This window comes from Anaerobacillus arseniciselenatis, from assembly GCF_001865995.1.
In the GTDB taxonomy this organism is placed as follows: Bacteria; Bacillota; Bacilli; order Bacillales; family Anaerobacillaceae; genus Anaerobacillus; species Anaerobacillus arseniciselenatis.
This window is the reverse complement of sequence record NZ_MLQQ01000042.1, coordinates 173,015-288,357: the sequence shown is the minus strand read 5'-3', so window position 1 is coordinate 288,357 and position 115,343 is coordinate 173,015. Positions and strand designations below refer to the sequence as shown.

General features: G+C 36.3%; 106 protein-coding genes and 1 pseudogene (2 of these 107 running past the window's edge). 1 reads left to right on the top strand and 106 read right to left on the bottom strand.

The features are described 5' to 3' along the window. From glnA to spoVK, 5 genes are all read right to left on the bottom strand, one after another. Positions 1–1,062 carry the 5' portion of a type I glutamate--ammonia ligase gene (gene glnA / locus BKP35_RS16045; protein WP_071314379.1) on the bottom strand. The gene continues 276 nt to the left of window position 1, outside the view, so the window shows 1,062 of its 1,338 coding nt (coding positions 1–1,062); the start codon lies at positions 1,060–1,062; the stop codon falls past the left edge of the window. 91 nt (positions 1,063–1,153) lie between these two features. Further along, entirely contained in the window at positions 1,154–1,555 is a 402-nt protein-coding gene (locus BKP35_RS16040; RefSeq protein ID WP_071314378.1) for a MerR family transcriptional regulator, read from the bottom strand. A 277-nt stretch (positions 1,556–1,832) separates the two neighbouring features. Continuing rightward, on the bottom strand, positions 1,833–3,101 hold the full coding sequence (locus BKP35_RS16035) for a methionine gamma-lyase family protein (protein WP_071314377.1): 1,269 nt from the start codon (positions 3,099–3,101) through the stop codon (positions 1,833–1,835). An 11-nt stretch (positions 3,102–3,112) separates the two neighbouring features. Beyond that, positions 3,113–4,378 carry a GTPase HflX gene (hflX, locus tag BKP35_RS16030; protein ID WP_071314376.1) on the bottom strand — a complete coding sequence of 422 codons (1,266 nt, stop codon included), beginning with the start codon at positions 4,376–4,378 and terminating at the stop codon, positions 3,113–3,115. Between the two features lie 247 nt (positions 4,379–4,625). Beyond that, positions 4,626–5,576: a stage V sporulation protein K gene (gene spoVK, locus BKP35_RS16025; RefSeq protein ID WP_071314375.1), complete on the bottom strand. Its 951-nt coding sequence runs from the start codon at positions 5,574–5,576 to the stop codon at positions 4,626–4,628. 226 nt (positions 5,577–5,802) lie between these two features. Between spoVK and BKP35_RS16020 the strand changes: the two genes are divergently transcribed. Then, positions 5,803–6,795, top strand: a complete 993-nt coding sequence (locus BKP35_RS16020) for a tyrosine-type recombinase/integrase (protein ID WP_071314374.1) — start codon at positions 5,803–5,805, stop codon at positions 6,793–6,795. A 196-nt stretch (positions 6,796–6,991) separates the two neighbouring features. Here the strand turns inward: BKP35_RS16020 and hfq are convergent, their stop codons facing one another. From hfq to topA, 101 genes and pseudogenes are all read right to left on the bottom strand, one after another. Further along, positions 6,992–7,222 (bottom strand): RNA chaperone Hfq, encoded by a 231-nt coding sequence (gene hfq, locus BKP35_RS16015; RefSeq protein ID WP_071314373.1) that lies wholly within the window; start codon positions 7,220–7,222, stop codon positions 6,992–6,994. A gap of 45 nt (positions 7,223–7,267) precedes the next feature. After that, complete coding sequence (miaA, locus tag BKP35_RS16010) at positions 7,268–8,194, bottom strand: tRNA (adenosine(37)-N6)-dimethylallyltransferase MiaA (protein ID WP_071314372.1); 927 nt, start codon at positions 8,192–8,194, stop codon at positions 7,268–7,270. A 23-nt stretch (positions 8,195–8,217) separates the two neighbouring features. After that, positions 8,218–8,991: a class I SAM-dependent methyltransferase gene (locus tag BKP35_RS16005; protein ID WP_071314371.1), complete on the bottom strand. Its 774-nt coding sequence runs from the start codon at positions 8,989–8,991 to the stop codon at positions 8,218–8,220. A gap of 111 nt (positions 8,992–9,102) precedes the next feature. After that, a complete protein-coding gene (mutL, locus tag BKP35_RS16000) occupies positions 9,103–11,004 on the bottom strand; it encodes a DNA mismatch repair endonuclease MutL (RefSeq protein ID WP_071314370.1) in 1,902 nt (633 codons plus the stop codon). A gap of 56 nt (positions 11,005–11,060) precedes the next feature. After that, a complete protein-coding gene (gene mutS / locus BKP35_RS15995) occupies positions 11,061–13,664 on the bottom strand; it encodes a DNA mismatch repair protein MutS (protein ID WP_071314369.1) in 2,604 nt (867 codons plus the stop codon). Between the two features lie 52 nt (positions 13,665–13,716). Next, positions 13,717–14,889, bottom strand: a complete 1,173-nt coding sequence (locus BKP35_RS15990; RefSeq protein ID WP_071314368.1) for a putative amidoligase domain-containing protein — start codon at positions 14,887–14,889, stop codon at positions 13,717–13,719. Between the two features lie 71 nt (positions 14,890–14,960). Next, positions 14,961–15,533: an outer spore coat protein CotE gene (locus BKP35_RS15985; RefSeq protein WP_071314367.1), complete on the bottom strand. Its 573-nt coding sequence runs from the start codon at positions 15,531–15,533 to the stop codon at positions 14,961–14,963. Between the two features lie 623 nt (positions 15,534–16,156). Next, on the bottom strand, positions 16,157–16,576 hold the full coding sequence (locus BKP35_RS15980; protein WP_071314366.1) for a YlbF/YmcA family competence regulator: 420 nt from the start codon (positions 16,574–16,576) through the stop codon (positions 16,157–16,159). Beyond that, entirely contained in the window at positions 16,576–18,120 is a 1,545-nt protein-coding gene (gene miaB / locus BKP35_RS15975) for a tRNA (N6-isopentenyl adenosine(37)-C2)-methylthiotransferase MiaB (protein ID WP_071314365.1), read from the bottom strand. Before miaB ends, BKP35_RS15980 begins: the two co-directional genes overlap by 1 nt. A 400-nt stretch (positions 18,121–18,520) precedes the next feature. Further along, positions 18,521–19,561, bottom strand: coding sequence for an L-threonine 3-dehydrogenase (gene tdh / locus BKP35_RS15970; protein WP_071314364.1), 1,041 nt, complete (start codon positions 19,559–19,561; stop codon positions 18,521–18,523). A 272-nt stretch (positions 19,562–19,833) separates the two neighbouring features. Next, complete coding sequence (locus tag BKP35_RS15965; protein ID WP_071314363.1) at positions 19,834–20,700, bottom strand: 2-oxoacid:ferredoxin oxidoreductase subunit beta; 867 nt, start codon at positions 20,698–20,700, stop codon at positions 19,834–19,836. Next, a complete protein-coding gene (locus tag BKP35_RS15960; RefSeq protein WP_139192898.1) occupies positions 20,701–22,434 on the bottom strand; it encodes a 2-oxoacid:acceptor oxidoreductase subunit alpha in 1,734 nt (577 codons plus the stop codon). An 870-nt stretch (positions 22,435–23,304) separates the two neighbouring features. Then, positions 23,305–23,565, bottom strand: a complete 261-nt coding sequence (locus BKP35_RS15955) for a stage V sporulation protein S (protein WP_071314362.1) — start codon at positions 23,563–23,565, stop codon at positions 23,305–23,307. Positions 23,566–23,783: 218 nt separating this feature from the next. Further along, on the bottom strand, positions 23,784–24,578 hold the full coding sequence (locus tag BKP35_RS15950; protein WP_071314361.1) for a TIGR00282 family metallophosphoesterase: 795 nt from the start codon (positions 24,576–24,578) through the stop codon (positions 23,784–23,786). Between the two features lie 171 nt (positions 24,579–24,749). Further along, positions 24,750–26,315, bottom strand: coding sequence for a ribonuclease Y (rny, locus tag BKP35_RS15945; RefSeq protein ID WP_071314360.1), 1,566 nt, complete (start codon positions 26,313–26,315; stop codon positions 24,750–24,752). Positions 26,316–26,838: 523 nt separating this feature from the next. Continuing rightward, complete coding sequence (gene recA / locus BKP35_RS15940; protein ID WP_071314359.1) at positions 26,839–27,888, bottom strand: recombinase RecA; 1,050 nt, start codon at positions 27,886–27,888, stop codon at positions 26,839–26,841. 406 nt (positions 27,889–28,294) lie between these two features. Beyond that, positions 28,295–29,884 carry a DEAD/DEAH box helicase gene (locus tag BKP35_RS15935; protein ID WP_071314358.1) on the bottom strand — a complete coding sequence of 530 codons (1,590 nt, stop codon included), beginning with the start codon at positions 29,882–29,884 and terminating at the stop codon, positions 28,295–28,297. Continuing rightward, on the bottom strand, positions 29,871–31,133 hold the full coding sequence (locus BKP35_RS15930) for a competence/damage-inducible protein A (RefSeq protein ID WP_071314357.1): 1,263 nt from the start codon (positions 31,131–31,133) through the stop codon (positions 29,871–29,873). Before BKP35_RS15930 ends, BKP35_RS15935 begins: the two co-directional genes overlap by 14 nt. Positions 31,134–31,149: 16 nt before the next feature. Continuing rightward, positions 31,150–31,728 carry a CDP-diacylglycerol--glycerol-3-phosphate 3-phosphatidyltransferase gene (gene pgsA / locus BKP35_RS15925; RefSeq protein ID WP_071314356.1) on the bottom strand — a complete coding sequence of 193 codons (579 nt, stop codon included), beginning with the start codon at positions 31,726–31,728 and terminating at the stop codon, positions 31,150–31,152. A 203-nt stretch (positions 31,729–31,931) separates the two neighbouring features. Next, the gene (locus tag BKP35_RS15920; protein ID WP_071314355.1) at positions 31,932–32,426 is read right to left on the bottom strand and encodes a YajQ family cyclic di-GMP-binding protein; all 495 of its coding nucleotides are present in this window, start codon (positions 32,424–32,426) and stop codon (positions 31,932–31,934) included. A gap of 151 nt (positions 32,427–32,577) precedes the next feature. Beyond that, positions 32,578–33,453 carry a helix-turn-helix domain-containing protein gene (locus tag BKP35_RS15915; RefSeq protein ID WP_071314354.1) on the bottom strand — a complete coding sequence of 292 codons (876 nt, stop codon included), beginning with the start codon at positions 33,451–33,453 and terminating at the stop codon, positions 32,578–32,580. A gap of 18 nt (positions 33,454–33,471) precedes the next feature. Next, positions 33,472–34,245: a DUF3388 domain-containing protein gene (locus BKP35_RS15910; protein ID WP_071314353.1), complete on the bottom strand. Its 774-nt coding sequence runs from the start codon at positions 34,243–34,245 to the stop codon at positions 33,472–33,474. Between the two features lie 440 nt (positions 34,246–34,685). Beyond that, complete coding sequence (locus BKP35_RS15905; protein ID WP_071314352.1) at positions 34,686–34,943, bottom strand: DUF3243 domain-containing protein; 258 nt, start codon at positions 34,941–34,943, stop codon at positions 34,686–34,688. 189 nt (positions 34,944–35,132) lie between these two features. Beyond that, the gene (ymfI, locus tag BKP35_RS15900) at positions 35,133–35,849 is read right to left on the bottom strand and encodes an elongation factor P 5-aminopentanone reductase (RefSeq protein WP_071314351.1); all 717 of its coding nucleotides are present in this window, start codon (positions 35,847–35,849) and stop codon (positions 35,133–35,135) included. Positions 35,850–35,885: 36 nt separating this feature from the next. Continuing rightward, positions 35,886–37,169 (bottom strand): EF-P 5-aminopentanol modification-associated protein YfmH, encoded by a 1,284-nt coding sequence (gene yfmH, locus BKP35_RS15895; protein ID WP_071314350.1) that lies wholly within the window; start codon positions 37,167–37,169, stop codon positions 35,886–35,888. Between the two features lie 3 nt (positions 37,170–37,172). Next, a complete protein-coding gene (yfmF, locus tag BKP35_RS15890; protein ID WP_071314349.1) occupies positions 37,173–38,453 on the bottom strand; it encodes an EF-P 5-aminopentanol modification-associated protein YfmF in 1,281 nt (426 codons plus the stop codon). A gap of 321 nt (positions 38,454–38,774) precedes the next feature. Then, a pseudogene (locus BKP35_RS15885) lies at positions 38,775–39,495 on the bottom strand (GntR family transcriptional regulator). A 137-nt stretch (positions 39,496–39,632) separates the two neighbouring features. Next, positions 39,633–41,978: a DNA translocase FtsK gene (locus tag BKP35_RS15880; RefSeq protein WP_071314348.1), complete on the bottom strand. Its 2,346-nt coding sequence runs from the start codon at positions 41,976–41,978 to the stop codon at positions 39,633–39,635. A 177-nt stretch (positions 41,979–42,155) separates the two neighbouring features. Next, entirely contained in the window at positions 42,156–42,365 is a 210-nt protein-coding gene (locus BKP35_RS15875) for a YlzJ-like family protein (RefSeq protein ID WP_071314347.1), read from the bottom strand. Then, positions 42,362–43,096, bottom strand: a complete 735-nt coding sequence (locus BKP35_RS15870; protein ID WP_071314346.1) for a ClpP family protease — start codon at positions 43,094–43,096, stop codon at positions 42,362–42,364. The genes BKP35_RS15875 and BKP35_RS15870 overlap by 4 nt, the downstream gene beginning before the upstream one ends. A gap of 563 nt (positions 43,097–43,659) precedes the next feature. Next, on the bottom strand, positions 43,660–45,327 hold the full coding sequence (locus tag BKP35_RS15865; RefSeq protein WP_071314345.1) for a ribonuclease J: 1,668 nt from the start codon (positions 45,325–45,327) through the stop codon (positions 43,660–43,662). Between the two features lie 425 nt (positions 45,328–45,752). Then, positions 45,753–46,616 (bottom strand): 4-hydroxy-tetrahydrodipicolinate synthase, encoded by an 864-nt coding sequence (dapA, locus tag BKP35_RS15860; RefSeq protein ID WP_281244260.1) that lies wholly within the window; start codon positions 46,614–46,616, stop codon positions 45,753–45,755. 39 nt (positions 46,617–46,655) lie between these two features. Continuing rightward, positions 46,656–47,879, bottom strand: coding sequence for an aspartate kinase (dapG, locus tag BKP35_RS15855; protein WP_071314344.1), 1,224 nt, complete (start codon positions 47,877–47,879; stop codon positions 46,656–46,658). A 441-nt stretch (positions 47,880–48,320) separates the two neighbouring features. Next, positions 48,321–49,370, bottom strand: coding sequence for an aspartate-semialdehyde dehydrogenase (locus BKP35_RS15850; RefSeq protein ID WP_071314343.1), 1,050 nt, complete (start codon positions 49,368–49,370; stop codon positions 48,321–48,323). 228 nt (positions 49,371–49,598) lie between these two features. Then, positions 49,599–50,195, bottom strand: a complete 597-nt coding sequence (locus tag BKP35_RS15845) for a dipicolinate synthase subunit B (RefSeq protein WP_071314342.1) — start codon at positions 50,193–50,195, stop codon at positions 49,599–49,601. Then, on the bottom strand, positions 50,192–51,094 hold the full coding sequence (gene dpaA, locus BKP35_RS15840; RefSeq protein ID WP_071314341.1) for a dipicolinic acid synthetase subunit A: 903 nt from the start codon (positions 51,092–51,094) through the stop codon (positions 50,192–50,194). The genes BKP35_RS15845 and dpaA overlap by 4 nt, the downstream gene beginning before the upstream one ends. A 294-nt stretch (positions 51,095–51,388) precedes the next feature. Continuing rightward, a complete protein-coding gene (locus BKP35_RS15835) occupies positions 51,389–51,631 on the bottom strand; it encodes a YlmC/YmxH family sporulation protein (protein ID WP_071314340.1) in 243 nt (80 codons plus the stop codon). Positions 51,632–51,762: 131 nt separating this feature from the next. After that, on the bottom strand, positions 51,763–53,004 hold the full coding sequence (locus BKP35_RS15830) for a M16 family metallopeptidase (protein ID WP_071314339.1): 1,242 nt from the start codon (positions 53,002–53,004) through the stop codon (positions 51,763–51,765). 21 nt (positions 53,005–53,025) lie between these two features. Beyond that, the gene (locus BKP35_RS15825) at positions 53,026–54,012 is read right to left on the bottom strand and encodes a polysaccharide deacetylase family protein (RefSeq protein ID WP_337959651.1); all 987 of its coding nucleotides are present in this window, start codon (positions 54,010–54,012) and stop codon (positions 53,026–53,028) included. A 195-nt stretch (positions 54,013–54,207) separates the two neighbouring features. Next, entirely contained in the window at positions 54,208–56,313 is a 2,106-nt protein-coding gene (locus BKP35_RS15820) for a polyribonucleotide nucleotidyltransferase (protein WP_071314338.1), read from the bottom strand. 385 nt (positions 56,314–56,698) lie between these two features. Then, a complete protein-coding gene (rpsO, locus tag BKP35_RS15815; protein WP_071314337.1) occupies positions 56,699–56,968 on the bottom strand; it encodes a 30S ribosomal protein S15 in 270 nt (89 codons plus the stop codon). A gap of 111 nt (positions 56,969–57,079) precedes the next feature. Beyond that, entirely contained in the window at positions 57,080–58,042 is a 963-nt protein-coding gene (ribF, locus tag BKP35_RS15810; protein WP_071314336.1) for a bifunctional riboflavin kinase/FAD synthetase, read from the bottom strand. Between the two features lie 71 nt (positions 58,043–58,113). Next, positions 58,114–59,019 carry a tRNA pseudouridine(55) synthase TruB gene (gene truB, locus BKP35_RS15805; protein ID WP_071314335.1) on the bottom strand — a complete coding sequence of 302 codons (906 nt, stop codon included), beginning with the start codon at positions 59,017–59,019 and terminating at the stop codon, positions 58,114–58,116. Positions 59,020–59,278: 259 nt separating this feature from the next. Continuing rightward, positions 59,279–59,626: a 30S ribosome-binding factor RbfA gene (rbfA, locus tag BKP35_RS15800; RefSeq protein ID WP_071314334.1), complete on the bottom strand. Its 348-nt coding sequence runs from the start codon at positions 59,624–59,626 to the stop codon at positions 59,279–59,281. 121 nt (positions 59,627–59,747) lie between these two features. Then, positions 59,748–60,026 (bottom strand): DUF503 domain-containing protein, encoded by a 279-nt coding sequence (locus BKP35_RS15795; protein WP_071314333.1) that lies wholly within the window; start codon positions 60,024–60,026, stop codon positions 59,748–59,750. Next, the gene (infB, locus tag BKP35_RS15790; protein WP_071314332.1) at positions 60,026–62,146 is read right to left on the bottom strand and encodes a translation initiation factor IF-2; all 2,121 of its coding nucleotides are present in this window, start codon (positions 62,144–62,146) and stop codon (positions 60,026–60,028) included. Before infB ends, BKP35_RS15795 begins: the two co-directional genes overlap by 1 nt. A gap of 54 nt (positions 62,147–62,200) precedes the next feature. Beyond that, positions 62,201–62,500 (bottom strand): YlxQ family RNA-binding protein, encoded by a 300-nt coding sequence (locus BKP35_RS15785; RefSeq protein WP_071314331.1) that lies wholly within the window; start codon positions 62,498–62,500, stop codon positions 62,201–62,203. Next, the gene (gene rnpM, locus BKP35_RS15780; protein ID WP_071314330.1) at positions 62,500–62,772 is read right to left on the bottom strand and encodes an RNase P modulator RnpM; all 273 of its coding nucleotides are present in this window, start codon (positions 62,770–62,772) and stop codon (positions 62,500–62,502) included. The genes BKP35_RS15785 and rnpM overlap by 1 nt, the downstream gene beginning before the upstream one ends. Positions 62,773–62,787: 15 nt before the next feature. Next, entirely contained in the window at positions 62,788–63,930 is a 1,143-nt protein-coding gene (gene nusA, locus BKP35_RS15775; protein WP_071314329.1) for a transcription termination factor NusA, read from the bottom strand. A 23-nt stretch (positions 63,931–63,953) separates the two neighbouring features. Continuing rightward, positions 63,954–64,424, bottom strand: a complete 471-nt coding sequence (gene rimP, locus BKP35_RS15770; protein WP_071314328.1) for a ribosome maturation factor RimP — start codon at positions 64,422–64,424, stop codon at positions 63,954–63,956. Positions 64,425–64,768: 344 nt separating this feature from the next. Then, positions 64,769–69,073: a PolC-type DNA polymerase III gene (locus BKP35_RS15765; RefSeq protein WP_071314327.1), complete on the bottom strand. Its 4,305-nt coding sequence runs from the start codon at positions 69,071–69,073 to the stop codon at positions 64,769–64,771. Positions 69,074–69,364: 291 nt separating this feature from the next. Then, the gene (locus tag BKP35_RS15760) at positions 69,365–71,074 is read right to left on the bottom strand and encodes a proline--tRNA ligase (protein ID WP_071314326.1); all 1,710 of its coding nucleotides are present in this window, start codon (positions 71,072–71,074) and stop codon (positions 69,365–69,367) included. A gap of 33 nt (positions 71,075–71,107) precedes the next feature. Further along, positions 71,108–72,364: an RIP metalloprotease RseP gene (gene rseP, locus BKP35_RS15755; protein WP_071314325.1), complete on the bottom strand. Its 1,257-nt coding sequence runs from the start codon at positions 72,362–72,364 to the stop codon at positions 71,108–71,110. 51 nt (positions 72,365–72,415) lie between these two features. Then, positions 72,416–73,567 carry a 1-deoxy-D-xylulose-5-phosphate reductoisomerase gene (locus BKP35_RS15750; protein WP_071314324.1) on the bottom strand — a complete coding sequence of 384 codons (1,152 nt, stop codon included), beginning with the start codon at positions 73,565–73,567 and terminating at the stop codon, positions 72,416–72,418. Positions 73,568–73,741: 174 nt separating this feature from the next. Further along, entirely contained in the window at positions 73,742–74,533 is a 792-nt protein-coding gene (locus tag BKP35_RS15745) for a phosphatidate cytidylyltransferase (protein ID WP_071314323.1), read from the bottom strand. Between the two features lie 15 nt (positions 74,534–74,548). Then, positions 74,549–75,316 carry an isoprenyl transferase gene (locus BKP35_RS15740; RefSeq protein WP_071314322.1) on the bottom strand — a complete coding sequence of 256 codons (768 nt, stop codon included), beginning with the start codon at positions 75,314–75,316 and terminating at the stop codon, positions 74,549–74,551. A gap of 162 nt (positions 75,317–75,478) precedes the next feature. Further along, positions 75,479–76,036 carry a ribosome recycling factor gene (gene frr, locus BKP35_RS15735; protein WP_071314321.1) on the bottom strand — a complete coding sequence of 186 codons (558 nt, stop codon included), beginning with the start codon at positions 76,034–76,036 and terminating at the stop codon, positions 75,479–75,481. After that, complete coding sequence (gene pyrH, locus BKP35_RS15730) at positions 76,036–76,761, bottom strand: UMP kinase (protein WP_071314320.1); 726 nt, start codon at positions 76,759–76,761, stop codon at positions 76,036–76,038. The genes frr and pyrH overlap by 1 nt, the downstream gene beginning before the upstream one ends. A 61-nt stretch (positions 76,762–76,822) precedes the next feature. Further along, positions 76,823–77,701, bottom strand: a complete 879-nt coding sequence (gene tsf, locus BKP35_RS15725; protein ID WP_071314319.1) for a translation elongation factor Ts — start codon at positions 77,699–77,701, stop codon at positions 76,823–76,825. Between the two features lie 134 nt (positions 77,702–77,835). Next, on the bottom strand, positions 77,836–78,534 hold the full coding sequence (gene rpsB / locus BKP35_RS15720; RefSeq protein WP_071314318.1) for a 30S ribosomal protein S2: 699 nt from the start codon (positions 78,532–78,534) through the stop codon (positions 77,836–77,838). A gap of 167 nt (positions 78,535–78,701) precedes the next feature. Continuing rightward, positions 78,702–79,217: a DUF6115 domain-containing protein gene (locus BKP35_RS15715; RefSeq protein ID WP_071314317.1), complete on the bottom strand. Its 516-nt coding sequence runs from the start codon at positions 79,215–79,217 to the stop codon at positions 78,702–78,704. Positions 79,218–79,477: 260 nt separating this feature from the next. Continuing rightward, on the bottom strand, positions 79,478–79,801 hold the full coding sequence (locus BKP35_RS15710) for a hypothetical protein (protein WP_071314316.1): 324 nt from the start codon (positions 79,799–79,801) through the stop codon (positions 79,478–79,480). A 30-nt stretch (positions 79,802–79,831) separates the two neighbouring features. Beyond that, complete coding sequence (locus BKP35_RS15705) at positions 79,832–81,211, bottom strand: DUF342 domain-containing protein (protein WP_071314315.1); 1,380 nt, start codon at positions 81,209–81,211, stop codon at positions 79,832–79,834. Positions 81,212–81,264: 53 nt separating this feature from the next. Next, positions 81,265–82,035, bottom strand: coding sequence for a FliA/WhiG family RNA polymerase sigma factor (locus tag BKP35_RS15700; RefSeq protein ID WP_071314314.1), 771 nt, complete (start codon positions 82,033–82,035; stop codon positions 81,265–81,267). Positions 82,036–82,046: 11 nt separating this feature from the next. Next, complete coding sequence (locus BKP35_RS15695) at positions 82,047–82,364, bottom strand: hypothetical protein (RefSeq protein ID WP_071314313.1); 318 nt, start codon at positions 82,362–82,364, stop codon at positions 82,047–82,049. Then, a complete protein-coding gene (locus BKP35_RS15690; RefSeq protein ID WP_071314312.1) occupies positions 82,364–82,852 on the bottom strand; it encodes a chemotaxis protein CheD in 489 nt (162 codons plus the stop codon). Before BKP35_RS15690 ends, BKP35_RS15695 begins: the two co-directional genes overlap by 1 nt. Beyond that, positions 82,845–83,486 (bottom strand): chemotaxis protein CheC, encoded by a 642-nt coding sequence (locus BKP35_RS15685; RefSeq protein ID WP_071314311.1) that lies wholly within the window; start codon positions 83,484–83,486, stop codon positions 82,845–82,847. The genes BKP35_RS15690 and BKP35_RS15685 overlap by 8 nt, the downstream gene beginning before the upstream one ends. Then, a complete protein-coding gene (locus BKP35_RS15680; RefSeq protein WP_071314310.1) occupies positions 83,486–83,965 on the bottom strand; it encodes a chemotaxis protein CheW in 480 nt (159 codons plus the stop codon). Before BKP35_RS15680 ends, BKP35_RS15685 begins: the two co-directional genes overlap by 1 nt. Positions 83,966–84,004: 39 nt before the next feature. After that, a complete protein-coding gene (locus BKP35_RS15675) occupies positions 84,005–86,065 on the bottom strand; it encodes a chemotaxis protein CheA (RefSeq protein WP_071314309.1) in 2,061 nt (686 codons plus the stop codon). 17 nt (positions 86,066–86,082) lie between these two features. Next, positions 86,083–87,102, bottom strand: coding sequence for a protein-glutamate methylesterase/protein-glutamine glutaminase (locus BKP35_RS15670; RefSeq protein ID WP_071314408.1), 1,020 nt, complete (start codon positions 87,100–87,102; stop codon positions 86,083–86,085). 61 nt (positions 87,103–87,163) lie between these two features. Beyond that, positions 87,164–88,030 carry a MinD/ParA family protein gene (locus BKP35_RS15665; protein WP_071314308.1) on the bottom strand — a complete coding sequence of 289 codons (867 nt, stop codon included), beginning with the start codon at positions 88,028–88,030 and terminating at the stop codon, positions 87,164–87,166. Next, the gene (gene flhF / locus BKP35_RS15660) at positions 88,023–89,201 is read right to left on the bottom strand and encodes a flagellar biosynthesis GTPase FlhF (protein WP_071314307.1); all 1,179 of its coding nucleotides are present in this window, start codon (positions 89,199–89,201) and stop codon (positions 88,023–88,025) included. Before flhF ends, BKP35_RS15665 begins: the two co-directional genes overlap by 8 nt. Further along, a complete protein-coding gene (flhA, locus tag BKP35_RS15655; RefSeq protein WP_071314306.1) occupies positions 89,201–91,237 on the bottom strand; it encodes a flagellar biosynthesis protein FlhA in 2,037 nt (678 codons plus the stop codon). Before flhA ends, flhF begins: the two co-directional genes overlap by 1 nt. Before the next feature lie 100 nt (positions 91,238–91,337). Beyond that, positions 91,338–92,420 (bottom strand): flagellar biosynthesis protein FlhB, encoded by a 1,083-nt coding sequence (gene flhB, locus BKP35_RS15650; protein ID WP_071314305.1) that lies wholly within the window; start codon positions 92,418–92,420, stop codon positions 91,338–91,340. 1 nt (position 92,421) lies between these two features. Continuing rightward, positions 92,422–93,198, bottom strand: coding sequence for a flagellar biosynthetic protein FliR (gene fliR / locus BKP35_RS15645; RefSeq protein ID WP_071314304.1), 777 nt, complete (start codon positions 93,196–93,198; stop codon positions 92,422–92,424). Further along, positions 93,198–93,467 carry a flagellar biosynthesis protein FliQ gene (gene fliQ / locus BKP35_RS15640; protein WP_071314303.1) on the bottom strand — a complete coding sequence of 90 codons (270 nt, stop codon included), beginning with the start codon at positions 93,465–93,467 and terminating at the stop codon, positions 93,198–93,200. The genes fliR and fliQ overlap by 1 nt, the downstream gene beginning before the upstream one ends. Positions 93,468–93,480: 13 nt before the next feature. After that, positions 93,481–94,158, bottom strand: coding sequence for a flagellar type III secretion system pore protein FliP (gene fliP / locus BKP35_RS15635; protein ID WP_071314302.1), 678 nt, complete (start codon positions 94,156–94,158; stop codon positions 93,481–93,483). Then, on the bottom strand, positions 94,158–94,868 hold the full coding sequence (locus BKP35_RS15630; RefSeq protein WP_084031697.1) for a flagellar biosynthetic protein FliO: 711 nt from the start codon (positions 94,866–94,868) through the stop codon (positions 94,158–94,160). Before BKP35_RS15630 ends, fliP begins: the two co-directional genes overlap by 1 nt. Before the next feature lie 3 nt (positions 94,869–94,871). Then, entirely contained in the window at positions 94,872–95,234 is a 363-nt protein-coding gene (locus tag BKP35_RS15625) for a response regulator (RefSeq protein ID WP_071314300.1), read from the bottom strand. Between the two features lie 38 nt (positions 95,235–95,272). Further along, positions 95,273–96,538 (bottom strand): flagellar motor switch phosphatase FliY, encoded by a 1,266-nt coding sequence (gene fliY, locus BKP35_RS15620; RefSeq protein ID WP_071314299.1) that lies wholly within the window; start codon positions 96,536–96,538, stop codon positions 95,273–95,275. Continuing rightward, positions 96,531–97,523: a flagellar motor switch protein FliM gene (fliM, locus tag BKP35_RS15615; protein WP_071314298.1), complete on the bottom strand. Its 993-nt coding sequence runs from the start codon at positions 97,521–97,523 to the stop codon at positions 96,531–96,533. Before fliM ends, fliY begins: the two co-directional genes overlap by 8 nt. Positions 97,524–97,606: 83 nt before the next feature. Continuing rightward, on the bottom strand, positions 97,607–98,038 hold the full coding sequence (gene fliL / locus BKP35_RS15610) for a flagellar basal body-associated protein FliL (protein ID WP_071314297.1): 432 nt from the start codon (positions 98,036–98,038) through the stop codon (positions 97,607–97,609). A gap of 1 nt (position 98,039) precedes the next feature. After that, complete coding sequence (locus tag BKP35_RS15605) at positions 98,040–98,255, bottom strand: flagellar FlbD family protein (RefSeq protein ID WP_071314296.1); 216 nt, start codon at positions 98,253–98,255, stop codon at positions 98,040–98,042. A gap of 172 nt (positions 98,256–98,427) precedes the next feature. Next, complete coding sequence (locus tag BKP35_RS15600; RefSeq protein WP_071314295.1) at positions 98,428–99,642, bottom strand: flagellar hook protein FlgE; 1,215 nt, start codon at positions 99,640–99,642, stop codon at positions 98,428–98,430. A 67-nt stretch (positions 99,643–99,709) separates the two neighbouring features. Continuing rightward, a complete protein-coding gene (locus BKP35_RS15595; protein WP_071314294.1) occupies positions 99,710–100,090 on the bottom strand; it encodes a TIGR02530 family flagellar biosynthesis protein in 381 nt (126 codons plus the stop codon). A gap of 29 nt (positions 100,091–100,119) precedes the next feature. Beyond that, a complete protein-coding gene (gene flgD / locus BKP35_RS15590) occupies positions 100,120–100,575 on the bottom strand; it encodes a flagellar hook assembly protein FlgD (protein ID WP_071314293.1) in 456 nt (151 codons plus the stop codon). Between the two features lie 8 nt (positions 100,576–100,583). Beyond that, positions 100,584–101,849, bottom strand: a complete 1,266-nt coding sequence (locus BKP35_RS15585; protein WP_071314292.1) for a flagellar hook-length control protein FliK — start codon at positions 101,847–101,849, stop codon at positions 100,584–100,586. 156 nt (positions 101,850–102,005) lie between these two features. Then, entirely contained in the window at positions 102,006–102,575 is a 570-nt protein-coding gene (locus tag BKP35_RS15580) for a MotE family protein (protein ID WP_071314291.1), read from the bottom strand. A gap of 14 nt (positions 102,576–102,589) precedes the next feature. Then, positions 102,590–103,027, bottom strand: coding sequence for a flagellar export protein FliJ (gene fliJ, locus BKP35_RS15575; RefSeq protein WP_071314290.1), 438 nt, complete (start codon positions 103,025–103,027; stop codon positions 102,590–102,592). Positions 103,028–103,041: 14 nt separating this feature from the next. Beyond that, complete coding sequence (fliI, locus tag BKP35_RS15570; RefSeq protein WP_071314289.1) at positions 103,042–104,352, bottom strand: flagellar protein export ATPase FliI; 1,311 nt, start codon at positions 104,350–104,352, stop codon at positions 103,042–103,044. Continuing rightward, positions 104,339–105,136 carry a flagellar assembly protein FliH gene (gene fliH, locus BKP35_RS15565; protein WP_169819242.1) on the bottom strand — a complete coding sequence of 266 codons (798 nt, stop codon included), beginning with the start codon at positions 105,134–105,136 and terminating at the stop codon, positions 104,339–104,341. The genes fliI and fliH overlap by 14 nt, the downstream gene beginning before the upstream one ends. Further along, a complete protein-coding gene (gene fliG, locus BKP35_RS15560) occupies positions 105,129–106,142 on the bottom strand; it encodes a flagellar motor switch protein FliG (protein WP_071314287.1) in 1,014 nt (337 codons plus the stop codon). The genes fliH and fliG overlap by 8 nt, the downstream gene beginning before the upstream one ends. A gap of 13 nt (positions 106,143–106,155) precedes the next feature. After that, positions 106,156–107,739 carry a flagellar basal-body MS-ring/collar protein FliF gene (gene fliF / locus BKP35_RS15555; RefSeq protein WP_071314286.1) on the bottom strand — a complete coding sequence of 528 codons (1,584 nt, stop codon included), beginning with the start codon at positions 107,737–107,739 and terminating at the stop codon, positions 106,156–106,158. Positions 107,740–107,772: 33 nt separating this feature from the next. Next, the gene (gene fliE / locus BKP35_RS15550) at positions 107,773–108,048 is read right to left on the bottom strand and encodes a flagellar hook-basal body complex protein FliE (protein WP_475647868.1); all 276 of its coding nucleotides are present in this window, start codon (positions 108,046–108,048) and stop codon (positions 107,773–107,775) included. Positions 108,049–108,091: 43 nt separating this feature from the next. Continuing rightward, positions 108,092–108,547: a flagellar basal body rod protein FlgC gene (flgC, locus tag BKP35_RS15545; RefSeq protein WP_211274635.1), complete on the bottom strand. Its 456-nt coding sequence runs from the start codon at positions 108,545–108,547 to the stop codon at positions 108,092–108,094. Positions 108,548–108,549: 2 nt separating this feature from the next. After that, complete coding sequence (gene flgB / locus BKP35_RS15540; protein WP_071314284.1) at positions 108,550–108,954, bottom strand: flagellar basal body rod protein FlgB; 405 nt, start codon at positions 108,952–108,954, stop codon at positions 108,550–108,552. A 561-nt stretch (positions 108,955–109,515) separates the two neighbouring features. After that, complete coding sequence (gene codY / locus BKP35_RS15535) at positions 109,516–110,295, bottom strand: GTP-sensing pleiotropic transcriptional regulator CodY (RefSeq protein ID WP_071314283.1); 780 nt, start codon at positions 110,293–110,295, stop codon at positions 109,516–109,518. A 28-nt stretch (positions 110,296–110,323) separates the two neighbouring features. Further along, positions 110,324–111,721, bottom strand: coding sequence for an HslU--HslV peptidase ATPase subunit (gene hslU / locus BKP35_RS15530; protein WP_071314282.1), 1,398 nt, complete (start codon positions 111,719–111,721; stop codon positions 110,324–110,326). Positions 111,722–111,808: 87 nt separating this feature from the next. Continuing rightward, the gene (hslV, locus tag BKP35_RS15525) at positions 111,809–112,351 is read right to left on the bottom strand and encodes an ATP-dependent protease subunit HslV (RefSeq protein ID WP_084031696.1); all 543 of its coding nucleotides are present in this window, start codon (positions 112,349–112,351) and stop codon (positions 111,809–111,811) included. 322 nt (positions 112,352–112,673) lie between these two features. After that, complete coding sequence (gene trmFO / locus BKP35_RS15520) at positions 112,674–113,981, bottom strand: FADH(2)-oxidizing methylenetetrahydrofolate--tRNA-(uracil(54)-C(5))-methyltransferase TrmFO (RefSeq protein ID WP_071314281.1); 1,308 nt, start codon at positions 113,979–113,981, stop codon at positions 112,674–112,676. A gap of 44 nt (positions 113,982–114,025) precedes the next feature. Beyond that, a protein-coding gene (topA, locus tag BKP35_RS15515; RefSeq protein ID WP_071314280.1) for a type I DNA topoisomerase crosses the window boundary here: on the bottom strand, positions 114,026–115,343 show its 3' portion. It continues 755 nt past the right edge of the window; the window shows 1,318 of its 2,073 coding nt (coding positions 756–2,073); its start codon lies off the right edge, out of view; the stop codon is at positions 114,026–114,028.

Below are 115,343 nucleotides of genomic sequence, written 5' to 3'. Positions count from 1 at the left end.
AGCTGCTAGCATAACCGCCATTGCTAAATACGGATTAGCTGCTGGGTCTGGGCTACGTACTTCTACACGCGTACTTAAACCACGAGAAGCTGGAATTCGAATTAACGGGCTACGGTTACGCATTGACCACGCAACATAACAAGGTGCTTCATAGCCTGGAACTAATCGTTTATAAGAGTTTACTGTCGGATTAGTAATCGCTGTGAAAGCTTCAGCGTGTTTAATCGTTCCTGCTAAAAATTGCATCGCTGTTTCACTCAAACCAGTTTCAGTAGATGGGTCATAAAAAACATTTTCTTTCCCTTTAAATAAAGACATATTGCAGTGCATTCCTGAGCCATTTACTCCAAATAACGGCTTCGGCATAAACGTAGCATGCAACCCATGCTTTCTTGCAATTGTTTTAACTACAAGTTTAAATGTTTGAATATTGTCGCATGTCGTTATAGCATCGGCATATTTAAAGTCAATTTCGTGTTGCCCAGGGGCTACCTCATGGTGAGAAGCTTCAATTTCAAATCCCATATCTTCAAGCTCTAAAACGATATCACGGCGACAATTTTCCCCAAGATCCGTAGGAGCTAAGTCAAAATAACCACCTTTATCATTTAATTCTAAAGTCGGGTCGCCCTTTTCATCGACTTTAAATAAGAAAAATTCAGGTTCTGGACCTATATTAAATGAAGTGAAGCCCATTTTTTCCGCTTCTACTAGTACACGTTTTAAAACTCCTCGAGGGTCACCTTCAAACGGTACACCTGACGCATCATAAATATCACAAATTAAACGAGCAACCTTTCCTTTTTCACTAGTCCATGGAAAAACTACCCATGTGTCTAAGTCCGGATATAAGTACATATCAGATTCTTCAATTCGCACAAACCCTTCAATTGATGAGCCGTCAAACATCATTAAGTTGTCTAACGCTTTTGGTAATTGACCAACTGGTATTTCTACGTTTTTAATAATCCCTAATAAATCTGTAAATTGTAAGCGAATAAACCTTACATTTTCCTCATCAGCCATTTTCATAATGTCTTCTCTAGTAAACTTTGGTTTCATAATTTAATAACTCCTCCTAAAATTTTGTGTAATTTATACTAACCATCATTAAACAGCAACTTCGTTTACTGAAAAGATGATTGGTAAGCTATTAATGAAAAAATCTTGATAACTCTCCTTGAATTAACGAAGCCTTTCCAAATCGCCCCGCCATCATTAGTTCACTTTTTAAGTAACTTCGCAGTTGTTGATCGGTAAGCTCTTTTCTTTCGGGAGAGTGAAAGCTTTCAACTTTCTTTGTTTTCTCTGCTTGTTTCATGGTAAAGATTTGTTTAATGCCAGAAATGTTAACTCCTTGATCGATTAATTCTTTTATCTCTAATAAACGATCGACATCATTGAATGAAAATAACCGTTGATTACCATCAGTACGAGACGGTTGGATTAAACTATGCTCCTCATAATATCGAATCTGTCTCGCTGATAACTCCGTTAACTTTTTGACAATCCCAATTGGGAAAAGGGGCATATTTCGTCTAATATGATCTCCCATTTGACTCCCCCCCTCTGATTTGTTATTTCAAGATTACACGATGTCACTTAAGGTGTCAATACATGTGAGCTTAGTTAACATAAAAACTATGTCAGATTTTCTAACATACCAAAACCTTCTTATCGACGACCCACGACCACCTAATAAAAGGCACCGCCTCCTCGCTTCAGCATAACCATCCACTAACCAACTTTCCAACTATCCAACAAACCACTAAATCAAAAAATCAGCCTTATCAATAAGCAATTATAAGCTCTTGATTAGGCTGACCAATCTTTTATAATTTTAGTAATCCATTATTCATTAAGTGATCAACGGCAGTAAGGATCCCAATTTTCACATGACTATATGTTAAACCACCTTGGACATATGCAATAAAGGGAGGACGAATTGGTCCGTCAGCAGAAAGTTCAATGCTCGCTCCTTGGATAAATGTTCCTGCGGCCATGATTACATCATCTTCATATCCCGGCATCGAACTAGGGTAAGGAGTAACGTGAGCATTAATTGCTGAAGCTAGTTGAATACCTTGGCAAAAGGTAACCATTGTTTTTTCGTCATTAAATTGAACAGATTGAATTAAGTCTGTTCTATCGGCATCCCATTTCGGATCTGTTTTAAATTTTAGCTCTTCAAGAAAAGCTGCAGTAAGAACTGCTCCTTTTAACGCTTGTCCAACTACATGAGGAGCTAAAAAGAAACCTTGGTACATTTCTTGTAAACTATATAAGGATGCTCCCCCTTCTTTTCCAATTCCAGGCGCTGCTAAGCGATAAGATGCTAAATCAACTAAATGTTCTTTACCAACAATATAGCCACCGGTTTTTACGATTCCACCACCAGGATTTTTAATGAGTGAGCCTGCAATTAAATCCGCTCCGACATGACAAGGTTCTATTGTCTCGACAAACTCACCATAACAATTATCAACAAACACGATTACATCAGGCTTTACTTCCTTAACAAACTTTACCATTTCTTCAATTTGCTTGACCGTATACGAAGGCCGATTAGCATAACCTTTCGAACGTTGTATCCCAATCATTTTCGTATTCGGCTTTATTTTTCGAGCGACTTCTTCAAAATTGATTTCACCATTTGTCGTAAGATCAACGCAATCGTAAGAAATGTTATACTCTTTAAGTGAACCATTACCATTTCCTCTTATTCCGACGACTTCTTCTAACGTGTCATAAGGTTGCCCTGTAATATAAAGTAATTCGTCATTCGGTCGCAAGCATCCGAACAAACAAGTGGCGATCGCATGTGTTCCTGAAATTATTTGCGGGCGTACAATTGCTGTTTCTCCTCCAAAAACTTTGGCATAAATCGCTTCTAACGTATCTCTACCGACATCATCGTAACCATAGCCAGTGGATGGGGTAAAGTGAAAATCAGCAACTTGATGCGCGCGGAAAGCTTGTAAAATTTTTAATTGATTCGCCTCAATTGTTTCATCAATTTGTGTATGTATATTTTTAATTTTTCCTTCTACTTCTTGAACATATTGCTTTAATATTTGACCATTAGTAAAATTCTCGTACATGTGAACTCCTTTTAAACTTTGTATTGTTGCAACTGTTTAAATAGAGATGAAGTTGGTGATACATATACTTTTAAAGCATAGCATTCCTCATCCTCTATCCATTTTTGCTCCTCTATGATCGCTCCACTTTGGCATCTCGATAGTAATTTACCGTTGTTTGCTGGTATTTTAACACTAAAGTAACTGAGGGTAGATTTAATTTCTTCTTCAATTCTCGCTATTAACTTTTTCAAGTCTTCCTCTTGAAGTGCTGAGATCAACATTGAATTTTTTCCATCGGTAGGTACAAAATGATTCGTCATTTTGTCTTTCTTATTATAAACAGTTAACATTGGCACATCTTTAACGTTTAACTGACCTAACAGTTCCATTACTGTCTCTTCATGATTGTAATAATCATTACTTGAAGCATCAACAACGTGAAGCAAAAAGTCAGCTTCACACACTTCTTCAAGCGTGGATCGAAATGCTGCGACAAGCGTTGTCGGAAGGTCTTGAATAAATCCTACCGTGTCGGTTAATAACGCTTGAAAACCACTAGGAAGCTTGATTCTTCTAGTTAGCGGATCTAATGTCGCAAATAGCAAATTCTCTTCAAGAGCATCTGCTACAGTTAGACGGTTATGTATCGTTGACTTCCCAGCATTCGTATATCCTACTAAGGCAATTTGTAGTGTTCTGTTTTCTTTTCTTCGTTCACGATATAGGGCACGATGCTTAACGATCGCTTTTAACTGTTCTTTTATTTCATCCATTCGCCTACGTATATGGCGACGGTCGGTTTCTAGCTGTGTTTCACCCGGACCTCTTGTTCCAATCCCACCACCGAGCCTTGATAGAGCATGTCCTTGCCCCGCTAGTCGTGGTAATAAATAATTTAACTGCGCTAATTCAACTTGAAGCTTACCTTCTCTTGATTTTGCCCTTTTCGAAAAAATATCTAAAATAAGCTGGGTTCGATCAATAATTCTTGCAGTAACTTTCGCTGACAAATTCCGAACTTGACTACTCGATAATTCATCGTTAAAAATTACTACATCAATTTCTTCCTCATCAATTAGAGGGATCATTTCGTCTAATTTCCCTTTTCCTATATAAGTCGCGCGATCAAAACTATGTCTATTTTGAACAATCGTGTTAACGACTTTACCCCCTGCAGTTTTCGTTAACTCCGCTAATTCTTGCATAGAATAGCTAAATCGCTCTTCATCTGCATCCGTTAATTTACAACCTACTAACAACACATTTTCTTCACTATAATTTCTTGTTTCTCCCAATGCTTCACAACCTTTTTCATCACTTCTTTACTTACCATTATAATCATTACCAATACTTACTATAAGCTTTTCACTATAAAAAGCCAAGCATGATCTAAATTATTAATAGGTTTGTTGGTTTGGTTAGATTAAAGAGGAAGTCACTTCGACTTTTACATATAAAAATTAAAATGAGTGCTTCGAGACATTATAAATCTACGAGCACTCATAGTTGCAATAACGAACAAACTTCAAAAACAAGTCACATTTACATCCGTTCATTTGGCTTTTTATCTAATTTAAAATCATCTTTTGTTAATGTTAATAAATTTTGACGATCGTATTGACCACTGTATAATAACCTTACCGCTTGTGCTCTAACCGCTTTTTCAATTACATTTCGTATTAACCTGCCATTACTAAAGTTAAAACTCCGTTCAACTCGTAAACTTTGAATATAATCTCGTAGCTTCCATTCCGCTTCCTTAGAGATTTCATATTCCCTTTCCTTAACCATTTTTTTTGCAATCGCCATCAACTCATCATTCGTGTAATCAGGAAAATTCATCGTTATTGGAAAACGTGACGGTAAGCCTGGATTTAAAGAAAGAAAATTTTCCATTTCTCGCGAATAACCAGCTAAAATGAGGACAAAATCGTGTTGTTGATCCTCCATCGCTTTCACTAATGTATCAATCGCTTCTTTCCCGAAGTCCTTTTCACCACCTCTAGCGAGTGAATACGCTTCATCAATAAATAATATACCACCTACTGCTTTTTTAACTAAATCTCGTGTTTTTTGGGCGGTATGTCCGATATACTCTCCTACTAAATCAGCTCTTTCTACTTCTAATAAATGTCCTTTCGAGAGCACTTCCATTTCTTTGAAAAGTTTAGCTAACAACCTTGCTACTGTTGTTTTCCCTGTCCCTGGATTTCCTTTAAATATCATGTGCAGCACTTGATTACCTACTTTTAAACCTTGTTCCTTACGACATTTATTAATATAAAGCCAAGCATAAATCTCCTTGATAAAATGCTTCATTTCTTTTAGTCCGACTAACTCTTCTAATTCCTTTTCAATTTTTTCGAGAACGTAATGCTTTTCTCTTTCCGCTTCTGTAAAGGTATCTAAAGTGTCTGAGCCCCTTTTTAACTCTTTGTGATTTAAGACAATATTGATTTGGCCTCGTGATTTTAGTGACAAGGGTTTATCCAAATGTTTTCACCACCCTATCAGCTTTGTAATAGTTATGAGTGTAATTTTCAACCGAATTTATAACCAGTATACTCACTATCATAAAAAGTGTGACAAATGCCTAAGGCTAGGAAAGACTCAGTCGCCTAATTATATTTATTCTGCTTAATTTGACAATAAATCTGATAATATATATTTAAGAAACAAGCATACAGTTCAACACATTAATACGTTGGGAGGGATTTTTGTGGAAATAATTCAGAGTTCAACTTTGCCTAGTTTTGCACAACACTATTTATTATCTTTAGTCAAAAAGAACCGCAAAGCTTCGACAATAAAAAGATACTTATACGATCTTGAAGATTTTTTTGTATGGCTTCAGATCGAAAAGAAAAGTCAATCTTTCTCTACATGGGCACAATTAACCCCAAGAGACATTGAACAATATCTTGACATCTTAACTAGTTCAAGAAAATATCAACCACGAACAACGAAACGAATTATTACAGTTTTAAACCAACTCTATAAATATTATGACAACCAAGGGTTATCCAAAAACCCAATTACAAAGATTCATCAAATTGAAATTGGTGAACCTCGTTTAAACGAGAATGATTTTATAAAAGGCAAAGAAATTAAACAACTTCTCCCAAGTATTCGATCACTTGAAGGATTAACTAATAATCAAATAAAAAAGCGACACTTAATTGCAAGCCGAAACGAATCGATCATTACGTTATTTTTAAAGTACGGTTTAACTCTCAAAGAGTTAACGAATATTACGATGACAGATTTACACTTTGAAACAAATTCACTTATCATACCTTCAAATGATCGGCAACGTGAAATAAAACTTTCTATCGCACATAAACATCTACTTTATGATTATTATGAAAAGATTCCTAAGCCAGTTCGGCCACGATACCATGAAAATGATCCTTTTTTTGTTGCTTTTGATTTTCAAAGAGGGACATACCGGTGGGTTTACGAAGAGGACAAACCAAAAAGACTTACTGATATTGCTGTACAAAGGATGATCCAAAAAGAGGTAAAGCGAAGTGGATTGAGAAAAGGAATTTCCGCCCAACATTTGCGCAATACGTTCATCTTATCAAAAATCGATGAAGGAGTTTCGATGAAAACACTTCAACAATTATTAGGATTAAAAACAGACATTTCGTTAAAAATGTATTTTAATTTTTATGATTCAGATAGAAAAGCGAGGGGGAGGGGGAGCTAGACCGCATTAAAGTTCAATATTTTATAAATTCTTATCTGTTAAAAGAAAGGGGCTGTCCTATAAATGTCTTACACCATGTAGAGCTTACTAAATATAGACGAATAAATTAATTATCCGTCAATATTTAATACCTAGCGGTGTCTGACACTTTCTTATGGGACAGCCTCTCCTAGTTCGATTTTAAATAGTCAAGCTTTTATGAATCCTGATTTAACGGAATATTTTTCTGTGGCGAAAATGTTGAAATCGCATGCTTATAAACTAATTGTTGTTTTCCTTCTGTTTCTAAAACTACCGTAAAATTATCAAATCCTTTAATTAAACCACGTAGTTGAAATCCGTTTAATAGGAAAACAGTAACTGGAATACCCTCTTTTCTTAGTTGATTTAAAAATACATCTTGAATGTTAACCGATTGTTGCTTCATTGAACAGTCCTCCTCAAATATCTATACTTTATAATTTCGCTTTTTTTATAGTCTTTCCTCTATAAATTTTTGAATTTCTTGTTTCTTTTCGTTAAAATTTGTTTCTGTGATTTCAAACCAATCAATATCCATCTTATTTCGAAACCAAGTTAATTGTCTTTTAGCATATCTTCTTGAATTTCGCTTTAGCAATTCAACCGCTTCTTCCAACGTCAGCTGCCCTTCTATGTATTGATAAATTTCTTTATATCCTATAGCTTGGACAGATTGACAATTTTTAACACCATTATCAAATAACTTTCGAGCCTCTTCTATAAGACCATCCTCGACCATGATATCCACTCTCTTGTTTATACGGTCATATAACAACTGACGTTCCATCGTTAAACCGATCACCACTAAATCATACTCACTTTCCTGCGGTTGGTCCTTCTGGTAATCATGAATCGTCCTTTTCGTAACATGAAACACCTCTAATGCCCGAATAACTCTTCGATAATTGTTAGGATGAATTAAGTCATAGCTTATAGGATCAATATCTTTTAATTTTTCATGAAGCGCGACCGATCCATGTGTTTCAACGAACACCTCTAAAGTTTGACGATACTCTAGATCAGTCGGTACATCTGGAAAGTGATAATCATAAATCACTGAATTGACATACAAACCAGTACCACCAACAATCAGTGGTAATTTTCCTTTATCATTGACCTCGGTAATTAAAGGCTTAACTAACTGTTGGAATTCTGCGACCGAAAAACTTTCGGTAGGATCTTTAATATCGATTAAATAGTGCCTAATCCCTTGCATTTCTTCTTCAGAAACTTTTGCTGTACCAATATCCATGCCTTTGTATATTTGCATAGAATCGCCACTAATAATTTCCCCATTAAGCTTTTTTGCTAATTCAACACCTAATTTTGTTTTTCCTACGGCAGTAGGTCCGACAATTACAACTAGCTTTTCTTTCATGTGATACTCCTTTTAGAGTCCAATCATAATTCAATTGAAGCATAATGGAATTTGGATGTTGGACGTTTAAATACATTAAAACCAAAACGATCAAAGCGTGTACTTTTCCAATGGTCCTTTAAAACAACACGTTGACGAGCTACCCGCTTTGCCTCTTCAAGCGTCTCTTCGTCGAGGGGATCTGAAAGGGTAAACTGTCTTATTTTATTGATTCCATCGGATTTTTTTACTTGGAACTCGAACATCGGATCGAAATATACGACATCAAAAGAGTTGTCTTTTTGAGAACGAAGATATTCGAAATTTTTCATCTCGACAACGTCAATACGTCTCATCGCTTCATCCATTTCTTTTAAACCAGTCTGCCAATTTAACAGACCATGTCTCACTATGTACGAAAGAAAGCGGTTCCCTTCTACTCCAACAACATGCCCTTTTTTTCCAACTACTACGCTTGATAATATACTATCAGATGCTAGCCCTAATGTACAATCTACAATAGACATTTCACTCGACAATTTACTTACTTTTAAAAAAGGATCAATCTCCCCTCTAAAAAAACGTTTCACTCGAAACATCGCTGAATTTGGATGAAAAAACAGCGGTTCGTTAAGGCCTAATTGATAAATAGAGAGTCGATTTGAACCTACAACAAGAACATCACACTCATATACATTATATAAGCGAGGAATCGGCTGATCATTTCGATCGATGTAAGGGATATTAAGTTCTGTAGCAACACGTTTTGCTTTTTCAGTAATTTGTTTCGTTGTACGAAGTGAAGTCGTAGCAATCATGTTTCTCCTCAATCGTAGTTAACCTACGTCTTTCTGTTTTCTTTTATGTATTATAGTACCTTAAGACCACCGTTGCAAATTTAAATGAAAAAACTTGGCAATCGCCAAGTTTTACATTATTCGTTTAAACATTTTTTCCATTTCATATGTTGTAAAATGAATAAAAATAGGCCTACCATGAGGACATGTAAAAGGATCCTCACACTTTCGGAGCGTTTCTAATAGCGAAAACATTTCATCGTTGCGTAAATAGCGATTGGCTTTTATCGCTGCTTTACATGACATTAGTATCGCTGCTTCCTCTCTAAATTTTCCTAAGGTAACTTTATTTCCATTCATTACTTCTTCTACTATTTCTTTAATTAAATCTTCTTCCATTCCACTTGGAAACCACGTAGGGTGCGACCTTACAATAAAACTTTGTTGTCCAAACGGTTCCATAAAGATGCCGAGTTTTTTTAGAGCATCATCACTCCTTTTAATTCGTTCCACTTCTGCTGATGTAAACTCAAAAGTAATTGGGACAATCAAATCTTGCAACTCTTTTTTATCTTCAGCGACCTTTTCGCGAAAATATTCGTACTTTATACGCTCTTGGGCTGCATGTTGATCAATGATATATAATCCATTCTCATTTTGAGCTAATATATACGTACCGTGCATTTGACCAATTGGATAAAGGACAGGAACTCTACTTTCAAACGAATCGATATTCGTTTCTGCCGTTTCTCCATGTGCAACATTTATATCTTCCACCACATCTATAAACTCATCATCTGCGTTATTTACCTGAGGATTTTGAGTTTGACTAAACGTTGTCCCCTCGTCTTCTCGGTTGAAAGTCTCACGCAATACTGATGCTTCAGCTCGTACTCGGCTTTGTTGCTTCGGTTTTTGATCAGTTAAAACGTTAGGTATAGAAGAGACATGATCATTATCATCACTTATCGGTGAATGCTGCAGCGAAAAAGAAATTTGTTCAGATTTTTGTTTTTCTATAGAAGGCTTCTTAACTTCCGGAATTAGCTGCACTTGTTTAAAAGTTGATTTAACGGTTTCAGTGACAAGTTTATTAAGCTCATCTTCTTTACTAAGTCGCACCTCTAGTTTTGAGGGATGGACATTCACATCAATTAATAACGGGTCCATTTCAATTTGAAGAACAACGATCGGATAACGACCGATCGGTAACAATGTATGATACCCATCTTGAATGGCTTTTGTTAACGGGAAGTTCTTTATAAAGCGATGGTTAATAAACGTTGACATGTATTGACGTGTCGCTCTAGTCACTTCCGGCTTGCAAACATAACCTGAAATCTTAAAATCTAACGAAGAAGCCTCTAAATAAACCATTTGTTTTGCGATATTTATTCCATAAATCGCTGCTATAACTTGCTTTAAATCTCCGTTTCCATTTGATAAAAATACTTTTTTCCCATTATGATCTAAGCGAAAAGAAATCGCAGGATTAGCTAAAGCTAACCGATAAACGATATCTGTAATATTACCAAGTTCTGTATGAATTGTTTTTAAATATTTTAATCTAGCAGGTGTATTGTAAAAAAGGTTTGTAACCGTAATCTCTGTTCCCTTCCTACTAGAAGAAGGGCTATTTTCAACGATTTTCCCACCTTCAACTACAACATTCGTTCCAACCCCCATCCCAGTACATGTTTTCAACTGTAAATGAGAAACAGATGCAATACTAGGAAGAGCTTCCCCTCGAAAACCTAACGTTTTAATGCGGAAAAGGTCTTTATCAGTGCGAATTTTACTCGTTGCATGACGATGAAAAGCTAAAAGACAATCATCGCCTTCAATGCCATCACCATTGTCAACGATACGGATTTTTTGTAATCCACCTTCTTCAACTTCAATATGGATCTGTGTACTACATGCGTCTATCGAGTTTTCTACTAATTCCTTAACGATCGACGCTGGGCGTTCAACAACTTCTCCTGCAGCAATCTTATTCGATAAAAATTCGTCTAATTTAACGATTTTCCCCACAACTATCACCTTCTTTTTTGGAAAAGCACAAGCAACATGCTTACCTTCTCCTCTGCCTATTCTTTAAGTTTTTTCTGTAGTTCATTAAGTTTTTGAATTGCTTCAATCGGTGTAATGTTTAATATATCTAACTTTTTCAAGGAAGAAACTACTTTCTGCTCATGGTCAGATAAGTTTGAACCTGTTTGTTTCTTTTGCTTACTCTCTATCGTTTCGTTAAATAGATTTAATTGTACTGGCGCTTCATTAGCTACGACAGTTCTTTCTTTTTCAGTCACTGGCTGATTTTCTAAAGTTGTTAATATCGTTTTGGCGCGAGAAATCACTTGCTCTGGTAAATTAGCTAGTTGGGCAACATGGATCCCGTAACTTTTGTCAGCTTGTCCATCAACAACTTTGTGTAAAAATACGACTTTCCCATCCTCTTCAACAGCACTTACATGAACATTTTTTAGCGCGGGAAGTTCTTGTTCAAGTGCTGTCAATTCGTGATAGTGTGTAGAAAATAACGTTTTCGCACTAATCTCATGATGAATATATTCGACGATCGCTTGCGCCAGTGCCATTCCATCATACGTAGACGTACCTCGGCCAATCTCATCTAACAATATTAAACTTCTTTCTGTCGCTTTTGCGATCGCATTTTTCGTTTCTAACATTTCTACCATAAATGTACTTTGACCACTTGCTAAGTCATCAGCTGCACCGATTCTCGTAAAAATTTGATCAAAAATCGGTAAATCTACTGAATTGGCTGGAACATAGCAACCTACTTGTGCCAGCACAGAAATCAAAGCTAATTGGCGCATATATGTGCTTTTACCGGCCATGTTTGGTCCCGTAATGAGTAATATTTCTCGCTCTTCATTCATAATCACATCGTTAGCGACATATTCTCCTGAACTAAGCACTTTTTCCACCACAGGATGTCGACCTTCAGCGATTGAAATATGGCGCTCGTCATTGAACTTCGGTTTCGTATAACGGTTTTCTTCACTAACTAACGCAAAACTTTGCAACACATCGAGCTCGCTAATTTTTTGGGCGACGTCTTGAAGCTTAGCAATATACCCTTTTACGTTTTCACGTATCTGTATAAACAGATCATATTCTAGCTGTTCGATTTTATCTTCTGCCTCTAATATAAGTGCTTCTTTTTCTTTAAGCTCAGGGGTAATAAATCGTTCAGCATTTGAGAGTGTTTGTTTTCGTTCATAGCGCCCTTCTTCAAGGTGAACTAAGTTCGCTCTCGTTACTTCAATGTAATAACCGAATACTTTGTTATATCCTACTTTTAACGACCTAATGCCTGTTGCTTCCCTTTCCTTCTGCTCTAGTTGAGCAAGCCAACTCTTTCCATTTCTACTCGCATCTCTGTATTGATCTAACTGTTCATTATAACCGTCAGAAATAATTCCTCCATCTTTAATAGAGATTGGTGGGTTTTCTTTTAACGAACTTTCTAACATCAATAATAAGTCTTCACAAGTGTCAATATCATTTACTAGTGTATCACCATAACGATTATTTAAGTTTTGTACAGTAGTAATGATATTCGGAATTTGTTGTAATGAACGTCTCAACTGTACTAGCTCACGCGCATTAACATTCCCGTAAGCTACTTTTCCAGCAAGTCTTTCTAAATCATACACTTCTTTTAAAAGTTCGCGGAGCTCTTCTCTTCCGAAATATTCATCAATTAACGTTTCTACCATACTTAATCTATTTTCAATTTTTCCTTGATTTAATAACGGGCGCTCGAGCCAATACTTTAAAAGCCTTCCTCCCATTGCCGTTACTGTTTTATCAAGTAACCAAAGAAGCGAGCCTTTCTTTTTCTTCTCACGAATTGTTTCTACTAACTCGAGGTTTCGTTTTGAATGAAGATCAATTCTCATAAAGTCAGTAGGTGAATAGTAAACGACAGGCTGCAAATGGTCCAAAGAACGTTTTTGAGTACGTACTAAATAGGCACATAGACGCCCAAACGTAACAATCAACTTTTGTTGACCTAGGTCATTACATAAGTTAAGTAAGCCTTCAGGTGGTTCAACCGATTCTTCGTATGAAACAGTGACTTGTAACTGTTGTGTCATTTGCGTTAATTTCTCTTCTAAAATGTTAGGTGCAAAAATTACTTCTTTAGCACCTGTTGTTGCTACCTCATTAATAACTTCCTGCCAACTATCTTGTAAAACTGTGACATAACTTTGCCCTGTCGTTAAATCAGTCATCGCAAAACCGTATGTTTCATCAGAAAAGTCAGTCACCGAAGCAATAAAGTTATTCTCCTTTTCTTGAATTACTTTACCTTCCATCACTGTTCCTGGTGTTATTAATTTAACTACCTCTCGCTTAACGACCCCTTTCGCTTGACGCGGGTCTTCTGTTTGTTCACAGATCGCAACTTTATAGCCTTTTTCAATTAATTGTTGAATGTATGCTTCAGCCGAGTGATATGGAACCCCACACATCGGAATGCGTTCCTTTTCTGCACCGGTTCCTCGACTTGTTAACGTAATTTCGAGTTCTTGAGATGCTTTTTTCGCATCATCAAAAAACAGTTCATAAAAATCTCCTAAACGAAAAAATAAAAAGGCATCTTTATATTGTGCCTTAATTGTTAAGTATTGTTTTATCATAGGCGTATGTTCTGCCATACAATGTTCCCCCAAGTATTTGTTTTCATCAATAATAAGTATAACATATTAACTACAAATCTCGACAGTATCCCTTCAGTTTTTTCAAGCAATCGATATAGTCAATAAATAAAGAAGATCCGTTTACATCTTGAAAAGAATCCTTATTCTCTCTAGCCCAATCATCTATTGAAATCTCACTTTTTTCATTGTTGTAATAGTTATAGATTTCCTTTTGCTTCAATTTCGTAATATTTATTTTATGAGTATTATTTATAATAAACTCAATCCATTGTAAAATCGGGAGGGCGTTCGGAATGAGGGAAAACCATGTAGATAATACTCTATATTCAAATCCATCATAAGGGTTCGCTCGTACTGACCCTAATCTTCCATAATGAGAACGTCTTTGTAGTGATGGTTTACGCTCAATTAAGGAAAGCGGGATCGCTAAAAACGTATCTAATGATACAACATCTTGGAACGTAAATGGTACGTTTCCGAAATGAAGATGTCCTCCTAGGAAAAACCTCTGTTTTGGATTAGCATCTACTACTGTTTCGTACTGGTACTTAGATGTTTCTTTTAATACTGTAGAGTATAAACCGTTTAAGTTTTTATGTAACTGAGGGATATGTACAGAGGGATCTGGCCTAACTTCAAATATTGGGTGATACACTCGAAGGTTATTAAGGGCAATGGCATCATCAAATCCAATTTGTTTATTTTTGATCGCCCCTCCATCTACATATTTTTTAGTTTTTTTATTTCGGATCATAAGTTCTAGGTCCGCCCCAAAAGTAACTTGTTTTTCTTTTTCTCTCCTTACCTTTCGGAAAATAACCTCTTGTTCTTCAGCTGTTAATTCGGTTACTTCAATAGGACGTATTTTTATTACGATCATTTCTTTTTTCCCTGTCCGTTGTACAACACACTCTCCTAACGGGATATGCATTAAGTACAAACATTGCAAAGCAAATTCTGTTAATTCTTTTTCATAATATAACCTTTCACCACCGATTTTTTTCCATTTAAATGGTTGATTGAATACCATTGCTGAAGAATCTACACACCGTTCTATTGACAATAGCGTAAAATGAAACGCTCTTATTTTTAATTGCGTTTTCTTCGCATTTTTCAGTGAGCCTACATTTATTTTATGGCTTTTCAATACAGAAATCGGTAACGGTTTTAATTGATAATTAATTCGTTCGTGAAAATTCTTTATTTCATTAGAAAGTTTCATCCCACTCACCTCCTTCTAGTGGTTTTGTATAAAAAAAATAGGAAGAAGTAAACTTCTTCCTCCCATTCTTATTATTCTTCTAATTCACCAGCTAGGAAGTTAGGATCTAAGTCTTCAAATTCTTCATCTTCTACGTCATAATCCCAGGTTTTTGCATCTAGCTCATCTGAAACGCCATCTGGATTTACATAAACACAAACCTTCGTTTCTCCAATAACTTCGACTAAAAACTCTCGCTCTACTTGAACGATGAAACTTGTTCCGTTCGGAGCGATCGTTGCTTCTAGTGTGTTTGGTTGTTGAATAGCTCTTGCGATGACTTCTAAATCCTCAGATAACACATTTTTGTCTTGAATTGTAAGTGGAACTACATCTGTATAAGTAACAGTCTCGGTTGCAACTTCTGTTTTTGTGTTGTTACTGTAAGAGAACCAAGTGTTAATATCGTAACTTCCACGAACTTCGATACAATCTCCCTTTTTTTCCGCTTCGTACTTATGGTTGATAATCCAGCAACCTAAAATACTTGACGGCTTATGGGAAGGGCGGATCGTATGACTAGCTTGTGAGAATTTTCTCCCTTTTCCACAAACGGCTTTTGCAAAAATCTCTCTGTAATTTAAATCGTTTTCTGTTTGTGACATATGTTTTTACCCTCCTCAAACAATTGGTTGTACTCCGTGAAGCAGACCGTTTTTTAGTCAGCCTCCCCAAACAGTCTTCACTTCCATCCTATGCAGGACAAATGACTATTGTGCTAACTATTTGGTTTAATGAAAAAAAAACGTACGATGACTTCCTTAATACATGATATTAAAGCATATGTGAAAACATTCGTAGTTGTGCTAATTTCATTTGCTTTTTCATTTATATATATGGGAGACTCGCAGATTTAATGATAAAAAATGAAAATATATTTTTAGTACGGTACGTGAAATTTTAATTTTTCATACAAAACCTTCATGGAGGATATTCCGCCAACATCTAATATGAAAAGGCGGACACTTTCCCTCACTTCGCAGTGACCTTCTTACGAATATCAGAGGCTCGTTCACGAAAGTATCCGCCTTTTTTCATACAAAAAAAATCTAACTTTAACACTAATTAAATAGTGCAAAGCTAGAATTTTTATTATTTATCGATCATCACATTTTAATGAATTTCATAAAAAAATATTATCGCCATTAAGTATCTATTATGTAGTTGCGTAAATTCGCTCGCAACTACATATAGTTTGATATGGGCTCATTTTAGGTAATTATCAAATTCATTTACTGCCACAATCTTTTTTTGTTGTCGTTCCTTTTAGGACGTCGCCACCTGTTGACTTAATGATTTCATCGGTTACCGTATTTGATATCGTACTCGCTACGAGCTGCAACATTCCATTAACATCCATTTGTGATTGCTTAAATTCTTTCACAAGTGGAATTTGATCCAGCTCGTCTTGTAAAGAGTCAATTTTTTCTTCTGCTTTTTTTAAAGCTTCTGTTTTCCCGTAATGTTGAAGGTTTACAGCTTCCTTTTGCATTCTCTTTATTTGGCTAATTAACTGTTGTACTTGTGGATGGTCATTTACTTGTAATTCTGCTTTTTTAAAAAAATCGACTTCTTCTGTTTCTGAAATCATTTGTGCAATTTCTTTTGCTTTTAAAACAATCTCGTCTTTTGTATACGTTTTATCCATTAAGACCTCACCTCTGCCTCTTCAACTATGTGACCATCAAGTGACCACGTTTTTGCTTCTGTTATTTTAACATAAACAATCTCGCCAATCACAGATTTAGATCCGCTAAAGTTTACAAGTTTATTCGTTCTCGTTCTTCCTGATAAAATATCTGGATTTTTCTTACTCTCACCTTCAACAAGAACTTCTACAATTTGTCCTTCAAGTTGTTTATTTTTACGAGCAGAGGTTTCATTAATGACTGCATTTAAACGTTGTAAGCGAGCACGCTTCACATCTAAAGGAACGTTATCTTCCATTTTCGCTGCCGGAGTTCCTTCTCTAGGAGAGTAAATATACGTATAGGCACTATCGTAATCCATTTCCTTAATAAGCGAAAGCGTATCTTCAAATTGCTCTTCTGTTTCGTTTGGGAAGCCAACAATAATATCTGTTGTAAGCGTTGAATTAGGAATTCTTTCTTTAATTTTATTGGCTAATTCCACATACTGTTCTCTCGTATACTTCCTTGCCATTATTTTTAGCATCTCAGTATTACCACTCTGAACAGGTAAATGGATATGCTCTACTAAATTCCCACCTTTAGCAAGAACTTCAATTAAGTGATCATCAAAATCACGCGGGTGACTCGTCGTAAAACGTACCCGTGGGATATCTATTTTACGAATTTCATCCATTAAATCACCAAGACCGTAATTCATTTCCTCAAAGTCTTTCCCATAAGCATTGACGTTTTGTCCTAATAAAGTTATTTCTTTATAACCTAAACGTGCTAACTCACGAACTTCGGCAATAATATCCTCTGGTTGTCGACTTCTTTCTTTTCCTCTTGTATATGGAACAATACAATAAGTACAAAACTTATCACAGCCATACATAATATTGACCCAACCTTGTAGTTGTCCACGACGAGCGCGAGGCATATTTTCAATAATATCGCCTTCTTTTGACCAAACTTCGATGACCATTTCTTTATTAAAGATCGCATCTTTAATTAAATGCGGAAGGCGGTGAATATTGTGTGTTCCAAAAATAAGGTCTACATGCTGATGTTTTTGTAAAATTTTATTAACGACCGATTCTTCTTGAGACATACAGCCACATACACCGATCACTAAGCCTGGCTTTTCTCTTTTCAAAGGCTTTAAGTTACCAATTTCACCAAACACTTTGTTTTCCGCATTTTCACGGATCGCACACGTATTTAATAAGATCACGTCTGCATCTTCTGTTTCACCTGTTGGTTCAAAGCCCATTTCTAACAAAATACCAGCCATATTTTCTGAATCATGTTCATTCATTTGACAGCCATACGTACGCACAAGGAATTTTCTTCCTTTCCCGATTGAACGCATTTCTTCTGGGATATCAAAATCATAATGGACTTTTACATCCTCTTTCCCACGGCGTTTAGCCTCTTTTAAACTAGGCTGTGTAAATGTAGTTTGGAAGTATTGTCCGTAATCTTTTTTCTGGCCGGATTTTTTGTCCGCAGAAGAAAGATCCAGATTTATCGTCATTTTCTTTTTTTGTTGTTCATTCATCGCACATTCTCCTTTGCTTTAAATTAAATTGCAATACAATACTCTAGTATAACGGCTTAGTGGTATAAACTCAATAGTAAGAAGATTAGGCACATAAGCTCGTAGCGAAATCACCGCCTTTTTTCATACAAAACTCTGATCGCAGATATTTCGTTACATCTAATATGGAAAAGGCGGGTGCTTTCCCTCACTTCACCATGACCTTCTAACGAATCTCAGACGTTCGTTCGCAAAAGCACCCGCGTTTTTTCATACAAACCGTCATAACGAACATCGTCACATCTAGAATGTAAAAGTTCGGTGTGTTTCTTCCAACTTCCACTAACCAACAAAAAAAGAGGAGTCTAGTCCCCTCTTCACATATAATACAAATTAAATTATACCTTAATCAAAAAAGAAGTTATGGGTGTAAAACTACTTTACCGCACTGTCCTTTTATCATTAAATCAAAGCCTTTTTCAAATTCTTCTAGTTTTAAATGATGAGTTATCATTGGTTTTAAGTTTACTTCAGTTGATTTTAACAGGCCGGAAACTTGTTGCCACGTTTTATACATTTTCCGTCCAGTAATACCATGAACGGTAATTCCTTTAAAAACAATGTCATTGGTAACATCGATTTCTACAGGACGAACTGGCAAACTGAGAATTGACACAACACCACCATTTGTCACCATTTTAAAGCCTTGATCCATGGCTATTGGGTGACCACTCATTTCACATACGACATCGACTCCATTGCCATCTGTTATTCTATTGACAACACTAAGAGGGTTTTCACGCTCTGAATTAACTACTGAGGTCGCCCCCATCTCTTTCGCTAATCGAAGACGGTAGTCATTTAAATCAAACGCAAATACATGTGATGCACCACAAGCTTTAGCAACCGTTACTGCCATTAAGCCGATAGGCCCGCAGCCAATAATAGCTACTGACTTCCCCGCGACACCTTGGGCTAAAACAGTGTGGACCGCATTTCCAAATGGCTCTTGGATAGAGGCAACATCTAAAGGCATCGATGGATCGTTTTTCCATAAATTCGTTGCTGGTAACACAACGAATTCAGCAAAACAACCATCGCGATCAACCCCAATAATTTCAGTATTTTTGCAGATGTGTGCGTTACCTGATAAGCATTGCGGGCATTGACCACATACGATATGTGTTTCCGCTGAAACGTAATCACCTACATTTACATTTGTCACATTACTTCCAACTTCTTCAACAATCCCTGAAAATTCATGTCCGAAAACATAAGGGGGATTTACTCTACTTTGTGACCATTCATCCCAAGTGTAAATATGAACATCTGTACCACAAATTGATGTTGCTTTTACTTTAATAAGAACTTCATCGTCCTTTATTTCAGGTATTACGACTTCCATTAATTTAGCTCCAAAATTGCGTTCATGCTTCACGATTGCCTTCATTTTTCTCCTCATGATGAACACTCCTTATGAGTAAAAGTAGTCGCTTTCATTGTATTTACAAATATTTTAGCACCTTAGTAATTTTCAGTAAAGTGCACTGTCCACTCCAGAAAGACATATGGGTTTTTGTAGAGAACTTTTCGGATTTTTTCAGAAAAATTTAACTTATCGTCAACTTCTAGCAAAATTTTAGTTTTTCTTTTACTTCCTCACGACCTAACTTATAAAATGCAGTAGAAAAAAAAGACGCTCCGTAGAACGTCTTTTCTAAATGATATATACACTTACATAAATTCAGTTAATAATCCATCAAATGTGTCTTTTTCTAGCGAGATGTTTTGCTTCACTAGCCCAGTTTCAGAGAAACCATTTACTAACTGCTCATAAGATGGACGTTCTTTATTTTGGTATATTAAGCCTGTAACTAAACCGTTATGATCCATTAAAGTGTTCACAGCTTGCGTGCGATTTGCTGGGTCATAGCCTTCGATTGCATCTAGCTTCGTAATGTTTTCTTTAAACCACTCATACGTATTCACTTTATTAAATGTAACACACGGGCTAAAGACATTTATTAACGAGAACCCTTTATGGTTAATTCCTTGTTCAATAATAGAAGTTAACTCTTTTAAATCGCTTGAAAAGCTTTGTGCAACAAATCCAGCACCAGAAGAGATTGCTAATTCCATAATACTAATCTGAGACTCAATAGAACCTGTCGGTGTACTTTTCGTCTTGAATCCTTCCGCACTACGTGGTGAAGTTTGACCTTTTGTTAAACCGTAAATGTGGTTATCCATAACAATATAAGTAACATCGATGTTTCTTCTAATTGCATGAACTGTATGAGCCATTCCGATCGCAAAACCGTCACCATCTCCGCCTGAAGCAATAACAGTTAAGTCACGATTAGCCATTTTTACTCCTTGAGCAATAGGTAACGAACGACCATGTATACTGTGAAACCCATATGAATTAATATACCCTGAAATACGACCTGAACACCCAATTCCTGAAACTACTGCAAGGTTTTCTGGCTCAAGTCCAACATTCGCTGATGCTCTCTGAATAGCAGCCTGCACTGAGAAATCTCCACAACCTGGACACCAATTCGGCTTGATATTATTTCGGAAATCTTTGAATGTAGCCATTTATAACAACTCCTTGCATTGAGTATAAATTTCAGAAGGTAAGAATGGATTTCCATCATACTTTAATACATTTTCTAACTTACAATTAACATTCATTTTAATAATGTTTGCTAGTTGTCCAGTTGCATTGTTTTCAACAACGACAACTTTCTTTGCACGGTCGATTAACGGTTGCAGCTCATCCGTCGGGAATGGATGAACTAAACGTATTTGAGCGTGGTTCACTTTTAATCCATCTTCCTCAAACCGTGGTAAGACTTCCTCAATCGTGCCTCTAGTTGAGTTAAATCCAATAATTAATAAATCAGACTCCTCGTGAGGTGCATTCGTGAAAATCGGGTTAGAGAAATTCTCATGTAATCTATTAAGCTTTGTTAAACGCTTATTCATTTGATTAATACGGTTTGTTGGATCTTCAGATGGTTTTCCTTGCTCATTATGCTCTACACCTGTTACGTGGTGGATACCATTTTTCATTCCAGGTACTACTCGAGTAGAAACACCATCTTCAGTTAATTCATATCGCTTGAAATAATCATCTATTTCAGGTAATTCAGCATTAAAATCAAATTTCCCTCTTCGAATTTCAACACGACTATGATCTAAAGGTTCTACCGTTTGCTTACCAAGTGCTAAAGCTAAATCAGTAAGAACAATTACTGGACACTGGTATTCTTCGGCAATATTAAACGCCTCTGCAGTGTCATAAAAAGATTCTTCTACAGTACTAGGCGCGATCACTACTTTCGGAATTTCACCGTGCGTACCGTAAATCATTGACATTAAATCGGATTGTTCCTGTTTCGTTGGAAGTCCAGTACTTGGGCCTCCACGTTGAGTATTAACAATAACTAAAGGAATTTCCGTAATACCAGCTAAGCCGATCGCTTCCATCATTAATGATAAACCAGGACCACTTGATGCAGTTAACGTACGAACTCCAGCATAATTACCACCGATTGCCATCGTACAAGCTGAGATTTCATCTTCCGTTTGTATAACAGCCCCACCAAATTCTGGCAACTTTTTCGTTAAGTATTCCATAATTTCAGAAGCAGGTGTGATAGGATATGCTGGCATAAATCTTGCTCCCCCAGCAAGAGCACCTAAAGCCACTGCATGGTTTCCGATCATAAACATCCGCTTTTTACCATCTGCTTTTTCAAGTTCGAATGATTTTGCTTGATCACCAGCAGCTTCTTGTAAAAATTCAGCACCACGTTTAATGGCTTCCATATTCTTTTCTACTACTGAACTTCCTTTACGAGAAAAGATTTCTTCTACTACTTCACGGTATACTTCGTGAGATAAACCTAATATTGCACTAGAAGCTCCTACCGCAACCATGTTTTTCATTAGAGAAGTTCCTAACTCATTAGCGATTTCCGTAAATGGAACCGCATACAATGTTGCATTTGAGTTTTCAGGAACTTTCGGATCAAACTTCGAGTCTGCAATAACAACTCCACCATTATTTAATTCATGAACATTAACATCTATCGTTTCTTGATCAAAAGCTACTAAAATATCTAAATCATCTGAAATTGAGTTAAGTGCTTTCGTACTTACTCGTATTTTATTGTTAGTATGTCCACCTTTAATACGAGAAGAAAAGTGACGATACCCGTATAAATAAAAGCCTTGACGATTTAAAGCTATGGCAAAAATTTCACCAGTACTTTCAATACCTTCCCCTTGTTGTCCTCCAACTTTCCAGGAAAGTTGATTGATCATGTTCTCCACCCCTTTTGGTAAATGACAGTATCTTTTGTCACAACATATAGTAGAAATTGTGACAAATTTGTTAAAAGCTCTGAACGATTACAATGATAGACTTAAAAGACCGAAAAATCAAGAATTTCTTGTTTTTTAATTAGGATAAAATATAACCTACTTTTTTGTCACATGAAGCTTAGAATTTCTAGCTTAGCGCACAGGTTATGTTTGCTCCTTCCATGTCAAAAATTCAAATTAATTTTGACAGTTAGGTTTATTTATTGCAGCACAATTTATGTAAAGCGAAATTTATCAAAAATGGTTCATCGATATGTTGTGATGCAATAAAAGGCAAATATAGTAACTCCTTTTACACTACAATTATTCTTTTTACTCTATCGTTATTCATTTAAAAAAACGTCCTACCATCTCCACTCAAGAGAAAGCGGTTTCAAAAGAGCGTCATGCTCCCTTTAAACGAATGATCTAGGCTTCATTTGACCATAGCATCACAACCTTCTGCTGTTACAAATTTGACAAACAAAATTAAATATTTTGTCACATTATAAGATTTCACCACTAATGATGAAAATCCTGCAAAAAAATTAAAAAGTTTTAATTACACTATAGCGAACACCAATTAGCGTAACTATTGTTTATTTTAACATTCATCTACTAGTAATGCTAATATTTATTTGAAAATTTGAACTTAATTTAAAAATACTTATAAACTTTAATGAATTTCATAATTCAATATTTTCGCCATTAAGTTTCTATCTGTAGTTGCGCTAAACCGCTCGCAACTACAGATAATTTGATATGGCTCACTTAAGGTAATTATGAAATTCACTAACTTAAAAGAGGTTGACATTTGTCAACCTCTTTACACTACCTAGGTTCAATAATTAATTTTATTGCTGTACGCTCTTCTCCATCAATTTGTATGTCTGTAAAGGCAGGTACGCAAATTAAATCAATTCCACTCGGTGCTACGAATCCTCTCGCTATTGCTATAGCCTTAATAGATTGGTTTAGTGCGCCTGCTCCAATGGCCTGAATTTCCGCAGCACCTCGTTCACGAATAACACCTGCAAGGGCACCAGCTACTGAATTTGGATTAGATTTTGCTGAAACTTTTAATACTTCCATTTCTGAACCTCCTTAATGATATAAGACAATGTTTATCATTAGTGGAATGATAAGATCTTCTTCAGTGTTTGTAATGTGCTCTCGGTACTTATATTGCCTTGTACAGTATATATTCAAAAATGAACGCGATATTCCTAAATTCAACAAATAGGTAACAATAAAAACGGAGACTCGTTGGGAAGGTCCTCGAAAACTAGTGGCTTCCACCCATATGGAGGTCAGTCAAAAAACGGGTGATCTTCATTAATAATAATTGGTTTTATCGATTTTGCTGCACCGTTTTTCTCATCAATATCAATAATAACACCATTTAATTGCTCTCTTCCTTTTGCTACTTCAAATTTAACTGGCAGGCTCGTTATAAACTTTTTCAACACCGCTTCACGCTCCATTCCTAATATGCCATCATAAGGGCCTGTCATGCCAACATCAGTTATATAAGCTGTTTTGTTCGGTAAAATACGAAAATCACCAGTTTGAACATGCGTATGCGTTCCTACTACCGCAGAAACTCGTCCATCTAAGTACCATCCCATCGCCTGTTTTTCACTCGTTGCTTCCGCGTGAAAATCAACAAAAATAATCGGCGTTCTTTTTTTAATTTCTGCAATTAACTGATCTACTTTTTTAAATGGGCAGTCTAGTGGTGGTAAAAAAGTTCTACCTTGAATATTAATAACACCAATTTCTATTTCGTTCACTTTAATAATTTTATATCCTTGCCCAGGCACTTCTTCTGGAAAATTTGCTGGACGTACTAAATTTGGGCAATGGTCAATTACTTCTATAAGGTCTCGTTGATCCCAAGTATGGTTACCTAAGGTTACAACTTGTGCACCTAAGTCAAGAATTTGTTTATATATTTTTTCAGTAATTCCTTTTCCTGATGCCGAGTTTTCACCATTTACGATCGTGACCGTCGGTTTATATTTACTTCTTAGTTTTGGTAAATAAGTTGTAAGCATCTGGCGACCAGGAGAACCTACAACATCACCAATAAATAATATTCTCATTTTTAATGCACCTCTATGTATGTACTTTTGTTTTGGATTTTATCATATATATCATTTTAAACCAATGAATATCAAATTCACAAAACCCATTATTTATAAATCTCGTTGGTTCTTTATTTTAACTATAGTAACCAACGCATAAATGAAAAAATAAAGTGGCGGGTGGCCACTTTATTTTGCATACTCGACTGCTCTAGTTTCACGAATAACGGTTACTTTTATGTGACCAGGGTAGTCAAGCTCTTCTTCAATTTTCTTAGTAATATCACGTGCTAGGCGATAGGATTGACCATCATCAACCATTTCAGGCTTGACCATAATCCTAACTTCACGCCCTGCTTGGATGGCAAATGTTTTCTCAACACCATCAAAAGACTCAGAAATTTCTTCTAGCTTCTCTAGACGACGAATATACGTCTCGAGTGTTTCACGTCTTGCTCCCGGTCTTGCTGCTGAAAGGGCATCGGCCGCTGCAACAAGACTCGCGATAATAGATGTCGCCTCAGTGTCTCCATGGTGTGAAGCAATACTATTAATAACAACTGGATGTTCCTTGTATTTAGTAGCTAATTCAACACCAATCTCAACATGACTTCCTTCTACTTCGTGATCAATCGCTTTACCTATATCATGGAGAAGTCCCGCTCTTTTCGCCAGTTGAACATCTTCCCCTAATTCTGCCACCATAATTCCAGCTAATTGAGAAACCTCAATCGAGTGTTTAAGAACATTTTGTCCATAACTCGTTCTAAATTTAAGGCGCCCTAAAATTTTGATTAAATCTGGATGTAAGCCATGGATTCCAACTTCAAATGTCGTTTGTTCACCATATTCTCTAATCATTTCATCAACTTCACGTCTTGACTTATCCACCATCTCTTCAATACGAGCTGGGTGAATTCTACCATCTTGAACTAACTTTTCAAGAGCAGTACGGGCGATTTCCCTTCTTATTGGATCAAATCCGGAAAGAATTACTGCTTCAGGTGTATCATCAATAATGAGATCAATTCCAGTTAATGTTTCAAGTGCTCGAATGTTTCGGCCTTCGCGTCCAATAATTCTTCCCTTCATTTCATCATTAGGAAGATTTACTACTGATACCGTAGTCTCAGCAACGTGATCTGCTGAACAACGTTGAATAGCCAGTGAAACAATTTCTTTCGCCTTTTTATCTGCTTCTTCTTTCGCACGGCTCACTAAATCTTTTACCATTAATGCTGTTTCGTGAGTTAACTCATCTTTAACGTCTTTCATAATAATTTCTCTAGCTTCTTCTCTAGTGAAACCTGAAATACGTTCTAGCTCAGTTTGCTGCTTTTGTAAGAGTTCCTCCACTTTGCTATCCATCTCTTCAATATGTCGTTGTTTTTTGGTGAGAGCTTCCTCTCTCTTTTCCAATGATTCCTCTTTTTTATCTAAGGTTTCACTTTTACGGTCAAGGATCTCTTCTTTTTGTACCAAACGATTCTCTTGTTTTTGAATCTCATTTCTTCGTTCACGAACATCACGTTCAGCATCTTGACGTAATTTATGGATCTCGTCCTTTCCTTCAAGGATCGCTTCCTTCTTTAGTCGATCTGCCTCACGTTTACTTTCTTCAATAATTTGTTTTGCTGCATGTTCCGCACTAGAAATTTTCGCTTCTGCAATGGATTTTCTAACAAGATATCCAACAACTGCACCTATGGCCACAGAGACAAGCAAAATGAAGATGAGTACAAAAATGTTGTCCATACTTTCACCTCCTCTTGCTATCTAATTGTTGGGTTTTCATCATACATTATTTCATTCATTATCGGTGTGCACATCCAGCACAGGTTACTTTTCTTACGTTTATAAAAAAAATAGCCAATAGTAAAATGCGGTATTCTTCACAATTGTATAATTGGATAATGTTATTGTCAAGCTTTGTCAATATTTATAAGTTCTAAACGTTAAATCAAGTGATTTTACAGAAAAACAATAAACTTATTTTTCCATACAAATCCAGCATGACGAAGCATCGTCACCATCTAACTTGAAAAGGTGGATACTTTCCCTCACTTCGCTGTGACCTTCTACCGAATCTCAGACGCTCGTTCACGAAATCATCCTCCTTTTTTCATACAAAACCTTCATGACGATTTATCGTCACTATCTAGAATGTATATGCCGGACAAACAAACAACTAACTTACCAACAAAAAAAGCTAGAAGCAGGGGGAATTATTTCGTCATAAACTTCTAAATGCCCCTCGGCTACTAGCCCTTTTAATATATTATTTTAAATCTAAAGGTACATCTGCAAATTCATCTTCTGAAGGTGCATCTACTTTGATTTCACCATTTAATCCGTAATGTTCACGGATCTTTGTTTCAATTGCTTCGGTAATATCAGTATTCTCCTTCAAAAATTGCTTAGAATTTTCTCTTCCTTGGCCTAAGCGCTCTTCATTATAGGAATACCATGCACCACTTTTTTGAACGATATCTAGGTCAGAGCCAATATCTAAAATTGACCCTTCACGAGAAATCCCTTCACCGTACATAATATCAACTTCAGCTACTTTAAATGGTGGAGCTACTTTATTTTTTACTACTTTTACTTTTGTTTTATTACCAACCATGTCATTACCTTGCTTTAAAACTTCTGCTCTACGCACTTCAAGGCGTACAGACGAATAGAACTTCAGGGCACGACCACCTGGAGTAGTCTCAGGGTTTCCAAACATTACTCCGACTTTTTCACGAATTTGGTTAATAAAGATCGCAATCGTTTTTGATTTATTAATAGCACCTGAAAGTTTTCTTAATGCTTGCGACATTAATCGAGCTTGTAGTCCGACGTGACTATCTCCCATTTCCCCTTCAATTTCTGCTTTTGGAACAAGCGCAGCTACCGAGTCGACAACTAAAATATCTACAGCTCCACTACGTACTAATGCCTCTGCAATTTCTAAGGCCTGCTCACCTGTATCAGGTTGTGAAAGTAATAACTCATCAATGTTTACTCCTAAATTTTGTGCATAAACTGGGTCAAGAGCATGTTCTGCATCGATAAAGGCAGCTTGTCCACCTTGTCGTTGTACTTCAGCGATAGCATGAAGTGCTACTGTTGTCTTACCTGAAGATTCAGGGCCGTATATTTCTACAATTCTACCTTTCGGGTATCCACCTACTCCAAGGGCTATATCAACTGCTAATGCTCCAGTAGAGACTGTTGATACTTTTCTTTCTGCCTGTTCCCCTAACTTCATAACAGAACCTTTTCCAAACTGTTTTTCAATTTGTCGTAATGCCATATCTAAGGCTGCTTTACGATCACTCATAGTTTCATCTCTCCTTATATATATTAATTATTATTTATTGTCTCAATCAAAACTACATTACTATCATAACTTGTTTTTTGAGATTTGCCAATAGCTTTCCGAACATTTATTCGTATTTTTTTATTTTAAAAGCGAAGGTGCCTTGTTCAGCTTCGAACAGCGTAGGAGGTCCAGCAACGTTTTGCCTCCTCTCTGAAACTCTTCATGAATAGGCAAACCTTGCTGGACCGAAACGATCGAGAAGCTAGGTGCTAGCGCTAGACAAGAAAAGGGAAAGATGCCCCTCGGGCAAAAAAAAGGCCTAACACCCTTAAGCATAAAATAACGTTCAACGAAAACACAAATAAAATGTTTTATGTGAAGTATTTTATAAAGGATCCAGCCCTTTTTAATGATATTTATCAAACTAGAATTTCTTTGTTTTTTTCGGTCTTGGTTTTGCGGGTTCTAAATTAACTCGAGCACCATTTAACCGTGAATAACGAAGCGCCTCATAAACAAATGGTGCACTGTCTTCTGGTACCTCTACAAAGGTGAAATTTTCGAATATATCTATTCTACCAATTGACTTTGGAGCAATCCCAACAAGTTCAGCAACTTCATCTATAATGATTTTAGGAGTGAGCTGAACATTTCGTCCTACGTTAATAAAGAAACGAACCATTCCTTTTGCCGCACCAGTATCACCAAAATTATAACTGTCATCATCTGCTTCAAACTCATGATGGAATGCAAGTTTCATAAGCGCACCTACGACTTTTTCTGGCGAGTGCTCACTTAACATTTCATTGACTAACGGATTGAAAAAAGCAGGTTGTTCATTTGACTCGATAATATGAACTAATTGCTGCTTCCAAGATTCTTGTTGCTTCTCTACGACATCTTCAATGCTCGGTATTTCTTGAGAAGGTAAAGACATTTTTATTTCAGACTCAATCGAACGTAAATGCTTCATTTCTCTTGGCGTAACTAACGTCAATGCTAAACCTTTTCTTCCAGCACGACCGGTACGCCCGATACGATGAACATAACTCTCAGGGTCTTGAGGTATATCATAGTTAATAACATGTGTGACATTCTCTACATCAATCCCACGAGCAGCAACATCTGTTGCTATTAAAAACTCAATCGTCGTATCACGAAACTTTTTCATAACGCTGTCACGTTGCATTTGTGTTAAGTCACCATGAAGGCCATCTGCCATGTAACCTCTCGCTTGTAATGCTTCTGTAAGCTCAGCAACGCCTTTTTTTGTTCGGCAAAATATAATTCCTAATTCTATATCCTCACTGTCAATGATACGGCACAGTGACTCTAGTTTATTTTTCTCTAACACTTTAAAATATACTTGATTAATGGAAGGCGCAGTCACTTCCCCTTTATTAATCGAAACTACTTTAGGTTGATTCATATACTTTCGTGACAGCTTCATAATTTCATTAGGCATTGTCGCTGAAAATAGAAGCGTTTGACGGTCAGTATTTACTTCTTTAAGTATTGATTCAATGTCTTCAACAAAGCCCATATCTAGCATTTCATCAGCTTCATCCAACACCACCGTATGAACTCGATCTAACTTTAAAGTTTTTCTACGAAGGTGATCTAGTACTCGACCAGGCGTTCCAATAACAACATGAACCCCCTGCTTTAAAGCGCGAATTTGATGGCCGATTGATTGACCACCGTATATCGGTAATGTTCGAGTTCTTTTATGTTTAGATAACTTTTGTAATTCCCCAGCCACTTGAATAGCAAGTTCTCTTGTAGGAGTTAAAATAATCGATTGAACATAAGGAGCATTCGTCACTTTATTTAATAAAGGAATACCGAAGGCCGCCGTTTTTCCAGTCCCTGTTTGCGCTTGTCCAATCACGTCTCCACCTTCTAAAATAACCGGTATTACTTTTTCTTGAATAGGAGACGGAGCTTCGAAACCCATGTCCTTAATAGCTTTTTTAATATCATTCGAAATTTGAAAATCATCAAAATACATCATTTTTATTGCCACCTTTATTAAATTGTTTCAACAAACAATACAATCCATGTTTAGCAGATCTACTTTGGATCTGTTCTCTAGTACCTGCTAGTTTTAATGGATAAGTCTTTGTATCTCGACCTCTTGTAGAGACCGCAATATATACAGTTCCTACCTCTTTTTCCTCTATTTGTCCTGGACCAGCTACACCAGTAAAACTTATGCCTACATCTGTATCAAGTAACCGTCTTACATTTTCGGCTAATAACTTTGCACACTCACTGCTCACTGCACCATATTTTTCAAAAACTTCACTCGGTACTTGTAATACGGATCGCTTCACATCATTACTATAACAAATGATGCTCCCTTTATAAACTGAAGAGACTCCGGCTTTTTCAGTTAACGAAGCACAAAAGGAACCGCCTGTATAACTTTCAGCTGACGCAACCGTTATATTACGTTCTTGTAAAAGCGCTAACGTTTCATCAATCAAAGAAGTATCATCATAGCCGTAAAAGAACTTTCCTACTCTTTTTAAGATCTTCTCTTCAATTTCATCTAGAAGGCTATTACCTACTTGAATATTATCATGCTTAACGGTTAAACGAAGCGTCACTTCACCATCTTTTGCTAACGGTGCAATCGTTGGATTTGTTTGCGTTTCGATTAAATCTAAAAGTTCCGTTTCAAGTTGTGATTCACCAATATCAAAAAAGTTTAAAACTCTCGAAGTAATTTGTGTCGTTTCCTCAAGCTGGGACAAAATGAACGGTAACCCGTAATTAATAAACATCGGCTCCATCTCTTTTGGTGGTCCCGGTAAAAGGAGATAATGATTATTTTTTTCTGTAAAAGCCATACCAGGCGCCATGCCATGATCATTGGCTAAAACGGTAGAACCTTCAATAATTAAAGCTTGCTTACGGTTGTTTTCGGTCATGGTGCGATGGCGCCGTTTAAAATATGCTTCAATTCTATTAAGAGCCTCATCATCAGTCACTAAAGGACGACCAATAACTGAGGCAATCGTTTCTTTTGTGAGGTCATCTTTCGTAGGTCCAAGGCCACCGGTAAAGATAATTAAATTTGACCGTTTTTCGGCTTGTGATATCGTCTCTTTTAAACGATTGGCGTTGTCACCAACAACGTTATGATAATATACATTTACACCGTAGTTTGCTAGTTGTTTCGATAAAAATTGAGCATTTGTATTTGAGATTTGTCCAAGTAATAGCTCTGAGCCGATTGCAATAATTTCTGCATTCAAAAAAAATTCCTCCAAGTTACTTAGATTTTAAAATAATATGTTTGTTTTTTACAAAGTAATCCCATCCGGAAATAATCGTTAAGATCGTAGCGATCCACACAACAATCGTCGCAAACGGAAAACCAATAAGTTCAAAAGGTAAATTATGTAGCATTAACGCTGCAACAGCAATGATCTGGAATACCGTCTTCCATTTACCTAAGTTACTCGCTGCAATTACTTGTCCATCCGCTGCTGCTACAAGGCGAATACCGGTAACTGCAAACTCCCTACTAATAATGACAATAGCAATCCATGCAGGCAATAGCATTAATTCTACAAGAGCAATCAAAGCCGCTGTCATTAATAATTTATCTGCTAAAGGGTCTAAAAACTTGCCAAAGTTCGTTACTAAATTATACTTTCTTGCATAATAACCATCGAGCCAATCTGTGCTAGCAGCGATGATAAAAAGTAGTGCACCAATTAAATGGGCAACCGGCAAGTCATAATTCACAATTAAAATACTACCTAAATCTATTGGTGCTAATAAGAAAAACATAAATAAAGGAATAAGAATAATTCTTGATATTGTAATTTTATTCGGAATGTTCACGAGTACCTCCTAAAAGAAAAGCATAAGCGCCTAGCACAAGACCGAAAGAACTGGAATATTCCCCAAAATGACACTTTCGGGAGTGGAATAATATGGTTTATGTACATAGCCGCTGGAGCTAGACATCTTTCAAAGTTCAAATTTTATACTTTCTATCTTTTAAGAAAGCGTAACCCTTGATCGCACTATCTTAAATAACTTGCTTATCGCATATTAACGAATTGAGTCGGGAACTCCAAATCCAATTCCTTTACTAATTGAATCACCGCTTGTAAATCATCAATATTTTTTGCGGTAACACGTATTTGTTCATTTTGAATTTGCGCTTTTACCTTCAATTTCGAATCACGAATTGCAGTAGTGATTTTTTTCGCCCGGTCGGCGCTGATACCAGCCACTAGCGATACCACTTGTCTGACCGTACCACCAGAAGCCTTTTCTATTTTTCCAAACTCCATCACCTTTTGTGACAAACCTCTTTTAATAAATTTCATTTGTAAAATATCAATGACACTCTCTAATTTATATTCATCGTCAGATATAATCGTAATTTGCGTGCCATTTGTAAGTTCAATGTCACTTTTGGAACCTTTAAAGTCATATCGGTTTTTTATTTCTTTTTTTGCTTGAACAATTGCATTATCAACTTCTTGCATATTTACTTCTGAAACAATGTCAAATGAATGTTCCTTAGCCATTTTCATCTTCCTTTCATCAACGATAAATTTAATTTTAACATATTAAACCAACGATGTGTAATCTTAGCTAATTTTCACAAGAAAAGCGCAAGGCGCCCGCCTATTTGACTTTAAAAAGAGCCATCTTTAGATGACTCAATTTTCACATTTGTTATTCAGCATCTTCTTCAATGAAATGGAAAGTAACTTTTTGGTGAACGATATCTAAAGGGAACTCAAAATATTCGTCATTTATATATAAGTTCACCTTGTCGGATGCACCGAAATTAAACTGGATCGTTTCTTCTTCTGAAAAGTCGAATTGTAATGTTTCTCCACCATCTACATTCGCTGCATGAAAAGTCTTTCCTTTCCGGTTATCAATACCAATATAACTTTTGCCGTCTAGTTCGATCCTAAAAGTAAACTCTGTTGCATTGATTAAATTGTAGATTGTTTCATTTCTTTTAGTTTCGATTAATTCTAACTCTTGTTTTGGAACTTCTTCAACAATTTCTTCTACTTCTTCCTCCTCAACCTCAATTTCAGTTTCTTCCTCTTCTTGAGGGTTGAGTGCATCCTCATCTCGGCCACCTTCAACTGGCGACTCTACAATGTTATCAGATGGCAACTCATTCTCTAAAGCGGTATCACTATCATTTTGAAGGAAGTACCAAACTCCTATTAATATAGAAACAATGAAAATCACCGCAACAAAAGAGGGCAATAGAGCTAAAATTTGACGGGTTTTCTTTGTTGCTTGAGCTTTACGCGACCGAACCCTGGGTGGTATCTCGCTAACTTGTTTATTAGTTGCAGGTAGCTCATTGGCATATTCGTCAAAAAGCTCATCTGGATCAATCCCTACCGCTTCAGCATAACTTTTAACAAAAGCTCTTGCATAAAACGGTCCAGGTAATGTATCTAATTTACCTTCTTCAATTGATTGTAAATACCGTTTTTGAATTTTCGTAATCTCTTGAAGCTCTTCTAACGTTAGTTTCTTTTCTTCCCTTGCACTTTTTAGTCGTAGCCCTAACTCTGACAATGCTAACACCTACCAACTTTAACTAATATCAAATGAGGAAAATCCTGAATCAATAACCTCATAAGTAATCTTCTCATCGTGGTTATTTCTTAATTCTATTATGTAATCAAAATCGTCCAATGTATACTCTGTTTCTCTTACAAAAATATCGGGATGTTCAATAACCTTTGTTGAAGCTATTCGCATAACTTCGTCAACGAGCATGCGATGTTTTTCTGTTGCTCTCATCGTCGTAACAATTCCGTCGATAATGTATATATTATTATCCGTCAATTCGTCATCAGCTAATTGACTTCTAATCGTTTGTCGAAGTAAGGTTGAAGAAATAAACGCCCAACGCTTATTTGCACAAACACTTGCAGCAACAATCGATTCCGTCTTTCCAACTCGAGGCATCCCTCTAATCCCGATAAGTTTATGTCCTTCTTTTTTAAATAGTTCAGCCATAAAATCGACAAGTATCCCTAATTCATCACGGACGAAACGAAAGACTTTCTTTTCATCACTATCTCGTTCAATAAAGTGACCATGTCTCACCGCTAAGCGATCGCGAAGTTTCGGCTCCCTCACTTTAGTAATCGAAATATTATCCATCGTGTTTAATATCGTTGTTAGACGTTGAATTTGAATATCGTCTTCACTTCGAATTAACATTCCACGTCTCATATGGTCGACCCCATTAATCGTGACGATATTAATGGAGAGCATTCCTAATAGCGTTGCAATATCCCCTAACAATCCAGGGCGGTTTTTATGTATTTGATACTCTAAATACCATTCCTTTTTTGTCATCGTTACTCCTTTCTTTTAACAGTTAAGTTAGAAAAGCACAAGTGCTTCGGTCCCCGTCATCAAATAGGAAGTGATCTATTAGACGTTACTTTTGTTAAAAACAAAAAAATTGTAGAAAAAAATAAAAATCCCTTTTTTATATCATAATTCATTTTTTTTATGAATGAAAGTGATAATTGTATGATATTTTAAATAGGAAGAAATAAATTCAAAAAACATCAAAATTCCCTAGTTAAACCTTTAATTTTAACAAATAAATTCTTCTTTTTAATAGAATGAATTTCATTACCAAAAATGAGCCGCATCACGCAATATATAATTTGCGAATGGTATTGACGCAACTATATATTGATCTTAGTGGCGAGTATAATGAATTATGAAATTCATTGAATAAGAAAAAAAATGGGGTGTTGCAGCTATTGCAACACCCTAGTAATTAACTACATTCCTTGATTGTTTTGAACTAACTTAACCATCATATTAGCAATAGCATGTTGTTCTTCTTCAGAAGCAACATTCCAAAGGTCTGCTAACACACGTTCTTGCTCATTTTTCGGATCAACTTGCTGTGCTAAGTATTCTCCTACTTGATAAGCAACATCACTGATGACTTGTTGGCTCATACCTTCTTGCTGTGCTTGTTGCATACGATCGCCTAAAAAGCCTTTCCATTGTTCCCAGTTATCTAATACAGACATTGTTGTTGTCCCTCCTTGTTTTTAACTTCGGTTTTATTTTGTCAAAAGAAGAGCGAAAATATACGAGTATTTTTTCTTGACTAATAATGTCAATATATATTCAATAACAGGAAACAATTTTTAAGCGACAGTTTCGACACTAAAAAAGGGCCATTTATTTTACTTCATAAGACTTTCAATATTTTTTTGTTAACAATACCAAGCCCCATTTATACTTATAATCTGTCCGTTTATATAATTACTTTTATTAGAAGTCAAAAAAACAACTAAATCGGCAACCTCGTTTGGTGAGCCTAGTCTCCCCATGGGTATTTCACCACAAAGAGTGTCAATTTCCTCTTCAGAAAAATCCTCTAACATATTCGTTGCAATCGCCCCGGGAGCTATCCCATTTACTCGTATTCCACTAGGAGCTACTTCTTTGGCGAGGGCTTTAACAAACGTATTTTGCCCACCTTTTACCATTGAATATAAAACTTCACAAGATGCGCCAGTTAATCCCCAAATAGATGAAATGACGATAATATTACCTGCTTTATTTTCGATCATTGTCGGTAATAGTGCTTTTGTTATTAGAAACGGACTAGTAACAGAGTGTTGAACAATTTCTTCTATTTGAACATCTGTCATGTCTGTCACTAATCCAACATAGCTCGTGCCACTATTTAAAATGAGACTATCTATCGGATGGTGAATAGACTGAATCATTTTTTCTACGCCAGCTTTTTTCGATAAATCAGCTTTTATTTTCCAAACGTTCACTTCTTTAATTTGTTTTATTAATTCATTAACAGTTTGTTCATTTTCGTGATAATGCAAGTATAAATTATAACCTTTATTTGCTAATTGTAATGCTATTTCACGGCCGATACCACCACTTGCACCTGTAATTAAAGCACACTTCAATTTCCCCTCAACCTTTACTCATTTTTTTATACTGCTTTACTTAGGTAATACTTGGCATACGGTAAACATTTCAGGATCAAAATGCTCTTTCATTTTTTGTTCTAGCTCCTCGACCGTTAGTTCTTCAAGCACCTCTACAACATCAAACAAATTCATTTCGTTAAATTGATACCTTGTAAATTGATTGGCAATAAACTCTGGAGAATTTAAAGAGCGCATATACGCTCCAATTTTTTTCTTGATTGCCCGCTCAAATACTTTTTTATCTAAAGGCGTATTAACGAAAGACTGAATTAATTTTTCAAGACTAGTAACTAAGCGATCAGGCTCTGTCGTATCGCCACCGATAATTGAAAATCCAAAACCAAGCTCAGCCGAATAATCAAATGAGAAAGTGTTGTCAATCAATCCTTCATTATATAATTGTTCATAGTTGTTTGAACTCTGACCTAGCATAATATCCAACAGAATATTAATCGCTAGCTCATGTTTTAACAACTCATTTCCTTGTCTGTTTGGATTCTTCTCTTTAAAACCAACTAAACATTTTGGTGTTTGAACAGACATTCGAATAACTTCTTTCTTTTTTGCCACTTTATCTGGCTCGGAATCAAAAATACGTTGAATATCTCCCATTTCTTTAAACGTCTTTTTACCTTGATTTTTCTTTACGAGCTCAATAATTTGATTAGGTTCAAGGGAACCGACAACAAATAAAACCATATTTTTCGGGTGGTAAAACGTTTCATAACACGTATAAAGTAAATCTTTCGTTATTTTATCAATTGATTCAATCGTACCGGCTATATCAATCTTCACTGGGTGATTTTTGTACATATTCTCAATCACGCCAAAGTAAACTCGCCAATCTGAATTATCATCATACATCGTGATTTCCTGATTGATAATCCCTTTTTCTTTTTCAACACTTTCTTCGGTAAAGTAAGGGTGTTGTACAAAATCTAACAGTGTCTGAAGATTTTTTTCGATTTCCGAAGTACTGGAAAATAAATAAGCTGTACGCGTAAAACTTGTAAATGCATTCGCTGAAGCACCTTGTTTACTAAAAAGTTGAAAAACGTCTCCTTCTTCATCTTCAAACATTTTATGTTCTAAAAAATGAGCAATCCCATCAGGAACCTTCAAAGCCTCTTCTTCCCCAATCGGTACGAAGTGATTATCGATGGAACCATATTTTGTCGTAAACGTTGCGTATGTTTTATTAAATCCTTGTTTCGGTAAAATATACACTTCAAGTCCGTTCTCTAGAGTATCATGATATAACGTTTCATTTAATTGTTCGAATACAATTTTCTCCATTTGTTATTCCTCCTTTCCTTTTAAAAAGTATATCGTATCTAACTGAATCTGCTCTGCCACTTTAACAATATCCTCTTTCTTGACATTATCAATTCCTGTTAACCAATCACTAACAGAACGTGTTTTATTAGCAATACTATTATGATAAAGCAATTCTACATGACCTTTAGCTACGTCTATCGTTTCGAGCACCTGATTTTTCAACACTGCTTTTGTCTGAACAATTTCTTCATCCGTAAAGTCCCCGTTTTGCATACTTCCTAGCTGCTCTTTAATAATCGAAACAGCTTGATCATATTTGCTAAATTCGATTCCTGACATCACCATTAAAATCCCTTTATGACTTTCGTAACGCGAGGAAGCATAATAAGCTAAGCTCGCTTTTTCACGGACGTTTATGAATAACTTTGAATGAGAAAAACCACCGAAAATACCGTTAAACATCTGCATTGCAAAGTAATCATCATCATTAAATGTCGTATTCGTTCTAAAGCCAATATGGAGCTTTCCTTGCTTTATATCTTGCTCTTCAAAAACAACATTTTCTTTTGAAACCTCTTGCTTTTGCTTATTTTCCACTGAATTAGTAATCGGTTTACGATCACCTTCAAAAACAAAATAGTTTTGAACCATTCGATTTATATCACTGTTATTTACATCACCTACAACAAACAAGTCAAACGAATCATTTGTCAGCATTGAATTATATTGTTCAAACAACTCTCCTTCGGTAATCGCATCAAGCTCATCTTCATAACCCCATACACTAAGACCATACGGCTCATCTTTACACATTTCTTCGGTGACACGCATATTCGCATAACGAAGTTTATCATCAAAGATCGATTGAATTTGCTGTTTTAAATTACGTTTTTCATTTGTGACTACTTGAGATTTAAATACCCCGGACTCTAAAGTTGGATGCAATATAATGTCAGCCAACAGCTTGATCGCCTCTTCTAAAAGAGGAGTTTTATCTTTTAAGAAATTTTCATTCGATACATCCATCCTAAATGATAAAATTTGATTTTCGCCTTTTTTACCAACATCTACAGAGAGGGTCGCACCGTACAGTTCATCTAAATAACTACGAATTGCTTTCCTTGTAGGAAAACGCTCAGTTCCATTTTGCAATATATAAGGTAAAAGCGCTCGCTTTGTAACCGCTTCCCTTACTAAGGGGGATTTAATATGTAATACAATCGTATTTGTTTTGTATTTTTTTGTTTCAACAACGTGAAGATTGATCCCATTAACTTCGGTTTCTTTCACTTCATTATTCATATTTTCCTCACTCCTTCACTTGTTTAAGCTCTTCTTTTAAATTTAGACATAAAGTCGATATTATCTGCCATATATTATTCCCTAAAATTGTAATATTTAAAGAAATAATATCATAAAAACTTCATAAATAGCTCGATACCACCATATTTCATGGGAAAATTCGGTATACTGACGAGCATCGTTCACGAAATCATCCGCCTTTTTTCAAACAAAACCCTCATGGCGGTAGCCCTCCACCATCTAACATAGAAATTCGCGCGAGGGTCCTAACCAACTTTCAAACAAAAAGAGACCCTTGGAATATGGATCTCTATTGTTAGTCTATACACGTTTTCGTAATACATGAAACTTAAATTTATCTGCACGAAAATAATTTATGGAATAAAGAATTGGTCGTTCTTCTTCGTCATAATGCATTTGTTTCAAAACTAATAACGAAGACTCAGGATCACATGATAAAATTTCAGACACTTTTTCATGAAAACCTAGAGGTTCAATTTGTGTAATCGCATATGCGATGGTTGTACCAGCTTTTTCAAGTCGATCAAAAATCGATTGCTCGTGATGTGATTCATCATGTGGTAAATATATTTTTGGAACTTTATCTAAAACAATAAACAACTGGCTCACCGTCAGCTGTTCGAACCCTCTCAACGACGGTTAGCTCTTCTAGCTCATCTAATTGAAATCGCTCACAGTCATCATTGGTGGTCATTTCAATATTCGATGATAAAAATATCGTTCCCGGTTTTTGATTCCCACGTTTGATCATTTCTGTAATACTAAATAACTCCTCTATTCCAGAACTAAATAATGGTTTACTACAAATAAATGTCCCGACACCATGACGCCTTATAATAATATTCTCATCTTCCAAAATTCTTAAAGCTTCACGAAGAGTTGCACGACTAATTCCAAGTTGCTTCGATAACTCAAACTCAGAAGGAAGCCTCTGTCCCGCTTCGTATACCCCTGCTTCAATATCACTTTTGATCTTATCAATTACTTGTAAATACAATGGTCTATGATCAGCCTTTATCACAACATCACCCCCTAACGAGAAAAGCGCATGCGCCTTGGAGCTAGAAAGCTCTCCAACTTCAAAAATTTAAATATACACCAACGTTTTATTATCTACTACTATTATTTATCAAAAGCTATGCATTATGTCTTCACTTTTCATCCTGATGAAACATCATCTTCAGCTTTTTTTGAAATAAGTACTTCCCTAGGTTTACTTCCTTCATATGGACCAACAATCCCACGCGCTTCCATTTCATCAATTAAACGAGCTGCCCGTGTATATCCAATCCTAAATCTACGTTGTAACATCGAAACTGATGCCGTGTTCATTTCCACAACTAAATCAACGGCCGATTCATACAGGTCATCGGCAACTTCTGTAGTTACTTGTTCTTCATCTTGTGGAATCATTTCTTCTTGATACTGGGCCTTCTGCTGAGCAATAACGTAATTAACAACATTTTCAACTTCGTCATCTGATAGAAATGCCCCTTGAACACGTATTGGTTTTGAAGCCCCAACAGGTAAAAATAACATGTCTCCTCTTCCTAATAGTTTCTCTGCTCCCCCCATATCAAGGATCGTTCTTGAATCTGTTTGTGAGGAAACCCCGAAAGCTATTCTCGAAGGAATATTCGCTTTAATTACCCCTGTAATAACATCTACCGAAGGTCGTTGAGTCGCTATAATTAAATGAATACCTGCAGCTCGAGCCATCTGGGCAAGTCTCGTGATACAATCTTCTACATCACTAGAGGCAACCATCATTAAATCTGCGAGCTCGTCCACAATAACGACAATGTACGGTAGTAATGGTTGTTTTGCTTCACTATTTTCATTTTCATTTTTGATTAACGTATTATAACCCTCGATGTTTCTTGTTCCTGTGTGTGCAAACAGTTCATAACGACGTTCCATTTCATTAACAACTTTCTTTAGCGCTTGTGATGCTTTTTTCGGTTCAGTAACAACCGGCGCTAATAAATGGGGAATCCCGTTATAAACATTTAGTTCTACCATCTTTGGATCAATCATCATTAGTTTTACTTCATGAGGCTTTGCCCTCATCAAAATACTAACAATGATCCCATTAATACACACACTTTTTCCACTACCAGTAGCACCGGCAACTAATAAATGGGGCATTTTGTTCAACTCAGCCAAAATAGGGTCGCCAGAAATATCTCTTCCTAACCCAATTAAAAGTTTAGGAGCATCTGCTAATGAGCTAGTTGCATCTAAAACTTCTTTTAAAGTAACAATAGCAACTTCTTGATTAGGAACCTCAATACCTATCGCAGATTTACCTGGAATTGGTGCTTCAATACGAATATCTTTAGCAGCTAATGCTAATGCTAAGTCATCTGCAAGATTAACGATTTTACTAACTTTCACGCCGATATTAGGATAAACTTCATATTTCGTAACAGCTGGTCCTAAGTGAACTTTAGCCACCTTAGCTTTCACTCCAAAGCTTTCTAACGTTTGTTCAAGCTTTTTAGCATTTCCAGAAATATGTTGCCGTTCTTGAAACTGGTTATTTTTTTTGGGGCTATGTAGTAACTCTAATGTTGGTATAATATAATTTTCATTCGTTTCTTCTACAACGATCAATGGCGCTTTTCTTGTTGGAACAGCGTCCATTTCAACAGTATCTTCAACACCGCCACCGGGAGTAGTTTCATTTTCAGTAGGAACATTTTCAGCTGTGTCAGATTCATAGGAAGACTTACTAGTAAAATCATAAATAATAGGTTCCGGTTCTCTTGAATCGTTATCAGATGATTTCCCACTCTCACCATTTACAACTACAGTAGGAGTTGTGTTTTGTTTCTGCTCTTGTTTTTTCTCTTCCCATTTGTTTACAAATTTCTGTTTAACATTTAATAAATACTGTTTTATTTTGTCATTAACAGTGGTGAATGCAGAACCAAAACGAGTAATAAAACTTAAAGTTAAATCAGTTATTGATTTTCCAGTAATTAAAATAATGCCCGTTAAAATAATAAATAATGAAAAAACAATCGTCCCACTCGCAGCAAATAAAAAATGAGAAATAGCAAAACCTACTGCCCCAATCATTCCTCCACCTAAATCTGTAATGGCGGTGTCACCCGTCAATTGTAACCAATATAATTCCCAAGTGTTGCGGATAACCGATCGGTCAACAAACTCCCCTTGTTGTGAAAAAAGATCAAATAAACGAATGTGACTTAATAAGACAATCGCAAAAATGAGCAAATAAACACCAATAAGTCTTCTCGTTAAAAAGTTCGGAATTTCTCTTTTAATCATTAAGTAAAGTGAAGTTACAAATAAACCGATCGTTATGACTACGTGCCATTCACCTAGAAAAAATCTAAACAAATGAGTCAACCCTATTCCGACACTTCCAAGTTTCGCAAAAGCAACTGAAGCGAGTACGATAAGGAATAATCCGATAAGTTCAAAGGTTAGCTGTTTCTTCCACTCTACTTTCTTTTGTTTTTTTCTTCTAGCCATTGTTTCACCTCTATAGGCTAATTATCTATATATTTTCAAGTTACTGTCATAAGAACTTTATTGAATGAAGAAGCAGCCGTATTAACGGCTGCTAAATATGCTAGTTCTTTCTTGAATATGCTTATTATACCATAATAACAACTTTAATAACTAGAAGAAATGTTGGTAAAGTAAGGTTTATAACAAAGAAATCATTTTTCCTGGTGTATAACTTTCATTTAAATAAGCAAAAGGATCGGAGCTAATAAGGCGCACGACTCTAAGTTCATGATCAGATACTTGTTCTACTATTAATTGACCTTCATTAATATCGAGCGTCATTTGCTTTGCGTGTGTATTTTCCTCAGGGAAAATAGCTTCTTGGGGAACCGTTGTATACAAAATCATTGCACCAACTCTCCTCCTTCACTTCCTTTTCTTTCTTCAATTAATTCATTTAATTTTTTAATGGCTTGTCCAAGACCTCCGACTTCATTTATCATTCCATACTTTACTGCATCAGGACCTACAACATTAGTACCGATATCTCTTGTTAAATTGCCTTTAGAAAACATTAATTCCTTAAACTTATCTTCGGTAATTGTGGAATTTTTAGTTACAAAATTAATGACTCTTTCTTGCATTTTATCTAAATATTCAAATGTTTGCGGAACACCGATAACTAAGCCTGTTAACCTAACTGGATGAATTGTCATCGTTGCCGTTTCAGCTATGTAGCTATAATCGGACGCAACAGCAATTGGCACACCAATAGAATGTCCACCACCAAGCACTAAAGTAACTGTCGGTTTTGACATCGATGCTATCATTTCAGCCATCGCTAAACCTGCCTCTACATCTCCACCTACAGTGTTTAGGATAACGAGCATACCTTCAAGTTTTTGGTTTTGTTCTGCAGCAACTAGTTGCGGAATAATATGTTCATACTTTGTCGTTTTATTTTGTGGTGGCAATTGCATATGTCCCTCTACCTGTCCAATAATAGTAACGACATGTATATTGGATTGCTCCATTTGCGGAACGTTCGTTTGACCTAGTTGTTGTATTTTTTCTACGACACTTGATTGTTTTTGCCCTTTTTGATCATCTGGTTGTGTTTCTTGCATACGGTAATCCATTTATATCCTCCTCTTTTAAAAAGCTATTCATAGTATGAGGAGAGTTGAATGTAATTATGAATTTTTGTTTAGAAATGTGCTTAATTTCATACATATCATTCATGACGATTAATAGTCATCATCGAACATGTAAAGGGAGGGTGCTTTTTTCATACAAAACACTCATGTCGGACATTCCGCCACCATTTATTATGGAAAAGGCGAATGATTTCCTTCACTTCGCTTTGACCTTCTTGCGAATCTCAAAGGCAAGTAACTGACTTCGATTACACCTTGAGACACATCGAAGCAGAAGCTTCATGTAGCTTTGCGACGAGGAAGCCCGCTACGAAGCGTTACTAGCAGACGCAGGAGCATCGTTCACGAAATCTTTCGCCTTTTTTCATACAAAACTCTCATGGCGGCATGCCGGCCGTCACCATCTGAGATGTATATTCAATGGTTTTTTCCAACTTTCCAACTAACCAACAACCCAACTTTCATAAAAAAAGAAGGCTTCCATATTTGAAGCTTATAAAAAACTTCATTTAGGACACCTTCGTACATTTCAGCTTTTAAATTACTTACACTTCCATAATAATTGGTAAAATCATCGGTCTGCGTCTTGTTTGTTCAAAGAGGAAGCGACTAAGCGCGTCTCTTATATTGCTTTTTAACGCAGACCATTCATTAATATTATCATCGATACATTTATTAAGCGTTACTGTCACCAGCTTATTCGCTTCTTCTAATAATGTTTCACTTTCTCGTACGTATACAAAACCTCTTGAAATAATATCTGGTCCAGAGACAATTGCATTATTTGCTTTGTTTAATGTTACAACAACAACTAATATTCCGTCTTTTGAAAGCAAGCGTCGGTCTCTTAATACTATATTTCCAACGTCACCAATACCAATTCCATCGATAAGAACATTGCCTGAATGAACTTTCCCATTAATTCTTGCTTCATTATTCGTAAACTCTACGACATCACCTTTGTCGATTAAAAAAGTATGCTCCTTTTTTACACCACATGTATGTGCAAGTTGACTATGAATATGTTGCATGCGAAACTCACCATGAATAGGAATAAAATACTTTGGTTTCATTAAATTTAGCATCAGCTTTAATTCTTCTTGACAACCGTGTCCCGTAGTATGAACGTTTTTTTGTCCAAAAACTACTTCTGCTCCGGTGCGATAAAGTAAGTCAACAATTTTTGTTACCGACTTTTCGTTCCCCGGGATCGGTGTTGCAGAAATAATAATTGTGTCAGTAGGTCTTATCGCAATTTGTTTATGAGCCCCTTTAGCCATTCGTGAAAGGGCTGACATCGGTTCTCCTTGACTACCCGTTGTTAAGATTGTAAGTTCGTCATCTTCATATCGTTCAACATCCTGTATTTTTATTAATGTATCAGTTGGTACGTTCAAATACCCTAATTCAATAGCGATCGAAACGATCTTTTCCATACTCCGACCCGATACGGCTACTTTCCGCTTCGTAGAAATGGAAGCATTAACGACTTGTTGAATACGGTGAATGTTCGAAGCAAAGGTGGCTACAATGACCCTCCCTTTAGCCGTGTAAAATGCATCGGTAATTCCTTGCCCTATTGCACTCTCAGAGACAGACACACCTGGCCTTTCCGCATTTGTACTGTCAGAAAGTAAGCATAACACTCCGTTTTCTCCAATCTCAGCCATTTTTCCTATATCAGAATAAACACCATCCACTGGATTTTGATCAAACTTAAAATCTCCTGTATGAACAATTGACCCTTGGTTTGTCTCAATACATACGCCAACAGAATCGGGAATACTGTGATTAGTTCTAAAGATATTAACTGTTGTCGTACCAATGATTAGTTTCGTTTTATTATTTATGATTTTAAAATCAACATTTTTATCTAAGCCATTTTCCTTTAGCTTTTCCTTGACAATTCCGAGAGTTAATTTCGTCCCGTAGAGTGGCACATTTAGCTGCTTTATTACATACGGAACAGCACCGATATGATCTTCATGACCGTGTGTTAAAATAATCCCTTTAACTCTATGTTTGTTTTCTAATAAATAAGATATATCTGGTATGACAACATCTACCCCAAGCATATCATCATCAGGGAACATTAGGCCTGAATCGATCACAATAAGGTCGTCACCCACCTCAATAACATACATGTTTTTTCCGATTTCTCCTACACCGCCCAAAGAAAAAACACGTACTTTTTCTAAACCTTGCTTTGTCAATTTAATTGTTCCTCCCAAATTTACTTTTTCTAATTCTTTCTTCCGATTAAAAAATTCTGATAGTTTTAGCTAACTGAGTGAATTTCATAATCAACAAAATGAGCCACATCACGCAATATATAGTTTGCGAATGGTTTTAACGCAACTATATATTGATCTTAGTGGCGAGAATAATGAATTATAATATTCATTATTCTATGCTTAGCTTAGCCAAACCGAATAATCTATTATATATTGTTTAATCCGAACTAATCACTTGTTTGTAGTATAACTTATGTTCCAAAGAGAACACAAGAATATTTATGTAGAAGTGGAAAATATTTTTCTAGCAAAATAAAAAGGAACCATGCTTTCTTATACTTTTACTAAGTATAAAAATAATCTAGGTTCCTTTGTCGTCTATTTGATTAAATGCTCATAAAATATTACTTGATAATTTTTGCTAGCTGTTCCTTTTCAATTTCTGTTAGTGGGATCAATGGTAACCTTACTCCGCCTACATTGAGTCCTTTTAGGGCTAATGCGGCTTTTACAGGGCTCGGGTTTGGTGCGATAAATAAAGATTTCATTATTGGCAACAGTTGTTGATGCAGTTTTGCTGCTTCCTCTATTTCACCATTATTATATGCTGTAACCATTTGTTTCATTTCCTTACCTATTACATGTGCTGCAACAGAAACGATACCATGACCACCTACAGCCAGGAGTGGTAAAGTCAAACTATCATCTCCACTGTATACATAAAAATCATCAGAAGTATTAGAAATAATCGCTGTAACTTGGTCTAAGTTCCCACTAGCTTCTTTCATAGCAACGATGTTTTTGATTTTCGATAACTCAACAACAAGGTCTGCTGACATGTTTACGATACACCGCCCAGGAATATTATAGAGCATTACCGGTAATGTTGTACTATCTGCAATTGCTTTAAAATGTGCATACATCCCTTGTTGAGAAGGTTTATTATAATAAGGAGATACGAGCATGACCCCGTCTACCCCTACATTTTCTGCTTGTTTAGTTAACTCGATCGAACCACTCGTATTATTAGTTCCTGTCCCTGCAATTACAGGAATACGACCGGCAACTATTTTAACAGAGTGTTCAAATAGTGCTATTTTTTCACTTGCCGATAACGTAGGAGATTCACCAGTTGTTCCTGCAACAACTAATGCATCCGTTCCAGTATTTATTAAATGTTCAATCAACTCTGTTGTTTTGTCAAAGTCAATTTGCCCATTTTGATCAAAAGGTGTTACCATTGCAGTAACGACTTGCCCAAAGTTCACGTTAATCAATCCTTTCAGATAAATGTTAAACTAGTTGTTTTAGAGGGCCTGATCCAACTTAAAGATTTTATGCAATGCGTTAACTGCTTTTGCTTTATCCTCTTCTTTAACTAAAACCCAAATCGTCGTATGTGAATCTGCAGATTGAAGAATTGAAATATTCTCCTCAGCAAGACTTCCTACAATTTTTGCTGTAACGCCTGGAACTCCTGTCATGCCAGCCCCAATAGCTGAAACTTTTGCACAATTTCTCGTTACCATCGGTTCGTAACCCATCTCTCTTAAAAGTTCGACTGCCCGATCTGTATTTTCATCCATGACCGTGTAAACGACACCCATGAGATTAATATTGATAAAATCAACACTTATACCTTCATTCGCCATCGCCTTAAATACTTGCGATTGTAGATTGTATTGCCCTTCTTTGGCGATCACTTTAATTTGTGAAACATTAGAAACATAAGCAATCCCTGTAACTAATCTTTCTTCTACATCCATGCCTTTTTGTTGTTTTAAGCTTGATGTTACTAACGTACCTTCTAGATCTGAAAACGTAGAGCGAATCCGAATCGGCACTTTTGCATTCATCGCAATTTCTACTGCACGAGGATGAATGACTTTTGCTCCTTGATAAGCCATATTACATATTTCATTATACGTTACTGTATCAATGGGTTTTGCTTCGCTAACAATTCTTGGATCTGCTGTCATTAACCCTTCTACATCCGTAAAGATATCAACCCACTCTGCTTGAATCGCCGCTCCAATAGCGGTTGCTGAAGTGTCACTTCCACCACGACCTAAAGTAGTTAATTCTCCATTTTCTGACATTCCTTGAAATCCTGTAACGACTACACAATCATGTGTAGTTAATTGTTTTAATAATTTATCGCAATTCATTTCAACAATTTTAGCACTAGAAAAGTCCTCATTTGTTCGAAACCCTGCTTGCGCACCTGTCATTGACATCGACTTTAAATTGTGACTTGCTAATAAATTACAAAATACAACCGATGAAATTAATTCTCCACACGACATTAATAAATCAAGTTCTCGTTTTTCTACGAATGTTTCTTCGTGGGCATTTACTAAACTCAGTAGCGTATCTGTCGCATAAGGATCTCCTTTTCTACCGATAGCTGAAACGACAACGACTACTTTATAGCCTTGTTTCACTGCAGATAAAACATGTTGTGCCGCTTGAAATCTAGATTCCTCATCTTTTAATGAGGTCCCACCAAATTTTTGAACGATGACCTTCATGTTACACCTCTTTGTTCCTTATTATTCACATAATTATTTTTAAATTTAATTTAAAGAATTTCATAATTTATTATTACCGCCACTAAGATCAATATATAGTTGCGTCAAAACCATTCGCAAACTAAAATATTGCGTGATGTGGCTCATTTTGATAATTATGAAATTCACTTTTTAATGGCGAAAAAAGAGAAGGCTAACATAAAAGAGCCGATAGCTCACTCAAGATAAACGTATTTGTTTATCAATGATCACCACTCCTTTAAAGATGATGGGCTATTTCGCACTTTTTGTCTGCCTTCCAAAACTTTTTTCAAATTATTATTTTAATTAATGAATTTCATAATTCAATATTATCGCCATTAAGTATCTATAATGTAGTTGCGTCAAACCGTTCGCAACTACCTATAATTTGAAATGGCTCAATTTACGTAATTATGAAATTCACTTTAATAAACCTAATTTTACTAAACTCTCAGAAATTTGAACCGAATTCCAAGCTGCACCTTTTAATAAGTTGTCAGAAACTACCCACAAATGGAACCCTTTCTCATTATCTAAATCTTGACGAATTCGACCAACGAAAACGTCATTTTTATTAACACAATTAACTGCCATAGGATAAATTTGATTTTCAGGGTCATCTTCTAAAACAACCCCTGGAGCTTCTGATAACATAGATTTCATTTCAGAAACTGTTAACCCTGAATTCTCAACTTCAATAAATAATGATTCAGAATGACCTGTTTCGACTGGGATTCTTACACATGTAGCTGCGACTTGTAATTCAGGCATATTCATAATCTTCTTTGTTTCATTAATCATTTTCATTTCTTCAAAAGTAAAACCATTATCTTGGAATTTATCAATTTGCGGAATCGCATTAAACGCGATCTGATAATGCTTTTCATCACTTCCACAAGGTAATATTTCAGGAGTAAATTCCTTACCGTCTAAAATTGCACTCGTTTGCTCTTCCATTTCTTTAATCGCATTAGCACCAGCACCACTTACGGCCTGATATGTTGAAACAATCACTTTTTTCATACCATATTTTTTGCGGATCGGCTCTAATGCCACCACCATTTGAATTGTTGAACAGTTCGGGTTAGCAATGATTCCTTTATGGTTACGGAGTTCTTCTTCATTCACTTCAGGAACAACTAATGGCACTTCTGGGTCCATCCTATAAGCACTCGTATTGTCAACGACAATCGCACCTCTTTTTACAGCTTCAGGTGCTAATGCTTTGGAAATAGAACCACCTGCACTAAATAAAGCGAGTTGCACTCCTTCAAAGCTGTCCGGAGTAGCTTCTTGGATAACAATTTCTTCTCCTTTATATGTTAACTTTTTTCCAGCTGACCTCTTTGAAGAAAGTAAAGTAAGTTTTGAAATTGGGAAATTACGTTGTTCTAAAGTACGGAGCATTTGCTGCCCTACAGCTCCTGTTGCTCCAACTACTGCTACATTTAATCCTGTTTCTGTTGCCATTTTTTAAGGCTCCCTTCTTTTGTTAAAAATAGACCGTTGTGTTAACTGTTTTAAAACGTGGTGTTATGATTCTATTAAATTCCGATGTTATTAACACGTTTAGCCTTACAGTTGTTATTACTTATACTTCATATGAGTATAATCCAATTAGTATGAGTATTATCTTATCATAATCTATTACAATTGAAAACGTTACGTCTATTCTAGGAAGCCTTGATTGGACTAAATCTATGAATCTTTATATTTTTCAATAATAACTGGCTGGAGTTGCCTTCCTTCTATCGCAGCTTCAATTGTATCTTGAAGAGAAGTCATTCTAGCAACTAAAGAGTTTGGTTTTTTGAACGGGTCATCTTGGCCGTAAGGAATAAAATAAATATTTTTTGTAGCCATTAGTTTCATGATATTCATACCGTTTAACCCTAACGCATCATTTGTAGAAATTCCTAACACAACAGGACTTAAATTTCTAAGCGTTGCTTTCGCCGCCATTAACACCGGTGAATCTGTCAGCGCATTGGCAAACTTACTAGCTGACGCTCCTGTTAACGGTGCGATGACCATACAATCTAATGGGGTTTTCGGTCCAAAAGGTTCAGCTTTGACGATTGAATCAACAATTTCTTCATCAGTTATTTCTTTTATTTGCCGAATCCAATCGTCGCTAGGGCCAAACTTAGTATCTGTCGATTTCACTGTATGAGTGACAAATGGCGTTACTTTTGCACCAGCTTCTACTAGCTTCTTCATTTCTGGGATCACTGCACTATAGGTGCAATGTGACCCAGTCAAACCAAATCCAATATGCTTACCTTTTAATGTCATGATTGTTCCTCCTCAATATTGTTTTGTTCTTCAAGCAGCAATTTGGAAAGAACATTGGCAATAATTTTCCCTGCTGTTTTCGGAGCGACAATACCGGGTAATCCGGGAGCGAGTAAAGCTTTAATCCCCCTTTTTTCAGCGTAGCGGAAATCTGTTCCACCTGGCTTTGAAGCCAAATCGACAATGAGTGCACGTGTAGGCATTTTTGAGATGATATTTGCTGTTAAGACTCTTGCAGGAATTGTATTTATACAAACATCGGTTTCTTGAACTTCATTACTAAGATTCGATAATTCAATAGGCTCAAATCCCATTTCATAAATTCGAGCAAGAAGTTCGCTCTCAAGTGCCGCTACCTTTACATCTGCTCCTAACGCATGAAACGCTCTTGCTACACTCATCCCAACTCTGCCAAACCCTAAAACGACAACGTTAGAACGATGAATGGTGATATCTGTATTTTGTATAACCATCATAAGCGTACCTTCCATTGTAGGAACTGAATTATAAATCGCAACATCATCTCGTTCAAAAAGCTCTACAAGTTTTCTGTCGGATTCTTGAACAATTTTTTTCAAGTATTGATTACTAATTCCTGAAAATACATTACATTTGTTAGGGGTATCTTTTAGATGCTCTGCCTTTAGAACAATCTTTTCATTGCTAAAAATTGTTTCTACTTCTCCTTCATTGCTTGTGCCACTTACTGGTAGTACGATAACATCAACGGTTGTAAAATCAACATCCTCAAGTTGTACTTTACTAGCCCCAACAAACCCTTCATCAAGTTGATCAAAGCCAATTAATGAAATTTTTGCATCGAGTTCAATTAGTTTGCGGATCACTTCTAGCTGCCTGGCGTCTCCACCAATTACCGCAACATGTTTCCCTGTTAACATCGTTCCTCCCCTTTCTCACTGTCGTTTCATTTCCTAAACGTTACAGGGGGAATAATTTCTATTTAATTCAAAATCATATTATGTATAAACGCCCTAATCGGTGAATAAGAAGTTAATTTTAAAATATTCAATGAATTTCATAATTCATTATTCTCACCACTAAGATCAATATATAGTTGCGTCAAAACCATTTGCAAACCATATATTTCTTGATGTGGATCATTTTTGGTAATTATGAAATTCACTCATTAAAAAAACTGCCACATTAGTGACAGTTCTTGCTTGCACAACTTCTTACTCTTTATCAACATCAATAATAATCATATCTGTTCCTATTTTAATGATTTGTCTCCAGTGAACGGTGACTTCTTTTTCTTTTTTTCCTCCTAAGCCGAACCACTTCATCGACGGGATGATAAATGACTCAATCTTACCTGTCTCTTCATCAATAACTAAATCTGTTTGTCCTAATACTCCTAGTCGTTCACCTTTATCATAATCGATGATTTCTTTTCCACTAATCTCGCTTAACCTCACTGTTAGTTCCCCCTTCAATTTTTATAGTATTCGAATGCTATGATTACCGGACTTTTGGAACACCCTCTACTACTATATTTTTATGAGGACAAAACAAAAAATACCACTATCGAGTGGTATTTTTGTATTATTTAAAGTGTTACCCCTTTAGGGAGCTGACCAGATGGGCTAATTAATGCTAATGAGTACGGTTCACCAAATAATTTTTGACTCAATTTATTCGTACTGTCTATAGTAACATCGTTAATCTCATCAATAATTTCATCTAATGAGCGATGACGCTTTAATAGCAATTCATTTTTCCCATTTCGACTCATTCGACTGTTTGTACTTTCTAAACTAAGCATGAGGTTCCCTTTTAACTGCTCTTTTCCTTTGTTTAATTCGTTTTCAGTCATTCCTTTTTCCCTCAAATTCATTAACGTGTCCATGATCGTTTCATAAAGTTCATCTAGTTGAGAAGGAGCAGTGCCACTGTACAATGTCAGCATTCCATTATCATGAAATGAAGAGTGATAAGAGAAAACCGAATAGGCTAAACCTTTCTTCTCTCTTACCTCTTGAAACAATCTGCTACTCATACTTCCACCTAAAATATTATTTAATAGTACGAGACTATATATGTCGTCATGTCCTATTTTCAAGCCGTTAAAACCAAGACAAAGATGTGCTTGCTCTGTATCTTTTTGGCGTACTTTCTTTTCCGACATGAAAGCGGGTGTAATATATTGGCGCTCTTTCCCACTTTTCTTTACTGCACTAAAAATTTCTTTTACTTTTTCAATAAAACTTTCATCTACATTTCCTGCAACAGAAATAACAACATTCTCTGCTGTATACTGGTCATCCATATAGTCTCTTAAAGTGCTTTCTGAAAAAGATTGTAATGTTTCTTGTGTTCCAAGTATCGGATAGGCTAAAGAGTGTGATCCGTAACTTGCTTGTGCTAATAAATCATGGACGATGTCATCAGGAGCATCTTCATACATTTTAATTTCCTCAAGGACAACATTTTTTTCTTTTTCTAATTCTCTTTTTTCAAACTGTGAATCAAAAAACATATCCGATAAGACATCTAGGGCGATATTTGCATGGTCATCTAACACCTTTGCATAATAACACGTATACTCTTTTGACGTAAATGCATTCACTTGGCCGCCGATCCCGTCAAATGCTTCGGCAATTTCTTGTGCTGAACGTTTTTTTGTCCCTTTAAAAAACATATGCTCTAAAAAATGGGAGACCCCGTTCACTTCTTTTTCTTCAAAACGTGAACCCGTACCAATCCAAATACCGATCGAAACCGATCTAACTGTAGGAATTTTTTCTAAAACGATTCGTAAACCATCTGGAGTTTCAAACTTTTGTATCAATCTATTTTTCCTCCTAATATCTCAATATGCTTCGGGGAACTCATTAGTCGTCGTCGTTCTTTCTTCACTAAGAAGGTTCGATACTGTACTTATTTGGTACCCCTTCGCTTTTAAACCTTTTATTAGTTGCTCCAACCCTCCGGTAGCACTTGCTGTCGGATGCATTAATATCATCGAGCCTGGCTCTACTTTTTGTAAAACTCGATTTGCCATGGCCGATGGCTCAGGGTTTCGCCAATCGACAGTATCCAATGTCCAAAGGATCGTATACATATCCATATCTCTTGCAATATCAACGACATCTTGCCGGTAACTTCCACTTGGCGGCGCAAACCATTTTGGTTTAATATCCAACGTTGCATGGATAACTTCATTCGTTTTACTTATTTCATCTTTAATTCTTGCGTTCGTTAATTTCTTTAGATCCGGATGTGAATAAGCATGATTACCAATTTCATGACCTTCATCGACAATCATTTTTGCTAAACTAGGATTTTTTTTCGTCCATGAACCATCTAAAAAAAAGGTCGATTTTACACTATGTGCATTCATGATCTTTAACATTGAAGGTAGGTACTCATTCCCCCAAGCGACATTTACAAGTAATGTAACCATTGGCTTTTCTGGATTTCCACGATAGATCGGCGAAGGTGGTAAGTCACTTAAATGAACTTCAGGTGACGTTTCTTTATACACTAGTTTTCTTTCTAAAAAAGTACCATCTTTTCTCATCTTTTCGTATGAAGCTTCAATATCAATTTCAAGTCCATTAAGTCCTGGTATCGCTTTCCACACTTTATCAACTTTAGCATTAATAGGGGCTACCTTTTTTTGATCCGCATATTGTTGTAATTCCATAAAAAGAGGATCGTTAAACGTTGCTACCGCCTGACTGTCTCTTTTAAGCTCTTGTATGTAATTTGTTGTATATGGATTTTGAATCGACCCCATTGATAAAACAAGGATAATAAAAAAAGTGCACATTTGCAAAATAAACTTCTTCATCATTAACTGTCCCCCCTTGTACTAAAAAATATGCAAAGGATGGACGAGGTAGAACAATTGAGTTTTGAGTTTTGAGTGGTGAGTTGTTGAAAGCAGTGCTTCGCAGCAATAACTAAAAAGTAACTCAACACTCAAAACTCTACATTCATAACTTATAAAAAAGGAAAAGAGACTGGCTAAAAGCCCCAGCCTCTAATATTAACTTTCTTGCTTGTTTTGTTCTTTTAAAATTGCCTTACGCGATAAATTAACTCTTCCTTGGTTATCGACCTCTGTTACTTTAACGAGAATTTCATCGCCTATTGAAACAACATCTTCAACTTTGTTTACTCGTTCTTCAGCAAGTTGGGAGATGTGAACGAGACCGTCTTTACCTTTAAAGATCTCCACAAAGCAACCAAACTTTTCAATACGTTTTACTGTACCGAGATATGTTTGCCCCACTTCAACTTCGCGAACAATGTCTTCGATAATTTGTTTCGCTTTTGCATTCATTGCTTGATCTGTAGAAGCAATAAACACCGTACCATCTTGTTCAATGTCAATTTTAACACTAGTTTCTTCAATGATTTTATTAATGATTTTACCGCTCGGCCCAATAACATCACGGATTTTATCTGGATTAATAGACATCATTAAAATTTTCGGAGCATATTGAGAAAGCTCAATTTTTGGTTCATTAATAGCTTCAAGCATATTGTCCAAAATGTGTAAGCGGCCTGTACGAGCCTGCTCCAAAGCTTCTTCTAAAATATCACGGTTAATTCCTGAAATTTTAATATCCATTTGTAGGGCAGTGACACCATCTTTTGTTCCTGCTACTTTAAAGTCCATATCTCCAAGATGATCTTCCATACCTTGAATGTCTGTTAAAACTGTGTAATCTTCGCCATCTGCAATAAGTCCCATGGCAATCCCAGCAACTGGAGCTTTAATTGGTACACCTGCAGCCATCATCGCTAAAGTGCTCGCACAAATACTTGCTTGAGAAGTTGAACCGTTAGATTCTAGCACTTCTGATACGAGACGTATCGTGTATGGGAATGTTTTCTCTGACGGAATAATTGGTTCTAAAGCACGTTCTCCTAAAGCACCATGTCCGATCTCTCTTCGGCCCGGACCACGAATCGGACCTGTTTCACCAACACTAAATAACGGGAAGTTATAGTGATGCATAAAACGTTTCGACTCTTCAATCCCTAATCCGTCTAAAATTTGCACGTCACCTAATGCGCCCAAAGTACAAACACTTAATGCTTGAGTTTGACCTCTTTTAAACAAACCAGAGCCGTGTGTTCTTGGTAAAATATCAATTTTAGAAGAAAGAGGACGAATTTCATCTTTAGCTCGTCCATCAGGGCGAACTTTCTCTTTCGTAATTAATCGTCTTACTTCTTCTTTGACGATCTTTTGTAAAATTTCTTTTACTTCATCAAGGTCTATCTCTTCATTTTCTTCAAAATGGGAAATCGTTTTTTCCATCACTGAATCAATTGCAGCTTGTCTAGCGTGCTTTTCTTGTACTTGAACAGCTTCCCTTAAATCACTATCAGCAAATTCACGGACTAATGTATTAAGCTCGGCATCGACTTGTTGTAATATTACTTCCATTTTTTCAATTGGTCCTAATTGACGGATAACCTCTTCTTGGAAAGCAACGAGACGTTTAATCTCTTCATGACCGTACATAATTGCTTCTAACATTACTTCTTCAGCAACTTCATCCGCACCGGCTTCAACCATGTTAATTGCATCTTTCGTCCCTGCAACGACTAAGTGAATATCACTTTTCTCAAGTTCATCTGTTGTAGGGTTAATTAAAAACTCTCCATCAATACGACCAACAGTGACGCCAGCAATCGGACCATCAAAAGGGATATCAGAAATGCATAACGCTAATGAAGAACCTACCATTGCTGCCATTTCAGAAGAACAGTTTTGATCATTACTCATGACAATACTGACAACTTGTACTTCATTACGAAATCCATCTGGAAAAAGCGGACGAATTGGTCGGTCAATTAATCGACTTGTTAAAATTGCATTTTCACTCGGACGACCTTCTCGTTTTATAAAACCACCAGGAATTTTCCCAGCTGCATATAAACGTTCTTCGTAATTCACAGTAAGGGGGAAGAAACTTAGTGGCTTAGGAGATCTTGAAGCAGTAGCTGTAGAAAGCACCGCCGTCTCTCCATATCTTACCATCACTGCTCCATTTGCTTGTTTCGCGAATTCACCAATTTCAAACGTTAACTCGCGACCTGCCCAATCCATCGAAAATTTTTGTGTTTCATGTTCCATGTGTACGAGTACTCCTCTCGTCTTTCAAAATTTAATTTTCATTTCAATGAATTTCATAATCATTATTATCGCCACTAAGTATCTCTATGTAGTTGCGTTAAACTGCTCGCAACTACATAGAGTTTGATATGGCTCAATTTAGGTCATTATGAAATTCATCCATTTACTATACACTTATTATTTCCTTAAATATGTAAATTAAAAAGTATTTTAACAAACAAATTAAAATACGATATTTTAATGAATTTCATAATCGTTATTTAGCACCACTAGATGTAACTCTTGATGTGGTTAGTTTATTGAATATTATGAAATTCACTCAATTAATAATATTTTCCAGTAAATAAATCTAACAAAAAAGCGAGACGAATCCCGCTTTTTCCTACTATCGGCGTAAACCGAGCTTATCAACTAGGTTACGGTAACGTGTAACGTCTTTGTTACGTAAGTACGTAAGTAAGTTACGACGTTGACCAACCATTTTTAAAAGACCACGACGTGAGTGATGATCCTTCTTGTGTGTACGTAAATGATCGTTTAACGTATTGATTTGCTCCGTTAGGATAGCGATCTGTACCTCTGGAGAACCAGTGTCAGTATCGTGCACTTTAAACGTTTCAATAAGTTCATTTTTACGCTCTTGCGATAATGCCATCCTAATTCACCTCCTTTATATTATCCCCTATTACCTAGCAAACGTCGGTGATTCGATTTTGCCAAGTAACGGTTTTGTACAAACGTACATTAATAAGAATACATGGTTTAGCTATAAATTGCAAGAACACAAGTTTAATTTATTTAAAATTTGTTGTGCTTCTTGTTTATCCTTTTGAATTTGCTCAATTAATTGCTCGATCGAACTAAACTTCTTTTCGCTTCTAATACGTTCAATCCATTGAACCGTTACACTTTCACCGTAAATGTTGTCAGCAAAATTAAATAGGTGAATTTCTACAGCAAGTGCAGCGCTACCTTCTCCATGAAAGGTAGGTTTATAGCCAATATTACATACTCCTTCATACGTCCTATCGTTTATTTTTACTAAAGTAGCATAAACTCCCTCTTTCGGTAGTAAGAACCCTTCTGACTTTATATTTGCTGTCGGAAAGCCAATTTCCCTTCCTCTTTTCTCACCATGAACAACTTCTCCAACGACTTCATAATATCTTCCTAAAAATTCACGTATTTGCGATACTTCACCGGCAGCTAGAAGATTGCGAATGTGAGTAGAACTTATTTTCTCTAAACTTTTCTCTACTTTTGAAATCGTCGTTTGTGTAAATTCATTCCTCGAGTGAAAAGGTAATGTCTCCATCGTCCCTTTTCCTAATTTTCCATAAGAATAATCAAAACCTGCAACAACATGCTTCACATTTAAACCAATTAAGTAATCATCGACAAACTGTTGTGGTGTTAAATTAGCAAACGGTAACGAAAAATCTACTATATATAGAACATCGACATCTAACTGTTCGATTAATTTAATCTTTTCAGGTAAGGGACTTAAATAGTTCATTTTTTCTTTTCTTGTACGCAACACTTCTTTTGGGTGTGGATTAAAAGTCATAACTGCACATTGCATTTGTTTTTCTTTAGCCAACTTTTTAGCTGTTAATATAACCTTTTCATGTCCTAAATGGACTCCATCAAAAAAGCCTAATGCAATAACTGTCGGTTTGATCGTTTCTTTTTTCAGCTGATGAGGATGTGACAGCATTATCGTTTTCAACGTTTCCACCTCAATCTAAATTATTATAAGAAAAGCGCAAGGCGCCCGCCTACATTCTTCTCCTTCGTTGCTCAGAAAACCTTTTCTGGTTTCATTAGCCCCGCTTTTGTTGGGTGCTTTTGATAGATCGCTAAACATTCTCCATTCTTATTATAAACGGTAAAACGATTTTCAGCTATCCCCTCCGGAAATGGTAATACTGCTCCATTTGAAATTTTAAAAGCGAGAGTATCATTCACTTCAATATGTTTTAAAAATGATAGTGCATCTTCAAGTTTAAAAAGTTTTTGTTGTAAATCCCCTGCTTTAAACATAGACTCTATTTGTTCAAATGTTATACACTCTTTTAATGTAAAAGGTCCAGAAGCTGTTCGTACTAGAGCTGACATATGAGATGGGTAGCCTAACTGTTTACCAATATCGACAGCTAATGTACGTACATAAGTTCCTTTACTACAATGGACTCTAAATGAAAACTTTAGCTTATTTCCATCGAACAACTCTGGCTCCGTAAGGATAGTCAAATTATGTATGACGACACGACGACTAGGGCGCTCGACTACTTGCCCGAGGCGTGCATACTCGTATAGTTTTTTCCCATTTACCTTGACCGCAGAATACATCGGAGGAATTTGCTCGATTTCACCAACAAATGAATTTACGACTTCCTTTAATTGTTTCATTGTCACAAGTTCTTTTACAGGTTTTTCATCAATGATTTCTCCAGTGAAATCTTCTGTTGTCGTAGAAAATCCAATCGTAACTTCACATTCATACGTTTTCGAATAATCAGACATATATTGAGCTACTTTCGTTGCTTTCCCTATACAAATTGGTAAAACTCCAGTAACTTCTGGGTCTAGCGTTCCAGTATGACCAATTTTGCGAGTTTTTAAAATTCCTCTTAACTTGGCAACACAATCATGTGAGGTCATTCCTTTCGGCTTATGCAAAGGTAAAATACCTTGTAATTCCATTTGTATCACCACTTTATATTTATTTAGAAAAGTTGAAATAAACAGTTATGTGAGTGAATTTCATAATCACCAAAAACGAGTCACACTAAACAATATATAGTTTGCGAACGGTTTTGACGCAACTACATATAGTTACTTAATGGCGATAATATTGAATTATGAAATTCATTAATGTAGAAATTAGAAAAACCTTGGCCGTCAACAAAGAAAAGAGGAGATAGCAGAATACTATCCCCCTTCCTTTGCCAAGTTTTCGTTATTAATCGTCTTGACGGTTGATCTCTCCTAGAAGTGAAGCAATTTTATTACCATACTCGATTGACTCGTCAAACTTAAAAAGAAGTTCTGGTGTTTTTCTTAACCTTACTCTTTTACCTATTTCAGAACGAATAAATCCAGTTGCTTTTGAGAGTCCTTGTAATGTTGACTCTTTTTGCTCGTCACTCCCGAGTACAGTAATATATACTGTAGCTTGTTGTAAGTCACCCGTTACATCAACTCCCGTAACGGTAACAAAGCCAATTCGAGGATCTTTTAAATCTCTTTGTAAAATTTCAGTCATTTCTTTTTTAATTTGTTCAGCAACTCTATTTGGACGAACACTCATAATATCACCTCATAAGAAAAGCACAAGCGCCTTGGTCACGAGCGAAAGGACTGAAATGACCGAGCTCGTAGGCGCTGTAGCTAGACAGCATTCAAAGTTTAAATTTAAAGCTTTATTAAATTTAAAACCACTCAAAGTTTGTAATGGTTCGTTCAATTTCTGGTGTTGAATCGATTAAAGCTAATGCCTTGTTAAGCTCTTTTTCAGCAACAACACGATCACTTGCGACAGTAACGATACAAATTTCCGTTCGTTGCCATAAATCTTGATAGCCTACTTCTGAAACTGATACATTTAGTCTTTGCTTTAACCGAGTTATTATACTTTTAATAACTGACCGTTTCCCCTTAAGGGACTGTGCATCGTAAATTAAACATTCACAAGATACAGAGCCAATCATTAACGTTTAATCTCCTCCATCACGTACGCTTCAATAATATCGCCTTCTTTGATGTCATTAAATTTCTCAAGTGTTATTCCACACTCATAGTTAGTTGCGACTTCTTTAACGTCATCTTTAAAGCGCTTAAGAGCACCAATCGAACCTTCATAAATAACAACGCCATCACGAATTAAACGAACTGTAGAGTCACGAGTAACTTTTCCTTCAGTAACGTAACACCCTGCAATTGTTCCTACTTTAGATACTTTAAACGTTGTACGAACTTCAACTTGCCCGATCACTTTTTCTTCAAATTCTGGATCAAGCATTCCTTTCATAGCTGCCTCAATTTCATCAATCGCATTATAAATAACGCGGTGAAGACGAATATCTACTTTTTCGCTATCTGCTGTTCGTTTGGCATTGACATCTGGGCGAACATTAAAGCCAATCACTATCGCATTTGAAGCACTCGCTAAAATAATATCAGATTCAGTAATCGCACCTACACCTGTGTGAATAATATTTACCTTCACACCTTCAACATCAATTTTTTCTAATGAACCACGCATCGCTTCAACAGAACCTTGAACATCAGCTTTAATAATGACATTAATCTCTTTAATCTCACCTTGCTGAATTTGATTAAACAGATCATCTAAACTAACTCTACTTGTTTCAGAACGCTCAGCTTCACGTTGCTTCGTTGCACGAGCTTCCCCAACAGAGCGAGCTGTCTTTTCATCTTTAAATACTAAAAATTGGTCACCTGCTTGTGGAACGTCACTAAGACCTGTAATTTCTACAGGAGCAGATGGTCCAGCAACTTTCACACGTCTCCCTAAGTCATTGACCATTGCTCGAACTCGACCAAACGTATTACCAACAACAATTGGGTCACCTACATGAAGCGAACCGGATTGAACTAGCAATGTAGCTACTGCTCCTCGACCTTTATCAAGCTCCGCTTCAACAACAGTTCCTCTTGCATAAGCTTTAGGGTTCGCTTTATATTCTTCAACTTCAGCAACTAGTAAGATCATCTCTAATAGTTCGTCGATGCCTTCACCTTTTAATGCAGAAACCGATACGAAAATTGTATCTCCACCCCATGCTTCAGGAACTAAACCGTGTTCTGTTAACTCCTGCATCACTCGATCTGGGTTCGCACCTTCTTTATCCATTTTGTTGACGGCAACGATAATCGGGACTTCTGCTGCTTTAGCGTGATTAATCGCTTCAACCGTTTGCGGCATAACTCCATCATCAGCAGCAACAACAAGAATGGTAATATCCGTTACTTGAGCACCACGAGCACGCATCGTCGTAAATGCGGCATGGCCTGGTGTATCTAAAAATGTAATTTTCTTACCAGCCTCTTCTACTTGATAAGCACCGATGTGCTGTGTAATTCCCCCAGCTTCACCAGCAGTTACTTTCGTGTGACGAATTGAATCAAGCAGCGTCGTTTTACCATGGTCAACGTGACCCATAATTGTCACAACTGGTGGTCTTTCTTGAAGGTCTTTTGGATCATCAGCTTCCTCATATCTTTCGAAATCAGTAGTTTCTAAAATGATCTCTTCCTCTACTTCAACTCCGTAGTCACTGGCAATCAACTCTATAGAATCTTTATCTAATTCTTGGTTTATAGTAGCCATAACCCCTAAAAACATTAACTTCTTTATAAGCTCTGATGGCTCTTTGTTAAGTTTCTTTGCAAGGTCTCCTACCGTAATTGAACCAGAAAATGTAATTTTTGAAGGAAGTTCTTTAACTTCTTTCTTTACTTCTACTTGTGGCTTATGGTTATTATTTTTATTTTTGTTTTTGTTACGTTTTTTGTCATTTTTCTTTTGGTTGAAATTTCCTGCTCCACCTTGATTGTTTTTTGTGGTTGGCTTTTGCTGTGCATTACTTTTCTTAGAATCATTAGCCTTTGGAGCTGTTTGCGCAGGTTTTTGTTTCACCTGTTTTGAAGCCTCTTTTGGTGTTCCTTCTAGTTGTTTTATCGTATCTTCTGTAATAACAGACATATGGTTAGTTACCTCAACGTTCATCGCTTTTAGTTTTTCAATAATTTCTTTACTTGATAAGTTTTTTTCTTTTGCATATTCATATACTCGCATCTTCCTCATTTGCTTTCCTCCCTTATGAACCTCAACTTGTTCATCCGCATTTCAAAAGCTTTTTTATAAAATTGAAAGGAGCTTTTGTGCAAATCCTTGGTCGGTTACGCCAATAACCACTCTTTCATGTTTCCCAATGGCCATACCAAGTTCTTGCCGATCAGCCACAAACTTAAGAGTAACATTATAAAATTTACACTTGTCTTGTAACTTTTTTTTCGTTAAATCTGAAGCGTCATTAGCTACAATAACAAGATGTACGTTTTTTTTACGAATGTCTTTAACAACAAGTTCTTCCCCAGTTACTAGCTTCCTAGCTCTTGCAGCAAGCCCTAGCAAAGAAAACCATTGTGGTTGTTTCATTAAAAGTCTCCTTCAGTTCGATCTTTAATTAGTTGGTCGTAAATTTCAGAGCTTACTTTAACATTTAAGTGCTTAGAGAAAACATCTCTTTTTTTCGCCTCAAGGAAGCATTCCTGACTATTACTCACATAAGCTCCTCTTCCGGATTTTTTGCCAGTAAAATCAATCACCACTTCGCCCTCAGGTGTACGCACAATTCTAACCAACTCTTTTTTCGGCTTCATTTCATTTGTAACTACACATTTACGAAGTGGAACTTTTCGCTTTTTCATACTTTCTCCACTCCTTTATTGTTCTAGCTCATCATGTCTTTCTTCATTAAGGATAGGATCCTCATTTACTGTCTCTTCTTCATAGCCTACTACATCATTTTCATTCGGGTTGTATAAGCCTAAGCTCTCCGCTTCTGATTGGCTCTTTATATCAATTTTCCAACCTGTTAATTTAGCCGCTAGCCTTGCATTTTGTCCTCTTTTACCAATCGCTAAAGATAATTGATAGTCTGGCACGATGACTTGTGTCATTTTTTCCTCTTCATTAACTTTTACTTGAACAACTTTCGCAGGGCTTAAAGCATTAGCTACATATTCAACTGGATCTTCTGACCAGCGAACAATATCAATTTTTTCTCCTTTAAGCTCATTTACAATCGTTTGAACTCGCTGCCCTTTTGGACCTACACAAGAACCTACAGGATCAACTTCCGGATTCGGAGCGTGTACAGAGATCTTTGAACGATCACCGGCTTCTCTAGCTACTGACATTAATTCCACAGTACCATCAAAGATTTCTGGGACTTCTAATTCGAATAGTCGTTTTAGTAAGCCAGGGTGAGTTCTAGAAATTAAAATTTGAGGACCTTTTGTCGTTTTCTCAACCTTAGTTATGTAGGCTTTAATACGATCGTTATGCTTATATGTTTCGTTTGGCATTTGCTCACTTAACGGAAGTAATGCTTCTACTTTCCCTAAGTCCACATAAATAAAACGACTATCTTGTCGTTGAACAATTCCCGTCATAATATCTTCTTCACGATCAATGAAGTCAGAATATATAATTCCTCTTTCAGCTTCGCGAACTCGCTGCGTTACTACTTGTTTAGCAGTTTGTGCGGCAATGCGCCCAAAATCTTTCGGTGTTACTTCAATTTCTACAATATCATCAACTTCATATTGTGGGTTAATTGCCTTTGCAGCCTCTTCAGAAATTTCTAGTCTTGCATCAAACACTTCTTCCACAACTTGCTTTCTCGCAAAAACACGAATACTACCATTCTCACGGTTAATGTCCACCCGGACATTTTGCGCTTGATTAAAGTTGCGTTTATAACCAGAAATTAAAGCTGCTTCAATAGCTTCAATAATTATTTCCTTACTAATTCCTTTTTCTTTTTCTAACGTCGTTAATGCATCCATAAAGTCACTATTCATGGACCTTTTCTCCCCCTTTCAATTTAGAAAACTACAGCTAATCTTGCGCTTGCTACTTTTTCATATGGAATAGTTACTTCAACAGTTCTAGTTTTTTGCTTTGTTGCAATTATCAACTGCTGACCATCAAAGGTTACAAGCTTGCCTTCAAATGCTTTTTCACCGTCAATTGGTTCATATGTAGTCACATAAACATTTTTTCCTAGTGCTTTTTCTATATCTTTTTGTTTTTTTAATGGGCGTTCAGCACCTGGTGATGAAACTTCCAAAAAATATGCTTGCGGGATTGGATCGTGCTCATCTAAAAGCTCGCTCAAACGTTCACTTACTATACCACAATCTTCTATGTCTACTCCTGTATCAGAGTCAATAAACACACGAAGGAACCAGTTCTTCCCTTCTTTCTTAAATTCAACATCCACAAGCTCGAGTTCTAATTCAGTTAATATAGGTGTCACAAGATCTTCTACAGTGGTAGTCACTTTCTTACTCACAAAAAACCCTCCTTACTAGAAAAGCGTATGCGCCTGCTTTCAAATTGTATCCTAGATTAAGTTAATTACTTGTATGTAGAGAATATTATATATCAATAGCTTTATGATCTATTATGCCCAAAACAAAAGACATCTATATACAAGAAATACGCAACTTTACAAGCTTTCATTCATTTTACTTACTAGCTTTTGGTAGACTATGCAACATCACATAAGCTTTTTTAGTAAAACGAAAGAGTGGGTTTCCCCACTCTTTTTGCGCGTAACTATTATAAGTATTACCTCAAAAATATAACATAACCCCTGAAATTATGCAAGTTGGGTCGTGACTATGCTTCATTTCATTAAAATAATGAAAGTTGATTTGAATCTGGTAACCCCTCAAGACACCCATGCTCATCGAGGTTTTCTAAAACTGTTTTCGTAATTTTACTCTTTTGTTGCAAATCTTCTTTTGATAAAAATTCCCCATGATCCCTGGCTTTGACAATGTTGAGCGCAGCGTTCGTACCAACGCCTGTCATCGCATTAAAAGGAGGAATTAATGTATCTTCTTCTACGAGGAATTCAGTAGCACTTGAACGATACAAATCAACCTTTTTAAATGAGAACCCTCTTTCACACATTTCAATTGCTAACTCTAATACAGTCAAAACACTCTTTTCTTTTGGTGATGCATCTAAACCTTTTTCATTAATTTCTTCAATTTTAGCACGGATCGACGCTGAACCTCGAATCATCGTATTCAAATCAAAGTCATCCGCTCTAACCGTGAAGTATGCAGCATAAAATAAAATTGGATGGTGGACTTTAAAATAGGCGATTCTCACTGCCATTAATACATATGCCGCGGCATGGGCTTTTGGGAACATATATTTAATTTTCAAACAAGATCCAATATACCAATCAGGGACATTGTTTTTCTTCATTTCCTCAATCCACTCTTCACTTAAACCTTTCCCTTTTCGGACACTTTCCATAATTTTAAAAGCTAATGAGTGCTCTAAACCTTTATAAATCAAATAAACCATAATGTCATCACGACAGCCGATAACATCTTTCAGCTCGCACGTCCCATTATAAATAAGTTCATTGGCATTGTTCAGCCATACATCTGTTCCGTGAGACAATCCAGAAATTTGGACGAGTTCACTAAAAGTTGACGGTTTCGTTTCCTCGAGCATTTGTCTAACAAATCTTGTTCCAAACTCCGGAATACCATAAGTACCTGTTTTACACATAATTTGCTCTTCTGTAACCCCTAGAGATTCCGTCCCACTAAATAATTTAAATACTTCAGGGTCATCTGTTGGAATGGTCTTCGGATCTATGCCACTTAAATCTTGTAACATCCGAATTACGGTCGGATCATCATGCCCTAAAATATCAAGCTTTAAAATATTGTCGTGAATGGAGTGAAAATCAAAGTGTGTTGTTTTCCACTCGGCCTCTCTATCGTCCGCCGGGAATTGAATTGGGGTAAAATCGTATACCTCCATGTAATCAGGTACAACGATAATACCACCTGGATGCTGCCCAGTTGTTCTTTTTACACCGGTACAACCTGAGACGAGTCGATCTATTTCAGCACCTCTCATTTGAAAGTCGTTGTCATTTTGATAACCTTTCACGTAACCATATGCGGTCTTTTCGGCAACTGTTCCAATGGTTCCGGCTTTATATACATTATCAACACCGAATAATTCTTTCGTATAATTATGAGCTCGAGATTGATAAGCACCAGAAAAGTTAAGGTCGATATCAGGTACTTTATCTCCTTTAAAGCCTAGGAACGTTTCAAACGGAATATCATGACCATCTTTTACATACTTTGTCCCACATTCCGTACAATCCTTATCAGGTAAATCAAATCCAGAACCAACAGATCCATCGTCAAAAAACTGTGAATGATGACAGTTTGGACAAACGTAATGTGGTGGTAGTGGATTCACCTCTGTAATTTCAGTTAATGTAGCAACAAGTGATGAACCGACAGAACCACGCGATCCAACTAAGTAACCATCATCTAAAGATTTTTTTACAAGTTTATGAGAAATTAAATAAATAACCGCAAATCCGTGACCAATAATACTCTTCAATTCTTTTTCTATCCTAGCTTCAACTATTTCAGGAAGGGGGTCACCATATATGCTTTTAGCCATACCGTAGCTCATCTTTCTGATTTCTTCATCAGCACCTTCGATTTTCGGTGTATAAAGATCGTCAGGAATCGGCTTAATCTCCTCTACTTGATCGGCGATTTTTTGCGTATTACTTACGACAATTTCCTTTGCCTTTTCTTCGCCTAAAAATTGAAAACATCCTATCATTTCATCTGTCGTTCGAAAATGAACTTGTGGTAACGTTTGTTTATTTAGCGGATTAGCTCCGCCTTGACTAGCTATTAATATTTTGCGATAAATCCAGTCGTTTTCATTTAAATAATGGACATTTCCTGTCGCAACGACCGGCTTGTCTAATTTCTCTCCTAACGCAACAATCTTTGTCATGATATCTTTTAATTCTAATTCGTCACGAATTAGCTCTTTTTCAATCAAATGATAATAATTAGAAGGGGGTTGAAGTTCAAGGTAGTCATAAAATTTAGCAACCTCTTCTACTTCATCACTCGATTTTTGCATCATCCCTTCAAAGACTTCCCCTTTGTCACAACCAGAACCGACAATAATTCCTTCACGATATTTTTGTAATAAGGATTTTGGAATTCGCGGTGTACGGTGGAAAAACTCAAGATGAGAATATGACACAAGTTTATATAAGTTTTTCAAGCCGATTTGATCTTTGGCAATTAAAATGCAATGAGATGGTCTTAAACGATGAAAGTCACCTTTTCCCATGTTATCATTCAATTGATCATGAAACTCTATATCACGCTCAAGGCAATCTTTTACTAACTTCCATAATAAATAACCAGTCGCCTCAGCATCGTATATCGCACGGTGATGACTAACTAATTCAATATCGAATTTTTTACAAAGGTTGTTTAATCGATGGTTTTTTAATTGTGGATATAAAAACCTCGCTAACTCTAACGTATCAATGACGGGGTTAGCACAATCATTAAAACCAATTTTACGAAACCCTGCATTAATAAACCCCATATCAAAGCTAGCATTGTGAGCGACTAAAACATCGTCACCAATCCATTCTCTAAAATCTTTTAACACATCATCAATTTCAGGAGCATCAACAAGCATATCGTCGGTAATACCTGTTAAATCGATAATTGTGTTTGTTAATTTTTCATGGGGATTTGCAAACGATTCAAAACGATCAATAATTTCTCCTTCTTTTACTTTGACGGCCGCAAGTTCAATAATTGTATTATAAACAGCAGATAACCCTGTTGTCTCAACGTCAAAGACAATATACGTCTCTTCTTTTAATGATCTTTTTTGAGTGTTGTAAGCAATCGGCACTCCGTCATCGACTAAGTTCGCTTCTAAACCGAATATAATTTTAATGTCATGTTTTTTCCCAGCCCCATAAGCCTCTGGATAAGATTGTACAACTCCATGGTCTGTAATGGCAATCGCTTTATGGCCCCATTTACTCGCTTGTTCTACTAGGCGACTAGGTGAAGTGACCGCATCCATCTGACTCATTGGAGTATGCAAATGTAATTCAACTCGTTTTTCATCTTCTGGTGCTAAGTCTTGTTTTTCAACGGGTTTAACTTCATTAATATCTTTTGCAATCATCACTAAGTCGCGTACAAACGTATCGTGTTGAATGCCTCCGCGAACCTTTACCCAAATTCCTTTTTTTACAGCTTGGAGAAGTGCTACATCTTCTTTGTCATTAGAAAATATTTTCACTAAAATTGAATCGGTATAATCAGTAATTTTAAACGTTAAAAGGGTTCGCCCACTTCTTAACTCTCTCGTTTCCGCATCAAAAACATATCCTTGAATAGCAACCTTCTTTTCTTCGTCAACAATATTTTCAATCGGAATAATATCATCTTTAATTTGATAACCAATCGTTAGAGTTTCACCTGATTGTCCAACTTTTTCAGCTCTTTTTTCTTGTTTTTGTTTTTCAATCATCGCAGCAACCATTTTCGAATGATCTTCTTCTTGTTTCTGCTGCACAAACTGTTGAAATTCTTTTTTAGACTCTTTAATCTTTGTCTCAATTTGAAAATAAGGAAAACCGACGTTCAAAAAAGATTCTCTTAAAGGTTCTTTTAGTTTCCTAGCTAGTGCAGTTGCTTCCGTTTCATTTCTCACATTTATGATCAGCTTTTGACCTTCAATAATAGGTGTTTGACCTTTTAAAAACTGTATTATGGATGGCGATATTCCCTCTAAACTATCAATAATATGCGGCCAGTAGTCAACCATACTTCTTTCATCAACTTGTTGCTCGATATAGCGAATGGTAAACGATACTTGGGCGATGTGACCAAATGCTTGTCCCAATTTTTCACTAAAAAGTTGAAAAACTTGAAAAGGAATAACTCTTTGTAGCTGAAAATCAAACTGCCACTTCTTTTCATTTTTATAAATAGATAGTTTGTGTATAAGTCCATCATGAAAATACTTTTGTGAGAGGTCCTCAGGAAACAAAATTTGTTGGAGGAGTAATTGAAGTCGCTCTTTCCGTATTTGTGTTTCTTCGTTCATAAATTCCTCCCCTTTCATTAATAGTTAATGAATTTCATAATTCAATATTATCGCCATTAAGCATCTATATGTAGTTGCGTTAAACCACTCGCAACTACATATAGTTTGATATGGCTCATTTTAGGTAATTATGAAATTCACTCAGTTTACGGCAAAAATATTGACTCAAAAGGAAAGTGTCAGTTACTTAAGAAGCTATTCATAGACTTTGTAATAAACAAATCTCTATAAATAGCATCCACTTAAGGTAACAGACACTTATGAGCCAGTTTCTATTATATCATTAGTTAATTACGCTAAGCGATCATTTAATTCATGTAAAACACTAATAAGTTCATTAGTGCTTACTTCTAGTACTTCATCCGTTTTTCGGTTTTTCACTTCTACAATACCATCAGCTGCTTTTTTACCGACCGTAACCCTAATTGGCAAGCCAATGAGATCAGAATCAGTAAATTTAACTCCAGGACGCTCTGCACGGTCATCAAAAAGGACATCAAATCCTGACTGTTTCAATTGATTATATAAATCTTCTGAAAGCTGCTTTTGCTCTTCATTTTTCATATTAATTGCTATTAAGTGAAGATCAAACGGTGCCACAGATGTTGGCCAAACGATCCCTTTTTCATCGTGATGTTGTTCAATTGTAGCAGCGAGCACTCTCGTTACACCGATCCCATAGCACCCCATGATCATTGGCTTTGTTTTTCCGTTCTCGTCGAGGAATACGGCACCCATCGCTTCACTATATCTTGTCCCTAATTTAAAGACGTGACCCACTTCGATTCCTTCAGCAAATTTAATGGTGCCTTTTCCATCAGGAGAAGCATCTCCTTCTTGGATAAACCTAACGTCCATATATTCTTTAACAGAAAAATCTCTTAGGGGATTTACATTTTTAAAATGTTTATCTTTTTCATTTGCTCCGCAAACACCATTGACGATATATTGAACAGCCTTATCCGCTACTATTTCAACCTCTTGTGAGTCATTAATTGGACCGATAAAACCTGGTTCGCAATTCATATATTTGATCGTTTCCTCCGTTGATGCTAATTCAACAACTTGAGCATTATAAAAGTGTTTAATTTTAACATCGTTTACTTCGTGGTCACCACGTACTAAAGCTAGAACCGGTTTTTCATCAACAATAAACAACACCGCTTTAATCAGCTTATTTTTGCCTATATTTAATGAACTTTGGAGTTCATCAATCGTTTTTAACTGAGGAGTATCGAATTTTTCAAGCGAACTTTCTTTTTCATCACTGTTCTCGTATTTTGAAATTACTGGTGCGATTTCAATATTGGCAGCATAACTACTAGTATCTGAGTAAGCAATCGTATCTTCTCCGATGCTTGAAAGAACCATAAATTCATGTGTATCTTTACCACCCATCGCTCCTGAATCTGCAACTACAGCTCGAAAATCTAACCCACATCTTTTAAATATGTTCGTATAAGCTTCAAACATACTTTCATAACTTTTGTCTAAACCCTCTTGGGTAGTATCGAAAGAATAGGCGTCTTTCATAATAAACTCTCGTGATCTAAGAACGCCAAAACGGGGTCTTCTCTCATCTCTAAATTTCGTTTGAATTTGATATAGCGTCATCGGTAACCGTTTATAAGATTTAACGTCATCCCTAACTAACGTCGTAATAACTTCTTCATGTGTTGGCCCTAATGCGAACTCTCGTTTATGACGATCGAAAAAACGCATTAACTCCGGACCATAAGCGTCCCAACGTCCGCTTTCCTGCCAAAGTTCCGCAGGTTGAACAGCAGGCATTAATAATTCTTGTGCCCCAGCAGCATCCATTTCTTCTCTAACGATGTTTTCCACCTTTTTAAGTGCTCGCATGCCTAATGGTAAAAAAGAATAGACCCCTGAAGCTGTTTGTCTAATTAACCCTGCACGTAGCATTAACTGATGACTACTCACTTCTGCATCAGATGGCACATCTCTAAGTGTCGGACTTAAATAATGATTTTGCCTCATTTAAAACACCTCTATATATAGTTTTGAGTTTTACTATAAAAAGAATTTATTAATATCGTTCCATGTAACAACTAGCATTAAGAGCATCAATAATGCAAATCCAACAAAATGAACAATTCCTTCTTTTTGTGGATCCATCGGCTTTCCACGAACTGCTTCTAAACCGATAAACATTAACCTACCACCGTCTAATGCTGGTAATGGTAATAAGTTAATGATTCCTAAATTTATACTTAAAATTGCAGCCCATTGCATTAACACTAAAATGCCCATTTCAGCTGCTTGGCCAGTGTAATTATAGATTCCTACTGGACCAGATAAATGATCTAAGGTAAATTGACCAGTAATTAACATTCCTAAACTTTGGATGATAAGCACGATGAACTCGTATGTTTGCGTGAATCCAAACATCAGTGAACCAAGAACAGAAAACTCTGTCGGTGGAAATACACCGATGTAACCATCCATTTCTTCGTTAGGTCCGATACGCTCATGAGGAGTAACTGGTACTTGAAACACTTTACCATTTCTGTCTACTGTAAACATTAACTCTTGGTTAGGGTTTCTTTGAATGACGCTCGTTAAATCTGTCCACGTTTCTAATGGTTTTCCATCAATGGCAACAACGAGATCACCTTCTTCAAGTCCTGCTTCAATTGCTGCACCTTCAGGGATCACTTCTCCGACCATCGGTTTATCAATGGGGATCCCTTGAAGAAGAGAAAAAGCAAATAAAATGACAACCGCTAAAGCAAAGTTCATCGCGGGCCCAGCAAAAATAGCAATCGCTCGCTCTGTTAATGTTTTTGACCCAAATTGGCGGTTATAAGGTGCAATTTGCGTACGTTGTTCATCATATATAAAGTCAGCTTTCGGGTCTACAAAATACGTTTGAAGCTGTTCATCTTCCGCATAACCTTCGATCATTAACTTATGTTCTAAATCAATTTTCTCGACCGTAATTACTTTAGCTTCTGGGTGTTTCGATTTATTGTTGATAACAATATCTTTCACTTTTCCAGTCGCCGAAAAAACTAGTCCAATTTGATAACCCGGCTTTATTTCAATCATTTCTGGATCTTCTCCAGCCATCCGAACAAATCCACCTAGGGGTAAAAGGCGTATTGTATAAACGGTTTCATCCTTTTTATATGAGAAAAGCTTAGGACCAAATCCTATAGCAAACTCTCTACATAAAATTCCGGCACGCTTAGCAAATATTAAGTGTCCAAGCTCATGGATGAATACGAGCAATCCAAATATAATGATGATGGAAATAAATGTATTCATTAAACCACAACCTTTTTTTTATTTCACAATAATTGGTACTTTATTGTGATCTCATTTTACCATCAAAGTTTTTACAAGTTGACGTGTTTGGAAATCAATGTCTTGAATGACTTCAAGTGAAGGCGAAGCTATGTATGTGTGCTCATCAAGAGTGCGCTCAATCGCTTCTTCAATTTGTAAAAAAGAAATTTCCCCCTCTAAAAATAATGAAACAGCTTGTTCATTTGCCGCATTTAACACCGTCGGATACGATCCACCTTTGCGACCTGCTTCAAAGGCAAAATCCAAGCATCTAAATCGATCAAATGATGGTTTAGAAAAATGTAACTTCCCGATTTCTGATAAATTCAATCGCTTTTTACCTTCTAATTGTAGGCGCTCTGGATAAGTTAAGGCAAATTGAATAGGAACTTTCATATCAGGTGTCCCTAGTTGAGCAATCACACTTCCATCCATAAATTCTACCATTGAGTGGATGATACTTTCTTGATGTAGTAATACATCAATTTTTTCATACGACATGTCAAACAACCAATGCGCCTCTATAACTTCAAGACCTTTATTCATCATTGTTGCCGAATCAATCGTAATTTTTGCACCCATTGACCAATTCGGATGATTTAGGGCATCATCAACCGTCACATTTTTAAGCTCAGAACGGTCTTTATCGCGAAAACTTCCGCCAGACGCAGTTAAAATTAGCTTTTCAACTTCTTTTAGTCGCTCCCCTTGCAAACATTGAAATATAGCCGAATGTTCACTATCGACAGGGAGTAACTGTGTATTATATTTCTTAGCCTCACTCGTTACGATGTGACCGGCGGTTACTAACGTTTCTTTATTAGCAATCGCTATTGTTTTCCCTGCTCGTATTGCTGATAATGTCGGTCTTAGGCCGACACTACCTAACACCGCATTAACGAGAATATCAGCGTCATTGTTAGCCGCAACTTCTTCGATGCCTTCATTTCCATACATTAACTTTACGGTATTAGGAACTTCCTTCAAAAGTTTATCATAATCCTCTTTAAATTGTACTGAAACAAGCTTAGGTTTATACTCAATAATTTGTTTTAAGCCTAGCTCAATATTTTTCCCAATCGAAAGAGCTTCAAGTTGAAACTTGTCAGGGTGACTAGCGATCACCTCTAATGTTTGGGTACCAATTGAACCAGTAGCGCCTAGCAAACTGATTTTTTTCATTTTAAACTCCTCACACTTTAGTAATTCGTTCTTAAATATGTAAATTACTACTTAAGTCAATGAATTTCATCATTCATTATTCTCGCCACCAAGATCAATATATAGTTGCGTCAAAAACATTCGCAAACTATATATTTCGTGATGTGGCTCATTTTTGGTAATTATGAAGTTCACTCAAATAAACTGAAATAAGTATAAAATTGGCATCACAAAAATTAAACTATCAAAACGATCTAAAATTCCACCGTGCCCAGGTAGAATTTGCCCCGAATCTTTCACACTGTAATGACGTTTCAATGCGGATTCAACAAGGTCCCCTAATTGTCCTATTACAGAAACTACAATGATCATTAAAATTACCTTGAGGAGATCATCAAAAACGATAAAAAAAGAATGATAAATAAGACCGATAACGAGCGCACAAAAAAGCCCACCTAAAGAACCTTCAATTGTTTTTTTCGGACTGATTTCTGGCCACAACTTTCTTTTGCCAAATGACCTACCTGCAAAATAAGCGCCAGAATCAGTGGACCAAATTAAGAACAAAATAAAAAACACTAATGTTAAGCCTTGTTCAAGTAGTCTCGTCTCAATTAAAAAGTGAAAACCAAAACCTACATACGCGGAAGATATTAGTATAAATCCAACATCATCAAAGGTTATAGTGTTTTTCATTACTACAGTGAGAGCCAGTAAAATTAATAGAATTGATAAAATAAATTCTCCTCGACTTATATGTATGAAAGTATTTTCAAGCAACGTATTTGGAATCGTGACAGACAACAAAAGTAATAAGCTAACGATTCCAACAAACGAAGTTGGACGAATGTCTTTCATTTTTAACAACTCAACCATTGCAATTAATGCTAACGACATTATCACTAAAGTAAATGGGAGTCCACCGATTAAGACTAACAGTATAAATGCTATTCCAGCAATAACCCCCGTTATTATTCTCTCTTTCATTGGAAGTTCTCCTTTCTATATACCACCATAGCGTCTTGTTCGCTGTTGGTAAACTTCAATCGCCTCTAAGAAATGTTGTTCTGTGAAGTCTGGCCATAGAACATCCGTAAACCAAAACTCGGTGTAAGCAAGTTGCCACAACATAAAGTTACTTAAGCGAATTTCACCACTTGTCCTAATTAATAAATCAGGATCCCTTAGCTCTTGTGTCATTAAATACTGTCCAACTAGTTCATCATTTATACTTTGAGAATTAACTTTGCCGGTGTTCACATCTTCAGCAATTTGTTGTATAGCTGATACGATCTCGTCACGACTTCCATAATTTAAAGCAAAATTTAATACTAATCCTGTATTCGATTTTGTTTTTTCAATGGCATTATCGACGGCATTAATGGTATGTGCTGGTAAACTATCTTTGCACCCCATTAGACGTACCTTTACATTTTCTTCGATCAATTTAGGTAACTCAACGCTTAAATAACGTTCTGGAAGACGCATTAAAAAATCAACTTCATTTTTAGGTCTTTTCCAATTTTCTGTAGAAAAAGCATATAAAGTAAGGACTTCTACTCCTAAACTGTTGGCCTTTTTTACAATTTTATTTATAACACTCATACCTTCACGGTGACCAGCTATTCTAGGTAAACCACGCTTTTTTGCCCAGCGTCCATTTCCATCCATAATGATCGCTACGTGCTTCGGAACATTTTCTAAATTGACCCCTTCTATTTCTTTTCCTTGTTCGGCTTTTGCTTTCCATTTTGAGAGCTTATCAAGCATTTCGTTGTCCCCCATAGAAATTACTTATATTTTTACACGCTTTAACAATTGTATATGATAAATAACTTCTTCACAATGTTTTAGACGTATTTTATAAGAATAAAAAAACCCCCTGATAAAAATAGAGGGTCTATTCATTATTCTATTTTACATTGGAATATATTACACTTCCATAATTTCTTGTTCTTTATTATTTGCCACTTCATCGATTTTGGCAATTTCATTATCAGTTAATTTTTGTACATCGTCAGTGCTACGACGTAATTCATCCTCTGTAATTTCGCCATCTTTTTGAATTTTTTTCAATTCATCATTGGCGTCACGACGAATATTACGAATTGCCACTTTAGCTTCTTCTGCATATTTTTTTACTAACTTTACTAAGTCACGACGTCTTTCTTCTGTCAGCGGCGGGATCGTAATTCGAATCACAGACCCATCATTCGAAGGACTTAACCCTAAGTCAGATTTTTGGATCGCTCTGTCAATATCGTTAAGAGCAGTTTTATCATAAGGTTGAATTAATAATAACCTTGCTTCTGGGACTGTAACAGACGCTACTTGATTTAATGGCGTCGGAACTCCATAATATTCTACTTGTACTTTATCTAAAATCGATGGGTTAGCACGACCAGCACGTAATGTTGAAAGTTCACGACGTAATGCTTCGATCGCTTTATTCATTTTTTCTTCTGCTGATTTTAATACTTCTTTACTCATTATTCATTCCCCCTAACAATAGTTCCGATATTTTCTCCTAAAACAACACGTTTAATATTTCCTTCTTCCATAATAGAAAATACAATCAGTGGAATATCATTATCCATACATAAAGATGATGCCGTTGAATCCATGACTGCTAAACCTTCTTTTAAAACATCTAAGTATGTTAATGTATCGTATTTTTTTGCAGTTTCATCAATAGAAGGATCTGCACTATAAACACCATCAACTTTATTTTTAGCCATTAAAATAACTTCAGCCTCAATTTCAGCTGCCCTTAATGCGGCTGTAGTATCCGTTGAGAAGTAGGGATTACCAGTACCTCCGGCAAATATTACAACACGACTTTTTTCTAAATGTCTGATCGCTCTTCTTCTTATGTACGGTTCAGCAACTTGACGCATTTCTATAGATGTTTGTACGCGAGTTGGAACATCAATGTTTTCTAAGCTATCTTGAAGTGCTAAAGAGTTCATTACAGTAGCTAACATCCCCATATAATCAGCAGTGGCACGATCCATGCCTTTCGCACTTCCAGCCATACCACGCCAAATGTTACCGCCACCAACGATAATTGCTACTTCTACATCTAGAGAAACAATTTCTTTAATTTGTTCAGCAATCGATTGGATAACTGTAGGGTCAATTCCATAACCTTGCTCTCCAGCTAACGCTTCTCCGCTTAGTTTTAGTACTATTCTCTTAAATTTTGGTTTTTCCATTTTTACCTCCAGTAGTCAAAAACAATTTGGAAAAAGGGACACAGAGTGCCCCTGAATCAACTTACTTTTTAACTTGAGACATTACTTCTTCAGCAAAGTTTTCTTCGCGTTTTTCCATACCTTCGCCTACTTCGTAACGAATGAAACCTTTCACTGAAGCATCTTTGTTACTAACATATTTCCCTACTTTTTGATCTCCATCTTTAACGAAAGGTTGATCAAGTAAGCAAATATCTTCAAAGTACTTACTTAAGCGTCCTTCAACCATTTTAGCGACGATGTTTTCAGGTTTCCCTTCATTCAATGCTTGCTGTGTTAAAACTTCACGCTCACGTGCCACTTCTTCTTCAGAAACTTCGTCACGAGATACATACGAAGGTTTAATTGCTGCTACGTGCATTGCTACGTCCTTAGCTAATTCTTCATCATTAGTTCCTTCAAGAATCGTAACAACACCAATTTTTCCACCCATGTGTAAATAGGCACCAAAAACATCGTTGTCAGTTTTTTCTACAATTTCAAAACGACGTAATGAAATTTTTTCTCCAATTTTTGCAATCTGTGTATTGATATACTCTTGAAGAGTTGTATTTTCATGTGCTTGTCCTAAAGCTTCTTCAACTGTTTGAGGAGCATTTTTAAGAATGCTAGTCGCTACGTCAGCAACAAGATTTTTAAAGTTTTCATTTTTTGCAACGAAGTCAGTTTCAGAGTTCACTTCAACGATTGCCGCTTTATTGCCTTCAACTCCAACATAAGCTAACCCTTCTGCTGCAATTCGATCAGCTTTTTTCGCTGCTTTGGCGATTCCCTTCTCACGAAGTAGATCAATCGCCTTTTCCATATCACCATCAGTTTCAGTAAGTGCTTTTTTACAATCCATCATACCTGCACCTGTTTTTTCACGTAGTTCTTTTACCATGCTTGCAGTAATTGCCATTATTTTTCCTCCTTCAATTATGTACTAAATCACAAGACTTTATGGTTCATCTGCTTAGTATAGATATTTTTTCATTTTTTTAAAAGGGTGGTAAAGGGTAAAACCCTTTACCACCCTTTGAGAGCAAAATTAAATTATGCTGACGTTTCTTCACCTTGGTTAGCTTCGATAATTGCATCTGCAACTTTACCAGTAAGAAGTTTTACTGCACGAATTGCATCATCGTTACCAGGAATAACGTAGTCAATTTCATCCGGATCACAGTTCGTATCAACGATAGCCACGATTGGAATGTTTAATTTTTGAGCTTCTGCAATTGCAATGCGCTCTTTACGTGGATCAATGATGAATAAAGCATCAGGAATGCCTTTCATATCTTTAATTCCACCTAAGAATTTTTCAAGACGATCCATTTCTTTTTTTAGAAGGATAACTTCTTTTTTAGGAAGAACTTCGAAAGTGCCATCTTCTTGCATTCTTTCTAATTCTTTCAAACGAGAAATACGCTTTTGAATTGTTTCAAAATTCGTTAAAGTACCACCTAACCAACGTTGGTTAATAAAGTACATGCCACAACGCTCAGCTTCTTCTTTTACAGAATCTTGAGCTTGTTTCTTTGTACCAACAAAAAGTACCTTACCACCTTGAGCAGCTAAGTCTCTTACGAAATAGTAAGCTTCCTCAACTTTTTTGACCGTCTTTTGAAGGTCAATAATATAAATTCCGTTTCTTTCGGTGAAGATGTAGCGATCCATTTTTGGGTTCCAACGACGAGTTTGATGACCGAAGTGAACACCAGCTTCTAATAATTGTTTCATGGAGATTACGCCCATTCTTCACACCTCCTTTATGGTTTTATTTTTCCTCCGCTCGCATCCTCTTTACGTAAGACTACTAAGATAACCAAAGTAGCACCTTTACATAAATTAACGAACGTGTGTGATTAACACCGAGATTTACTATACCATACTCAGTTTTTAATGGCAAGTAGTAGATGGTTTTATTTATGAAATTTCAATAATAATTGTACTTCTCCATCACCAATATTAAGCGTTTTGGCAATTTCTTTCGTTGAATACCCCTGTTTCGCTAATGACAAAATTTGGCCAGTCGTTGACTGCTCGACAGTATCTTCTGTTTCCGTTATTTGTGGTGGCAAATAGTCCCCTTCAAGAACATCTTTATTAAGTTCGTCTTGCTCTGAATATATAGACTGCTTAACCGGCTTTTCTTGCACAGTGTTTTTTGTTCGAGTTTGTTCATACGTTTTTACTGTGTTAAATTGTAAATTTTCTTGTGTTTTCCTTTTTTGTATAATTTTATTTACAAGCTTTTCATTTTCTTCTTTCATCTCTGCAGTGTATGCGATTAATAAATCTTCAATTTCTCGTTTCATCTTTTCATTTTCAGCAGTGCCAGAAGAAGGCTTCATTGTATTAACTTTTTGAACTAGTACTACAATGATAAACAATGTTATTAAATGTAATAAAAAACTGATTGCTAATAAATAACCCATATTTCCTCCTATCAAGAAAAGCGCAAGGCGCCCGCCTATCGGCGAAAACCACTGGAAGACCTGCCCGTAGCGGTCAGGTTTTAGACCGCAAGGGAAGGACTGAAGTGGTCGAGCCGATGGCGCCTGAAGCTAGACAACTTTCAAAGTTCAAATATTAAACTTTAACTTTTTAAAAAGCGCAAGTCGCCCGCCTTTAAGAATAAATGAGTTAAAAGACAAGAGTTCTGTCCCTTAACTCATTTATTTTTAAAAGATAATAATTACCCTGAAAAGTCAATATGATTCCCTTTATACGGATGTATTGCATACGTTTCTTCGAGAGGACTATCTTCCATCCCTTGCTTTTCTTCCTTATTCGTTTGAGATTGAGAATGCCCACGTCTTTCATCGTCATTATTTAAGCGCTTTCTTTCACTTTCTGTCGTCTCTAACACTTGTTTGCGCTTTTTCTCGTCGGTTTTATTTTGTTCACTAGCGATATTCGCTTGAGAAACTTGGCCTCTTTGCTGAAGTTGATCTTGGATTTTTCCTACATTTTGGGTGCGAGGTATAGCGACTTGCATTTCAATAGCTTTTAAACTCATGAAATCCCCTCCAATTTCATCATTAAAGGCTTATAAAGGTCCAACTTTAATTTCCCCATCTTCTAAATAAATCTTTACAAACTGATGACTAGCAACAATTTTTCGTCGATACTTTCCAAAGTGGACGTCGACATTTGAGAATATTTTATTTTCAACCGTCAAAAACGCTCCACCGGATTGCGAGAATATTTCTTTTAAATCCTCCAACTTTTCCTTGGCTTCAATCATCGTATCATTGGCTTGATTAATGGTGTTACGAATACGCAGTTTCATAATTTTTTCTTTTGCAGATAAAGACGTACTTTTTTCTTTTTCATTTAAGTTTTTCAGTAAAATGAGTAGTTTTTGTAAATCTTCCTCAGATTTCTTTAAATGATCACTATATATTTTTTCTTTTTTCATGATTTCATGGTTTACCCCTAAGTATAAGGAGGTTTTTGTGTTATGTGTGTTTCCTACTTCTTTTACAGTAATATTCTTCGCTGCAGAAACATTTCCACCAACAATGTTTCCTTTACCTCTATTACAAAAAATATTTCCACCAGCTTGAACGTTACTATGTAAAATCGATTGAATAACGTTAATATCACCTTCAACTTCGACATTGGCTTGGTTAATAAACGATGTATGTAGGTCACCTTTCGCTTTTATTAAGCCTTGACCTTGACCAACGATTCCGGCTGATACAAAAATAGAGCCTTCCGAATTAAGAATAGCACTTTCTACCGTACCATGAATTTTGATATCGCCTTTACTTTTAATTTCAAACCCTGCTGGAACATTGCCACGAATTTCAACAGAGCCAATGAAAGATATGTTTCCTACTTTCAAATCTAAATCCCCGTTCACCTCAAATACAGGAAATACGTGAATTACTTTTGGTTCAACAGACATTTGTCCATCAGTCGTGGCAATTAATTTCAAACCACTATCATCTATACGAGTATTCTTACCGGTTCGTAGCTTAAAATCTTTTCCTGGCTTTGCAGAAATTTCCTCACCGAAAATGTTCTTCCCTGAGGTTCCAGCAGTCGCCGGGATTTTTTCTCCTATGATTTGCCCATGTGTCACAGATGGGATATTTAAAACCTGTTTTAAATCTACTTTACGAAGGTCTTCTTTATTTTCAATTTCTTTTGTTTCAGGGAATATTGGTTTTAAGAAAGCATCTACACCATCTACCGGTGAAAGGCCTTCCGCTATAGCTAGAGGTAAAGTAGCCTCACCTAAAGTAATTTTTTGAAGTAATTCTTCTTTCACGCCAAATACAATACCATGTTCATTAACAAAAGACTTTAATTCATCAAGAGTTAAATCGTCATCTTGTTCTAGTTTCTTTCTTTGAGTAATTGTAGCTTTCAACTTTTTCTTATCTACTTGTATTTCAAAAAAGTCATCTAGGTGGCTCATCTCATCAAATCCCCTCTACCCAAACTTCCTTGAAGAAGTACTTAATGCTCACGTTAAAAGACTGGCATTCCTTTCGAAAACACCTGTTTTAGTCGAAAAAGTGCTTTAGAGTGTATTTGAGAAATTCTTGATGTCGATAACCCCATAATTTCGCCTATCTCAGTTAATGTTAGCTCATCAAAGTAAAATAAACTAATGACTAGTTGTTCTTTTTCATTTAAACTTTCGATTACTCGAACAAGTTCATTATGTGTAGCTTTTTTTAATGTTTCTTCTTCCGGTGTTAGTGTCGTATGATCCTTTAACGTATTTTTATAAGTATCTTCACGATCTGAGTCCGTTGTTTTTTCATCGATGGAGAGTAAATTAGCTACAAAACTTTCGCTCATTACTTGAAGAACTTCATCCTCTGTTAATTCTAACACGTCAGCAACTTCTTTAGCTGTAACATAGCGAGAGTATTTTTGTTCTAACTTCTCGACGGCTGCATCGACTTTTTTGGAACGCTCCCTTAACGTACGCGGTAACCAGTCTTCTTGTCTAAGACCATCAATAATCGAACCACGAATTCGAAATGAAGCGTATGTATCAAATTTTAAATCACGTGTAGTATCAAACTTTTCTAAAGCATCATATAAACCAAGTAGTGCATGGCTTCTTAAATCTTCTTTGTTTACATTCCGAGGTAAACCTACCGATACCCTTTGAACATGATAATCTACAAGTGGTAAATAAGTTCGTATTAATTCATCGCAAGCGTCATTATCTCGTTCTTCAATCCACCTTTTCCAAACAAGATCGTCCTTCTCTCTTATACGAGGCATTTTCATCCTCCTTAATCATTTATAAGATCTTTAACATAATTAGTAGCTTTCTCGATATCAACTTCTGTATACTCAACTTTATTATTCGTAGCTTTTCCATCGTCTTTAGCTTCTATTTCACTTTTTTGTATTTGCATACCTTTAGTATCTTTCGATGCTATCATCCAAATCCAACGAAAGAAGTAAGTAATCAAATAAAAAGAAACAAAAGTAAAACAAGCACGTATAAAAGAAGTTAAAACAGTATTCGTTGTCATAGATCCTATAAATACTAATAAAAATGCAGTAATACTAAAGAAAAAGTTTATAATCCAAGAACCAATAAACATTAAATTTCTGAAACTCCTTGACTTACAGTACGAATCGATAACTTACTAGTTTCAGGGTCAAACTCAATTGTTCTACCACTAGTACCACCAACATCTTCACTTACAATACGAATTCTTAATTCTTTCAGCTTTTCTTTTACAGCGTCTACATTTCTCGGGCCAATTCTCATCATTTCACTTGAAGTAGAAAACTTAAACATTTGAGCGCCACCTGCTAATTTTGCTTTTAAGCGAGTTTGATTAGCACCATTGCTTTTTAATTTATCTAATAAAACTTCAAGAGCTGTGTCTGCATATTTAGCTTTATTCATCGAATCTGCTTTCGCTAAAGATGAACTTGGCAGCATAACATGTGCCATGCCACAAACCTTTAAAATTTCATCATAAATTATTACGCCCACACACGACCCTAAGCCAGATGTGCGGATCTTTTGTGGTGGTTTTGCCACATTTAAATCCGCCATACCCACTTTGACAATCTCACTCATTGATCGGTACTCCTAATGCTTGAAAAATCTTCTCGTAAGAGCCAGGATCAGGTAGTAAGAAGAAATGTCCAGTAGTCTTTTGCGAATTCTCATCTATTTTCTCTAATATTTCTGTATCAATGACAATCGCATAATCCCCTACTTGTGAAAGTTCTAATAGTCCGTAACTCAATATCGCTATGGCCATATCAATACTAAGAGCGGGTACAGACGGCTGTAAGTTAAGTTTCGTAAAATCTGAAAAAGCTGATAAATAAGACCCAGCTAAAATATTTCCTAATTCTTGTAAAGCTGATAACCCTAACTCTGAATATGGAGGGTGATTTAAATCAAAGTCTTCATCACCTGTTAAATATTGAATAAGTCTAGTGGCTTCATTAACAGGAAGCATAAAAAACATATTACCAGGTGCTTCGCCTTCAATTCTTAAGAAAATAGCTGCTACTACGTTGTCTGACCCACCAACCAACTCAGTGATCCCATCAAAAGAAGTAACACGAACTGAAGGTACTTTCATATCGATCGTTTTATTTAATAATTTAGATAACGCCGTTGCGGCATGCCCCGCACCAATGTTACCAACTTCCTTTAAAATATCTAAGTGGTGGGGTTGAATTCGATTAATGAAGCTCATTATCCATTTGCCTCAATGGACTTAATTTCTTTAATCTCTTTAGGGTTTAACACTTTCGCTAAGTTCAATAAGATTAACAGGCGCTTTTCCATTTTGGCAACTCCGCGTAAATATTCTGCCTCAATACCACCAACAACTTCAGGTGGTGGCTCTATGATATCGTTTGGTATATCAACAACATCATTAGCCGCATCGACAATTAAACCCACTTCCATATCACCTACAGCAACAATGATAATGCGAGTGCTATCATTACTTTCGACTTCATCGATGCCAAAACGATTTCGAAGCTCAATAATTGGTGTGACTACACCTCGTAAATTAATGACTCCTTTAACAAAATCAGGTGTTCTAGGTACCCTTGTAATATGTTGCATTCGTTCAATAGAACGTACTTGGTTTACTTCAACACCATATTCTTCATCTTTCAGTTGAAAAACAATAACCTTTATTTCATTTACTAAGTTACTTTCACTCATAAGTACCCTCCTAGCAATATGCCTTACCTTCAAATTTAATTATTTAATTAACGCATTACAATCAACGATCAATGCTACTTGACCATCACCTAAGATCGTCGCTCCAGAAATTGCAAATACATTCGTTAAATAATTTCCTAATGACTTCAAAACAATTTCCTGCTGGCCAATGAAAGAATCAACAACCAATCCAGCCATTTTTTCTCCTTTACGGACAATGACAATCGAGTGATAAGCATCTCTTTCGCGAGTTCTCGGTACATCAAAAAAGTCAGTTAAATTAATTAACGGTACGACACTGCCTCTAAAGTCGATGACTTTTTGATTATGTGCAGCTAAAATATCCTCATCCTTTACGATCGCCGTTTCAATAATTGAAGAAAGTGGAATTGCATACTTTTCGCTTTGAACTTCGACTAACATAACTGAAATAATCGACAATGTTAATGGTAGCTGAATTGAAAACGTAGTTCCCTCACCTAAAACAGAATCTACAGTGACATTACCACCTAAAGATTCAATTTTATTCTTTACTACATCTAGTCCTACGCCACGCCCAGATACATCTGTAATTTGATCAGCTGTACTCAATCCTGATGCAAATAATAATTCGAACACTTGACGATCTGTTAAACTCTTTTCACTTTCTTTTGTAACAACACCGTTTTGTATCGCTTTTTTTAACACTTTCTCACGATTTATGCCAGCACCATCATCTGAAACTTCAATAAAAACGTGGTTTCCACTATGGTACGCTCTTAATGTAATATTTCCTTCTTCGGTTTTTCCTACACTTAAGCGTTGTTGTGGAGTTTCTACCCCATGGTCAATTGAATTTCTCAGCAAATGAACGAGAGGATCACCAATTTCATCAATAACTGTTCGATCCAATTCTGTCTCTGCGCCGATAATTTCGAGGTTCACTCTTTTCTTTAAATCTTTAGCTAAGCCACGGACCATTCTTGGGAAACGATTAAACACTTGCTCTACAGGAACCATTCTCATATTTAAGATGATATTTTGTAAGTCCCCAGAAATTCTTGACATATGCTCGACCGTTTCTGTTAGTTCTGAGCTTTTTAAATCTCTGGCAATTTGCTCTAATCTACCACGATCAATCACTAGCTCTTCAAATAAATTCATTAAAATATCTAGTCTTTCTATATTGACACGAATCGTTTTACTTGCTGAGTTATTCGCCTTTTCTTGTTGATTAGTTTCTTTTTTAACGGTTTGTTTATTTGGACTACCTTCTTCTACTAAATCTTCTTTGACTGGAAGGTTTTCCTCTTTAGGTTGGTCTGCGCTACTAGTACTCTTATAAGTATTTATATCAATGGCTGTTACTTCTACATTCTCAATCTCGGAAACTTTTAATATACGATTTTTTACATCCTCACTCGACTCTTTCGTAATGAGAGTAACCGTAAAATCGTAATCAAAGTTTTCTTCTTCTAATACATCTACAGTAGGTGTCGATTTAATAATTTCACCGACTTGTTCTAATACTTCAAAGACCATAAACACGCGCGCTGCTTTTAAAATACAATCTTCTCTTAAGGAAATATGAATTTGGTTCACATGAAAGCCTTGTTCTGTTGCTTGAGTTAAAACTGTGACTTCAAAATCATCATATGTTTCAGTAGTACTCGTTTGCTCTGATGTATTTAACTCAACGGTTGACGATAAATTTTCTTTTAGTTGTTTTTCCTTAAGACTTTCTCCCTTTTCGATTTTTTCTAATTGAGAGACTACTTTAGTAACATTACGGCGTCCATCTCCACCACCCGCGATAGAAAATACCATCGCTTCTAGGTCATCGACAGATTCAAATACAACATCTAAAATTTCACTTGTAACAGAGATTTTATGATTTCTTATTCCGTCAAGAACATTTTCCATAATATGTGTTAAACTAGCTAAATCTTCAAAGCCCATCGTTGCTGCCATCCCTTTTAACGTATGTGCAGAACGAAAGATTTCATTAACAATTGCAACGTTTTCAGGTGAATTTTCTAATTTTAATAGATGATCATTCATTGCCTGTAAGTGCTCTTTACTTTCATCAATAAACATGTCTAAATATTGATTTTTTTCCAAGACATCTACCCCCTCTATCAACAATAACTTACAATAGCTTTTGCAATATCATTCAGGTGAACAATTTCATCAACTTTATTCGTGTTAATGGCTGCTCGCGGCATCCCGAATACAACTGCTGACTCCTCTGATTCTGCTATTGCAATCACATCTTGATTGTTTTTTAATTTTAATAAACCTTTCGTCCCATCTGAACCCATCCCAGTCATAATAACGGTGATAATTGAGTATTGATTAATATTGGCTAAAGAGTTCAACATCGTATCCACGGATGGACGATGCCCATTTTCTGGGGGTGTCTGATCTAGTTGAATAGCAAGTGTTGTCCCAATACTCCTTATCTTTAAATGGTATCCTCCTGGCGCAATATAGGCAACCCCTTTTTTTACAACTTCGCCATCTTCAGCCTCTTTCACCATAATTTTGGATAGATTGTTAAGTCGTGACGCTAATGACTTTGTAAAACCTACCGGCATATGTTGTACGATAAAAATGGGCACGTTAATATCTTCAGGAAGCTTTGTTAACACTTGTTGCAGGGCTTTAGGCCCACCTGTCGATGTTCCAATTGCAATGACCTTTTTATCTAATAATTTTTTTGGCTGACTCTTCGTGACTTCGGTTGGACGAGACTTTGAAACTTCATTCGCTTGTTTTTTTTGTAACACTTTTGTCAATTTTACATTTGCAGCCAGAAGTACTTTATCAATTAATTCTTGTTGCACTTTATGCAAATCAAGAGATATTGCACCAGACGGTTTGGCAATAAAATCTATTGCCCCGAAAGACATTGCCAAAACTGTGTTTTCTGCACCTTCTTTTGTCGTACTACTCACCATGATGACGGGTTTCGGTACTGTTTTCATAATCTTTTTTAAGGCATCTATACCATTCATAACTGGCATTTCAACATCAAGAGTAACCACATCTGGATTTAAGTCTTGTATTTTCTTTATGGCATCTTGACCATTTCTTGCTGTGGCAATTACTTCAATTCGTTGGTCCTCTTCTAAAAGATCGGTTATCATTTTTCTCATGAAGGCGGAGTCATCAACTACGAGCACGCGAATCAATTTATCTCACCCCCCTTACTATTCGTTATCTATCAGTAAAATATTTTTTGAACTTATTTAAAAATGTAGTAAAAGGAGGGGTTAATTCTTCTCGCTTTTCCCCTGTATACTGTTGCACAATTTCTTGGATTGCTTTACTTGGCTTACTTTCAGACGCATGGATCACAAATGGGGTCTGTGCTTTCACGGCCTTTAGTACTGATGGATCGTCAGGGATAATTCCGAGTAATCTGATTTCTTTCTGCAAGAACTGGTGCGTCACTAAATTTAGATTCTCAAACGTCTTTTTACCTTCTGAACTCGAATCGGCACGATTAACTAACAATGAGATCGGAATCTCTTGATCTTTTAATTGAATATACTTAATCATAGCATATGCATCAGTCACTGAGGTTGGTTCAGGTGTTGTAACTACAAAAACTTCATTTGCCGATAAAATAAAGTGTAGGCTATCTTTTGAAACACCCGCACCCATATCAAAAATAATATAATCGTAGTTTCCGTTGACAAGTTCTAATTGCTGTAAAAATCTTGAAAACTTTCGATGGTTTAATTGAAACATCGAGGATAGACCTGTCCCTCCTGCAATAAACGACAGGTTATCAGGCCCACGCTCAATAATGTCCCAAATCGATAACTCTCGTTCAATCATATCTACGATCGTATGCTTTGCGGATGTCCCCATTAATATATCAACATTTGCCATCCCGATGTCAAGGTCGAATAAAATGACTTCTTTTCCTGTTTTTTTCAACTCTAGAGCAAAATTCAAACAAAAATTAGACTTACCAACTCCACCCTTACCACTAACAACAGCAATAACGTTTGTTTCTTTTTCTGTATTACTTGCCATATGCAACATTTTTCGTAAATTTCTCGCTTGATCATTCATAGTCATCAACCTCTAATATACTATTTACTATTTGAGTCGCCGAGCCTTCTACTATATCATCAGGAACACTTTGTCCATTCGTAATGTAAGATACCCCTACATCATATTCATGAATCAAATTCAACATTGCTCCTCTTGAGTACGTTTCATCTTTCTTTGTGAATATTACTTTATTAATGTTGATCCTAGAAAATTGCTCAAAGATTGTGACCATGTCTTTATATTTTGAAGTTAGTGATAAAACTAAATAAGTTTCCATTTCTTCATTAAAATCGATGACTTTTTTTAATTCATCTATATAAAGTTGATTCAAGAAATTTCTACCTGCCGAATCAATTAAAACTAAATCGTAGTTTGCGAGTTTTTCTTTCGCTTGTTTAAAATCTTCAACAGAATAAACGACTTCCACAGGGACATTTAAAATTTTTGCATACGTTTTTAATTGATCGATCGCTGCAATCCGAAATGTATCTGTAGTTATAAAAGCTACCCTTTTTTTATGCTTTAAAACACAGTGTGCCGCAATTTTAGCAATCGTCGTCGTTTTTCCAACTCCAGTTGGACCGACTAAGTTTAAGTATTTTTTATTAAACTGAAAACCATCAATATCTTTTTCGTTTAAAAACTGGAGTAAAGTCTCTTTTGTTATATGCATTACTTCTTCTTCATTCATTGTTTCCTTATCTAAAATATACCATTTTTTAAGAAGCTTTTTCATTACTTCCGTACGTATCGAACTATCAATATCTTGATCAATTAATCGCTGGTTCATTTTTTTTAAACCGTCTGGATAGTCCTCGAATTGCGTGACGATCGAACTTGAAATTCCATTGACAATGTTTTTAAGTTCTTTTACTTCACTTGCAAGCGTTTCATCTTTTAAAGAAGGTTTCAAGTTACTTTCTATCGTGTTTGTCTGGGGTTTTACTGACGCAGACGGTTTCGAACTACTTCTGTTTGCCTGAGCTGATTTTTTAGGCACCTGCCTTCTAACAGCAGGTGCTGTATCAACTGCAGCAATTACTTCTATATTTTTTTTCGTAAAGAAGCCGAGAAAACCACCTGTTTCAACTTCTTTCGAGTTTAAAATGACAGCGTCGCTACCTAATTCTTGGCGAATTTTCTTCATCGCTTCCGACATAGATTTCGCAACAAACTTTTTCACTTTCACTATACATTCACCACCCCTACACTCTGAACCTCAATTGTTGGCTCAAGTTCATTATATGATAAAACTGGAACATGAGGTAAATACCGTTCAAGAAGGTGCCTAATATACATTCTTACAGCTGGTGAGCATAATAAAATAGGCATTTGCCCCATTTCATTCATACGCTCTACTTCATATAGTACAGCATCAACAATCGATTGCTGAGAATTCGGATCTAATGATAAGAAGTTACCATGCTCTGTTTGTTGTACCCCTTCAGCTACCAGCTTCTCTACTGAACCACTCATTGTAATAACATATAATGGCTCATCATGATTAGCGTATTGTTTCGTAATTTGTCTTGAAAGTGCTTGGCGCACATACTCTGTAATTAAATCCGTATCTTTCGTCATTTGCCCATAATCAGCTAATGTTTCAAAAACAATTGGTAAGTTACGAATCGATACTTTTTCTTTTAATAAATTAGCTAATACTTTTTGTACTTCCCCTACAGATAACGGGTTCGGTGTTACGTCTTCTACTAGTGTAGGGTAAGCCTCTTTTAAATGATCAATTAATTGCTTCGTTTCTTGACGCCCTAACAGTTCATGCGCATGTCTTTTAATCACTTCTGTTAAATGCGTCGATACGACAGAAGGCGGGTCGACAACCGTATAACCTGATAACTCCGCTTGTTCTTTCATATCTTCACTAATCCAGAGTGCTGGCATTCCAAAAGCGGGTTCCATCGTTTCAATACCAACAATCGTTTCATCGTCAACACCAGGACTCATCGCCATAAAATGATCAAGTAATAATTCCCCTTTTGACACTTCATTTCCTTTAATTTTAATCGAATATTCGTTTGGCTGTAACTGTATATTATCACGTATTCGAATCACAGGGACAATTAACCCTAATTCAATTGCCAGCTGTCGTCTAATCATAACGACTCGATCTAATAAATCCCCACCTTGGTTCGCATCAGCTAAAGGAATTAGACCATAGCCAAATTCAAACTCTATTGGGTCTACTTGAAGTAAGTTGACGACACTTTCTGGTGATTTCATATCATCCTGTGCTTCATCTTCGCTTGCCGCCTCTTCGGTTTCAACAAGTTTTTGATCTTCATTTTTAAGAAGGAAATAACCACCCGCTACTAAAAATACCGCAATAGGGGTCGTCAACCCCCAATTAATCGGTGTAAAAAAACCGAGTAACGCGATTGTTCCCCCTGCAATATATAACATTCTCGGATAAGCTAGTAATTGTTTTGATAAATCATCACCTAAATTACCTTCAGAAGCAGCACGGGTAACGACAATCCCTGTTGCTGTCGAGATTAACAATGCGGGAATTTGACTGACTAAGCCATCCCCTACGGTTAACAACGTATATTTTGAAGCAGCTTCTCCTATATCAAGCCCTTGTTGCATCATACCGATAATTAAACCAAATATAATATTAATAATCACAATAACTATTCCGGCAATGGCGTCTCCCTTAACGAACTTACTGGCACCGTCCATTGAACCGTAAAAATCAGCTTCTCTTTCAATTTTTAAACGCCGTTCTTTCGCTTCAGTGTCAGAGATCATTCCGGCATTTAAGTCTGCATCAATACTCATTTGTTTACCTGGCATCGCATCTAACGTAAAACGGGCTCCCACTTCAGAAACACGTTCCGCACCTTTTGTAATAACGACAAATTGAATAATAATTAAAATTAAAAAGACAACAAAGCCGACCAAAGCGTTACCGCCAACGACAAAAGAGCCAAACGTATCAATAACATTCCCGGCTTCCCCTTTCCCTAAAATCGATCTCGTTGTCGATACGTTTAATCCGAGTCGAAATAACGTAACGAGTAATAAGAGCGTAGGGAAAATCGAGAATTGTAGAGGCTCTTTCGTATTCATCGCGACTAAGATAATGAGTAAGGCAAGAGATATATTGATAATAATCAAAAAATCCAGCATACCAGGTGGTAGTGGAATGATAAGCATGACGACTATTAATATCACTCCTAATAGTACACTTAAATCTTTTGCTGACATTTCTTTCTCCCCTTACTTTTAGTGCGTGTTCAAAATGAGGATAATCAGAGTCAACGATGAAATTAGACATCTATGATTACCGGACTTTTGCAACAGCCTATTAAACTTTGTTTTTTATTCGATACACATATGCTAAAACCTCAGCTACCGCTTTAAATAAATCTTCAGGAACTTCATCTCCAATTTCAGCCTGATCGTATAAAGCTCTAGCTAAAGGTCGGTTTTCGACAGTAATAATTTCATTATGTTTGGCGATCCCTTTAATTTTTTGGGCTAAAAAGTCAACCCCTTTAGCAATCACGACTGGGGCATCCATTTTCTCGCCATCATACTTTAGGGCAACTGCATAATGAGTAGGGTTCGTGATCACAACATCGGCCTTTGGCACTTCTTGCATCATTCGTTGCATCGCCATTTGCCGTTGCTTTTCTTTAATTTTCGATTTGATCAGAGGGTCACCCTCTGTTTTCTTGTATTCATCTTTCACATCTTGCTTTGACATTTTAATTTTCTTTTCATGATCATAACGTTGGTACATATAATCTAAAACCGCTAAAAAAAGTAATAAAATTGCAACAGCAATTCCCATTGTCACAGTTAAGGTTCCGACAAAAACTAAGGAATCTGCAATAGGGATTAATGATAAAAATAGCACCTGATCGATACTGATCCACAATATTGTAAATGTAACTAATCCAACGAGACATATTTTCAAAAGTGATTTCAATAGCTCAACAATTGCTCGAATCGAGTAAATCCTTTTAAAGCCTTCAATTGGATTTAATTTACTTAATTTCATCTTGATCGCTTCTGGTGCAAAAAGAAACCCTACTTGAACATAGTTACTAATAACTCCTGCAAGAAAAGCAACCAACATTATTGGCGCAACGATCATTACCGCTTGACTAATTAATTCTAAAAATAAACTTTGTACATTTTCAGGGGTTAACGTAAATAATAAAAACTCTTGAAACATATATTGCATAAAAATAAAAATTCGTTCTCCTACAAATCCACCGATTAACCAAAGAAAAATAAATACTAATAAAAGAATAATAGCTGTATTAATATCGGTACTTTTTGCGACTTGTCCTTTTTTCCTTGTCTCTTGGCGTTTTTTCGGTGTCGCTTTTTCAGTTTTTTCTTGAGCGAAAAATTGGAGATCCATTCGTAAAAATGCCATTTTACACTCCTCCGTATAGCTGCATAAGCGTCCGCATTGTAATAATCATTTGATCGACTAAATGTTTAGTTACCGTAAAAAATGCTGGCATAACTAGGACAAGGAGGAGAAAGCCAACAAAGATTTTAATCGGAAAACCGATAACAAAAACGTTTACTTGAGGAACAGCTCTGGCGATCATCCCTAAGGCAACATCAACTAAAAATAAACAACCAACGATTGGCATTGACATTTGAAAAGCAATAATAAACATCGTGTTAAATGTTGTGACGACGTGCATTAGAATGTTTTCATTTCCAAAAGGTATGATCAGTTGATCTAATGGTATAAATTGATAACTATAGTAAACACCATCTAACAATAAGTGGTGCGCATCAATCGCAAGCAAAAATAGTAATGCAAAAGTGTACAAATATCCACCCATTAAAGGGGTTTGTGCCCCTGTTTGTGGATCGACTACATTCGCCATCATAAAACCCATTTTTATATCGATAAATCCACCTGCTACTTGAATCGCATACATCAATACCATCGCAATTAAACCTACGGTTAAACCTACGATTACTTCTTTAAATATTAACATAAAATAAAAATAATCAATTTCCATCACTGGCGGATCGATAGAGAAAAACATTAGCCATGCTAGAAAAAAAGCTAACCCTATTTTATACATAGCTGGTATGGTCCGATATGAAAAGAGCGGTAATGTGACTAAAAAGGCAGTTATCCGAACAAGAATAAGTAAAAAGGCCGGAAAGAACTCTACTATTTCTAGCATTAGCCAACAAACCTATGCAAGTTACTTAATATCTGTTCCGCAAAGTTAAGCATATTCGATAACATCCAAGAACCAAATACGATTAAACCAACCAATACCCCAACAATTTTTGGAATAAATGCAAGCGTCTGCTCTTGAATTTGTGTCGTCGCTTGGAAAATACTAACTAAAAGCCCAATTCCTAATGCAAGCATAAGAAGTGGTCCAGCAATTATTAGTACAGTAAATACGCCTCTCTCTGCCATTGTAATGACAAATTCTTGACTCAATCAAACCACCCTTTTAAAAGCTTAATAGTAATGATCTAACGACTAAATACCAACCATCAACCATTACGAAAAGCAGAATTTTAAACGGTAATGCAATCATAACTGGTGGTAACATCATCATTCCCATACTCATAAGAATACTAGCTACAACCATATCGATAACAAGAAACGGTACAAAAATCATAAACCCAATTTGAAAGGCCGTTTTCAACTCACTTATCGCAAATGCCGGTACTAATGCCGTTAAAGGAATTTCCTCGATCGAATTTGGTCGTTCCATTCCCGCATACCCCATAAAAAGCGCTAAATCTTTTTCCCTCGTATGCTCTGCCATAAAATATTTAAACGGTGTAGCTGCTCTTTCAAAGGCTTCTTCTTGGGTTAATTCATCATTAAAAAGTGGCTGCAAAGCATTTTCATTCACCTCTGATAGCACCGGAGACATAACAAAAAAAGTAATAAATAGAGCTAAAGCAATTAAAACTTGGTTCGGAGGCATTTGCTGTGTAGCGAGACCAGACCGAACAAATGATAATACAATAATAACTCTCGTGAAACAAGTCATTAAAATTAGTATACTAGGAGCTAGCGTTAACACGGTTAACAATAGCAATAATTGAATCGTTGCCGCTAAGTTTTGTGGCTCATCGCTAAATATATCTAAGGCAGGAATAAAGCTTACTGATATCATTATTGTTCCTTCTCCTTAATGGCAGAATGGGCCTTTTGTTGTGCATTCTTCACGTCTGATAGTTGACGTTCTAATACCCCTTTAAAATAAACACTAGAATTTTGTTTTTCTTCATTTTTTGGGGAGACTTTTGTTTGCATCCATTTGTACATAGAAGAAAACTGTTGTTCTACTTGCTGGCCCTCATAATCTTCTAATATCTTTTTTATTTCCGTCTCATCGTCTATTTCTTTTAATAACTGAATTGACTCACCGACACCAACGACTAATACTCTTTCTCCAACTCGTACTAGTTGAATAGAGCGATTTGCACCTACATGAACGCCTCCAATATTTTGTAACGTCCGGTGTGATTGATAAGATTGGGAACGTTTCCCTATAAAGCGGATCAACATATAAATCATTATAATAATGACGGCTAAAGCTAAAAATAATTGAAAAAACATCCCAAATAAACTTTGGTCTTGTAAAATATCTTCAACATTATTTTCGCTTGTTTGATTATCTACAATTGGTTGCTCATCATGATCGGTTTCCGATTCAGTCGGGGCTTGCCCTTCTTCATTGTTGAACCCATCCAAAACTGATTTATTATCTTCTTCATTCGCTTGGACATGTATATCTCCAAGCGAATGAGAAGTTACTAAAATAATCATCAAACATACTAAAATTTTCACAGTAGACAAAAGTTTAAAACTATTTGTCATCATTAATTATCCAATCGTCTTCTTAATCGCTTCAATTACTCGATCAGCTTGGAAAGGCTTCACAATAAAGTCTTTAGCACCAGCTTGAATAGCATCAATTACCATTGCTTGTTGCCCCATTGCAGAACACATGATCACCTTTGCATTTGGGTCAAACTTTTTTATTTCCTTTAATGCCGTAATACCATCCATTTCTGGCATCGTAATATCCATCGTCACAAGGTCCGGTGATAGCTCTTTATATTTTTCTACTGCTTGTGCTCCGTCATTTGCTTCTCCTGCAATTTCAAAACCGTTTTTTGTTAAAATATCTTTAATCATCATTCTCATAAATGCTGCATCATCTACAATTAATATTTTATGCGCCATCTTTGGTCCTCCTCTAATTTGAACTATAATAATTAATTTTATTGTAAATTTTTCAAACGATCTGTTTGACTAATAATATCCGTTACCCTGACTCCAAAGTTTTCATCAATAACGACCACTTCACCTTTGGCAATAAGTTTATTGTTCACTAAAATATCAACAGGTTCACCCGCTAATTTGTCGAGTTCAATAATTGACCCTTGCGATAATTCAAGAATTTCTTTAATTGATCGTTTCGTTCTTCCTAATTCAACCGTTACTTGTAGATTGATGTCTAGTAACATATTTAAATTCTTTGATTCGTTGTCGTTTAAACTTGGTGGCTCAAAATTTGAGAACGCAACTGGTTGAACATTGGCCGCTCTTTGGTTTTGACTAGCGTATGCAGGTCCGCCAAAGCTTTGCGGTTGCCTTGGTGTAGGCGGTTGTTGTTCATAATATTGACCTTGAGGTGCTCCGTCGTATTGTTGCATTTGAGGTACTTGTTGCTCATGCTGTTGTGGTGCTTGCTGTGACGGTTGTTCAAACTCAGTTACTTGCTCATTTTGTTCTTGATGTCCTTGATTTGGTGCTTGACTTACCGGTTCTTCAAGCAATTCTTCTTCATCACTGCTTGGGTTCATCAATTGATCTACTAACTCTTTTGCAAATGAAACTGTCACTAATTGCATAATTTGCGAATCAATCAAAGTCCCAACCTTTAAATTGAAAGATATTTTTACTAATATATCATCATCAGGTATATTTTTCGTTCCTTGCCCTTCTTTTACATCCATTAAATCTATTCCAGGCGGCGAAATATCGACTTTTTTATTAAAAATCGTTGACATAGAAGTTGATGCTGATCCCATCATTTGATTCATCGCTTCTTGAACAGCGCTAATCTCCATTTCACCTAAGTCATCTGAAGCTATTTCCGTACCGTCACCACCTAACATTAAATTAGCAATAACAGCTGCATCATGTGTTTTGATAACTAACACATTCATGCCTTCAAAGCCTTCAGTATATTTCACATGAATAGCAACATGTGGCTTTGGAAACTGCTCTTCAAGCTCTTGTTTAGGAATAACCGATACTTTCGGCGTCGTAATGTCTACTTTTTGATTTAACAATGTAGACAAAGCCGTTGCTGCACTTCCAAAAGAGATATTTCCGATTTCGCCTAGCGCATCTTGCTCAATAGAAGAAATATAGTCTTCTATATTAATAGAGGTTCCATTTTCATCGCTCTCTTCATTATCATCATTGTTAAGTCCATTTAACAATGCATTTATTTCATCTTGAGAAAGCATGTCACTCATTATTATCATCCTCCTCAATCATGTCCGTTATTTGAACAGCAATCTGGTCTTTCACTTTTCCTGGTTGACCAAAAAATTTCGGTGTATTTTCAACTTTAACGGTTAAAGGATCATCGATTAAACTATTCAATTCAATCGTATCACCAATACCTAATTGTAAAAACTCTTGGATCGTAATTTCTGATTTTCCTAACTCTGCCTTGACAACTAATGGCGCATTACGAACATTTTTTTCTAATGCTTCTACTTCCTCTGGTAAACGAGTTTTCTTTTTCGTTTGCATCCAGTAGTGGACCGATAATTTCGGTAAAATATCTTCTAATACGACGTGAGGAAGACAAATGTTAATCATCCCAGAAGCCTCACCTATAGCCGTTGATAAAGAAATGACGACAACCGTTTCATTAGGAGAAACCATTTGTAAAAATTGTGGATTAACCTCTAAATCATCCATATGTGGATCTATATCGACAACAGAACTCCACGCCTCTTGAAAGCTTTCAAGCGTTCTTTGAAACAATTGAGTCATAATCCTCGTTTCAATTTCTGTTAAATTATCTACTTTATTTACCGCCGTTCCTTTCCCTCCTAAAAGACGATCGAGCATCGCATAAGCAATATTTGGATTGACTTCAATTAAAAAGCGCCCGTCTAAAGGGTAAGGTTCAAACACATTTAATATCGTCATTTTCGGTACCGATCGAATAAATTCATCATAGGGCAGCTGGTCAACAGATGCAACTGAAATTTGAACGAAAGTACGAAGCTGAGCTGAAAAATACGTTGTTAAAAGTCTCGCAAAATTTTCGTGAATTCTCGTTAAACTTCGAATTTGATCTTTAGAAAAGCGAAGTGCCCGCTTAAAGTCGTACACTTTAACTTTCTTTTGAGTTTCTTCTTTTTTTAGTTCATTTGCATCCATTTCACCAGTTGATAATGCTGATAAGAGGGCATCAATCTCACCTTGCGACAAAACCTCAGCCAAGTGCCTCACCTCTCTATAGTAAAACTTTGCTTTTTACTCGTTAAGCAAAGCTGAACTTTCTTAAAATTATTCTTAATTATATGCTATTGTAAGACGAAGCCAGTCGTATACACATTTACCACATAGCCTTCTTGCATATATTCATTAATCTTTATCCGAATAGCATTTTCAAGCTTTTCTATTCCTTCTGATCCGGTAAAATCGCTCGAGCGCATTCCTGAAAGTTCACGAATAATGATATTCCTCACTTGAAAATCTCTTTTTTCTAACTCTGTTTTCGCTCTTTGATTATCTACTTGAATTTTAAACGAAACGCGAATAAAGTCGTTCGTTAACAAGTTTGTTGTAATTTCATTCGTATCCACAGATAATGCAATAATTTCATCAATAGTAGGCTCACGATCTGGATCCATTGTTTTGTAAAAATAATTGTACAAGACCATCGTTAAAACACCTATTAACGTTAAGGCGACTAAAATAACTAACATAATATTTACTAACTTATTTTTAAACAAATCACAAACCCTCCAAATCGCTGTTGGTCAACCTAACTATTCCTACCTTTTGATAAAACTCCGTTACTTTTAGCATAACATCGTCTTCTGAATCTAGCACAACAATTTTATTTCCATTTGATAGTGTTATTGTTGTATCTGGAAATGATTGCACTTGCTCAATAAAAATTGCATTTAACATAAACGGTTGACCATTTAAACGAGTAAGCTTTATCATATTAAAGATATTGATGGTGGCCCAAAAGTGTCTGACACAACAAGTATACTACTATAAGTAGACAAAAAGCTTTGGTGTATGTCTGTAGTAGCTGTAAAGCGGTGTATGTCAACTGTTTTGGACCACCCTCATTTCCTCCCTGTTAATCTATTAATCTACTATAACTATTGTATTAACGTTTTAAATTTACAAGCTCTTGGAGAATTTCATCTGATGTCGTGATAATTCTCGTATTGGATTGGAAACCACGTTGTGCAACGATCATTTCTGTAAACTCTTCAGATAAGTCAACATTGGACATTTCAAGCGAACTTCCCTGCATAACTCCTCGACCTTCACCGGCTAACCCGATATTAGGAACTCCTGAGTTATTCGATACTTGAAATAAATTATCACCTGATTTCGTTAAACCACCGGTGTTATTGAATGTTGCCATCGCAATTTGACCTAAAACGCGCACCTCACCATTTGTGTATACACCGTTAATTTCACCAGTTTGTGAGATGTTGAAGCTTTCAAGGAAGCCTTCAGAGTTTCCGTTGATTTCGTCGATGTCAACTGTGTTTGAGCCAGAAAATTGGGTAATAGAACTAAAGTCAATATCGAAACTCAATTGGCCAGCACCGTTCCCAGGTGTAAAGTTAACATTATTAATTGGATCAGTTGGATTATCTACTTGACCATTTTCGTCAAATTCGATATTGCCATTGCCATTATTAACATTTGTCCCTTCTGGTCCATTAATTGTATATGTCCAGTTATTTTCTCCTTGCCTTTCAAAGACTACTTCAATATTATGAGTTCCTCCTAGTGAATCAACAACGCTATACTGAACAGTAACAGGTTGTTCGGGATTTGCGTCTAAATTCCCTTTCAAACTAACATCTGTTGTTGCTTGAGGAGGTATTACTTCCCCTGCCTGAATCGCTAATTCTCCAAAGTCATTCATATCTATTTGGCCATCTTCACCTGGGCGGTAGCCTTGAACTTTCATACCATCACCAGTAACAAGCGTGCCTTCACGATCTAAATAAAAGTTTCCAGCACGTGTGTAATAAGAAAGATCACCATCGTTCACAATAAAGAAACCATCCCCAGAAATCCCTAGGTCGAGAGCTCGCCCCGTTGTTTGCAAACTTCCTTGCGTATGGATCGTGTCTACGGTTGCCATCGTCCCACCTAAACCAATTTGTTGCGGGTTTGTTCCTCCACGGTTATCTGTAGGATTACTAGCACCTGCTAGTTGCTGACTTACTAAATCCTTGAAAGTCGTTCTCCCTTTTTTAAAACCGTAAGTATTAACATTTGAAATATTGTTACCGATGACGTCAAGTTTTGTTTGGAAGTTTTTCATTCCACCGATACCAGAATACATTGAACGTAGCATATTTTTCTCCTTTCGAATGAGCTGCTTCAATCGGTCCGCAGCCTACAGCTTCCTTTCGGTCCAGCTGCTAATCAATTAATATTGTTCCATTAATGTTTGTAAAGACTTGGTCTTTTGCCTCTTTACGGTCTAGTGCCGTAATGACTGTATTATTTTTTGCACTAACAACAAGGGCAGCATCACGTAAAACGACTAAAGAATCGTGTACCCCTTTCGTTTTCGCTTCCTGAACTTTTGAACTTATTTGTGACCATTTATTTTGGTCAATCACAATCCCACGATCATTCAACCTTTTTTCGGCATGCTTACTTATCTTTAACTCGACTTTATCTTTTATTTGTGATTGAAACATGTCTTTAAATGATGTTGTCGAAGTTGCTTGCCTTTTTGGTGCCATTTTTGGCTTAGGCAGTTGGTGAAGCTGATGAGATTGAATACGATGATCCATTGTATCCACCTCCTTATTGTTTCTTATTACTACTCCATTTGTTTAGCAATATGAATTACTTGTTTTGTATCGATCGCTTGTCCATCTTCTAAAATTAACTTTGTTTTACCATTTTGAAAGCTGATCGCCTTTACGGAACTTTCTTGTATTCGCGTTGTTGTTTCACCTTTTGTATCCGCTACCGTCTGTTCCCACTTTATTTCTTTTCCAATTAAATTACTTTGAGAAAGAAAATGGCTATCTTTTTGCATTTCTATAAAACTCGTTAATGATTTATTCATTTGTTGCATTTGTTCAAGACTTGAGAAGTTCGCCATTTGTGATATAAATTCTTTATCTTCCATTGGGTTCGACGGGTCTTGATTTTGAAGTTGTGTAATTAAAATTTTCAAAAATGCATCTTGATCTAAACTACTTTGCCCTGTTTTTCGGTCATTTGTTTGTCGGTCAGCTAAAAATAAACTTTCATTAATTGAATTTACCATACGATCACCTAAACCTCTACGTTAATCGATTCATTTAAAAAATCTTGGAAACTATCTTCCTCATCGTCAGCCATACCTTGTTTTTGTTTTTGTTCACCATGTTGCTGACTATTACTTTTTTCTTCTTGGTTTTGTTTGTCAGACTGGTTGAGCGACTGCTGTTGTTGCTGCGTGTTAATTTCGATTTTATCTACTTGAATATTTTGAGCAATAAATGCTTGCCTCAATTGATGCAGTTGTGAATCAATTGCATTCTTTGCTGCTTGAGTTGAAGTAATAAGTTGTGCAACGATTACTCCGTTGTTTTGCTGCGTTAACTTCACATCTAACCTTCCGAGGTGCTCTGGAAATAATTTAATCGTTAGTTGATTTGCTCCATTTGGAAATTGAGCTAGTGAGCTTCTACCTAGTATATTTTGAAACTGTCTCATAAAGTGTTCAGTTGTTTGTTGATCAGCGCGGTTTTCACCAACATGTAAAACAAATTGTTGTAATTGTGAAATAGGCTGTTGACTATTTGTTAGGTTTAATCCTTGATTTACAACATTCAAAAGTTCAACGGAGTTCCTTGAAAAAGCAGCTAACACTAGTTGAGATCTATCGTTTTTATTTTGGTATTTATTGATAGCCTTAGCCAACTTTATTTTGTCTTCCACAGATAATAATTGTAAATTAGATGTCATTTGTTCAGCGCTCTGCTTTAGAGTATTTCTTACTTTTATATCTTTCAAATGTGCCTTATCAGTATGTTGTTGTGTTGAAAACATTAGCGGTAACAGGTTTGAAACATGGTGTTGTAGCTTTGAAGAAACTTCAGAAATCTGCTGTTCCACTTCTGTAATATCAACTTGAGCTAAATGAAGAAAAACTGCAAGAAGCTCAACAGGATTTTGTAAATAGCCTTCACCTTTACCAACGATATCCATTAACTTTTCGTTACTTTCAAACAACTGCTCAATATGAGTTTGTAGTTCTAGCGGCAACTCTTTCATAAAATTGTCTATAAACGGGATCGATAACGCCTCTTCATCCATTAACTCCTCATTAAATGGGAGCTCCTCTAAAAGGTTAATAATGAGCTTATGTAAACTAGTAAGCTCTTCATTTTCTACATCAACCATATTTATAGGAGTTACCTCGAGGCCTTTATCGGTTAATGAACTATTTAACATTTGTAAAAACGATCCCTTTTGGTCGACAGAGTCACTTAACGGCTCTAATTTATTTTGAGTTGTTTGTTTAGTTGTCATTTGCATTAAACTAATCGCATTCATTTTTTTCACCCCCTTTCAAAGTTAATGTTTTTAATTGCTACTTTAATGAATTTCACCATTCAATATTATCACCAATTAAGTATCTATATGTAGTTGCGTTAATTCACTCGCCATTAAATATAGTTTGATAGGCTTAAGTTTAGGTGATTATGAAATTCATTCACTTATTAAACTAATTAACTGTGCCGCTTCTTCTGGAGGTAACTGAGCTAATATATCTGCCTTCGTATCAGTTTTCATAAAAGATAAATGGATAGCAGCTTTATCATCAGGAAGTTCGGAAATAATTCTAGCGGCATTTTGTGGTGCCATTGCTTCGTATAACTTCCCAATTTCTTCATAGTCTGCGAATACTTCTAGTTGAGCATCTTGTAATTCTGCAAGCTGTGACATAAGCAAATCAATTTCATCTAATAGCGACTCAATTTCTTCTTCTTTTGAATTTACCGTTGTTTCTAGGCGGCCAATTTCAATTTCCCGTTGATTAAGCTTCGCTGTTAGCTCTTCGATATTCGCTTTTTCTTCTTCTTCTAAAATCTGCTCTTCCGTTTTTACATAGTTTGATAAAATAGGCACATTCGAAACTACTTGCTTCGTTTGGTCAATAACATTTACTCCCATAAAACTTAAAATGATGCTAAATAAAATTATTGCAAAAACAACAGGAATAAAAATGACCAGAAAAAACCATTGAATTTTACTGTATTGCTGCTCTTTCTTGTTCATTACGTCACCTAATTTCAACGATTCATAAATTGCTGAACAGAAATTTCATCCATCAAGAGATTTTCTTGTCGTCTCGTTTCTTCTATAAACTGTTCATATTTAATTTGTTTCATTTTTTCATATTTTTTTAATTCAATAGATTTATCTACTAAAACTTCTTCTTTTTGATTCATATTCGTTCGAGCTTGCTGCGTGTAATATTGTAATTGGTTGATTTGTTTTTGTAATTGATCCAAAACTAAATACGACTGTTGAATTTGAAATACATGTATACCTGTTTGTACTTGGTTATTATATTGACCTTCATAGTCTTCCTTTTTTTTTAATAGGTCGTATAATTTTGTTGCCACTTCTTCAAATTGCTTCGTTGCTTGCGTGAATTCTTTCTCGGCCTTTAATTTTTCATTTTCTCTCACTTCTAAAATTTTTTGCAACGTAAACTGAAATGACATTTTATTCTCCTTTACTAATTACTAAATTCGTTCACTAACAATTGAACGGCTTCATTAAAAGATACTTTCTCGTCAGTAGCTTGTTTTATAAATTGAATGATTTTCGGGTAAGCTTGTATAGCTTCATCAACTTCTTTAGAAGAACCTCGCTTATAGGCACCAATGTTGATCAAATCTTCAGAGTCTATATATGTAGCTAGAAGTTGACGCAAGCGATCGGCTGACGCACGGTGAGAATGATCAACAATGTCATTCATAACTCGACTAATACTTTTTAACGGATTGATCGCCGGAAATTGACCTTTATTAGCTAACTTACGATCCAGCACTAAATGCCCGTCTAAAATTCCTCGTACAGCATCAGAAATTGGTTCATTTAAATCATCACCATCTACTAAAACCGTATAAAATGCCGTAATAGATCCACTTTCATTCGTTCCGGAACGTTCTAATAATTTAGGTAAATAAGCAAATACACTTGGAGTATAACCTTTCGTCGTTGGTGGCTCACCGATAGCTAAGCCAATTTCACGCTGTGCCATCGCAAACCGAGTGACTGAATCCATCATTAAGGTGACATTTAACCCTTGATTACGGAAATATTCGGCAATAGCTGTTGCAGTCATCGCCCCTTTAATCCGCATTAAGGCAGGTTGATCAGAGGTCGCTACAACAACAATCGTTCTCCTTAGTCCTTCTTCCCCTAAGTCTCTTTCTATAAAATCGCGAACTTCCCTACCACGTTCTCCGATTAAAGCAATAACATTTAAATCCGCATCGGAGTTTTTGGCGATCATCGCCATTAGCGTACTTTTCCCAACACCGCTACCAGCAAAAATGCCCATTCTTTGCCCTTTTCCTACCGTAAATAAACTGTCAATAGCCCGAACCCCTAAACTAAGAGGATCGTGTATTCTCGGTCTTGATAAAGGATTAGGAGGTGGGTTGTCGGTCGGGAAAGGTCGTAACCCTTTGGGGAGATCATGACCGTTTAACGGTTGACCTAGTCCATCAATCACACTTCCTATTAGTGATGTTCCAACCTTTACTTCAAGAGGCTTTTTTGTCGCTTCCACTAGACTTCCTGGCCCAATATCATGAACCGTTGTAAACGGCATTAAAAGGACATTTTCATCACGGAACCCTACAACTTCCGCCATTACTTTTCGTTTAGGTGATCTTCCCACAGTAATGTAACATAGCTCACCAATTGATACTTGTGGGCCTTTAGATTCGATCGTCAAGCCTACGACACGACTTACTTTACCGTAATGTTTATAAGGATTGATAACATTTACTTCATTTATCAAATCAGCTACGTTCATAGCCGTCCAACTCCTTTAATTTTTCAAGAAGCGTTCGTTTAATCTCCGTTAATTGACTATCAACAGAAGCGTCGATTTTACCGTAGGCAGTTTCAACCGTACAACCGTGCTCATCTAAATATGCATCAGGGTAAATATATAAATGCTCGCAATTTGGTACTAGAAGTTGTAGTTCTTCTTTATGTGCCAACACTAACTCATACCAACTCGGGTGAATATACAGTTTGACATCTTCATGTTCTCGCACTTCATTTATTACAGCTTTTACGATGGAGAGCCACCGTTCATCATTTTCCTCAATCGTTTCTGTAAAAATCTTCTCTGCTACTTTTAGTGCTAATTGAATGATTGTAGGCTCGGCCTCATTTATGCGTTTAAAATAATCCGCTTGTGAAGCCGTAACAATGCCTTTGGCCTCTTCAATGATTGATTCATATTGCCTTTTTCCTTCTTCGAGGCCTTGTTGAAACCCTTCATTGTATCCACTTTCTTCAGCTTGCTTAAACATTTGTTCTGCATGTTTTTGCTGAGTGAGCATTTCATCATTCATTCGATCTTGGAATTGTTTATATTCATTTTCTGCTTCTTTTTTCATTTGTTCCGCTTCTTCAATTGCCTTTTCTAACTCTTGTTCAGCTAGTTCATTCGTTTCATTTACAACTTTCTCTTCATTATTAGAAGCGGCTTCACTATCAGCTTGTGTCTGTAAAATCTTTTTTAAAGCAATCGTCTTTTTTTCAGTATCGATTGTATTGGCAAAAGATGATTTTATTACTTTAGACAATAATATCATCTCCTCCACCTCTGGCGATGACAATCTCACCGGCCTCTTCTAAGCGTCGAATAACGGCAACAATTCTAGTTTGGGCTTCTTCAACGTCACGCAAGCGCACAGGTCCCATGAACTCCATTTCTTCCTTAAACGTTTCTGCCATACGCTGAGACATATTTTTAAAGACAACATCCTTAACTTCGTCATTAGCAACTTTCAGCGCTAACTGTAAATCTTCATTCTCAACGTCACGAATAACTCGTTGAATTGAGCGATTATCAAGCGTAACAATATCTTCGAATACAAACATACGCTTTTTAATTTCTTCGGCAAGTTCAGGGTCTTGAATTTCAAGCGCATCTAGAATGGTTCGCTCTGTGCTTCTGTCCACACTATTTAATACTTCAACCACAGCTTCTATACCACCTGCTTTTGTGAAGTCTTGTGTAACAGTCGCTGATAACTTTCTTTCTAGAATACTTTCTACTTCATTTATGATTTCAGGAGACGTACTGTCCATTAGTGCAATACGCTTGGCAATATCCGCTTGCATCTCTTGTGGAAGCTCTGATAATATTTGCCCAGCCTGAACAGACTCTAGATAAGATAAAATAAGTGCGATCGTTTGCGGATGTTCATTTTGAATAAAATTTAAAATTTGTCCAGCATCTGCTTTTCTTGCAAAATCAAACGGGCGAACTTGTAGCGTCGAAGTTAAACGATTAATAATATCCATCGCTTCCGATTCACCAAGAGCTTTCTCTAAAACATTTTTAGCATAGCCAATTCCACCTTGAGAAATATAGTCTTGTGCCATCGCTAATTGGTGGAACTGTTCAATTACTTCTTCTTTCATACTTGAATCTACTTTTCTAACACCAGCAATTTCAAGAGTTAATTTTTCAATCTCCTCTTCACTCAAATGTTTATACACTTGTGCTGATACGTCTGGCCCTAAGGAGATGAGGAGAATTGCCGCCTTTTCTTTTCCTGATAATTCCTTTTTCTTGTTAGTCAAACTTTTCCCCTCCTTAATCTTCAGATAACCACGTACGAACGAGCTTCGCAAATTCATCAGGCTTGTCTTTAGCCATTGTTTCTAACTGTCTACGTCTAGCCTTCTCTTCAGAATCTTGGTCTTCGTTAATATCCGGTATATCATAATCTACTCTTGTCGGAGCCGTCTCTTCTACTACTTCTTCTTTTTTACCTTTACGTAATAATAAAAAGATAAGGAAAATAATCAATAAACCTAATCCGCCGACAATATAGTACCAAATTGGTGTTTCGGCATCGATGACATCGTCAAAAACAACTTTACCGTCAAAGCTATGCGCCGAAACAAACACTTTATCGTTGATCTGTTCAGGGGTTAATTGATCGACAACCTCTTTAGAAATACTCGTTCGAACAATCGTACTTAAAATTTGGGTAATATCGTCGATGAGTTCAGGTTGCAAAGAGTTAGGGTCATCAGGGTTAGGTGGTTCGACCATAACTTGTATTCCAATATCGCGAACTTGATAAGGGCTACGCACGATGTCTCGTCTTATTCTATTCACATCATTATTTATTCGTTCTTCCACTCGTTCGTAGTCGCCAGCACCTGCTCCTGTAGCACCAGGGTATCCAGGGATATCTGTTTCACCGGTACCAGGTATACCGCCATCTTGAAACTCATCACCACTATACGTCTCTGTTATTCTTTCAATGCTAACTGCTAAACCCGACATATTTTCTTGATCAACAGGAGTAACTAAATCTTCAGCACGATTTTCCTTCGTAAAGTCAACATCAGTTGTAACAGATACTAAAACTTTATCTCTACCAACAAGTGTACCTAGCATTTGTTGAACTTGACGTTGAATATCTCGTTCAATATCTCGTTGTATTGTTCGTTGCTGTTCATAAACAGTTAGAGTTGAATCGATCATATTTTCATTTTGTAATTCTAAATACTCAAACATTTGGTTCATAATGACGATATTATCAACAGGGAGTTTCGGAACACTTTTGGAAATTAAATGATAAAGGGCCCTTATTTGTTGTTGATCTAACTGATACCCTGGTCGAATATTTAATAGTACCGATGCAGAAGCAGTTTGCTCACTACTAGACACCCAAATATCTTCTTCAGGTAGAGTAATCATCACTTGCGCATGTTGAACACCCTCAATATTCCGAATTAAGTTAGCTAATTCGGTTTGCATAGCAGCACGTTCCATAATGTTAAATTCGTTATCGGTCATTCCGAATCCCATTCGATCCCTAAACGTCGTATAATCAATACTTCCACTTTGTGGAATACCTTCTGCTGCTAATTCAACTTTTAAACTATCAACCATTGTTTCTGGAACAAGTATCGTCGTTCCGTTATCAGCTATCTCAGAGGAAATCCCTCTACTATCTAATTGGGCTTTAATTTCACCCGTTTCCTGAAATGATAAGTTACTGTACAACGGAACCATGCTTGTTCTTGAACCTAGCATCGAAACAACAATGAGTAGCATTATGAACAGTAGGATCGAACCGACAATCATCCCTTTTTGTACATTGGTTCGCTCGGTCCAATATTTAATTAGTTTGTCTTTGTATAGTAATAGTTTTTCGTCCATGTTTCCTCCTACTATGCTAACTCAAAATTTCAACTAAACTTGCATTCTCATAACCTCTTGATAGGCTTCTACGATTTTATTACGTACCTCTACTGTTGTTTGAAGAGTAATACTTGCTTTTTGACCAGTAATCATCACTTCATGTAAATCAATATTTTCTCCTCTTGCTAACTTTTCTGTCGCCTTCGCAGAAGCATGCTGTGCATTATTCACATTATGTAGAGCATCACTTAACAAAGACTTAAAATTATTTTGCGCTTCAGCAGAACTTAGTTTACGCGTCGGCTGAGTAGCACCTTGAATATTCATTACCGAATTAGGTCTATATGCAATCGGATCCATTTAAATCCCCCTATCCTCTACCAATTTCTAATGCTTTCATAAGCATGTTTTTAGTTGCATTTAATGTCGTTACATTCGCTTCATATGAACGAGTTGCACTCATCATGTCGACCATTTCTTTTAAAGGATCGACATTAGGAAGTTGTACATAGCCTTCATCGTTAGCATCTGGATGATCTGGCTGATACACTAACTTAAACGGTGTTTCATCTTCAACAATTCTGCTCACTTTAACCCCGTTACCTGGGTGGTCACTTCTCCCCATCGCTTTCGATAAATGAGATGAAAAACGATTTTCATTTGGCTGCATTTCAACCATTTTTCGCCTGTAAGGTTCCCATTCACCATCGACCATACGACCTCTTGTCGTATCTACATTCGCCATATTAGAAGATACAACATCCATCCTTAGCCGTTGTGCAGTAAGTGCTGACGCTGTCGTATTAAAACCGTGAAAAATCGTCATAATTATCTACCTCCTCCAACAACGGTTCTAATGTTATTGAACCTGCCATTTAAACGATCAATTAATGCATTATAATAAATTTGATTTTTGGCCATTTCCGCCATTTCGTGTTCAATATCCACATTATTACCGTTATGGTTAAACATCGTATTTTTGCGATCAACAACTACTTCAGCGCCCGAACTCTCTTTTCCGCCAAAATGAAAGTGTCTAGCATCTGTCCGGTGAGCATTTAGATGTTGGTTATTAATCGCATTATTCAATTGATGTTCAAATACTGTTTTTTTTGCTTTGTAATTAGGAGTGTCCACGTTAGCTATATTTTGAGATATTGTTTTTTGACGCATTGAAGATGCATTTAAAGATTGTTCTAAAAGTTGTTGACTTGGATTAGAAAAAATCTTCATAATAACCCCCCTAAAAAATACACTACTATTCGTATTGTATAATAACTGTTCTACGTATGTCTAACGTTGTTTAAATTTGTCACTTTTTGATTATAAAGTCCTAAAAAAATCTATGAATAAAGAATTATTGCATTTCAACGAATAGCCTATTCACTTCGTTTATTATACATTTTATATATATAATAATTAAGCAAAAGTATTTTCCATTTCTAGATAAAATAGCTTCGTAACAGGTTTGTAACATTTTTTTCGAATAATGTTCACAAAATCATCTATGTTCGTTCAACCTAACATTCCCATGCAAACCGACTCCTTTTAGAATGTAAAATACAGTGGACATTCATTCTAAACCTTCATGACGCTCGCAATCACCATCTAATATGAAAGGTCGGGCGGGTGTCCTAACCAACTAGCCACTAACCAACAACCCAACTTTCATAAAAAAAGAGCTGACATCGTTCAGTTTAAGGAATTCAGATGCTCCTAGTACATAGGAGAGACCCTCAAAAACCTTATACTTAGATGCCTAGCCCTATTTTAATCTAAATAAGTGTCGATCATTTAATTTGACTTTAACTTTTCTAACTCAACTAAAAACTTATCATTTAATACTTTAATATACGTCCCTTTCATTCCTAAAGAGCGCGATTCAATAACACCTGCACTTTCTAGCTTACGTAATGCATTTACAATTACAGAACGAGTAATCCCAACTCTATCAGCAATTTTTGATGCTACTAATAACCCTTCGTTTCCATCTAACTCTTGGAAAATGTGTTCAACAGCTTCTAATTCACTGTATGAAAGTGAACCGATCGCCATTTGTACAACCGCTTTACTTCTTGCTTCTTGTTCAATTTCAACGGTTTTCTCATGAAGGATTTCCATCCCAACAACAGTTGCACCGTATTCAGCTAACATTAAGTCATCATTATCAAATGAGTCAGTTAATCTAGCAAGAATTAAAGTTCCAATTCTGTTTCCTCCCCCATTAATTGGAACAATTGTAGTTAACCCTTTACTGAAAAGGTCTTTATTCTCAACTGGGAAGGCAGTAAATTCGCTTTCAACATCTAAGTTAGACGATGTTTCTGTAATTTTAAACAAGTTCGCCGTATATTCTTCCGGAAATTGACGATCTTCTAACATTTTTTTCATTCTTTCATTTTCAATCTCTTGTTTAATCGAAAAGCCTAATAACTTTCCTCGTCTACTAAGAATAAAGATGTTTGCTTCGATAACATCACGAAGAGTTTCAGCCATATCTTTAAAGTTTACTGGCTGACCAGCTGTTTTTTGTAGCATTTCATTAATTTTTCTCGTTTTTGTTAATAAATCCATTTCAATATCCTCCTAATGTGTATTAACACTATAAAATGTATTGGCTTAAATCTCGATTTTTGGCGATTGTTGCTAACTTTTCTTCTACGTATGTAGGAGTGATAACAATTTCTTCTAAGTTGATATCAGGAGCCTCAAAAGATAAATCTTCTAAAAGCCTTTCCAAAATCGTATGAAGTCTTCTAGCTCCAATGTTCTCTGTGTCTTGATTTACCTCTGTCGCAATTTTTGCTATTCTTTGAATAGCATCGTCAGAAAAGACAACTTGTATACCTTCTGTAGCAAGTAATGCTTGATATTGTTTAATTAAAGCGTTATTAGGCTCAACTAATATTTTCACAAAATCGTCAACCGTTAAGTTAGTTAGCTCAACACGGATTGGGAAGCGCCCTTGCAATTCAGGAATTAAGTCCGATGGTTTCGCTAGATGAAACGCTCCTGCGGCAATGAACAACATATGATCTGTTCGAACAGATCCATATTTAGTAACCACCGTCGAACCTTCGACAATCGGCAAAATATCTCTTTGTACACCTTCTCTAGAAACATCCGCGGTTGATTGTTGGCTTTTACCAGCTACTTTATCAATTTCATCTATAAATATAATCCCCAATTGTTCAGCTCGCAAAACCGCTTCTTGAGTTACTTCATCCATATCGATAAGTTTTTGCGCTTCATCATCCGTTAAAACTTTACGAGCCTCTCTTACCGTTAATTTCCGCTTTTTCTTCTTTTTTGGAACCATATTTCCAAGCATTTCTTGCATATTCATGCCCATTTGTTCCATTCCAGAGCCTTGAAACATATCTAAAAAGCCACTTGCTTGCTCTTCAACTTCTACTGTTACGTAATGGTCTTCAAGTTCTCCTAGCGCTAGCTGGTGTTCCAATCTTCTTCTTCTTGCCTGAATATCTTCTTCTTCGTTACTTTCTTCTTGCTCTGGTTGAGGTTGATTTTGTCCACCAAAAATCATTTCAAACGGATTTTTATAAGAGCTTTCCTTCTTTTTGGAAGGAACAAGTAGTTCAACAATGCGCTTATTAGCATTTTCTTCAGCTTTTCCCTTTACCTGTTTCATTCGATCCTCTTTCACGAGACGAATCGAAGTTTCAACAAGGTCGCGAACCATAGATTCTACATCCCTACCAACATATCCAACTTCTGTAAACTTTGTTGCCTCCACTTTAACAAACGGCGCACCAACTAGTTTAGCAAGTCTTCGGGCAATTTCGGTTTTCCCTACCCCTGTTGGTCCAATCATTAAAATATTTTTTGGTGTTACTTCATCACGTAGTTTCTCTTCTAATTGCGCGCGACGATAACGATTACGAAGTGCAATAGCAACAGAACGTTTAGCTTTATCTTGCCCAATAATAAATTGATCCAATTTTTCTACAATTTGTCGAGGTGTTAAATGATTTTCCATTCGATCGCTCCCTCTATAATGTTGAATATTGAGTTTTGAGTTGAGTTGAGTTAAGCTATGAAGCGCACTTAACCACCTTTCAAAATTCTAAAGTTGTTCTAAAACTATATTATTGTTCGTATATACGCAAATTTCTGCAGCAGTTTTTAGTGAAGCCATTGCAATTTCTTGCGCTTCAAGATGTGAGGCATATTTTTTAAGTGCTCGCCCAGCAGATAAAGCGTAATTACCGCCTGAGCCAATCGCTAAAATACCATCATCTGGTTCAATAACCTCTCCTGTTCCGCTCACGAGATATAGATTTTCAGCATTTGCAACAATTAACATAGCTTCAAGGCGACGAAGTACTTTATCACTACGCCACTCTTTCGCTAATTCCACAGCGGCTCTTTGCAAATTTCCGTTATACTCTTCTAACTTCGCTTCGAATTTTTCAAATAACGTAAAGGCGTCAGCAACCGAACCAGCAAAACCAGCTAAAACTTTTCCGTTATATAGTTTACGAACTTTTCTAGCCGTATGTTTCATCACAACTGCATTCCCAAATGTAACTTGACCATCTCCACTCATCGCACACTTCCCGTTATGGTGGATCGCAAATATCGTCGTAGCATGAAAAGAATGTTCCAAAATATCCCTCCTAAATAGAAAAGTAAACGCACCTCGGTTATCTTAAAACTAACAATGCAACCGTTTCCTTTATCGTTCTAAAAAATACACCCACTCACTAAAAGTCATATTTAATGAACATGAAACAGCAGCGTAACTTAATATGCTATGCTGCTTCATGAAAGATGAGAAAGGTTTAATATTTTTATGATATTCGGTTTGGAATAGTCCTTACCTATTTAAAAATAAACGTTTTTTCATTGCATATCATCTACTACAGTGTGTCCTCACCTCACAAGAGCCATTAAATCATACCACAATTCCACCCTATTTGCAAGAAAGTTTACAAACTCTTCACAAAATTCTGAATTGTATCTAATGCCCTTGTTGCTAATTGTTCATAGCGCTCTTTTTTATTTTTAATACGCGGTTCAATAGGAGGTAATAAACCGAAATTCGCATTCATCGGCTGAAAGTTCTTTTGGTTAGCAGTTGTAATATAACTAGCCATACTCCCTAGGATTGTTTCTTCAGGAAATACCAATAACTCCTTACCTTGTACTAATCTAGCTGCATTTAATCCAGCGACCAGCCCAGCAGCCGCAGATTCAACATATCCTTCGACCCCAGTGATTTGTCCAGCAAAAAAGAGGTCACTACATTCTTTATATTGATATGTAGGCATTAAAAGTTTCGGCGAGTTAATAAATGTATTACGATGCATAACCCCATAGCGAACAACTTCTGCCTGTTCTAGTCCAGGAATTAATTGTAAAACTTCCTTTTGTGGTCCCCATTTTAAATGCGTTTGAAACCCTACAATATTATAGAGGGTTCCAGATTGATTATCTTGGCGAAGTTGAACGACCGCATACGGTCGCTTTCCCGTTTTAGGGTCTTCTAACCCGACCGGCTTCATAGGACCGAACAAAAGAGTTTTCTTGCCTCTTCTAGCCAATACTTCTATAGGCATACACCCTTCAAAAAAGATTTCTTTTTCAAATTCTTTTAAAGGAACTGTTTCTGCACTAATTAAAGCATTGTAAAAACGGTCAAACTCCTCTTCGTTCATCGGGCAATTTAAATACGCCGCTTCACCTTTATCATAACGCGATTTTAAATATACCTTCTCTTTATCAATACTTTCCACATCTATAATAGGAGCAGCAGCATCATAAAAATATAAATATTCTTCACTTGTAAGCTTTTTTAACTTATTTGAAAGCTTTTCGGAAGTAAGAGGGCCTGAAGCAATCACAGTAGGCCCTTCTGGAATTTCATCGACTTCCTCATTGATTACTTCTACAAGTGGGTGTTTTTTTACTCTGTTAGTAACAAGTTCCGCAAATTCATGACGGTCAACAGCTAAAGCACCGCCCGCTGGAACCGCACAATCATCCGCTGAGCTGATAATTACTGACTGCAGATATCTCATCTCTTCTTTTAATACACCTACTGCATTCGATAAAGTATTAGACCTTAAGGAATTACTACAAACGAGCTCTGCGAATTTATCGGTATGGTGTGCTGGCGTTTGTTTTACTGGTCTCATTTCATACAGTTTAACCTGTATACCTTGATTCGCAATTTGCCAGGCTGCTTCACTGCCAGCTAAACCAGCTCCGATAACATTCACCTTAATTTCTGTCATTTATATTCCTCCAATTAAGAAAAGCGTCACAAAGAAGAAACGCATTAATTCGTTTCTTCTTCGTAATCACATTTTGTACATTGAACATGTACACCTTTTTTCGTCTTCTTTTCAACTAACATTTCGTTACATTTAGGACACGGTCTCGCAATCGGCTTATCCCAAGAAATGAACTCACACTTAGGGTAATTATCACAGCCGAAAAACGTCCTGCGTTTTTTACTCTTTCTTTCAACGATATTCCCATCGTCACAACTCGGACATTTCACACCTATTTCTTTGACGATCGCCTTTGTGTTGCGACAATTCGGAAAGTTAGAGCATGCCATAAATTTTCCATATCTCCCCATTTTATAAACCATTTCATGGCCGCACTGCTCACAGTCTTCTCCAGCAGGTTCATCCTTGATTTCGACTTCCTTCATTTCTTCTTCTGCTATTTTAAGGTTTTTCTCAAAATCATGGTAAAAATGATCAATAACCTTTACCCAATTCGTTTGTCCTTCTTCAATCGAATCGAGGTCACTTTCCATTTTCGCCGTAAATTCGACGTTCAAAATTTCTGGGAAAAATTCATTAATTAACTCTAATACAATTTCCCCTAACTCAGTAGGAATAAACCTTTTATCTTCTAATGCCACATAACCTCTACGCTGAATTGTATCAAGCGTTGGCGCAAAAGTGGATGGTCGACCAATCCCTAAATCTTCTAGCGTCTTCACGAGTCTCGCCTCCGTATATCGCGGCGGTGGCTGTGTAAAGTGCTGATTTGGCTCTATCTCTTCTTTTGAAATTGTCATTCCTTCCTCAAGGTTTGGTAATAAGCGATTTTCTTCCTTTTTACCATCATCATTTCCCTCGATATACACTTTCATAAAGCCTGGGAACTTAATTTTTGAACCTGTTGCTCGAAAAATAACACCTTGATTATTTATATCTACACTCATTGTGTCTAAAACAGCTGGTGCCATTTGACTTGCAACTAAACGCTCCCAAATTAATTTATATAAACGAAGCTGATCTCTACTTAAAAAACTTTTAATCGTTTTAGGGTCTTTAAATACAGCTGTAGGTCGAATTGCTTCATGAGCATCTTGTGCTTTCTTATCCTTTTTTACTTGCCTTTTATCTTTCGGTAAATATTCCTTGCCGTAATTCTCCACTATATATTCAGCTGTTTCTTTTTCAGCTGTCTCAGAAACTCGTGTGGAGTCTGTTCTCATATATGTAATTAAACCTACTGTTCCTTCTTTTTTACCAAGGTCAATGCCTTCATAAAGTTGCTGAGCGATCATCATTGTTTTTTTCGCTCTGAAATTTAACTTCCTCGCTGCTTCTTGCTGAAGTGAAGATGTCGTAAAA

Coding starts and splice junctions, on each gene's coding strand:
- BKP35_RS15710 (WP_071314316.1), bottom strand. CDS start 79,801: ATGAGTTTAAAAGCTATTGAAATGCAAGTCGCTATACCTCGCACCCAA.
- codY (WP_071314283.1), bottom strand. CDS start 110,295: ATGGATTTATTAACAAAAACGAGAAAAATTAATGAAATGCTACAAAAA.
- BKP35_RS15985 (WP_071314367.1), bottom strand. CDS start 15,533: ATGTCACAAACAGAAAACGATTTAAATTACAGAGAGATTTTTGCAAAA.
- rseP (WP_071314325.1), bottom strand. CDS start 72,364: ATGAATACATTTATTTCCATCATCATTATATTTGGATTGCTCGTATTC.
- rny (WP_071314360.1), bottom strand. CDS start 26,315: ATGGACAACATTTTTGTACTCATCTTCATTTTGCTTGTCTCTGTGGCC.
- flgC (WP_211274635.1), bottom strand. CDS start 108,547: ATGACGATTTTTCACGGTTTTAATACGACAGCGTCAGCACTTACTGCA.
- BKP35_RS15920 (WP_071314355.1), bottom strand. CDS start 32,426: ATGGCTAAGGAACATTCATTTGACATTGTTTCAGAAGTAAATATGCAA.
- yfmF (WP_071314349.1), bottom strand. CDS start 38,453: ATGAATAATGAAGTGAAAGAAACCGAAGTTAATGGGATCAATCTTCAC.
- miaB (WP_071314365.1), bottom strand. CDS start 18,120: ATGAATGAACAACAAAAAAAGAAAATGACGATAAATCTGGATCTTTCT.
- truB (WP_071314335.1), bottom strand. CDS start 59,019: ATGGAATTACAAGGTATTTTACCTTTGCATAAGCCGAAAGGAATGACC.
- BKP35_RS15630 (WP_084031697.1), bottom strand. CDS start 94,868: ATGATGACAAATAGTTTTAAACTTTTGTCTACTGTGAAAATTTTAGTA.
- BKP35_RS15960 (WP_139192898.1), bottom strand. CDS start 22,434: ATGATCAATCAACTTTCCTGGAAAGTTGGAGGACAACAAGGGGAAGGT.
- fliP (WP_071314302.1), bottom strand. CDS start 94,158: ATGATATCAGTAAGCTTTATTCCTGCCTTAGATATATTTAGCGATGAG.
- flhA (WP_071314306.1), bottom strand. CDS start 91,237: ATGTCAGCAAAAGATTTAAGTGTACTATTAGGAGTGATATTAATAGTC.
- BKP35_RS15760 (WP_071314326.1), bottom strand. CDS start 71,074: ATGAGGCAAAATCATTATTTAAGTCCGACACTTAGAGATGTGCCATCT.
- BKP35_RS15785 (WP_071314331.1), bottom strand. CDS start 62,500: ATGAAACAACCACAATGGTTTTCTTTGCTAGGGCTTGCTGCAAGAGCT.
- recA (WP_071314359.1), bottom strand. CDS start 27,888: ATGAGTGATCGTAAAGCAGCCTTAGATATGGCATTACGACAAATTGAA.
- BKP35_RS15625 (WP_071314300.1), bottom strand. CDS start 95,234: ATGGCGCATAAAATATTAATTGTAGATGATGCAGCATTTATGAGAATG.
- frr (WP_071314321.1), bottom strand. CDS start 76,036: ATGAGTAAAGAAGTATTAAAATCAGCAGAAGAAAAAATGAATAAAGCG.
- BKP35_RS16040 (WP_071314378.1), bottom strand. CDS start 1,555: ATGGGAGATCATATTAGACGAAATATGCCCCTTTTCCCAATTGGGATT.
- BKP35_RS15580 (WP_071314291.1), bottom strand. CDS start 102,575: ATGAACAAGAAAGAGCAGCAATACAGTAAAATTCAATGGTTTTTTCTG.
- BKP35_RS15745 (WP_071314323.1), bottom strand. CDS start 74,533: ATGAAAGAGAGAATAATAACGGGGGTTATTGCTGGAATAGCATTTATA.
- fliI (WP_071314289.1), bottom strand. CDS start 104,352: ATGAACGTAGCTGATTTGATAAATGAAGTAAATGTTATCAATCCTTAT.
- BKP35_RS15670 (WP_071314408.1), bottom strand. CDS start 87,102: ATGAGAAAAATGATAACCGATCTTTTAGAAGAGGACCAACGAATTGAA.
- rbfA (WP_071314334.1), bottom strand. CDS start 59,626: ATGAGTGTTCGTCCAAATAGAGTTGCTGAACAAATTAAAAAAGAAATG.
- trmFO (WP_071314281.1), bottom strand. CDS start 113,981: ATGACAGAAATTAAGGTGAATGTTATCGGAGCTGGTTTAGCTGGCAGT.
- flgD (WP_071314293.1), bottom strand. CDS start 100,575: ATGGTAAATTCAATTAATGAAAGTTTATTTTTAGCTGACCGACAAACA.
- BKP35_RS15795 (WP_071314333.1), bottom strand. CDS start 60,026: ATGATTGGCTCTGTATCTTGTGAATGTTTAATTTACGATGCACAGTCC.
- fliJ (WP_071314290.1), bottom strand. CDS start 103,027: ATGTCATTTCAGTTTACGTTGCAAAAAATTTTAGAAGTGAGAGAAAAT.
- BKP35_RS15910 (WP_071314353.1), bottom strand. CDS start 34,245: ATGACAAAAAAGGAATGGTATTTAGAGTATCAAATACATAAAAACCGC.
- BKP35_RS15665 (WP_071314308.1), bottom strand. CDS start 88,030: ATGAATGATCAAGCGAGAAATTTACGAAAAATGTTGCATATGGCAAGT.
- BKP35_RS15875 (WP_071314347.1), bottom strand. CDS start 42,365: ATGATTTTGTATACAACGGTTCCCCAAGAAGCTATTTTCCCTGAGGAA.
- infB (WP_071314332.1), bottom strand. CDS start 62,146: ATGAGGAAGATGCGAGTATATGAATATGCAAAAGAAAAAAACTTATCA.
- miaA (WP_071314372.1), bottom strand. CDS start 8,194: ATGAAAGAAAAGCTAGTTGTAATTGTCGGACCTACTGCCGTAGGAAAA.
- BKP35_RS16035 (WP_071314377.1), bottom strand. CDS start 3,101: ATGTACGAGAATTTTACTAATGGTCAAATATTAAAGCAATATGTTCAA.
- BKP35_RS15765 (WP_071314327.1), bottom strand. CDS start 69,073: ATGAACGAAGAAACACAAATACGGAAAGAGCGACTTCAATTACTCCTC.
- BKP35_RS15700 (WP_071314314.1), bottom strand. CDS start 82,035: ATGCCTCGTATAAGAGAGAAGGACGATCTTGTTTGGAAAAGGTGGATT.
- BKP35_RS15715 (WP_071314317.1), bottom strand. CDS start 79,217: ATGGGTTATTTATTAGCAATCAGTTTTTTATTACATTTAATAACATTG.
- BKP35_RS15820 (WP_071314338.1), bottom strand. CDS start 56,313: ATGGAACATGAAACACAAAAATTTTCGATGGATTGGGCAGGTCGCGAG.
- mutS (WP_071314369.1), bottom strand. CDS start 13,664: ATGGCAGAACATACGCCTATGATAAAACAATACTTAACAATTAAGGCA.
- BKP35_RS15935 (WP_071314358.1), bottom strand. CDS start 29,884: ATGATGTATTTTGATGATTTTCAAATTTCGAATGATATTAAAAAAGCT.
- BKP35_RS15585 (WP_071314292.1), bottom strand. CDS start 101,849: ATGAATGCGATTAGTTTAATGCAAATGACAACTAAACAAACAACTCAA.
- BKP35_RS15595 (WP_071314294.1), bottom strand. CDS start 100,090: ATGGATCATCGTATTCAATCTCATCAGCTTCACCAACTGCCTAAGCCA.
- fliR (WP_071314304.1), bottom strand. CDS start 93,198: ATGCTAGAAATAGTAGAGTTCTTTCCGGCCTTTTTACTTATTCTTGTT.
- BKP35_RS15705 (WP_071314315.1), bottom strand. CDS start 81,211: ATGAGCCACCTAGATGACTTTTTTGAAATACAAGTAGATAAGAAAAAG.
- BKP35_RS15880 (WP_071314348.1), bottom strand. CDS start 41,978: ATGGCTAGAAGAAAAAAACAAAAGAAAGTAGAGTGGAAGAAACAGCTA.
- tdh (WP_071314364.1), bottom strand. CDS start 19,561: ATGAGGAGAAAAATGAAGGCAATCGTGAAGCATGAACGCAATTTTGGA.
- BKP35_RS15980 (WP_071314366.1), bottom strand. CDS start 16,576: ATGGATAAAACGTATACAAAAGACGAGATTGTTTTAAAAGCAAAAGAA.
- BKP35_RS15965 (WP_071314363.1), bottom strand. CDS start 20,700: ATGGCTACATTCAAAGATTTCCGAAATAATATCAAGCCGAATTGGTGT.
- BKP35_RS15950 (WP_071314361.1), bottom strand. CDS start 24,578: ATGAGAATATTATTTATTGGTGATGTTGTAGGTTCTCCTGGTCGCCAG.
- rpsB (WP_071314318.1), bottom strand. CDS start 78,534: ATGGGCGTAATCTCCATGAAACAATTATTAGAAGCTGGTGTTCACTTC.
- BKP35_RS15955 (WP_071314362.1), bottom strand. CDS start 23,565: ATGGAAGTATTAAAAGTTTCAGCAAAATCTAATCCAAATTCAGTAGCT.
- hfq (WP_071314373.1), bottom strand. CDS start 7,222: ATGAAGCAACAATCGGTTAACATTCAAGATGTATTTTTAAATCAACTA.
- fliE (WP_475647868.1), bottom strand. CDS start 108,048: ATGAATATTCAAGGTGCTACTCAGCCGACGCGTAAACTAAGTTCTGCT.
- yfmH (WP_071314350.1), bottom strand. CDS start 37,169: ATGGAGAAAATTGTATTCGAACAATTAAATGAAACGTTATATCATGAT.
- BKP35_RS15990 (WP_071314368.1), bottom strand. CDS start 14,889: ATGAAACTTTCTAATGAAATAAAGAATTTTCACGAACGAATTAATTAT.
- BKP35_RS15750 (WP_071314324.1), bottom strand. CDS start 73,567: ATGAAAAAAATCAGTTTGCTAGGCGCTACTGGTTCAATTGGTACCCAA.
- BKP35_RS15850 (WP_071314343.1), bottom strand. CDS start 49,370: ATGGCAACAGAAACAGGATTAAATGTAGCAGTAGTTGGAGCAACAGGA.
- BKP35_RS15605 (WP_071314296.1), bottom strand. CDS start 98,255: ATGATAAAGCTTACTCGTTTAAATGGTCAACCGTTTATGTTAAATGCA.
- dapG (WP_071314344.1), bottom strand. CDS start 47,879: ATGAAGGTCATCGTTCAAAAATTTGGTGGGACCTCATTAAAAGATGAG.
- rpsO (WP_071314337.1), bottom strand. CDS start 56,968: ATGGCATTATCGCAAGAGCGTAAAAATGAACTTATTGAAACGTTTAAA.
- hslU (WP_071314282.1), bottom strand. CDS start 111,721: ATGGAAAATCATTTAACACCTCGACAAATTGTAGAAAAATTGGATCAA.
- pyrH (WP_071314320.1), bottom strand. CDS start 76,761: ATGGAAAAACCAAAATTTAAGAGAATAGTACTAAAACTAAGCGGAGAA.
- BKP35_RS15685 (WP_071314311.1), bottom strand. CDS start 83,486: ATGAGCTTCATTAATCGAATTCAACCCCACCACTTAGATATTTTAAAG.
- BKP35_RS15825 (WP_337959651.1), bottom strand. CDS start 54,012: ATGATGAAGAAGTTTATTTTGCAAATGTGCACTTTTTTTATTATCCTT.
- BKP35_RS15695 (WP_071314313.1), bottom strand. CDS start 82,364: ATGTTTATTGGTTCTTGGATTATAAACTTTTTCTTTAGTATTACTGCA.
- BKP35_RS15740 (WP_071314322.1), bottom strand. CDS start 75,316: ATGCTTGATAAGCTCTCAAAATGGAAAGCAAAAGCCGAACAAGGAAAA.
- BKP35_RS15600 (WP_071314295.1), bottom strand. CDS start 99,642: ATGCTACGTTCAATGTATTCTGGTATCGGTGGAATGAAAAACTTCCAA.
- fliY (WP_071314299.1), bottom strand. CDS start 96,538: ATGAGTGACATGCTTTCTCAAGATGAAATAAATGCATTGTTAAATGGA.
- BKP35_RS15845 (WP_071314342.1), bottom strand. CDS start 50,195: ATGACATTAAAAGGTAAGCATATTGGATTTGGTTTGACTGGGTCACAT.
- nusA (WP_071314329.1), bottom strand. CDS start 63,930: ATGAATAGTGACTTTATGGATGCATTAACGACGTTAGAAAAAGAAAAA.
- flgB (WP_071314284.1), bottom strand. CDS start 108,954: ATGAAGATTTTTTCTAATCCAAGTCAACAACTTTTAGAACAATCTTTA.
- tsf (WP_071314319.1), bottom strand. CDS start 77,701: ATGGCAATTACTGCAAGCATGGTAAAAGAACTACGTGAAAAAACAGGT.
- BKP35_RS15870 (WP_071314346.1), bottom strand. CDS start 43,096: ATGGATTACCGTATGCAAGAAACACAACCAGATGATCAAAAAGGGCAA.
- BKP35_RS16005 (WP_071314371.1), bottom strand. CDS start 8,991: ATGATTGCTACGACTTCACTTCGTACAACGAAACAAATTACTGAAAAA.
- BKP35_RS15680 (WP_071314310.1), bottom strand. CDS start 83,965: ATGAGTGAAAGTAACTTAGTAAATGAAATAAAGGTTATTGTTTTTCAA.
- flhB (WP_071314305.1), bottom strand. CDS start 92,420: ATGGCATTTTTACGAATGGATCTCCAATTTTTCGCTCAAGAAAAAACT.
- rnpM (WP_071314330.1), bottom strand. CDS start 62,772: ATGAAAAAGCGAAAAGTTCCACTTCGTAAATGTGTAGTTACAAATGAA.
- BKP35_RS15905 (WP_071314352.1), bottom strand. CDS start 34,943: ATGTCTGTATTAGATAACTGGGAACAATGGAAAGGCTTTTTAGGCGAT.
- dpaA (WP_071314341.1), bottom strand. CDS start 51,094: ATGTTAACAGGGAAACATGTTGCGGTAATTGGTGGAGACGCCAGGCAG.
- fliF (WP_071314286.1), bottom strand. CDS start 107,739: ATGGACGAAAAACTATTACTATACAAAGACAAACTAATTAAATATTGG.
- BKP35_RS15690 (WP_071314312.1), bottom strand. CDS start 82,852: ATGAGTGAGATTGTCAAAGTGGGTATGGCGGATTTAAATGTGGCAAAA.